The organism is Delftia sp. (assembly GCF_059499305.1).
The window spans coordinates 1-89,982 of the sequence record NZ_JCABYI010000012.1 but is presented as its reverse complement, the minus strand read 5'-3'; the positions used below and the strand labels follow the sequence as shown (position 1 = coordinate 89,982).

Here is an 89,982-nt window from a genome sequence, read left to right as displayed (position 1 = left end):
GGCCATGGATACTGGTCTTTTGCGTGTAGTGCCGTGAACGACGCATGCCTCTGGTAGGAGGCGGCCGAGTGCCAGCGGCACTACTACGAGCGCCGCCGCCGTGACCTGATGGCGCGGCACGACTGAGGCGGGCGCGACGCCTAGAAACTGTCCCAGTCGTCATCGGCCGTGGAGGCCATGGCGATGGGCTTGGCGGCAGCCGGTTTTGCCGAGGCAGCCGACGCGGCCGGGGTGGCAGGCTTGGCAACGGCAGGCGGGGCGGCTTGGGGCACAGATGCCTTGGCCGCGCCGGGCGCCAGCGACGGTGCACGGGGCGCCGCCTGTGCCTGGGCATTGCTGCCGCCCTGCAACCGGAAGACCGAGACCACGCGCACCAGTTGATCGGACTGGTGGCGCAGGCCGGCGGCGGCGCCGGCCATTTCCTCGACCAGGGCCGCGTTCTTCTGCGTGGTCTGGTCGATGTGGGTGATGGCCTCGGCCACCTGGGCGACGCCGCTGTTTTGCTCGGCGCTGGCGTGGCTGATGTCCGAGATGAGCTGGGTGACCTTGCGGATTTCCTCCATGGCCTGTTCCATGGTTTCCCCGGCAAACGCGGCCTCCTGGTTGCCGGTGTGGATTTCAGCGACGCTGTGGCTGATGAGCTGCTTGATTTCCTTGGCGGCCTCGGCGCTGCGGCCTGCCAGGGCGCGCACTTCCTCGGCCACCACGGCAAAGCCGCGGCCATGCTCGCCCGCCCGGGCCGCTTCCACGGCGGCGTTGAGGGCGAGGATATTGGTCTGGAAGGCAATGCCGTCAATGACGCCGATGATGTCTGCAATCTTCTTGCTGCTGGCGTCTATGCCCTGCATGGTCTGCACGACCTTGCGCACGGCCTGCCCGCCTTCGGTGACGACGCGCTGGGCCTCGCGCGTGATGCGGTCGGCCGATTGCGCGTGGTCCGCGTTGTGGGCCACGGTGGAGCCTAGTTCCTCCATGGCGGCGGCGGTCTGCTCCAGCGCGCTGGCCTCGCTTTCGGTGCGGGCGGCCAGGTCCTGGTTGCCCTGGGCGATTTCCGCGCTGGCCAGGGCCACGCTGTGGGCCTGTTCGTTCACGCTGCCGACCACGCGGGTCAGGCCCGTGCTGGTGGTGTTCATGGCTTCCAGCAGGTGGCCGATTTCGTCATGGCGGTCGCTGTGCACGCGCAAGGTGAGGTCGCCATCGGCAATGGCGTAGGCCATGTGGCTGGCCTGCTTGAGCGGGCGCACGATCATGCGGCGGATGAGCCAGAACCATGCCGCCGACAGCAGCAGCACGGCGCCCAGGCCCATGAGGGCGAACTGCAGGATCAGGCTGCGGGTCTCGGAGACGAATTCGTCCACGTAGGCGCTGGTGGCGATGACCCAGTTCCAGGGCGCGTAGTGGCTGAAGACGACCAGCTTGTCGCGGGGCTGCTCCTCGCCCGGGTTGGTCCAGGGATAGGCGATGCTGCCCTGCTTGCGGTCCAGCATGTCGCGGATGAAGAAGCGGCCGTCGCCGTCCCTGGACTCGCTGATGTTTTTGCCCTCCATGGCGGGATGCACCACCAGCTGGCCGCGCTGGGGGCCGTCTTCGGCGTTGAGCACGAAGTAGTAGCCGGTCTGGCCGACCTTGAGCGCGCGGATGGAGTCCTTGAAGTGCTCCAGCAGTTGCGAGAAGTCCTGGCCCACGAAGGCAATGCCCACGGTGGCGCCCGCCGCGTCCTTGAGCGGGCGGTAGTGCGTCATGTACTGGCGGCCGAACAGATGGGCCAGGCCCATGTAGCTTTGGCCGGCCTGGATGGCGGCGTAGGCGGGGTGGGCGCGGTCCAGGCGGCTGCCCAACACGGCCCCGCCCTTGTCATCCTTGTCGTTCTTCAGGGTGGTGGCAATGCGCACGAAGTCGCCCTGCCCCTGGGCCGCGAACACGGTGGCCACGGCGCCGGTGCTGCGCGTGAAGGCCTGCAGCTGCGCATCGTTGCCGTTGAGCGGCTGGCCGTCCAGGCTCAGCACCGGCTCGCTGCCGCCGGTGTCCAGGCTGAGCGTGCCCTGCAGGCTGTGCGCCAGGCTGTCGGCCAGGAACTGGGTGCGCTGGCGCAGCTCCTTGTCGTTGGACTCGATGAAGTTGTGCAGCGTCCGTATGCCCTGCTGCATGTCGCTGTTCATCCTGGACTGCAGGGACTTGCTGACATCCCAGGCAATGCCCAGGACCAGCAGGCCCAGGATGGAGGCGACCCAGACGAAATTGGTGATGGACAGTTTGGTGCCCAGCCCTTGGCGGCGCCAGAAACGTTGGCCGATGTGCATTGATGCATCTCCTGTGCGGCGTAGGGCGCCGCTGTTGTGTGCGCACAGGCGGGGAATGCCTGCGTGCCAAGCCATGCTGACCAAAGTCAAGCCCTGGTGATTCATGGGCCGAAGCGTATCGACGCTGCCGCATGCGGGATTTGAGATGGGTCAAGGAAGTAACCAAGTGTTGCAACGACAGCGTCCGGCCCATCGCGCCCCGGCTTCGGCCAACGCCCGCCAGAACGGCTGGGGCGACAAACAGGCGCATGACAACGATGCCGAGGTGGCGGGCTTTGTCACCGAAGCCGCCAACGTGCGCTACCTGGAGACCGAGCTGGCGCTGGAAGGTGGCATCCACGCACGGCGCAGCAGCAGCCGCGTTGATGCGCGCCGTGCGGCAATAAGAATCGTCTTAGCCTTGGCTGCGCAAGGCCGGGCAAGACTGGAGAGCGGTATATCGATCCGTTTTTTCCAGAAATGCAGCCAAAGAGAACGTCCCAGAAACTATGCGACCCGTGCTACGAATTGCTGAGCAATACAAGCCTGTCAACGCCCCACCCCGGACTGAGGTTCCGCTTTTATTCACTGGAGCAGGATGCCAATTTCGTGAACTATGGCTGCGTGCATTGCCAGGCACCCCTGGCGATGAAGACAAGCCGGCGCGGGGCACTTCTGGGGTTTCGCCTGATGCCGTCCGAACCGCACTATCGCCTGGGCGAGGGGGACGCCGAGGGCGGCAGCCAGGCGCAAGGCCAGGTGCTGGAAGGTTGACCGGCTGGTGCAGCCCGCAGGCCGGTCAGTCGAAGAGATGGTGCTCGGCGCAGAAGGCGGCCAGGTCCTGGTTGCTGTCCACGTTCAGCTTGCGCATGGCGGAGTTCTTCTGGAGGCTGACGGTCTTGACGCTGCGCCTCAGGCGTGCGGCGATTTCCGTGATGGATTCCCCCTTGGCGAAATGCCTGAGGACTTCGAATTCACGCGGCGAGAGGTTGTTGGCGCGTTCGCTCAGGAAAACCGTCCTCTCCTGCCTGGGCGTGCCTGCCTGGAACGAGGGCGAGTAGTAGCGCGTGTTGAGGCGCACGCATTGCAGCGCCGCCATGATCTGGCTGAGCGGATCTTCCTTGAGCAGCACGCCGGCGACGCCCGCGTCATACAGGGCCGAGATGATCATGGGATTGGAGACGGTCGTCAGCACCAGCACCTTGATGTGCGGGAAATGGCGTATCAGGTAGTCCACGTAGCGCAGGCCGTCTCCGTAGAGGTCATCGCCCGGCATGGAGTAGTCGGTCAGAACCACGTCCAGGGGGTTCGATCTGGCGTATTCCATCAAGGACGACGGGGTATCGAACGTGGCCACGACCTGGAGGTTGGGGTCCTGCTCCAGGAAGTCCTTGACGCCAAGCAGGACCACGGCGTGGTCGTCCACGACAGCAATGCGCAGTTTCAGTTTCATGGGATCGCAAGCAAAGGGTTAGGGCTGGGGCAATTGCGCCATCATGGCGCGAAGGTCGGCCAGGAGGTCGTCCAGCAGGACTGACAGCGCGGCCTGCAGGCCGGGCTCCGGGGCGCCGTTCAGGAGCCGCTCCTCCAGCGCCTGGGTGCGGGCGGCAAGCTCCTGCATCCTGGCCAGCAGCAAGGCGCCGCGCATGCGGTGCAGGGCCTGGGCGGCCAGGTCGGGCCGGCGCTCCTGCAGGCCGCGGGCCAGCATTTCTATGTCGTCGTTCATGCACTGCACGAAGACCTGCCTGTGCGTCTGCAAAACGTTGGGCTCCGACAGGGCCGGGGGCGGGGGAATGTCCGCCGCCGCAGCGCCGGCCTGGGCAGGCGCCGGACGCAGGCGTTTTCTCGGCGCGAACTTCTCCAGGGTGCGGACCAGCGTGCGCAACTGGATGGGCTTGACCAGCCAGGCATTCATGCCGGCGTTCAGGCAGCGGTTTTCCTCGTCCAGCATGGCATTGGCGGTCACGCCGACGATGGGGCAGGCAACCCCCTCCGAACGCAGCCGCTCGGCGAGTTCGTAGCCGTTGAGGTAGGGCATGTTCACATCCGTCAGCACCAGATCGTGCGGGCTGATGTCCCACAGCGCCAGCGCCTCCTCCCCATCGTCGGCGACCGTGACTTCGCAGCCCAGGCTCTCGAGCTGGCCGCGCAGCGTCACCTGGTTGACGGGATTGTCCTCGGCGACCAGCACGCGCAGGTCGAACAGGGGCAGATCGGTGCCGGCGCTGGCAGAGCGCTGCGCACCGCCAAGCACCTGCACAATGCCCTGGCCGATGCTCAGGACGTTGTGCCCGTCGATGCCCCGGTTGTCCGGCGAGGACAGGTTCAGGTGCCGCCCCTTCCACTGCGGCGCGGGGCTGTCCGCCGGCAGCAGGACGTCCAGCAGCAGCTCATCGTCATGGGCCGCCACCGGGGCGGCTGCCGCCGCGCGGGCCTGGCCGCCCCAGCGCCGCAGCCAGGCGCAGATGTTGTCCGTCAGTTCCGGGTGGGGGGTGCGCACCGCGATCCGGGCGCCCTGCAGCGCGGGAGCCTCCTCCTGCTCCTGCTCCTGCTCCGGCCCCTGCTCCTGCTCCTGCGCGACGGTCTCCAGCCCCAGCTCGAACCAGAACCTGCTGCCCAGGCCGGGCTCGCTCCAGACCTCGATGGAGCTGGACATCATCCGGGCCAGGCTCCAGCAGATGGACAGGCCCAGGCCCGCTCCACGGGCGGTGCGGCTGCTGTTCTTGACGAGATAAAAGGGCGTGAAAAGCTCGCCATGCAGGGATTTTTCTATGCCCACGCCCGTGTCGCAGACCTCGAACACCAGCCGGGCCTGCGAGGCCGGGCCCGGCATGCTGCGCAGGCGGACGATCACATGGCCGGCCTCCGTGAACTTGATGGCGTTGCTGATGAGATTGCCCAGGATCTGGCGGATGCGCACCGCGTCGCCCAGCACCGACTCGGGCACCTGCGCGTCCACGCTGGAAAACAGCAGCAGGCCGTTTTGCTGCGCCATGGCGGCGTAGGAGCTGGTGCAGTTTTGCACCAGCTCCCGGGGATTGAAAGGGGCCTTTTCCAGCTGCAGCTGGCCGGCCTCGATCTTGCTGGTGTCCAGGATGTCGCTGATGATTTGCAGCAAGATGGACGAGGACGCTTCGATACGGTCCACGTATTTGCTCTGCAGCTGGGTGAGCTCGGTCATGCCCAGCAGCTCCAGCGTGCCCAGCGCGCCATACAGCGGCGTGCGGATTTCGTGGCTCATGGTCGCCAGAAAGGTGGACTTGGCCTCGTTGGCCTCGTCCGCCGCGATTCTTGCCCGCTCCAGGTTGCTCTCGATCTCCGCGCGCGCGCTGACGTCGGCAAAAATGCACAGCGTCACATCCTGGCCGAGGTAGCGCGTGGGCGCATAGGCCACATGAAGCGTCCTGCCCTGCTCGGTGACCAGGCGCTCCATGGTGCCTGCGGCCCGGGCATGGACAATCTCCTCCAGTGCCGCCTTGTTCTCCGGCGAGCCGGGACGCAGGTAGCCATCGGCCGAGTGCAGCCACTCCTGCACCAGCGAGTTGCTGAAGATGATTTTCCCGCTGCCGTAGGCCACAAGGCAGATGGCCACGGGAGCGGTTTCGATCAGCGTCCTGTTGAATTCATTGCTCTCGACGATGACCCGCTGCGCCTCCTGCGCGGGCGCAATCACCTTGCGGTTGAACCACCGGGTATAGGCAACGCCGGCCAGCAGGCTCAGCAGCAGGGCCAGCACCAGGCCGGCAGAAGGGGCGAACAGCCTGCCCTGGAAAAAGGTGGCGTAGTCCACCTGGTAGTAGCCGGTCCACCGGCCGGAGGCATCCTCGGTCTTGAGGATCAGGCCATTGCGCGTGTACTGCATCCCCGTGTCGTCCACCTGCGGGACGGGGCCGGTGCCCATGAGCACGCCGAAATCCCGGTGCTCCAGCCAGAAAAGATGCCTGGGCAGCGTATGGATGGTTCTTTCTATGGCGCTGATGCGCTGGCGGCTGAAAAGGATGGCGGCGTAGATCGGGCTTGTGGCGGCTTCGTCGCCGGCTTCGAGATGGCTTGAAAAGCCGGCGGCGACCATGCCGATCATCTTTTCCGGGAACTGGGGCGACCGGAACCAGACGATTTCCTGCGCCGGCGCCGTGGAGCCTGCGCCCGGCCGGGCATCGGCGGCCCTGGCCCGCAGATGCGCCTTGACGGCGGCAATCGTGCTGTCGAACATTTCCTGCGTGACGCTCTCGTTGCCGATGGGCACGTCGATGGCCGGCACGCCGATGCTGATCGCCCCGTCCTCCTTGGTGAAGAAGGCAGCGGCTGCCGGGAAGTAGGAGCCTGCCCAGAAGGAGGAATAGCCTGCGGCCAGGGAGCTGCCCAGCGAGAAAAGCCGGTCCGGGAGCGTGTCGCAGGCCACGCGCGCAGCGCATTGCAGTGAAAAGGGAATGCCGCCGATGGCCTCGCGGCCACGGAACATGCGGTAGTCCGCCTGCGCAGGAGCGGGCACGTCGACGATGGTGGCTATCCTCTGGTCCGGCAGCGCTTTCCAGGACTCGTTGCGGCCCTTGAGCCGCCGAAGGAAGATTTCCTGCTCCTGCAGCGAGCCGACGATGGCGGAGAAGTTCAAGGCCAGGCGCCCCTGCTCCTGCTCGAAGATCCTCTCCGAGCCCCACAGCAGCACGGCGATGAGGAAGATCGCCAGGGGAAGCGCTCCAAACAGTACCCGGTTCTGCCAGCGTGTGGTGCGTGTGATCTTGCTGAACGGGGAGTCGGGCATGGACGCCTTGCGTGCTTGGGTCAGGTGGGGTTGCCTTGGTGCCGGGGTTCGGACGCCAGCATAAGGGCAAATTCAACCGCAGGCACCGCGGCGGACAGCAGATAGCCCTGCACGCAATCGCATCCGATGCTGCGCAGCAACTCCAGGTCCCGGGTGGTCTCCACGCCTTCCGCCGTCACCGTCAGGCCCAGCTGCCGCCCCAGTTGCACCGACGACGTCAAGGCCGCAGTCCGCACCTCGTCACCTGCCGCACCGGCCACGAAGGCCCGGTCGATCTTCAATTCGGTGAAGGGCGTGGAGATGAGGCTGTACATCGAGCTGTATCCGCGCCCGTAGTCATCCTGGGCCAGGCCGAAGCCCTTGAGGCGCAAACGGCTCGCGCTCATGTAGTAGTTGGCGGGTATGCCGACGGCCTGGTCCTCCAGCAGCTCGAACGTGATGTTCTCCGCAGCAATGCCGCACCGGGCCGCCATGCCGTGCAACTCGTCCGGCAGGCCGATATCGTCCAGCAGCGGTACCGGCAGGTTGACGGACACAGGCACGACATGTCCGGCACTGCGCCAGGCCAGGTGCGCCGACATGGCATCTTCCATCATCCGCACCAGCAAGGCATGGTCCAGCCCATGGAACCGGATGGCGGACATGAACGAGCCCGGCATCATGAAGCCGAACTGCGGATCGTTCCAGCGCGCCAGCGCTTCCACGCCGACGATGTGGCCCGTGAGCAGGGATTTCTTGGGCTGGAACCAGGCCTGTATGGTTTTCTCCTGCAGCGCCTGCACCAGGTGGGCCTTGGCGAAAATCGGCCGCTCCCTGATGCCGGCAGCGGTTTTCCCCTCGTTTGCATGGACGGACCTGAGTTGGCTGACCAGCGCCTGGACATGGTCCGTGCCGAACGGCTTCTGGAACATCCCGATGACGGAAAAGCCGGACTCCTTGGCCATGAGACTGACGCTGTTCATCAGCCGGCGCGAGCAGGAGGTGGATATCACGAGCATGGGATGCAGGTCGCGCCGGCTCAATTCATCGATGAACTGCAGGCCGTCCATGTCAGGCATCTTCAGGTCGGTGATGACGAGATGGAATCCGCCGTCGCCCAGCTTCTCCAGGGCCTCCCGCGCGTTGCAGGCCATGTGCGTGTCCGTGAGTCCCGCCTCCATGAGCAGGCTGCGCGCGTGCTCGCAGCACAGGGGATGGTCGTCCAGGATGAGTACTTTGAATGGGGCCAGCATGGGTTCAGGTCCTGCCTTGCTTGATGTTGTTCAAGGTGGTGCGCAGCACCGCCAACGTGAATGGCTTGCACAGCAGGTTGTCGAAGCCGGCCGGCAGTCCGTCGCCCTGGCCTTGCGATTGCTCTTGCGCCTGCGCCTGCGTCTGGGTCTGGGTCTGCGGCTGCGCATTGGCCGTCAGCCCGACGATCGGGCGGACATACCCGCGCTTTCTGAGCGCACGCGCCAGGGCCGGGCCGTCCAGCAACGGCATGTGCAGGTCGGTGAGAACGGCATCGAATTCGAGCAGGCCGGGCAGGGACAGCGCGTCCTGTCCATTGCTGGCCTGCTGGACCTCGCAGCCCAGCAACTGCAGCTGCTCTCGCAGGATGATCCTGTTGATGGGGTTGTCCTCGACGATGAGCACCCTCAGCCCCAGGGGCTCGTGGACCTGGGCGGCGGCATACAGGTCGGGGCGCGCACCCGGCGCAATGCCCTGCTGGGCCAGGCCCAGCGCATGGCCCACTGCCGGCACGCCAGGCGCGCTGGCCTCCCACACGCAGGCCTGCACGGTCTCGCGGGGGCTCTCGCCCGGCGCCAGCGCCAGAACGCATTTGCCCGTCCATTGCGGACGGCGCAGCGACCGTGGCCAGGCTTGCACCAGCACGGCCTGTTCATTGGGACCCTGCACCTGGTCCCGGTAGGGCTGGGCCATGGCGCCCCAATGCCGCAGCCAGGCGCACAGGTTGTGCACGACTTCCGGAATGGCTCCATCCACGTAGACGGTGTGCGGCAACAGACTGGGCACTGCCTCATAGCCTGCCGCGCTCTCGCGCGGCAGGCGCAGCTCGAATGACACGCAGGTCCCCAGTCCCGGCTGGCTGGCGGCCGTCAGCCGCCCGCCCATCTCCTGGCTGAGGCGCAGGCAGATGGACAGTCCCAGGCCCGCGCCCTGGACCTGCTGCTGGGTGGCCGCATGGGCACGGAAGTACGGGTCGAACAGGAAGGGCTGCTGCTCCGGGTCGATGCCGATGCCCGTGTCCTGCACCTGGAACCGCAGGTCGGTGCCTTCCTCGCTGTCGCCCATGACCTGCAGGCGAATGGCCACATGGCCGGAGAACGTGAACTTGATGGCATTGCCCACCAGGTTGTCCAGGATCTGCCGCAGCCGCAAGGCATCGCCCACCAGCAGGGGCGGCGTTTTCACATCGGAGACGGCATACAGCTGCAGGCCCTTTTGCTCGGCACGCGACAGCAGGCCTGCGGCCACGCTGTCGAGCAATTCGGTGGCCGAGAACGCCTGGGCCTCCAGCTGCAGCCGGCCCGCCTCGATGGCCGACAGGTCCAGGCTGTCGTTGACGATGCGCAGCAAGGAGGCCGATGCCTGCTGCATGGCCCCCAGGTAGCGGGTCTGTTCGGAAGGAACCCTGGACAGGGCCAGCAGCTCCAGCGTTCCCAGGATGCCAAAGAGCGGTGTGCGTATTTCGTGGCTCATGGTCGCCAGAAACTGCGTCTTGGCCTGGCTCGCCGATTCGGCGCGCTGCTTGGCATCGACCAGCGCTGCCTGCGCCTGCCTGAGCGCCGTCACATCGCTGACCAGGCAGAAGACCACCGGTTCGCCCCCGTGGGTCGTGGGCGTGGTGCGGACCTCCACCCATCGCCCGTCCCCCAGCGCCAGCTCACGCGGGCCCTGCTGCGTGCCCCCGGCCACGGCGTGCTCGAACCAGGAAGCATCACTGCACACCCACTGCCGGGCCAGCGCATTGGACAGCAGCAGGCTGCGATCGCTGCACCGCACCAGCGCCAGGCCCACGGGTGCCGTGTCCAGCAGCTTTCGGCAGAGTGCATCACTGGCGGCGCAGGCGCCTGCCCGGCTCCAGGCCGAAGCCGGCACGCCGCGTCGCAGCCGGCCCACGCACCATGCAAGTGCAGCCATGAGGGCAAGTCCCAGCGACACGGACCACAGCAGCAGCCAGGCGTGGGCCCTGACCAGTTGCCGCACGGGCTCCCAGCGGTCTGCAAGCCATGCGGCGTTGTTCACGGATTTGCGCAGCAGCAGCGATTCGGGAAGGCCCCGGCCCACATGCATCAGCGAATACAGCGGCACGAGGTGGTCCTGCGGTGCGCTGGTGCGCCACGGCCATGCCAGACCGGCCTGGGAATGGACGGCCGCGCGGGTCGCGCCCACGGCAGCGTCCAGCAGCAGGAAATACCGGTCCATGAAAAACAGCTGCATGTCCCCCACAGGCACATGCGCGCGGCTGCGGGATGGCGGCGCCGGGGCGGCATCGTCCCTGCCGCTGTGCAAGGCGCAGGCCAGCATGGCCATGATTGCCAGTGCAAATACCGTCCAATCACGCAGCGACGCCATCCAATCGCGCAGTGCCATGGACGGGCACCACCCGTGCCGAGTCGAGCGGGAAGAAAACAGAAGGTCTTGAAACTGGCGCATTGCCAAATCATAGGAATCGGATGAAGAAACAGGGCTAAGAATTTTCTTAATCCTGCAAACCCGTGCACGCCGCTTCACCCGGGAATATCGCCCGCCTCGCTTCGTCATCAAAGACCTTGTCCGATCTCTTCAGCGATTTCAGCAGTCTTGATGATTTAAGAAAATTCTTAGACCCAAACTCGGATGCCCCGGGGATCATTGCCGGCTTGATTCATCAACAAGGGCTGCTTCATTTTCTTGGGTCAGGCCCCGGGATATTCCACACAGACGCCGCACATGCGAAATTGCAGCGCCCTTTCCAGCAATTGCGCAATCAATGCCCGCAAGGCGTTTCGGCAGTCCATTTCAGGGAAAGTAAAAAGGCAATGAGCATATACAGGCAACGATTCACTCCCACGGCGGCACGCAGGCCCCTGCGCCTGTTCGCCCTGGCATTGCTGTCGCAAGGCTGCATCGCCACGGCCCACGCATGGACCGTCGTGGTGGACAGCGCCGCCGACGCAACCGGCCCGTGCGCCAGCACCGGCCTGGGCCCCTGCACGCTGCGCGATGCCATCACCTACGCCAACGCCAACCGCAACAAAGGTGGCGACAACCGCATCGAGTTCCGCATCGGTGCGGGGGGAGAGCAGACCATCGTCACTCAAAGCAACTGGAATGGCAGGCTCATGCAGCCCATTGCACCGGCCACATCGCTCACCGTGGACGCCAGCACGCAGCCCGGCTATGAGGACCACTTGCCACGCCGCCCCCTGATCACGCTGCAGTCAGGCAGCCCCGAGTTCGGCATAGGGCTCGAGCTGGCAGGCGCCATCACGGTGCGCGGCCTGGCGATAGGCGGCTTCAATACGGCCCTGGCGGTGACCGGCGACGGCAACACCGTGCTGGGCTGCCATATAGGCGTTGACGCATCGGGAACGGTTGCCATGGGCAATCGCAGCAACATCCTTGTCCACTCCGGCAACCGCAACCGCATCGGGAATCTGGATATTGGCGGGCGAAATGTCATTTCCGCGGCGGAAAATTCCGGAATATGGCTTTCCTGGCCAGGCGCGGGTACAGGAAACATCATTCAGGGAAACTACATAGGCACCGATATCACCGGCAATGCGGCCCTGGGAAACCAGGGAAACGGCATCAGCGTGGCATCCGACTTTACCGGTACGCTGATCGACAGCAACCTCGTCTCCGGCAATGTCAGGAAAACAGGCGGCTCCTCCGCGATTTCCATTTCCGGCGCCCACACGCTGGTGACCCGCAACCGAGTCGGAACCAATGCAGCCGGCACGGCCATGATTCCCAACAATGGGCCAGGCATTGCCGTATTCTTTTCGTCGGAGGGCGGACATCGCATTGGCACAGGCCCTGAGGACGGCAACCTGGTTGCCGGAAACAAGGAAACGGCCATTGAATTGAATGGAAACTACGGCGCACGCAACCCGAATACCCTGATTGCCGGGAATATCGTGGGAACCAGCCTGGATGCCAGCACCATGCTGCCCAATCAATGGGGCATCGTCATCAAGGATTCGGATGAGGTGACCGTGCGCGCAAACATCGTCGGTGGCAGCAAGGCGTCCGGCATACAGTTCCAGGGCGCCAGCAAGAACAACCTCGTGCAGGGCAACTACGTGGGCGTCAGTCCCCAGGGAACCCCCCTGCCCAATGGGGAAGGCGTTTCCTTCTTCCAGAAGGCCCATGACACCCTGGTCGGCGGTGACGACGCGGCACATGCCAACGTGATTGCCCACAACAGGCTGTTCGGCGTGGGATTGCGGGGGGACGAAGTCAAGGGCGTCTCCATGCTCGGCAATGCCATCTACGGCAATACCGAGGGAGGCATCGCACGAACCAGCCTGGCCAATGGAGATCCTGCCGAGCCGGTGCTGCTCACGGTGACGCCCGAGGGCCTGTCCGGCACGCTGGACAGCGTCGCCAACGAGAGCATGCGCATCGAGTATTTCTCGACGCCCAGGCTGCCCGACGGGCTGGTGGAGCGCGCCGCCGGCAAGGTTCTGCTCGGCTCGCAGACCGTGACCACCGATGCATCCGGCCATGCGCCCTTGGTGTTCAAGGGCGCCATGCCCCCGGGCGACCAGGCCGCTGTCACGGCGACCGCCACCCGGATTTCCACCGGTGACACCTCGCGCTTTTCCAACGCGATGGCGGCCAACGCCGCCCCCGTGGCCCTGCCGCAAGCCGTCACGACCCCGCAGGATACGGCGCTGTCCATCACCCTCGCTGGCACGGACTTCGAGTCGGACCCGTTGCGCTTCGAGATCACCGCCGGCCCCGCCCATGGCGTCATCAGCGGCTTCGATCCCCAGACGGGTACGCTGGTCTACACGCCGGCGGCCGGCTACTCCGGGCCCGATACCTTCGCCTTCACGGTATCCGACGGGCACCAGAGCGCTGCCGCACCGGCATCCGTGACCATCGAGGTGATCGCTGCCGATCCTCCCGATCCCGGCCCGGGCACCGATCCCGACCCCGGTCCGGGCACGGACCCAGGACCCGGTCCCGGCCCCGGAAATGTCCAGGCCGTTCCCGGCCTGGGCCAGGGTGGCATGCTGGCACTGTTGTGCGGCATGGCCTATCTGGCCAGCCGCAGGATGAGGAAAAGGCAGGCCTGAGCCCGCAGCGGGCGCAGGTCCCGCGCAAACGTCAGGCCGGCAACCAGCGCAGCCAGCGCGGCCGCCAGGTCAGGGTGAAGGCAATGGCCAGGGCGGCGGCTGCCAGCGTCATGATCCAGACCAGGGAGGCCATGGAGGCATGGTCCACCGCCAGGCACAGGCCCAGCGAGGCGGCCAGGCCTGAGGCGCCCAGCCAGCGCAGCAGCCTGACCTTGCCATCGGGCTGGGGCATGTCGCCGTGCACCTGCTCCCAGTGCACGTCCTTGGCCAGCGCAAACCAGGCCATGCCCAGCAGCGATGCCGCAAAGGCGGCGGCCAGCAGCAGTGCGTCCATCAGTCCCTCAGACATGGGCCACCTCCGCGGCGCGCGAGGGCATGGCGGGCGCGGCGCGCGTCTTGAGCTTGCGCGCCACCACCACGGCCAGCACGGCGCTGGCCAGCATGAACAGGTCCACGCCGGCCACCGGCCAGTAGCCCGCGCCCAGGGTCTTGAACAGGTGGTCGCCCGTGGTCAGCCAGTTCAGCAGCACGGCCACCACGGCCATGGCGGCCACGGCCCAGCACTGCTCGCGCCAGGCGGGGTTGGGCAGGCCCCGGGCCACGGGGGCGCTGCGCACAAAGGCATGCGCCATGGCCAGCAGCCAGGTGGCCCAGAAGAAATAGCGTTCCATGTCGCCCCGGCCCGGCCAGCCCTGGGGCATGGCCTCGGGCAGCAGGCGGTTGGCGATCAGCATGCCCAGCGTGGCCACCAGCATGCCGGTGACCGTGGTGACAGCCAGGGCATCGACCACGCGCGCGCCCTGCACGCCCTGTCTGGCGTGCTGCTTCTTGCGCTTTTCCACGAAGAAGACAAAGCCGGTGGCAATGCACACGCAGCCGGCCAGGCCGCCCAGCACGTACAGCCAGCGCAGCAGCCAGTGGCGGAAGTGCTGCAGGTGCAGGCCGGTGAGGAAGGTGTTGATGCTGTCCACGGCCGTGCGCGGAGGATCTTCGCGCAGCAGGGCGCCCGTGCTGGCCTTGAAGTGGATGCCCTCGCCCGTGAGCGCGATGCGGTCGGTGCCGGCGCGGTAGACGCTGACGTAGCCGTTGGCATCGCCCACATGGGTGACGGACAGGAAGCCCACGTCGCCGGCCATGCCCTTGGCGGCCCAGCGGCGCTGCGCCTCGGCCACCATGGCGTCCACCGAGGCCATGGGTGCGGCCACGCCGGCGCGGTCGTGCGGCAGGCCGGTTTCCTCGGCCTCCATCTTCTCGTGCAACTCGTGCAGGGGCTCCAGCTGGGTATGGGTGATGGGGAAGTAGATGCCCGCAAAGATCACCAGCCCCGTGAAGGCGAAGAAGAAGTGGAAGGGCAGCGCCACCACGCCAGTGAGGTTGTGCAGGTCCAGCACGCTGCGCTGCGTGGCCTTCTTCGGACGGAAGGTGAACAGCTCGCGGAAGATCTTGCGGTGCATGACCACGCCGCTGACCAGGGCCACCAGCATGATGAGCGCGGCAAAGCCCACGATCCAGTAGCCAAGGTTCATCCAGTTGAGCGTCAGGCTGTAGTGCAGCGGGTAGAAGAAGCGGCTGCCGATCTTGAGGTGGTCGTCCGGCAGGGATTCGCCATTGCGCGGGTCGATGGTGCGCATGGCCCAGATCAGGGTCTCGGGCTTCTTGGCGTTGGGCACCTCGTAGCCGGCGAACAGGCCCAGCACGGGATCGCGGTGGGTGGTGTAGGCGCCCCAGCGCTGGGGCGTGTCGAAGCGCTCGGGCAGCGGGCCGTTGACCTCGCCGCGCATGGCATCGCGCGCCTGGGCGTTGGGCTGCATGGACTCGAAGACCGGCTTGAGGATCTGGTCGTACGAGGGCATGGGCGTGGGCTCGAAGCGCGAGGCCGGGATGGCCCAGCGGTCGATCTCGCGGTCGAACACCGACAGCGCGCCGAAGAAGAAGGCGGCCATGAGCACGAAGCCGAGCGCAAGCCCGAACCAGGTGTGCAGCCAGGCCATGGAGAGGCGGAAGTTCTGGAACATGGGGCGTTCTCCGGATTCAGGGCAGCAGCATCTGCTGGAGCAGCGATGCGCAACCGGTCATGACAATGCCGCCGCCGGCCAGCACGGCCCAGACGCGCGGGAGGCTCTGCGCCGCAAAGGCCCAGAGGAACACCGTCAGAAACACCAGGAAGCCGAGGATGTAGCCCAGATGCTCGGCATCGTGGAACTCCATTCCGGCGGCAAACATCAGCGCCACGCCCAGGGCGATGAAGCCCCAGGTGAAGGCATAACCGCCGAAGACGGCGGCTGCAATGCGAACCAAAATAGTTTTCATTTACAAAGAAAAATACAGTCGTGGACCAAAGTGCTCGGGGCGCATTATCCCCGAGCGCCGTCAAAACCCGTGATCGGCCGTGGTGTCCCTATGCGGGCTGGCCTGCCGCCTGCGCCTTGGCCTGCGGTGCCGAAGGCTTGAGCGTGGGCGGCACGAACTGGAAGGTATCCGCGCGCGCCCCTGGCCAGTAGAGCTTGAACACGTTGTGCTGCTTGTCCAGCGGCCCCAGTAGAGCGCCGGGCTCCACGCGCAGGACCAGGTTGGCGAGCTGGCGCACCTCGGTGTCGGAGATGCGCCGCACGATGTGGTGGGCCGTGATGTCGCAGGGGTGCTCCAGGCCCGCCGCCTGCACCAGCTCCTGCAGCGCATGCAGGGTCTTGTCATGGAAGTTGGCCACGCGCGTGGCCTTGTCGGGCACGACCAGGGCCTTCTGGCGCGCCGCGTCCTGCGTGGCCACGCCCGTGGGGCAGTGGCCGGTGTGGCAGTTCTGCGCCTGGATGCAGCCCAGGGCCATCATGAAGCCGCGCCCGGCGTTGCACCAGTCGGCGCCCAGCGCCATCATGCGCGCGATGTCGAAGGCCGTGATCACCTTGCCGGCCGCGCCGATCTTGATGCGGTGGCGCAGGCCCACGCCGATCAGCGTGTTGTGCACCAGCAGCAGGCCTTCCTGCAGCGGCACGCCCACGTGGTCGGTGAACTCCACGGGCGCCGCGCCCGTGCCGCCCTCGGCGCCATCGACCACGATGAAGTCCGGCGTGATGTCCGTCTCCTGCATGGCCTTGACGATGGCGAACCACTCCCAGGGATGGCCCACGCAGAACTTGAAGCCCGTGGGCTTGCCGCCCGACTTCTCGCGCAGGCGGGCGATGAAATGCATCATCTCCACCGGCGTCCTGAAGGCGCTGTGGCTGGACGGGCTGATGCAGTCCACGCCCACGGGCACGCCGCGCGCGGCGGCGATCTCGGGGGTGACCTTGGCGCCCAGCAGCATGCCGCCGTGGCCGGGCTTGGCGCCCTGGCTGAGCTTGATCTCGATGAGCTTGACCTGCGGGTCGGTGGCATTGGCGATGAACTTCTCTTCGCTGAACGTGCCATCGTCGTTGCGGCAGCCGAAGTAGCCCGAGGCCACCTCCCAGATCAGGTCGCCGCCGTGCACGCGGTGGTGCTGGCTGATGGAGCCCTCGCCCGTGTCGTGCGCAAATCCGCCCATCTTCGCGCCCTTGTTCAGCGCCAGGATGGCATTGGCCGACAGCGCGCCGAAGCTCATGGCCGAGATGTTGAAGATGCTGGCGCTGTAGGGCTGGGTGCAGGGCGAGGCACCTTCATCGGCGCAGCCGATGGTGATGCGGAAATCATGCGAGGCCAGCCTGGTGGGCTGCATGGAATGGTTCACCCATTCATAGCCCTGGGCCGTGACATTGAGCTGCGTGCCCAGCGGGCGGCTGTCCGGGTCGCCCTTGGCGCGCTGGTAGACCAGGGAGCGCTGGGCGCGCGAGAACGGCAGCGCCTCATGGTCGGACTCGATGAAGTACTGCCGCATCTCGGGCCGGATGAACTCCAGCAGAAACCGCAGGTGGCCGATGATGGGGTAGTTGCGCAGCACCGAATGGCGCACCTGGGTCATGTCGCGCACGCCCAGCAGCGCCAGCGCGGCGCACACGCCGAAGCCCAGCCACCACCACAGCCCTCCCCACACCAGCGCCGCCACCAGCAGCCCCGCGCTGCCGACCAGGCTCAGGCAGAACGTGGTGTAGCGCAGCGGCACCCATGCGGGCAGGCGATGAACGGGAGAGGCAGACGTTGACATGGCGTGGGTCCTCGGAACGAGTTGACGATCTTGTGCATGCCGCGCCTTCGAGGGCGCGCTGTGCACAAGGTTAACCCACGATCCGCGTCAGCCCTGGCGCGGCCGGGCGCCGGCGCCCGTTGCCTGCGCGGCCGCAGGCAGCACGAACCGGAAGCTCGCCCCCTGCCCCGGCGGGTCCACCAGCTCGATGCGGCAGCCGTGCAGCTCCAGCATGCGGTGGACGATGCGCAGGCCCAGGCCGCCGCCGCGGCGGGCGCCGCCCACGGTGAAGGGGCGCTCGAACAGGCCTTCGCGCAGATCGGCCGGGATGCCGGGGCCGGTATCGGCCACGGTGACTTCGACGGCGTTGCCCGCCGCCGCCAGCGCCACCTGGATGCTGCCGCCTTCGGGGGTGTGGCGCAGCGCGTTGTCCAGCAGGTTGCCCAGCACGCGCTCGATCATCCCCAGGTCGGCCTGGACGACGGGCAGGCGGGCTGGGAAGTCGGCCCGCAGCGCCACCTGTCGCGCCTCGGCACGCAGCTCGAATTTCTGGAACACGTCCTGCACCAGGTCGGGCATGGAAAACGGCTCCGGCTCGGGCTGGACAAAGCCGTATTCCAGGCGCGCCAGCTCGAACAGGCTTTGCGCCAGCTCGCCCACCTTCTGGCTCTGTGCCAGGGCAATGCCCAGGTAGCGGCGGCGTTCGGTGGTGTCGAGCACGGCGTCCTTGAGCAGCAGCGTTTCCAGGTAGCCGTGCAGGGACGACAGCGGCGTGCGCAGGTCGTGCGAGACGTTGGCGATGAGCTCGCGCCGCTCCTGGTCCTGGCGCGTGAGGGCGCGCCACTGCTCGCCGATGCGCGCCACCATGCGGCGGTAGGCCGCGTCCAGCACGGCGATCTCGTCGCGGCTGTCCTGCGCGGCACCGGGCTGGGGGGCCGGCAGGTCCGGGGGGGTGCCATGGATGTCGAAGCCGGCCACCTCTTCGGTGAGCCGGCGCAGCGGCCGCGTGATCAGCGCAAAGGCCACCAGGCCGGCCACCAGGCACAGCAGCGCCACCAGGCCGATGGACCACAGCGCCGTGCTGAGCACCGAGTTGGCCGAGCCCTGCGCCACCAGCTGGTCATGCGCCTCGCCCTGCAGCACCACGTAGATGAAGCCCACTTCCTTGCCGTTGACGCGCAGCGGCGCCGCGCTGAAGACCTTGCGCCCTTCGGTGCTGCGCGGGTCGTCACCCAGGATGGGCAGCGTGCCGCCTTCCAGCAGCCGGTGCACGGGCGCCAGGTCCACGCGCTCGCGGCGCACGCGGCCGTCGGGGGCGGCATGGCCGGCAATGCGGCCGTCGGCGTCCAGCAGGTAGACCTCCACGCTGGGGTTGACCAGCATGAGCTGGTTGAAGAAGCTGCGCACGGCGCCGGGCATGAGGCCGTTGGCGTCGGTCAGCTGGGCGTCGCGCGCAATGCTTTCTGCCACGTCGCGCGACAGGCCCTGCACCACTTCCAGCTCGTGCATGCGGCTGGCGCGCAGCTGCATCCAGGCAGAGGTGCCGCTGCACACCAGCAGCAGCACGGCAAAGACCAGGGAAAGGCGCTGGGTCAGTGTCAGGCGCAGTTTCATGGTCATGCGCCCTCGCCCGCTTCGGCGAACTTGTAGCCGCGCCCCCAGACGGTGAGGATGCGCGCGGGCTGGGCCGGGTCGGCCTCGATCTTGGCGCGCAGGCGGTTGATGTGGGTGTTGACGGTGTGCTCGTAGCCCTCGTGCTGGTAGCCCCAGACGGCATTGAGCAGGTCCATGCGCGAGAACACCTTGCCGGGCTGGCGCGCAAAGAAGTACAGCAGGTCGAACTCGCGCGGGGTCAGGTCCAGCCGGGCACCATGAAGCCGGGCATCGCGCGCCACGGGGTCCATGGCCAGGCCGTCAATGGACAGGCTGCCGGACTCCAGCCGCGCATTCTGGGCCAGCGCCTCCACGCGGCGCAGCAGCGCCTTGACGCGCGCCACCAGCTCCAGCACGGAAAACGGCTTGGCCAGGTAGTCGTCCGCGCCGATCTCCAGGCCCAGGATGCGCTGCACCTCGCTGGAGCGCGCGCTGATGATGATGATGGGCGTGTAGCGCGCCATGGCGCGGGCGCGGCGGCAGATCTCCAGGCCGTCCACGCCGGGCAGCATGATGTCCAGCACCAGCGCGTCCCAGCCGCCGCGCTCCAGTTGGCGCAGGCCGTCGTCGCCGCGCGCGCAGTGCATGACTTCCAGGCCTTCGTCGCGCAGGTGCAGCGTGAGCAGGTCGGCGATATGGGCGTCGTCCTCGACGAGAAGTACGCGGCGCGTGGCGGTCATCGGATGCGGTTTCCTGGAAGTGGCGGGAGTGGCTGCCATTGTGCGCAATACCGGGGCCGGGAGTTATCACGAATCTTTGAACTCTGCGTGAGGACTTCGGGAGGCCGGCGCCCTAACCTGACTGGCATCGCATCGTTTTCAGACGCACGCAACCTTCAGGAGCACACCATGACCACCAGACGCCATCTTCTGTGGACTGCAGGCGCCGGCACCACCGCCGTGCTGGCGGCCAGCCTGTTCCCGCGCCGCGCGCCAGCGGCCGCCTCCAGCGAGGTCTTCGAGGTCAGCTACACGGATGCCGAGTGGCGCGCCCGCCTCACGCCCGAGCAGTACCGGATCCTGCGCAAGGAAGGCACGGAGCGTGCAGGCTCCAGCCCCCTGAACAAGGAGCACCGCGCGGGCACCTTTGCCTGCGCAGGCTGCGCGCTGCCCCTGTTCTCGTCCAAGACCAAGTTCGACAGCGGCACGGGCTGGCCCAGCTTCTGGCAGCCGCTGGACAAGGCCGTGGCCACGCGCCAGGACCGCACCTACGGCATGCTGCGCACCGAGGTGCATTGCCGCCGCTGCGGCGGCCACCTGGGCCATGTCTTCGACGACGGCCCCAAGCCCACGGGCCTGCGCTACTGCATGAACGGGCTGTCCCTGACGTTCACGCCCCAGCCTGCCTGAACCCGGGAGCCACGCCATGCTGCTGATCGTCCTGGCCTATCTGGGCGGGGTGCTGACCATCGTCAGCCCCTGCATCCTGCCGGTGCTGCCCTTCGTCTTTGCACGCGCCGACCAGCCCTTCGCCAAAAGCGGCCTGCCGCTGCTGGCGGGCATGGCGCTGACCTTCGCCCTGGTGGCCTCGCTGGCGGCCGTGGGCGGCGGCTGGGTGGTGGCCGCCAATGAGTACGGCCGCTGGCTGGCCCTGGGCCTGGTCGCCGTGTTTGCGCTGACCCTGCTGTGGCCCGGCCTGTCCGAGCGGCTGACGCGGCCGCTGGTGGCGGCGGGCTCGCGCCTGTCCGAGCGTGCCCAGGGCACGGACGGCGGCGCCCGCCCCAGCGCCTCGCTGCTGCTGGGCGTGGCCACGGGCCTGCTGTGGGCGCCCTGCGCCGGCCCCATCCTGGGCCTGATCCTCACGGGCGCCGCACTGCAGGGCGCCAACACCACCTCCAGCCTGCTGCTGCTGGCCTATGCGGCCGGTGCGGCCACCTCCATGGCGGCGGCCCTGCTGCTGGGCGGCAAGGTGTTTGCGGCGCTCAAGCGCATGCTGGGCGCGGGCGAATGGGTGCGGCGCGGGCTGGGCGCGGCCATGCTGGCCGGCGTGGGCGCGATTGCGCTGGGGCTGGACACGGGCGTGCTGGCGCAAGTGTCCACGGCCTCCACCGGCGGCCTGGAGCAAAGGCTGGTGGACCGCCTGAGCGGCAGGCCCGAGGGTGGTGCCATGGCCATGCAGGCCGGTCCCGCAATGATGGCCGCCGTGGACAGGGGCTCCGATGCTGGCCCGTCCCGCGCCGCCCTGCCGGACGAAGGGCTGGCCCCTGCGCTGGACGGCGCCACCGACTGGCTCAACTCCACCCCGCTGACGGCCGAACAACTGCGCGGCAAGGTGGTGCTGGTGGATTTCTGGACCTATTCCTGCATCAACTGCCTGCGCACCCTGCCCTATGTGAAGGCCTGGGCCGAGAAGTACCGCGACCAGGGCCTGGTGGTGGTGGGCGTGCATGCGCCGGAGTTCGCCTTCGAGCGCAAGCTGTCCAACGTGGAAAAGGCCATCAAGGACCTGGGCATCAGCTACCCCGTGGCCGTGGACAACGGCTACAAGATCTGGCGCGCCTTCAACAACCAGTACTGGCCGGCGCACTACTTCATCGATGCCCAGGGCCGCATCCGGCACCACCACTTTGGCGAAGGCGGCTATGCCGAGTCCGAGCGCGTGATCCAGCAACTGCTGCAGGAAGCCGGATCGAAGCAGGTGGACCTGGGCCTGATCGACGTGCAGGCCCAGGGCGTGCAGCAGGCAGCCGACATGGCAGCCGTGCGCTCGCACGAGACCTACCTGGGCTATGAGCGCGCCGAGCAATTTGCCGCCACGCCTGCCGCCGTGCACGACCAGGCCACCGCCTATGCCACGCCCGAGCGCCTGCCGCTCAACGCCTGGGGCCTGAGCGGCCAATGGACGGTGGGCCCGGAAAGCGCCACGCTGGACGGCGCCACCGGCCGCATCACCTACCGCTTCCAGGCACGCGACCTGCACCTGGTGCTGGGCCCGGGCAGCGATGGCAAGCCCGTGCGCTTCAAGGTGCTGATCGACGGCAAGGCGCCCGGCGCCTCGCGCGGCATGGACGTGGCCGCCGACGGCAGCGGCAGCGTGACCGCGCAGCGCCTGTACCAGCTGGTGCGCCAGGACGGTGGCGCAGCCGAACGCACCTTCAGCATCGAATTCCTGGACCCCGGCATCTCCGCCTATGCCTTCACCTTTGGCTGATCCCTGGCCGCTTCACTTTCATCGGAGAGACACCATGACCAACGATTCCCCCCTCGCCGCCGCACCCCGCCGCCGCGGCCTTCTCCAACTGCTGACCGGCAGCGCCGTGCTGCTGGGCGGCGCCCTGCTGTGGCAGGGCAGCGACCTGCAGGCGGCAGAGCAGGCCGTGCGCATTCCACCACCCGCGCAGGACATGCCGGCCACGGGCCAGGGGCCGCAGAAAGCCATCTTTGCGGGCGGCTGCTTCTGGGGCGTGCAGGGCGTGTTCCAGCATGTCAAGGGCGTGCAGCGCGCCGTCTCGGGCTACAGCGGCGGCACGGCGGCCCAGGCCTCGTATTCGGCGGTGAGCAGCGGCCGCACCGGGCATGCGGAGTCGGTCGAGATCACCTATGACCCGGCCCAGGTCAGCTACGGGCAACTGCTGCAGATCTACTTTTCCGTGGCCCATGACCCGACCCAGCTCAACCGCCAGGGGCCGGACACGGGCCCGCAGTACCGCTCGGCCATCTTCGCCACCGACGCCGCGCAGCTCAGGACCGCCCAGGCCTATGTGGCCCAGCTGGACGCGGCCAAGGTCTTCGGCAAGCCCATCGTGACCCGGCTGGAGGACAAGCCCAGCTTCTTCCCTGCCGAGAACTACCACCAGGACTTCATGACCGAGAACCCGCGCCATCCCTACATCGTCATCAACGACCTGCCCAAGGTGGAGCAGCTCAAGCGCCTGTTCCCGGACAGCTACCGGGCCGAGCCGGTGCTGGTCAAGCAGGCCGCGCGGCAGATGTAGCGCCTGCGCAGCGCGGGTGCCTTCAGGCATCGGGGGCGGCTGCCGTATGAGACATTTGCGGCATGCCCTCCAGCCTGCAGACCGCACCCAACCCGCCCGCGCCCCTTCCCGCGGCCCCTGTGGCCCCCACCCGCGCCGAAGCCCTGCGCTACTGGCTGAAGCTGGGCTGCATCAGCTTTGGCGGGCCGGCCGGGCAGATCGCCATCATGCATGAGGACCTGGTGGAGCGGCGGCGCTGGATATCGGAGGGGCGCTTCCTGCATGCGCTCAACTACTGCATGCTGCTGCCCGGCCCCGAGGCGCAGCAGCTGGCCACCTATATCGGCTGGCTGCTGCACCGCACCTGGGGCGGCATCGTGGCCGGCGGGCTGTTCGTGCTGCCCTCGCTGCTGCTGCTGATCGGCCTGTCCTGGATCTATGTGGCCTTCGGCCATGTGCCGGCCATTGCCGGCATCTTCTACGGCATCAAGCCGGCCGTGACGGCGCTGGTGGTGCAGGCGGCCTGGCGCGTGGGCTCGCGCACCCTGCGCAACGGCTGGCTGTGGGGCATTGCCGCGGCGGCCTTCGTGGCCATCTTCGCGCTGAAGCTGCCGTTTCCGCTGATCGTGCTGGCGGCCGGCGCACTGGGCTACCTGGGGGGCAGGCTGGCGCCGCGCCACTTCGCCCCTGCAGGCGGGCACGGCCCGCGCGGGGGCAGCCACGGCCCGGCCGTCATCGACGATGACACGCCCGTACCGGCCCATGCACGGTTCAGCTGGCGTTTTTTCAGCCAGGTGCTGGCGGCCAGCCTGGGGCTGTGGGCGCTGGCGCTGGGCCTGCTGGCCGCCGCCTTCGGCTGGCAGGGCGCGCTCACCCAGATGGGCTGGTTCTTCACCAAGGCGGCGCTGCTGACCTTTGGCGGCGCCTACGCCGTGCTGCCCTACCTCTACCAGGGCGCCGTGGACCACTACCACTGGCTCACGGCCACGCAGATGATGGACGGGCTGGCCCTGGGCGAGACCACGCCGGGGCCGCTGATCATGGTGGTGTCCTTCGTGGGCTTCCTGGGCGGCTGGAGCACGCAGGTGTTCGGCCCCGATGCGCTGCTGCCTGCCGGCGCCGCCGCCGCCCTGGTCGTGACCTTTTTCACCTTTTTGCCGTCCTTTGCCTTCATCCTGCTGGGCGGCCCCTTCATCGAGTCCACCCATGGCAGGCTGGGCTTCACCGCGCCGCTGACGGGCATCACGGCCGCCGTGGTGGGCGTCATCGCCAACCTGGCCGTGTTCTTTGCCTGGCATGTGCTGTGGCCGCAGGGCTGGGCGGGTCCCTTCGACTGGCCGTCCGCACTGCTGGGCCTGGCTGCGGCGGCCGCGCTGCTGCGCTGGAAAGTGGGCGTGATCCCCGTGGTGGTGGGCGCGGGGCTGGCCGGCCTGGCGATCACGCTGGCGCGCCAGGTTGGATAGGAAAGGCTGCGGCATGGTTTCGACCACGGATGGGCATTTCAGCTGGCTGCGCTGCCGCAGCGCAGGCGTGGAGGCCGTGGCCGCCGACACGGCGAGGCACTTTGGGCGGCATACCCACGAGCAGTACGGGATCGGCCTGATCGAGCGTGGCGCGCAGAAGTCCGCCAGCGGACGAGGTCTGTACGAGGCCGGGGCCGGCGACCTCATCATGGTCAACCCCGGCGAGCTGCATGACGGCATGCCCCTGGGCGATGGCGGTCGCGCCTGGCGCATGCTGTACCTGGAGCCCTCGGTCGTGGCCGGGCTCATGGCGGACATGGATGGCGCAGGGCCGGCGACCGGCTTCGAGTTCCGCCAGCCCGCCGTGCGCGACCCGCGCCTGGCCGCGTGTTTTCAGACCCTGTACCGCAGGATGACCGGCAGCGGCGAGCCAGCGGACGCCCTGGACCTGGACGAAGCCCTGCTGCAGCTGCTGGGCGGCATGCTGCAGCGCCCTGCCCCGGCGCCCCGCGCACCGGCCCCCATCACACTGGCCCGCGCCCGGATGGACGACGATCCCGGTGCGCCGCTGACCCTGGGCGCCCTGGCCCACGAGGCGGGCCTGAGCCGCTACCAGTTCCTGCGTGCCTTTGCGCGCGCCACGGGCATGACGCCCCATGCCTATCTGCTGCAGCGGCGCCTGCACCAGGCGCGCAGGCTCATCGCCGGCGGCATGCCGCTGGCCGAGGCCGCCGTGTACAGCGGCTTTGCCGACCAGAGCCATATGACGCGCCTGTTCGTGCGCAGCTTCGGCATGGCGCCCGGCTTCTATGCCAGGGCAGCAAGCGCCTGCGCTGCGTGACGCGCTGCAATTTCCTTCAAGACCACGCAAACCGGCCTGGCGAGGATGGAGATCACATCCCCTCTCCACTCACAAGGCCAGATCTTGCCGTTCTCCTACGCACCCTCCATCCCCCGCGACTTTCCTGAACTGGCCACGCAGACCTTGCTGCTGCGCGGCCTGTCGCCCGACGTGCCCGCACACGCCGTGATCGCCCCCTTCATGGCACAGGCCAGGCAGAACCTGGCCTGCACCCCGGAAAGCGAGATGCCATCCATCCAGGCCTGGCGGCGCGGCTTTGCCAGGATGGGCCTCAAGCCCACGCAATACCGCTGCGCCGCCGAGGCCCTGCTGCGCCGCCTGCGCAAGGAGGGAGATCTGCCGGGCCTGCATCCGCTGGTGGACCTGTGCAATGCGGCCTCGGTGGCCTTTGCCATTCCCGTGGCCGTCTTCGACCTGGACCGCATCAGCGGCTGCCTGCAGGTGCGCCCCGCAACCGGCAGCGAGGTCTACGAGACCTTCTCGGGCGAGATCGAATATCCCGAGCCCGGCGAAATCATCTTTGCCGACACGGCTGGCCGCGCCCACGCCCGGCGCTGGTGCAACCGCCAAAGCGGCCACTCGGCAGTGCGCGAATCCACCGTCAACGCGCTGATCGTGACCGAAGCGCTGCACGCCACCGGCAAGACGGATACGCAGCAGTTGGTGCAAGCCTTGCAGGCGGCGGCCGGTCGGCTGTGGCCCGAGGCCGTTTCACACCCAGGCAACCCCTTGCAGGCCGCCCAGGCCTGAGGCGACCGGGGCCGTTGGCGCCCCGGCGCGAAGAGGGCTATCACGCTGCGCGGACTTCCCGCAAGCAAGACCGTACGCGTATCGCACCGCCCTGCACATCGACCCGCAGGTCCCTTCAGAACAAGCTTCTACGCTATCAAATTGATAACAATGCGTTGCATGCTACATACAAATGAAAAGAAAAAGAAATCATTCCCATTGTCATTCTAGAATCCGCACCCGCCATGACAGGCTGCGCTGCTGGCCCCAGGGCCGGCAGCAGCGCCGACGCACCCAGAGCACGCCCCACGGCACAGGTTTCCCAGCTCTCGACCATTGACCATGCTTACCCAAAGACTCTCGCGCACGGCAGTTGCGCATGCCGCCCTGCTTGCCCTGTGCGGCGCAGCCCACGCGCAGGCTCAGCCTGACAAGGTCCCCGAGGCCACGCTCGCCCCGGTCACCGTGAACGCAGGCACCGAGAAGGAAAATCCCACCAGCCCTGTGGTGGGCTTCACCGCCAAGCGCGCCATCTCGGCCACCAAGACCGACACGCCGCTGATAGAGACGCCCCAGGCCATCAGCGTGGTCACGCGCGACCAGTTCGAGGCCCAGGGCGTGCAGACGCTGCGCCAGACCACCGCCTACAGCGCCGGCGTGGTGTCCAACTATTTCGACAGCCGGGTGGACAGCTTCTCGGCACGCGGCGGCAGCGTGAGCCAGTACCAGGACGGGCTGCTGCGCACCTACGGCACCTACAACACCAGCCGGCCCGACCCCTACACGCTGGAACGCGTGGAATTCCTGCGCGGACCCTCTTCCGTGCTCTACGGCCAGGGCAGCGTGGGCGGGGTGCTCAACCTCACCAGCAAGCGCCCGCAGGCCGAGGCGCTGCGCGAGGTGCAGGTGCAGGTGGGCAGCTACGGGCGCAAGCAGATCGCCACCGACCTGACCGGCGCCGTCACCGAAGACGGCCAGTGGCTGTACCGCCTGGTGGCCGTGGGCCGGGAAAGCGGCACCCAGGTGGACCATGTGAACGACGACCGCCTGGTGATCGCGCCCAGCCTGACGTGGAGGCCCAGCGCCGATACCTCGCTCACGCTGCAGGCGCTCTACCAGAAGGACAAGAGCGGCTCGCTGATCGGCTTCTTCCCCTGGCAGGGCACGCGCCTGCCCAGCCCCTACGGCCAGATTCCCACCAGTACCTTCATCGGCGAGCCCGGCTGGGACTCGTTCGACACAGAGAACAAATCCTGGGGCTACCTGTTCAGCCACCGCCTGAACGCGGACTGGACCGTGCGCCAGAACCTGCGGCGCACCATCAGCGACGTGGACTACCGCTCCATCTACACCAGCTTCACCGCCATCCCCGGCCAGGGCCGCCCTGCGCGCCCGGTCTTCAACCCCGACAACCGCAGCGTCTACCGCGATGCCTCCTGGCAGGTCAACGGCGGGCGCATGCTGGTGATCGACACGCAGCTCGAAGGCCGGCTGCGCTGGGGCACCGCAGAGCACACCGTGCTGGCCGGCATGGATGCGCAGCGCAACAGCACCAGCCAGTCCACCTGGCGCGGCCTGACTGCGCCGTTTGACGTCTACAACCCCGTCTACGGCAATTTCACGCCGCCCACGGCCTCGCAGCTGGTGCGCCAGCCGGGCGTGTCCCAAAAGCAATTGGGCTTCTACGCCCAGGACCAGATCAAGTGGGGCCGCTGGACCGCCACCCTGGGCCTGCGCCACGACAGCGCCCAGACCGATACCGAAGGCCGGCCCGCCTCCGCCGTGGACGAGAAGGCCTGGACCAAGCGCGCAGGCGCCACCTACCAGATGGATGGTGGCTGGGCGCCCTACCTGGGCTACTCCGAGTCCTTCCAGCCGCTGGGCGGCGTGAACGTCTACGGCACGCCCTACAAGGCGCAGCGCGGCGAGCAATGGGAAGCCGGCGTGAAATGGCAGCCGCCGGGCCAGGGCCTGTCGGCCTTCGCCGCCGTCTACACGCTGCGCGAGAAGAACCGCAAGACCACCGACCCCGCCAACCCGCTCAACAGCCTGCAGATCGGCGAGGTCAAGGTCAACGGCTTCGAGGCCGAGCTGACCGCCAGCCTGGCCCGCCACTGGGACGCCACCCTGGCCTATGCGTACACCGACGCCGTCATCTCGCGCAGCAATGGCGGCGACCAGGGCCAGCGCGTGACCAACGTGCCGCGCCACACGGCGTCGGCCTGGCTGACCCACCGCTTTGCCAGCGAAGGACGCGGCGGCTGGAGTCTGGGCGCGGGCGTGCGCTACACGGGTTCGCAGTGGACGGGCACCAGCCTGGTGGACACGCCTTCGGCCACCCTGCTGGACGCCATGGTGTCCTATGACGCCGGCCCATGGCGCCTGGCCTTCAACGTGGTCAACCTGACCGACAAGGTGCAGATCACGCAGTGCCTGGCACGCGGCGACTGCTTCTACGGCCAGCGGCGCACCTTTGCGGTGACGGGAACGCACCGCTTCTGAGAGCCGCCGCCGTGCGCCTTTCACAGCGCAGGCAGCTCAGGCAGGCAGCTGCCTGAAGCTCCTACGGTCCGCCGTGCTGCCAAACGATGCGCAGCCCGACAGCACGGCGGGCGAAGGCGCGGTGGTCGACAGCGCCTCGCTGCACTGCCGGGGCAGCTGGCTGCGCTCGTCTTCCAGGGCCTGTGTCTGGATCATGGGGGCCATGGCCACCACGTTGCCGAAGATGGTGGCAAAGGCCACGTCGGCCGCGTCACGGCCCGTGCCAAAGCGCATGAAGCCCATGGGAATGGCCGTGCCCGATGCATCGAACAGGTACCACCTGTCGCCCAGGTAGGCTTCCACGTAGGCATGGAAATCGGGCGGGCCCAGCGCAGGGTCGGCACCGTAGTCCGTGCCGGTGGCGATGCGGGCAGGAATGTTCAGCGCACGGCACAGGGCGATCATCAAGTGCGTGAAATCGCGGCACACGCCCACCTGCTCCACCAGGGTATCGACGGCCGAGGTGGACGAGTTGCTGGTGGCCGAAGCGAAGGTCACCAGCTCCTGCACCCACTGCTGTATGGCCAGCACGCGCGAATAGCCGGGCGCCAGGTGGCCGAAATTGCGGAAGGCCAGCTGCATCAGCCGGTCGGACTGGCAATAGCGGCTGGGGTAGATGTAGGGCAGGACCTCCAGCGGGATGCAGCGCACCGGAACCTCGCCCAGCGCCGCCGGATCCTCGCGGTGGTGCGCGATGCAGACGGTGGCCGTGTAGGTCAGGTGCAGGGGGCCGGGGTTGGCATGCAGGCGCATGAAGCGCGTGGAGGTGGCGGGCTCGGTGGCAATGTCGGGCTCCACCGGCTGGCTGAGCACCAAACGCTCGTTCTCCACCGTCTGGTGCGAGGTGTGGGCAGCATGGATGTTGAACACGAAGTCGGCCCCGGCCGGATCGCGGATGTCATAGGCAAGATCCACCTGGATCTGCAGCCTGATTCCTGGTTGGGCCATTGTTTTTCCCTGGTTGGTCTGTCGGATCGGCATCCATGGTGGGATCAAGAGTCTCCGCCGGCCGTAGGCCCCTGCTGAAAAGCCTGTAGTGCTTGGCAGGGACAGCGCGTGCGCCCGCCCGGCGGCCCGCAGGGGATGCAAACTCGGCTAACATCGGCGCCGCCCCGCATGGCGCAATGCCTGTGGCGGGGGCATCCACCAGCCAGGAACAGCCAAGGAGACCGCTAGATGGCGGAGATCATCGAGATATCGCGGGCGGCGCTGCACGAGCAGGTGGCGGACCGTTTGCGGTCCATGCTCATCGAGGGGCGCATCGCCCCGGGCGCCAAGCTCAACGAGCGCGAGCTGTGCGAGCAGCTCGGCGTCTCGCGCACGCCGCTGCGCGAGGCCATCAAGCTGCTGGCCGCCGAAGGCCTGGCCGACCTGCTGCCCAACCGCGGCGCCATCGCCGTCAAGCTGAGCGAGGCCGATGTCATGCACGCCTTCGAGGTGCTGGCCGGCATCGAGGGCCTGTCAGGCGAACTGGCCGCCCAGCGCATCACCGACCAGGAATTCGCCGAAATCCGCGCCCTGCACTACGAGATGATGGCCAGCGTGGCGCGCGCCGACGTGTCCGCCTACTACCGGCTCAATGCCGCCATCCACGCGGCGCTGAACAGCGCCGCCAAGAACCCCGTGCTGACGGAAACCTTCCAGCGCATCAACAACCGCGTGCAGTCGCTGCGCTTTCGCACCAACCTGGACACGGCCAAGTGGAAGCAGGCCGTCAAGGAGCACGAGGCCATGATCGAGGCCCTGGGCGCACGCGACGCCACGGCCCTGCGCGAGCTGCTGGTCACCCACCTGCACCACAAGCGCGATGCCGTGCTGGCCATGCTGCGCGCCGAGGTGAGAGTTTCCAGCAAGGCTCGCTGAAGCAAGAGGCCAAATCGGCCACTCGGCACCGCATTCACCCGCTCTTCCATCTCACCACTGCGCGGCAAGGCTACGCCCAGCGGTGCAACCGCGCCTTTCAACAAGCGCACCCGTGAGAGCCTGGGCCCAAAGCGCTTTGCATTCATTCATCCAGTTCTATTCCTAGGAATTTTCTGGGAAATCGGCCCATTCGCCAAATAATTCAGAATGATCTGATTGATTTTCTATTTTTATCGTGTACTTAATCAGTAGCCATAGGTATTGCACTACCGGCGCCAATGACTGAGAACACGATGATAGAAAAACAACGCAAGGGAGTTTTCCGCAAGGAAGCACTGCAACGATTTGAGCAACAGGAGCATGGCCCAATGCTGTTGGCACGCTCAAACCACAGCTGGCTACTGGTTAGCTTGGCTTTTGCCATTACTTTTTCCTGCACGCTTTATCTATTCCTTGGCAGCTACAGGCCACGCGCTACCGTAAGTGGCATCCTGGTTCCAGCGGACGGCGCGATAAAGGTCATGGCGCCTGTCAACGGCATCGTGTCGGAGCTACATATCCAGGAAGGCCAGCAGGTAAAACAGGGCGATGTCCTTTTTGTAATGGCGGACCAACGCTCACAGACAGGCAACCGACAAACCACAAAAATCTCGGATTTACGCCTTGCCTCGCTGGCCCAGCGTCAAGAAAGCCTGAAGCGACTCAGAACGACGACACAGCAACTGGGCATGACCAATGAAGCAGGTTTGCGCAGGCAGCACGACAATATCAACGAGGAACTTCAGCGCAATCAGCAAGAGCTGGACCTTTATGCTCGGCGGATCCAGGCTCTCTCGAAAATAGTCGCGAATCATCGAGAGCTGGCAGAAAAAAAATACATTTCACACTTGGAGCTTCAAGACAAAGAAGAACAACTATCTTCACTTGAAACACAACTGCTGGGCGCTCAACGCAGCCGTTCGCAGTTAACCAGAAGCTCCGCAAATCTCTTGAGTGAAATTCATCAGGCTCCCATCAAGGTAGCTGGGCAACTTGCTGAGATTGATCGTGATCTCGCAAGCCTGGAACTTGAAACCACGGAAATCGCGTCTCGCGATGGCTTTGCGATTACAGCGCCCATCTCAGGCCGCGTGACGGCCATCAATGCCAATCGTGGTCAGTCAGTATCTTCCCAGGCATTGGCTGTCATCGTTCCTGAGAATGCTCCCCTGATGGCGCATCTGTTCGCTCCCTCCAAAGCACTGGGTTTCGTCCAGTCCGGGCAGTCGGTCCTATTGAGGTACGAGCCCTACCCTTATCAAACCTACGGCATGCACGAAGGAACGGTAATGGAAGTTTCCAATAGTCCACTACAACCAGAAGACCTCGCCATTTTTCCCAACACACTCAAACAGGAGGGAATGTACCGTGTCACCGTAAAAATCAAAAATCAATTTATCATCACCCACAGAAAGAAGACAAATCTTTTCCCTGGAATCGCACTCGAAGCAGACATTCAGCAGGATAAGCGTCGGCTGATCGAGTGGATATTGGCGCCAATCATTGGCGGTACCATGCGGCACCTTTAATCGAAAATCTCTTATCCCTAGACTTCATGCCAATTCAAACCATGGCATACAGGAAAATCTTCAAAGGTAAAAAATGAAAACCAGCAATCCCCTCACATTAGCCGTTGATGCTCTGAAATTTGACGAGTTTGGAGATTACGAAATCAAGGAAGTATTGACTGATGACGCTCTTGATCTTATCAGTGGTGGATTCATCATTACCAATAAATGCGAAGTAAACAAAGACTGTGAACGCAACAATGGCTGCAAAAAATACGGACCGTATGAGGACGATGATTCAAATATCTAACTAACTTCCATTTTTCACAAAGGCCGAATGCAAACTCGGCTTTTAAATCCACGAATCAATTAAACCCTATTGAAAACTCACTTAAAATCCATTATGTCGCACGAAACTCATCACCAGCTCATCTCCTCGGTAGATCCGAGATATTTGGAAATCACATTACTACCCACAGAGCAATGTAATTTTCGATGCACCTACTGCTACGAGGACTTCTCAATTGGAAAAATGAGCCAACAAATCATTGATTCAATCAAAAATCTGCTGGCAAACAGAATAAAAAACCTTAAGCAATTAAATTTGCAGTGGTTTGGCGGTGAGCCTTTGGCGGCGAAAGGCATCATGTATGACATCAGCACATTCGCTCAGAGCCTATGCAAAAAACATGGTGTTCACTTTGGTGGGAATATAACCACAAACGGATATCTACTGGACATGAAAACTGTCAGGCGCTTACACGATCTTGGGCAAAACGGCTATCAAATATCCCTGGATGGGTTCGGTGCCGTGCACAACAACACAAGAAAATTGGCATCGGGCGACGGGACATTTGATCGTATTATTTCCAATCTGATGGCGATACGCGACAGTGATCTATCTCTATCAGTGCTTCTGCGCGTTCACCTTTCTGTGGAGAATCATGAATCAGTCAAGGAACTCGCGCAAATGCTGCGCCTTGATTTTCTGCATGACAGCAGGTTTTCGGTCTTCCTAAAACCCATAGAAAACTTGGGTGGCCCCAACAGTAAAAACATCCATCCACTTAATAAACAAGATCGGCAAGCTCGCCAAAAAGAGTTGGAGCATTTGCTTTATGGAAAAAAATCCAGTCATGAGCTTAGCTCGGATAAAAAAATTTACATCTGCTATGCCAGCAGGCCCAACTCTCTGGTGATACGCGCAGATGGTAGGGTACAAAAATGCACGGTCCTGCTTTCTAACGACCGCAATACCGTCGGAAAACTCACACCCGACGGACAAATTCATCTTGATCGTCACTTGATGGGAGATTGGATGCGGGGCTATACAACAGGTGATCTAAAAACACTGAGTTGTCCCGCCGCGAATATCGGACAAGCCAGAAATTCCAAAACTATTCCGATAGTAAGGATTGCATGAAAAACCTCATCACTTTTGACATCACCAAAGAAACATTCAACGAATGTGTTGCAGACCGCCAGATGCACTTGGCACGCGGCGCGGTAGATCCCGAACTAATGAATTGGTCCGATATTGATTCGGCCCTCTATTACAGTGATATCGCGCCTCCCTTTATGCATCTCTACAAAAATGGCGTAGTGCCACCAGAGAAGTACATAGAAGAATTAAAATCAGGCAGCCGCACCATACAACGACTCAATACTCAAGCCGTACAATCCCTGCTGGAAGCCGGCTCAACCGCCATCCTGAATCGCATCGATGTCAGGCAGGAGTTGATTCGCAAACTGTGCGAGGAAGTGGCCAGCTTCACCGATGCAGATACCACGGCAAATGCATACCTGGCTTTCTCAGGCGAAGGAAGCTTTGGCGCGCACTGGGACACGCATGACGTAATGGCTATTCAACTGATCGGAAAAAAACATTGGCGCATTTATCCACCGACCTATCAATTTCCTCTACCTGGACATACATCCAAGTCGTTTGAAGCCGCATGCCCTGCAGAGCCCATTTTTGACGGCATGTTAGAGGCGGGTGATCTGCTATATCTCCCGAGAGGCTGGTGGCATGAAGTACTGCCTGTTGGTGAAACACTTCATATAGCGGTTGGAATATACCCACCCAATATTTTGAATTATTTAGCTTGGTTTTTGGAAAAAAATCTCAGAAACCACGAAGAACTAAGACGCAGCCTCAGACCAGATGCAGTGACCACTGACATAATTTCGCGTGCTTGCCAAGTTCTCACGGATCAGCTCAATAATCCGGAAGTTTTCTCAAATTTCATGGATGAAATAAGCGTAAAAAGGATAAAACCCAGAATACCGTTTTCTCTCAATTCCCTGTCTTCCTTGGACAAACCTCTCGAACCCCATCCAATCCCATGAGTACCACATTCTACCGAATTCCGCTTCTCATCACCTATATTTTCTTTTGCTTTTTTCTTCAGGGCTGCGCATTTTATTCAGAAAAAAACAAGGAAGACCTCAACATATCAAACAAAAACTGGAGTGATATTGCTGTCCAGGATATCAAGCGAATTCATGAAATATTAAGCGAAACCCATCCGGCAAAACTGGACACATCAAATCATGAATTCAATAATTGGCTGGATTTTGTCGGCTACAAAGAATCCATGTTGTTAGCCGAGCGTAGCGAATCAGAACAACAAGCCTTCTCAGCATTGAAATTCTATCTCACCGGATTCATGGATGAGCATTTATCAGTTGGGACATATGCTGATCAAAAAGATCCTCTTTCCTGGGCCGGCTGGCATATGGAACACAGCAATGGCCGGTATTTGGTAGCATCACGAGCCATCGACTGGTCAGTGGATTTACCGCAGATAGGCGATGAAGTAATATCCTGCGACAGCATTTCGATTCATGAAATACTACACAACAAGGTGGCACCTTTTGTAGACAGGAGAATACATCTAGAAAACACACTTAATAAACTGGCGAGATACATAACTATCGAGCAAGCCAATAGCCCTCTTTGGGAAACTCTTCGCCCCACGAAATGCCTTTTTCAGAAACTCAGCGGGAAATATCAAGAAATCCCCTTAATATGGAAAAAACAGCCCAAAAACCTGAAAATCAAACGCCCCCCTCCTCCTCCTCAGGGTATGCACCAGATCAAAAAAGGCATTTATTGGATTCACGCCTCCAATTTCAAATTGAATACTGAAGAGCATATCGATTTCGACCATTTTCTTAATAATATTCAATCGATTGATAACGCAGATGCCATCATTCTGGATACACGAGGAAATAATGGTGGAAACTCCATGGTGGGATCTGCCATATTGTCCGCAGCATTGAAAAAATCAGCACCATCGTATCAGAATTCAAAAGCATATTGGCGCATATCCCCTATATCGATGGCGACCATAGATGGCCATAGAGAATCAGCTCTAAAGATTGAAGGCAAGGATAGTCAAATTTACAAATGGCTCAATGACTTGCGTGAATCCATGGAGGTCGCCACCCAACGCGGTGAAAATTTTGTGGAGCAAGCTGACATAACAAGCGAAGATGACACAGAAATCCCGCAAGGCTGGCCACCATTCCAAGGCAAGCTTATTTTGATTACGGATTCATATTGTTTCAGTGCCTGTCTGGATTTTGTGGATGAGGTTATGAGCGTGCCCGGCGCGTTGCACGTAGGAAGTACAACAGACGCGGACACACGATATATGGACATTGGTTCAGCAGTACTTCCCAGCGGCCTGAAAATATGGATTCCTTTGAAAGTATGGGTCGGTAGACGACGTCAAGACAACGTTCCATATATTCCGCAGATCAAATATCACCAAGACATCAATGACACGAAGGCGTTGCAGGCCTGGGTTTTGCAATCCATACTCCTCGTCGCCAAGAATATCGGAACACCGTGAGCCTCTACCTGCAAACCACGTTGAGTGAATGTGGGCTGGCCTGTGTGGGCTACATCGCCGCACACCACAAGCACGAGTTTTCCATGAACGAATTGCGCACGCGATTTTCCGTATCGATTCGTGGAACCAGCCTGCGTGATCTCATTCACATGGGGGAGATGCTTGGTCTGGGTGCCAGGGCGGTGCGCCTGAATCTCAAAGGCCTGCCAAAGCTTCCCGTGCCCTGCATCCTGCATTGGGATCTGACCCATTTCGTGGTGTTGACCAAAGTTTCCCGGCGCAAGATCACCATTCACGACCCCGCCAAAGGCCTGCGCACCTTGCCGCTGGCCGAGGCCAGCGAGCATTTCACGGGAATCGCCCTGGAAATGTGGCCGACACCGGCCTTTCAGCAGATCAAACCAAAACCGCCCATCGGCTGGCGGGATTTGATCGGCCCCATCACAGGGCTCAGGCGCAGCCTGCTCCAATTGTTCGTGCTGGCTGCTGCCCTGCAAGTGGTGGCCCTCATCCTGCCTTTGTTCACGCAGTGGTTGATGGACGGCCCCGTTGTTTCTGGCGAGCTTGATCTCATAGGCGTCATCGCCATCGGCTTTGTACTGTTGACTGTAGTGCGCACGGTGCTGGAGTGGACACGCGGCTGGCTGGGGATCGTTGCTACGTATCAGCTGGGCATCCAATGGTCTTCGCGCATTGCGCGGCACCTGTTCAAGCTTCCGATGCATTGGTACGAAGTCCGCCATACCGGAGATGTTCTGTCGCGCTTCCAGTCTGCCAACAGTATCCAGCAGACCGTGACGGGCAAGCTGGTGGACATCGTGCTTGATGCCCTGTTTGCCATGATCACCGGGATCGTGATGCTGATCTACAGCCCACTGCTGGCTGCTGTGGCCGTGTTCACCATCGTGGCCTATGCAGCCATACGCCTGTCCACACATGGCGCATTTCATCGGCTCAGCGACGAAGCGCTGGTTCATGAAGCAACAGCTCAAAGCCATTTTCTGGAAAGCCTGCGCGCCATGCAGAGCGTCAAGATTGCAGGCATGGAGGCGCATCGTGCATCCGACTGGGCCAACCGCATGGTGCAGGCGGCCAACAGGCGCATGCGCAGCAACCGGATGACGCTGACCTTCGGGTCGAGCTACAGCCTGCTGTTCGGACTGGAAACCGTGGCCGTGCTTGCGGCAGGTGCGTACATGACCATCGAGGGTGCATTGACGGTTGGCATGCTGATGGCCTTCATTGCCTACAAAAATGAGTTCTCTTCCAGGATGCAACGGTTCATCGACAACATGATGTCGATGCGCATGCTGCGGCTGCATGTGGAGCGGCTGTCCGACATCGTGCTGACCGAGCCTGAAAAGACCGCCGGCGCATTGCCTGAACAGTTCGACTCCAGCGGCTGGGCGCCACCGGAAATCCATCTGGACAAGGTGAGCTTCCGGTACGCCGAAGGCGGTCCATGGGTGTTGAAGGATATCGACCTGAAGCTGCATGCAGGGGAACATGTAGCCATCGTTGGCCCGACCGGATGCGGCAAGACGACACTGGCCAAGATCATCTTGGGCTTGCTGGAGCCGACCTCGGGAACCGTTCGGGTAGATGGGCAGCCGCTGAGCTACCTTGGCTTGTCGAACTGGAGACGGCGCATTGGCGTCGTGATGCAGGACGATCAGTTGTTCTCTGCAAGCCTCAAGGAAAATATTGCGGGACTGGATGGCGTGCTCGACATGGAGCGGGTCCAAGTTGCAGCACGGGCAGCTTTCATCCATGACGATATTCTTGCCATGCCGATGGGTTACGACACGCTCAATGGGGACATGGGCAACACCTTGTCCGGAGGCCAAAAGCAACGCCTTCTGCTGGCCAGGGCCTTGTACCGTGAACCCTGTGTGCTGGTTCTGGACGAAGCCACCAGCCACCTGGATGTGGAGCGCGAACAGCAGGTCAACGAATCCATTGGCCGACTGCCTGTGACACGTATCACGATTGCACATCGTCCTGACACGATTGCCATGGCTGAGCGCGTGATTGACATCACACGATTGCATGCAAGCGCCATTGCCGTGGAGGCAGCCGCTCCATGAGCCGACCTCCCGTCTTGCTCTGCAACTGCCCATGGCGATGCTTGCTGCTCTGTATCGCTGGCAGCCTGGCCGCGCTACTGAGCGTGGTACCGATGTGCACTCTGGCATCGACGGACATCTTTCAGGCTGAGGAGAGGGTTGTTCAGCCCCTAACAGCCATCGCACGGCCTGGATCGCCAACACCCTGCATCTTTGCTGCGATGCCCGACCCTTTGCCTGTCGCCGAGGCCGTGGAGCGCATGCTTTGCAATGACCCCAACGTGCGTCTGGCTTGGGCGCAAACCCGCGCGCAAGCAGCCCAGGTCGGGCTCAAACAGTCGGCTTACTTGCCAAGGCTGAACGCACAACTGGACGCCAGACAGGCACACAGCGAGATCCAGCGCGCAAGCGGTGGCTCGGGCGGCAGCAGGCAAACCTACACGGGCGCCGTCAACCTCCATTGGGTGGTGCTGGATTTCGGAGCCCGCGAAGCAGCGCTGGAGACTGCCCGACAGCTGTTGCGCGCCGCAAATGCCTCCGGGCAAGCCGCCGTGCAGCAAGCCTTCCTGCGCTCGGTGCAGCTTTACTATCAGGCGCAGTCGCTCCAAGGACGCTTACAAGCGGCGCGGCAGGTTCTGGATCTGGCGGATGAAAACCACCAGGCGGCAAACGCCAGGTACCAGGCGGGTGCAGCCGCGTTGTCCGACATGCTGCAGGCGAAGACCGCGCTATCTAGAGCCAGTCTCAGAGTGACGCGCGTGCAAGGTTCGCTTGAGCAGGTGCTGGGCGACATGGCCCTGTTGATGGGGCAATCTGCCCATCTTGCACTGCGCGTCGAGCCTCTTGCTACTGCTCGGCCAGACTCGGGCTTCGTTGATGCGCTGGAAGAACTGCTGGCAATCGCGCGGCAGACACACCCCACTTTGATGGCCGCGCAGGCCAGACTGAGTGCCGCGCAGGCGGCTGTACGAGAAAGCCGGGCCTATGGTCGCCCCAATGTCGCGCTGACAGGGAGCATCAACCGCTCGCGCAGCATGCAGCCGCCGGCCTTGGGCTCTGACTTCCGCCAATCGGATAGCAGCCTGGGCGTTCAACTGAACATCCCGTTGTTTGACGGGATGGAGCGCGAATACCGCATACGCGATGCGCAAGCCCGTGCAGCTGAAAGCACAGCAGCCATGGAAGACACACTTCAACGGATTTCACGCGACGTATGGCTTAACTACCAAACGCTGAAAACCGAGACCGAAAGCCTTCAACGCACCAGTGAGATCGAAGACCAGTCGCGACAGGCGCTTGAAGTCGTTCGAGGCCGGTATCGTGCCGGCGTGGGCAACATGACGGAATTGCTCAATGCCATGAATGCCTTCACTGATGCGCAAGAACTGCATATCTCGACGTTGAACAGTTGGAGGATCTCTCGGATAGGCTTGGCCGGCAGCCTGGGCCGATTGGGCTTTTGGTCGCTGGATTGAAACGTTCTACGCCCGCCAGCGCCCTTACTCCTTTAGAACTTGTAGCGCCGCAATCCCCGCCCGCGCCACCTCCGCATCCTCGGCCGGCTTCACCCCGCTGATGCCCACGGCGCCCAGGCAGTGGCCCTCACTGGTGATGGGCACGCCGCCTTCCAGCAGGCCCTGCAGCGCGGGCACGCTCAGGTAGGCGGTACGGCCACCATTGATCATTTCCTCATAGAGCCGGCTTTCCTTGCGGCCCAGTGCTGCGGCGTGGGCCTTGGCCGGCGCGATGTGGGCCGAGGCCGGTGCCGCGCCGTCCAGGCGCTGCAGCCACAGCAGGTGGCCGCCGTCATCGGCGATGGCGATGCTGACGGCCCAGCCGCGCGCCGTGGCATGCGCCTCGGCGGCCTGGGCGATGGCCTTGATGTCCTGGAGGTCCAGGCAGGGCTTGTGCTTCATGGGAGTGCCTTGTCCTGTGAAGGATGGAGGATGGCGATCAGCGGGCAGTCAGCGGGCGTCCAGCAGGCTTTCCAGCAGCCGCGCCACATGCACGGCTTCGCGCGCCGCGCCGTCGGCGATCTGGTGGCGGCAGCTGGTGCCGTCGGCCACGACGATGGCTTCGGGGCGCTGGCGTATGGCCGGCAGCAGGGCCGCCTCGGCCATGTCCATGGAGACCTGGTGGTGGCTGGCCTCGTAGCCGAAGCTGCCGGCCATGCCGCAGCAGGAGCTTTCGATCAGCTCGGGCTGGGCGCCGGGAATCAGCCGCAGCACGTCGAGGATGGGGCTGACCGCGCCAAAGGCCTTCTGGTGGCAATGGCCGTGCACGAGGATGGGCGCCCCGGCGGCGCGCAGCGGCAGCGCGAAGCGGCCGGCCTTCACTTCACGGGCAATGAATTCCTCGAACAGCAGGGCCTGGGCGGCAACAGCCTGCGCAGGCTCGCCCAGGCCCATGACCAGGGCTTCGTCGCGCAGGGTCAGCAGGCAGGAGGGCTCCAGGCCGACGATGGGGATGCCGGCCCGGGCCAACGGCGCCAGGGCGTTGATCAGCGCACCGGCGCTGGCCTTGGCCTGCTCGACCATGCCGGTGGCCAGGTAGGTGCGGCCGCAGCAGTGGTGGCCGCCCCCCTCTTTGCCGGACTTGCTGGCGGTGTGCAGCGCATAGCCGGCCGCCTGCAGCACGCGCGCGGCGGCCAGGGCGTTTTCGCTCTCGAAGGTGCCGTTGAAGGTGTCCACGAAGAGCACGGCCACGCGCTCGCCGGCCGCCGCGCGGGCCAGGGCCTGGTCGCGGTCAAGAAAGGTATGTGCTTCGGGCGCGCGCCAGAAGGTGTCGCTGCGCCAGGCCGGCAGCGAGCGCCGGGCGGACAGGCCCAGCAGCTTTTCGCCCAGTTGGCGCAGCACGGGCAGGCGGTTGCGCAGGTTCAGCAGCCAGGGCATGCGGCTGGCCGTGGCCGCGTAGCGCGGCAGATGGGCAACCAGCCGGTCCTTGAGCGTGTGGCCATGGCGGGCCTTGTAGTGGGCCAGGAATTCCACCTTCATGCGGGCCATGTCCACGCCCGTGGGGCAGTCGCGCCTGCAGCCCTTGCAGCCCACGCACAGGTCCATGGTGTCGTGCATGGCCTCGCTGGTGAAGGCGTCCGGCCCCAGCTGGCCCGAGATGGCCAGGCGCAGGGTGTTGGCGCGGCCCCGCGTCAGGTGCTGTTCGTCGCGCGTGACGCGGTAGCTGGGGCACATGGTGCCGGCGTCGAACTTGCGGCAGTGGCCGTTGTTGTTGCACATCTCCACGGCCTTGGCAAAGCCGCCCGTGACGTCGCCGCCCGTGCCGGGCGCCGTGGTGACTTCGGTGACCGGGTCGGCCTGCACGTTCCAGGCGGACCAGTCGAGCACGGGCGTGATGGGAATGCGCCGGTAGGGCCGGGGCGTATCGGCGGGCGCGAAGCGGAACAGCCGGCCATCGTCCATCTTCGGCGTATCGATGATCTTGCCGGGGTTGAAGAGGCTGTCCGGGTCGAAGTGCTGCTTGATGGCGCGCAGGGCCTCGGTGATGGCGGGCCCGAACTGCCAGGCAATCCACTCGCCGCGGCACAGCCCGTCGCCGTGCTCGCCGCTGAAGGCGCCCTTGTATTTGCGCACGAGTTCGGCCGCTTCCTCGGCAATGGCGCGCATGCGCGCCGCGCCGTCGGTGCGCATGTCCAGGATGGGCCGCACATGCAGCGTGCCCACGGAGGCATGGGCGTACCAGGTGCCCCGGCTGCCGTGGCGCGCGAACACTTCGGTGAGCGCGTCGGTGTACTCGGCCAGGTGCTGCAGCGGCACGGCGCAGTCCTCGATGAAGCTCACGGGCTTGCCGTCGCCCTTGAGGCTCATCATGATGTTCAGCCCCGCCTTGCGCACTTCCCAGAGGTTTTTCTGGGCCGCTTCCTCGGGCATTTCCACCACGCTGCCGGGCAGGCCCAGCTCGCCCATGAGTTCCACCAGCTGGCGCAGCCGCGCCAGCAGCGCCGCGCGGTCGTCGCCGGCGAATTCCACCAGCAAGATGGCGGCCGGGCGGCCGATGAGCGCGGTCTCTATGGTGGGCCTGAAGGCCGGGTTGGCCAGGCCCAGTTCGATCATGGTGCGGTCCACCAGCTCCACGGCCGTGGGGCCCAGCTTCACGATGTGCTGGGCCGAGTCCATGGCCGCGTGGAAGGTGGGGAAGTTGACCACGCCCAGCACCTTGGCGCGCGGCAGCGCGCTCAGCTGCAGGGTGAGCGAGCGCGTGTAGGCCAGCGTGCCCTCGGCGCCTATCAGCAGATGGGCCAGGTTGACGCTGCCGTCGGCCGTGTAGGGCCGCTCGCTCTGGTTGTCGAAGATGTCGAGGTTGTAGCCCGCCACGCGGCGCATGACCTTGGGCCAGTGGGCGTGGATGTCCTCGCGGTGCTGTTGCGCCAGCCCGTGCACGAATTGCGCAATGCGCGCCGCGCGGCCCGTGGCCTGGGCTACGGGGCCGAAGTCCAGCAGCTCGCCATCGGCCATCCAGGCGCGGGCGCCGCGCACGTTGTGGACCATGTTGCCGTAGGCAATGGAGCGCGAGCCGCAGGAATTGTTGCCCGCCATGCCGCCCAGCGTGGCCTGGGCGCTGGTCGATACGTCCACCGGATACCACAGGCCGAGCTTCTTGAGCCGGGCGTTGAGGTGGTCCAGCACCAGGCCGGGCTCGACCTCGGCCGTGCCTGCATCGGGGTCCACCGAGAGGATGTTGCGCAAATGCTTGCTGTTGTCGATCACCAGGGCCGCGCCCGTGGTCTGCCCGCACTGGCTGGTGCCGCCGCCACGCGGCAGCACGGGCACCTTCAGCTCGCGGGCGATCTGCAGGGCCGTGGCGATGTCTTCTTCGCAGGTGGGCACGAAGACGCCCACCGGCATGATCTGGTAGATGGAGGCATCGGTGGCATAGCGCCCGCGCGAGGCGGCGTCGAACAGGACCTGGCCGCGCGTGTCCGAGCGCAGGCGGCGCGCCAGCATCTGGCTGACATCGTCGGGCGGCAGCACGGTGCCGGGGGCGGGCACGGTGTCGTCGGGGGAAGCGGCAAGGCGGTGCGTGGGTTCCATCAGCATGGCGGCTCTCATTCGTTCATGGTTCGTGGGTAGATCTGGCCTGCCTTGAGCAGGGCGATGACGGTGTCGCGCTTGTGCTCCAGGTGGGCCACCAGCACCTGGCGCAGCGCGGCGGCGTCGCGCGCCTGCAGCGCCTCCAGCATGCGTTCGTGCTCCTGGACGGCGCGTTTCCACTTGGCCGCGTCCTGGTTGGTGCGAAAGCGCAGCGACTGCACGCGAGCGTTGATGCGGCCATAGGTCTCGGCCAGCACGGGGTTGGCGGCGGCGCGGTTGATGGCCGAGTGGATCAGCGCATTGAGCCGGTAGTAGCCGGACAGGTCCTGGCGCGCATGGCTGGCCAGCATCTCGAAGTGCAGGGCCCGCACCTCGGCCAGCTGCTGCTCGCTGATGCGCTGCGCGGCCAGCTCGCCCGACATGCCCTCCAGCCCCGCCAGCACCTCGAAGGTCTGCAGCACATCGGCCTCGCCCAGGCGCACGGCCACGGCGCCGCGGTTGGGCACCAGGTCCACCAGCCCTTCGGAGGCCAGCAGCTTGATGGCCTCGCGCAGCGGCGTGCGCGAGACGCGCAACTGCTCGCACAGCGCGCGCTCGTTGAGCTTGGCGCCGGGCGGTATGCGCCCTTCCACCAGCCAGGTGCGCAGCCGCGCCGCCACCTGGTCATGCAGGGCAAGCCGCGAAATCTCGATGATCTCCGCCATGGATTCTCCTGGTCGAATGAATTTTGCATTCATTTTTACGCAAGCATTTCTCAAGGCATTCATGGTTATCACCAAGGCATTTATGAATTTTGAATGCAAAAATTCGCAAACACCCTCCCCCCGCAGACCGACCTGGCATTTCCTTGAAAAGGACGCACCATGCTCACGCTCGACAACCATCCCACGGGCCGCCACTTCCTCCAGATCCCCGGCCCCAGCCCGGTTCCCGACCGCATCCTGCGGGCCATGAGCCTGCCCACCATCGACCACCGGGGGCCGGAGTTCGGCCAGCTCGGCCTGAAGGTGCTGGCCGGCATCCAGCAGGTCTTCAAGACCCGGCATCCGGTGGTGATCTATCCGGCCTCCGGCACGGGCGCCTGGGAGGCGGCCCTGATCAACACGCTCAGCCCTGGCGACCATGTGCTGATGTTCGAGACCGGCCACTTCGCCTCGCTGTGGCAGAAGATGGCCACGCGCCTGGGCCTGTCCACCGAGTTCCTGTCCTATGGCGGCTCCGATGAGCACCTGCCCCAGGCGCCGGGCTGGCGCCATGGCGTGCAGGCCGGGCTGATCGAGGCACGGCTGCGCAAGGACACGGAGCGCCGGATCCGCGCCGTGTGCGTGGTGCACAACGAGACCTCCACGGGCGTGACCTCGGACATCGCCGCCGTGCGCCGGGCCATCGACGCGGCGGGCCACCCGGCCCTGCTGCTGGTGGACACCATCTCGGGCCTGGCCAGCGCCGACTACCGCCATGACGAATGGGGCGTGGACGTGACCATCAGCGGCTCGCAAAAGGGCCTGATGCTGCCGCCCGGCATCAGCTTCAACGCGCTGTCGCCACGCGCGCTGGAGGCCGCCAAAAGCGCAAAGCTGCCCAAGTCGTTCTGGGCCTGGGACGAGATCGTGGAGATGAACCAGACCGGCTACTGGCCCTACACGCCCAACACCAACCTGCTGTACGCCCTGTCCGAATCGCTGGACATGCTGCTGGCCGAAGGGCTGGATACGGTGTTTGCGCGCCACCAGCGCTGGGCGGCCGGCGTGCGTGCCGCCGTGCAGGCCTGGGGCCTGCCCATCCAGTGCGCCGATCCGCAGGTCTACTCGCCCGTGCTCACCGGCGTGATCACGCCCGAGGGCGTGGATGCCGACGCCCTGCGCCGCCTGATCCACACGCGCTTCGACCTGTCGCTGGGCGCGGGCCTGGGCAAGCTCAAGGGCCGCATGTTCCGCATGGGCCACCTGGGCGACAGCAACGACCTGACGCTGCTGGCCATGGTCGCGGGCGTGGAGATGGGGCTGAAGCTGTCCGGCATCCGTCTGGCCGGCAGCGGCGTGCAGGCGTCCATGGATTACTTCGCGGCCCACGCCGCAGCCGGTGCGCTGCGCAAGGCCGCCTGAACCCATCGGCCCCGCGCCGAAACCCCTTGGCAGAGCCGGAGCACATGGCTCGCCCCCTTGATCGTGGATTGCACCCATACCAGGAAATAACAGGAGACAAGAGACATGACATCGCCCCGCAACCGCCTGGCGGCAACTGCCGTCGCCACCCTCGCCGCCACCGCCGCCATCACCCTCGCCCCTGCCGCCTGGGCGCAATGGAAGCCCGCCAAGTCCGTCGAACTCGTCGTGCCGTTCTCGGCCGGTGGCGCCTCGGACCAGATGGCGCGCGTGATCCAGGCCATCGTCACCAAGCACAAGCTGATCGAGCAGCCCGTGGTCATCCTCAACAAGGCCGGTGCCTCCGGCGCCGAGGGCATTCTGGATGTCAAGGCCTCGGCGCGCGACCCGCACAAGCTGCTGGTGGCCTCCACGGCCATCTTCACCCTGCCCATGGCCACGGCCCTGCCCTTCCAGTGGCGCAACCTGAATCCCGTGGCCATGATTGCCCAGGACCAGTTCGTGCTCTGGGTCAATGCCGAGACCGGCTACCAGACGCCCGCCGACTACCTGGCCGCCGCGCGGCAGGCCGGCGGCAAGTTCAAGATGGGCGGCACCAGTTCCAAGCGCGAGGACCAGATCATCACCGCCAACATGGAACAGGCCGCCGGCGTGAAGTTCACCTACATCCCCTACAAGGGCGGCGGCGAGGCCAGCACGCAGCTGGTGGGCAAGCACATCGACTCCAACGTCAACAACCCCAGCGAGTCCATGGCGCAGTGGCGCGCGGGCCAGGTGCGGGCGCTGTGCGTGTTCGACACGCAGCGCATCGAGTACACGGCCAAGGTCACGGGCAGCCAGGCGCTGTCGGACATCCCCACCTGCAGGGAGCAGGGCCTGGACGTGCAATACACCATGCTGCGCGGCTTCTTCCTGCCGCCCGGCACCACGCCGGAGCAGGCGCAGTTCTATGCGGGCGTGATGCACAAGGTGGTGGCCACGCCCGAGTGGAAGGAGTACCTGGAGAAAAACGCGCTCAAGCCCGAGTACATGACGGGGCAGGCCTTCGTGGACTTCCTGGCCAAGGACGAGACGCGCCACCTCGACATCATGAAGAAGGCCGGTTTCCTGTCGGCCAGCGTGGCCGCCGCCGCCAAGTGAGGAGCCGCGCCATGGACACCGCCATCCACCTTGCCCCGCCCTCCTCCAATTCAGCGGCAGCAGCAGCCCCGGCCCAGCCCGCCAGCGCGGCCACCGAATCCATCCCCGCCACCGAAGCCCAGGCCCCCGGCCTGGCCCGCCGCCATGTGGAGTACGGCGTGGCCGCCGTGCTGCTGGCGCTGGCCGTGCTCGTGGTCTGGGACAACCAGCGCATTGGCGCGGGCTGGGGCGACACCGGCCCGCAGGCCGGCTACTTCCCGCTGCGCGTGGGCGCCGTGCTGGGCATCTGCGCCATCGCCGTCTTCGTGCAGGCGCTGCGCAGCCGCAGCCAGGAGCAGTTCGCCAGCTGGCTGCAGCTCAGGCGCGTGGCCCAGGTGCTGCTGCCGCTGACGGCCTACATCGCCGTGATCGCGCCGCTGGGCATCTACGCGGCCTCGGTGCTGTTCATCACGGGCTTCATGGTGTTTGCGGGCCGTTATCCCTGGTGGAAGGCCGTGGCGCTGTCGGGCTTCACCAGCGTGCTGCTGTTCTACGTCTTCGAGATCCAGTTCAAGGTGCCCCTGCCCAAGGGTCCGCTTGAAGCCTGGCTCGGCTATTGACCCCTGTCGCCGCCACGGAGCAACACCATGGACGAACTCCAATACCTTGCGCACGGCTTCGCGGCCGTCACCACCTGGCAGAACACGGGGCTGATGCTCACGGGCATCCTGCTGGGCATCGTGGTCGGCGTGCTGCCGGGCCTGGGCGGCCCCAACGGCGTGGCCATCCTGCTGCCGCTGACCTTCGGCATGTCGCCCACCTCGGCCATCATCCTGCTGTCGTGCATCTACTGGGGGGCGCTGTTCGGCGGCGCCATCACCTCGGTGCTGTTCAACATCCCGGGCGAGGCCTGGTCGGTGGCCACCACCTTCGACGGCTACCCCATGGCCCAGCAGGGCCACGCGGGGGCCGCGCTGACCACGGCCTTCACGGGCTCCTTCATCGGCGCCATCTCGGGCGTGATGCTGATCACCTTCCTGGCGCCGGTCGTGGCCTCGTTCGCGCTGCAGTTCGGGCCGCCGGAGTTCTTTGCGGTCTTCTTCCTGACGTTCTGCTCCTTCATCGGCATGGGCAAGGAGCCCAAGGCCAAGATCGTGGCCGCCATGGCCGTGGGCCTGCTGCTGGCGGCCGTGGGCATGGACACCATCTCGGGCGACCTGCGCATGACCTTCGGCTCCACCGAGCTGCTGCGCGGCTTTGATTTCCTGGTGGTGGTGATCGGCCTGTTCGGCATCAGCGAGATCCTGATGACCATCGAGGAAGGCCTGGCCTTCAAGGGCAAGAAGGCCTCCATCGACCTCAAGGTGGTGTTCAGGACCTGGGCCCAGCTGCCGCGCTACTGGCTGACCATGCTGCGCTCGGCCCTGGTGGGCTGCTGGATGGGCGTGACGCCGGGCGGCGCCGTGGCGGCCAGCTTCATGGGCTACGGGCTGGCCAAGAAGTTCTCGCGCGACCCCAACAGCTTCGGCAAGGGCAACCCCGAAGGCGTGCTCGCCCCCGAGACCGCCGCCCACGCGGCCGGCACCTCGGCCCTGCTGCCCATGCTGGCCCTGGGCATTCCGGGCTCGGCCACGGCGGCCGTGCTGCTGGGCGGGCTGATGATCTGGGGCCTGCAGCCCGGCCCGCTGCTGTTCACCGAGCAAAAGGACTTCGTCTGGGGCCTGATCGCCAGCATGTACCTGGGCAACATCGCCGGGCTGGTCATCGTCATGGCCACCGTGCCGCTGTTCGCCGCCATCCTGCGCGTGCCGTTTTCCATCGTCGCGCCCATGATCCTCATGGTCTGCGCCATCGGCGCCTTCACCGTGCACGGCAATGCCACGGACATCTGGCTCATGCTGGTCTTCGGCGTGGTCGGCTATGTGTTCAAGAAGCTGGACTATCCGCTGGCGCCCATGGTCCTGGCCATCGTGCTGGGCGACCGAATGGAAGACGCCTTCCGCCAGAGCATGCTCTCCAGCCAGGGCGCGCTGGGCATCTTCTGGCACAACGGCCTGTCGGGCACCATCACCACGCTGGCCCTGCTGATGCTGGTGTGGCCGCTGCTGGGCAGGCTGCGGGCGATGGTGTTCGGGGCGAGGGCTGTGGCGGCCTGAGAGGAGCCGTCTACAGCGAGTCAGCCTCCGCTTCCGGCCAGAGGCGGGGGAAGTAAAAACGCAGGGCGTGCAGCGGCACGCCCAGGCGCACTCTTCCATACGGTGAATCCGTCTCCAGCAGGCCGCGCTTGAGCAGTGCCGATACCTGGGCGGTGGCCAGCCGGTCACCCAACCCCAGCATGGCCTTGAAGTCGGCCCGATCCATCTCCGCCTGGGCCGCAAAAAGATAGTGCAATGCGCGCAATGCCTCGCTGCGCACGCCTTGGCGCACCACCCGTTCCTCATAGGCAAGGCATGCCGCCATGCGTTCCTTCATGCCGTCCAGCGACAGAAGTCCCTCCATGAAGCTCACTTGGTCCATGCATAGTTCCAGCACGTATGCGATCCAGTCGATCAACCCCAGTTCGGTCAGATTGCCACGGCCATCAAGGTCACCACGGCGCGGCTCGTCTGCGGCGGCAAGCAAGGCGTAATAGCGCTCCTGCGACCGTGCGAACCCCCTCAGGGGGGACCACAGACCATTGCTCAGGCCCATGTGGGTTAGTACGAGATGTGAATGCAGCCGGGCCACGCGCCCGTTGCCGTCCCGGAACGGATGGATCCAGGCCAGGCGCTGGTGCGCAGCGGCCATGGCCACCAACTGCAACTCGCCACGGCGCACGCCTGAGTAGAAGCTCGACCAGCGGTCCAGAAAAAATGGCAACTGCCCCGCTGCAGGCGCCGCATGCCTGCCCACGCTAACCTCCCGCGTGCGCCATCGACCCGGCTCGATGGCATCGTCGCCAAGGGCGCCGGCCTCCAGATCGGCCTGGGGCAGACGGGCGAAGAGATCCTGGTGGATATCGGCCAGCATCTGGGGGGTCCAGACCTGCGCATTCGTCCATTGCGTGGACCTGTACTCCAGTTGCTCTTCAGTGGCCATGTGCGCCAGCGCCAATCGCTGACGGCGGGCCTGATCTTCGTCCTGCGCATAGTCGTTGTGCAGGGCGCGCTCGATATCCAGCGGAAAGGTGTGCTGCCCCTCGATCCTGTTCGAGTAATACGAGTTCATGGCCCGAAGCAGCCGGCGCAGGCCTGGCAATGTGTCTGGTCGGTAGCGGCCGGCCAGCCGCTCACCCAACCTGATCAGGTCATGGGAGAGCTCCAGCAAAGGGCCCAGCTTGTGTTCCCCCGGCAGCAGCGGCTCCATCTGGGCAGGATGGTCGTAGAGCAGGAATTTTTGCGACATTGATCACCTATATAAGCAGCTGATTTATATAGATGAAATCCGTTTGGTGCGAGATATTTTGCGAGTTCTTCTGCAAGATTCCCTGACACGTCCCCTAATCCCTGTACCGCTTCTTGCGAAACGCCAGCCAGGCGGCGATGACGGTGAAGGCGACGACGATGGACACCACGATCCAGAAGCCGTGCTCGTGCTCGGCCAGCGGTATGCCGCCCACGTTCATGCCGAACAGGCCGGCCAGGATGTTGATGGGCAGGGCCAGCACGGTGACCACGGTCAGCACGAAGAGGCTGTTGCTGTTGTCCTCGTTCACGGCGGCGGCCACCTCTTCCTGCAGCAGCTTGATGCGGTCCTGCAGGGTCTGCATGTCGCGCAGCATGAGCGAGAACTCCTCGCTCGCTGCGGCCAGGCCGCGCCGGTCTTCCTCGCCCATCCAGCCAGGGGGCTGCTGCAGCAGGCGGAACAGCGCGGCGGGCTCGGGCGCCAGCAGGCGCTGAAGGCGCACCAGCAGGCGGCGCAGCCGGCCCAGGTGGGCGCGCGGATGGTGGTAGCGCTGGGCCAGGATGGCGTCCTCGATATCGTCCACGCGCGCCGTGGTCTCGCGCACCACCTTGACCAGCACATCGGCCTGGGTGCGCATCAGGTGCTCCAGCAGCTCGGCCGTGCTGGCGGGGCTGTCGCCGCGGCGCACGGCGTCGCGCAGGGCATCGACAGAGCGCAGCGGCTGGGTGCGCGCGGTGATGACCAGGCGCTCGTCCAGGCAGATCCACAGCGTGGCGATGTCGGCCGAATCGAAGTTGAACTCGAAGTTCACATCGTTGAGCACGGCGACCAGGCTGTCGTCGGCGCGCTCGATGCGCGTGGAGGTCAGGCCCTCGCGCAGGGCGGCATAGAACACGTCGGGCAGGCCCGCATGGCGCTGCAGCCAGCGCAGGGACTGGGTGTGGGTCAGGTTGAAGTGCAGCCACAGGAAATCGCGCCGGCCCGCATCGGACCGGGCAGCGGCATCGGCCAGCCACTGCGCGGCGGATGGCGCCGTCACGGCCTGCACGCACTGCCGTGTGTCACTGAAGAAGCGCCAGCCGCAGATCAGGCCTGCGTCTTCGTGGGCCTGTGCCAGGGGGGAGGCTGCATCGGTCATGGGGAGGAGGAAGCACCTGCGGAAGTGGCCTGCGCGGGCCGGGCAAGTGCGGGATTCTTGGCTGCATCCATGACAGGGATGTGACAGCCGTCATCAGGGTGTCATGCACAGGCCCTTGCGTCCCCTTCCGTCCCCTTCCGTCCCCTTCCGCCCCCTTCCGCCCCCTCACCACCCCTTCTCCGCCCCCTCCCCTTGCCGCGACCCTGCATCAGCACATCACGACGTTCTCCAGCGAGAACGAGAAGGGGCGGGAATTCGCCCCCGAGCCGCCGCCGCGCATCACGATGTCGGCACGGGAGATGCCCAGCAGGGAGATTTCGGTGTTCATCTGGGAGACGATGGCCGAGTTCATGATCTGGCCCTGCTGGATGTGCGAGGCCACGCCGATCCAGATGCTGGGCTTGAATTCGAAGACGGCCTTTTGCCGGGGGGCAATCGCGGTCTTGACGGCCAGCAGCCTGCCGTCCTTGTAGCAGCTGGCGTTGATGGCGCCTTGGGGCAGCGCGTTGAGCACCTGCACTTCCTTGGAGCTGGCGCCGTAGCCTGCGGGCGCCAGGCGATCGCCGGCGGTGGACGGCGCCATCTGGAACTGCTGGCCGTACTGCGCCTCCAGCTGCGGCGTGCAGTTGCCATGGCTGTCGCTGGCGCCGACCTGCAGGCCCAGCGGAAAGGTGAACGGATGGTTGTCGCCCTGTCCGCAGTACTTGATGACGCGCCAGGCCACGGCAGGCGCATCGAGGTCGCTGGCGACGTTCTTCTGGAAGATGACGATCTGCGGGTGGTTCGCGTCGTTCGATTGGTTGAAGAAATTGAGTTGAACGCCCATGCATTCCTCCTGGTGGAACGAAAAGCGCTGCGGCATCCCCGGGCACTGCCTGCTGTCCCGCCACGCTTGCTGCGGGAGTCACTGTAGGGAACAACGGCCTTGCGGAGAATTACGCCCGATTACATCCCTGGGCTCACCCAGGCACGGCCCAGACCCGGTCCGCGCCCACGGCAAAGAGCTGGCGGCCTGGCTCGGGCGGCAGGCTGGCCATGCCGGTGAACAGGCCGAAGGCGGGCAGCAGGGTAAAGCCCGCGTGCACGGCAAAGCACGGCAGGCGCAGGTTGTCGCGGCCGGTGCCGCGCAGCACGATGGCGGGATGGACATGGCCGGCCAGCACATGCCAGGGCCGGGCCTGCTGCGCCTGCAGGTCCTGCGTTGGCGGCGGGGGGTGATGGCAGGCGGCGAACGGCCCCAGGTGCCAGGGCTCGTCCACGATGGCAAAGCCCAGCGCGGGCGGCGGATCGCCTGCGTGGCTGTCATGGTTGCCGCGCACCAGCACCAGTTCCACGGCCGCATGGCGGCTGCGCCAGCGGGCCAGTGCAGCCAGTACGGCAGGATTGCGTGCCTCGGCCGCGTGCAGGAAGTCGCCCAGCACCACGAGCCGCCGCACGGGCAGGGCCAGAAGAAGGGCCGATAGCCGCTCCAGGTTGCCCTGCGTGGTGCCCGCCGGCACGGGAATGCCGCGCGCGCGGAAGGTGGCGGCCTTGCCCAGGTGCAGGTCGGCAATGAACAGCGTGCCCTGGGCGGGCCACCACAGCGCATGCTGGGCCAGCAGGTGCACGGGCTCGCCGGCCAGGAACATGCCCAGGCTGCCGGCCAGGGCGTCGGGGGAAACAGGACTTGGCAACGGTGCGTGGCCTTTCATCAGCGGTGCAATGGTTCTACAGCAGCGGCAAGGGCCGCGAGGGCTTGCGCACGCGGCGCGGGCGGCGGCTGGCGGCATCGGCCTCGGGGCCGTCGGTGGCCTGCAGCGAGAAATCCAGCGTGCGGCGCACGGCGGCCGTGTCCTCGTCCACGGCGGGGGGCTGGTCTGCCTTGGGTTTTTTCCGTGGACGCAGCGGCGGATCGGGCGGGACCAGGTCCTGCGTGCGCGGCTCGCTGGCTGCACCGCCGGCGTCTGCCGCCTCGTGCAGCTGGGCCAGCATGCGCGCGATGCGGTCGGCCAGGTGCTCGTTGGTGAGCTTTTCGCGAAAGCGCTCCACCATGAGCGGGAAGGCAAACGGGCTGGGACGGCGCAGCGCGCTCACCACCAGCGTCTGCGCCTGCATGCGGCGCAACGCGGCCAGCAACTGGGCGACATCGAGTTCCTGGCTCAGCACTTCCTCGTCGGCCTGGCGCAGCAGCAGGTTGCTGTCGTCGTACTTGCGAAACACCTCGAAGAACAGCTGTGACGAGGCCTGCAGCTGGCGCGCACTGCGGCGCTCGCCCGGGTGGCTCTGGAAGATCAGGCCCGAGACGCGGGCGATCTCGCGGAAGCGCCGCCGCGCCATCTCGGTGGCGTTGAGGCTGGCCAGCACTTCGTGCAGCAGGGCATGGCGGGCGTGATGGGCGTCCTCGCCCGCCAGGTGGGCATCGTCGGCGGCCTGGTCCCAGTGGCGGTCCGCATTGGCGGTGTTGCGCGTGGCGACCGCCTGGCTGGCGGACACGCGCCCGGGCACTGCCACGGCCTGGGCCGGCTCGGCGCGCAGCAGTTCGGGCAGCATGGCGGCCCAGTCACGCTCGGTGGCGCTCAGCAGCTCCAGCCCGTAGTCGTTGACGGCGATGGAGAAGGTGCCCGTCTCGCCCTGGGCGGCGCGCCAGGCCAGCAGGCTGGCCAGGCCCATATGGGCATGGCGGCCTGCAAACGGATAGAGAAACAGGTGCCAGCCCTCGCGCGTGCGCAGGGTTTCGGCCAGCAGCGTAGCGGGTGTGGGCAGGGCCGACCAGCGCTGCTGCACTTCCAGCAGGGGGCGCACGCAGCGCAGCTCGGGCGAGTGGTAGTCGCCCGCCGCCGCCAGCGCCAATTGCTGCACCACGAAGTCGGCCAGCACGGTGGACAGCGGCATGCGCGCGCCGGCCCAGCGCGGCACGGTGGGCCGCGTTCTCGCGGCGCGGCGCACGTAGGCGGTCATGTCCTCGATACGCACCAGCTCCAGCACCTGGCCCGCGAAGACAAAGGCATCGCCGGGCGACAGGCGCGACAGAAAGCTCTCTTCCATGCTGCCCAGCCGCGCGCCATGCAGGATCTGCACGCTCATGCTGGCATCGCTGACGATGGTGCCGATGTTGGCGCGGTGCCTGCGCGCCAGCCGCGCATCGGGCATGCGCCAGATGCCCTGTTCATCGGGCCGCACGCGCTGGTAGTCGGGATAGGCGGCCAGCGAGGGGCCGCCGCGGTGCACGAAGTCCAGGCACCACTGCCAGACCGCAGGCGCCAGCCCGGCGTAGGCGACGGTGCGGCGCACTTCGGCATACAGCTCATCGGGCACGAAGCCGCCGCCCAGGGCCACGGTGGCCAGGTGCTGCACCAGCACGTCGGCGGGCTGGCGGGGGCTGGCGCGCATTTCCACCTGCTGCGCGCGCACGGCGGCGCGGGCGGCGGCCGCTTCCACCAGCTCCAGGCTGTGCGTGGGCACCAGGGTGATGCGCGAGGGCCGGCCCGGCGCATGGCCCGAGCGGCCCGCGCGCTGCAGCAGCCGCGCGATGCCCTTGGCCGAGCCGATCTGCAGCACGCGCTCCACGGGCAGGAAGTCCACGCCCAGGTCCAGGCTGCTGGTGCAGACCACGGCCTTGAGCGTGCCGGCCTTGAGCCCGGCCTCCACCCATTCGCGCACACCCCGGTCCAGAGAGCCATGGTGTATGGCCAGCAGGCCGGCCCAGTCGGGCCGGGCTTCCAGCAGCGCCTTGTACCAAAGCTCGGCCTGCGAGCGCACATTCACAAAGACCAGGGTGGAGCCGGCCGTGGCCTCCAGCTCGCGCACCACGGCCGGCAGCATGGCCAGGCCCAGGTGGCCGGCCCAGGAAAAGCGCTCGGGCCGGTCGGGCAGCAGGGTGTCCACCACCAGGCGCTTGTCCACCTGGCCCTGGACCAATACGCCGGGCCGCGGCTGGCCATGGTCGTCCAGGCCCAGCAGGGTCTGCATGGCTTCGTCCAGATTGCCCAGCGTGGCCGACATGCCCCAGACACTCAGTTGCGGGCTCCAGCCGCGCAGCCGCGCCAGGGCCAGCTGCAGTTGCACGCCGCGCTTGTTGCCCAGCAGCTCATGCCATTCATCGGCCACCACCAGGCGCACGGAGCCCAGCAGCTCGCGCGCATCGGCGCGCGCCAGCAGCAGGGACAGGCTCTCGGGCGTGGTGACCAGCACGGTGGGCAGCTGGCGCGACTGCGCGCTGCGCTCGGCGCTTCCCGTATCGCCCGTGCGTGCGCCCACGGTCCAGCGCGCCAGCGCGGGATGGCCCTGGGCCAGCGCCTGCAAGGGCGTCTGCAGCGCCTTGAGCGTGTCGGCCGCCAGGGCGCGCATGGGCGTGATCCACAGCACGGTGAGCGGTGCGGAGGCCGGTTTTCGTTTTCCGGTGTGCGCCGGCATCGGGGTTTGCGGCGGGCCCGCAAGGGCCTGCAGCGCGCCCAGCCAGACCGCATAGGTCTTGCCCGCGCCCGTGGTGGCATGCAGCAGGCCGCTGTGGCCCTGGGCCAGCGCCTTCCACACGGCGCGCTGGAAGGCAAAGGGCTTCCAGCCCCGTGCGGCAAGCCAGGCGGTGGCGAGGGGATGGGGGGAACGGGTGGCCATGGCGCGGTGCGTCAAGGGTGGGTCACGGGTCGGAGTGCGGCAGCAGGGCCGCCAGCGTATCGATGGAGTCGGCCTCCTGCACAGGCTTGTCCTCGCGCCAGCGCAGCATGCGCGGAAAGCGCACGGCGATGCCGCTCTTGTGGCGCGCGCTGCGTGCAATGCCCTCGAAGCCCAGCTCGAACACCAGGGTGGGCCGCACGCTGCGCACGGGACCGAAGCTCTCCACCGTGGTCTTGCGGATGATGGCGTCCACGCGCGCCATTTCGGCATCGGTCAGGCCCGAATAGGCCTTGGCGAAGGGCACGAGTGCGCGGCCCTCGGTGCCGGGCGGCGCGTTCCAGACGGCAAAGGTGTAGTCGCTGTAGAGGCTGGCGCGACGGCCGTGGCCGCGCTGTGCATAGATGAGCACGGCGTCCACGCTCAGCGGATCGATCTTCCACTTCCACCACACGCCGCTGTCCTTGGTGCGGCCCACGCCGTAGGCGGCGTCGCGGGCCTTGAGCATCATGCCCTCCACACCCAGGGAGCGGGCCTGCTCGCGAAGTTCGGCCAGGGCCTGCCAGCTGTCGCCTGCCAGCACGGGGCTGGGCAGCAGCGCCGGGTGCGCCACGGCGGCCACCAGCTGCTCCAGCCTTGCGCGCCGTTCATGCTGAGGCAGCGCGCGCAGGTCCTGGCCGCCCTCCTCCAGCAGGTCATAGGCCAGCAGCACCACGGGCAGCTCGCGCAGCAGTTTGGGGCCCAGGGTCTTGCGGCCTATGCGCTTTTGCAGGTCGGCAAAGGGGCGCACATGGGCGGGCGCCTCGCCCTGCTGGGCGGCCCAGACGACGATCTCGCCGTCGATCACGGTGCCCGCAGGCAAGGCATCGCCCATGGCCTGCAGCTCGGGGAAGCGCTCGCTCACCAGTTCCTCGCCGCGCGACCAGATCCAGGTGCCCAGCGCGTCACCGCTGCCGCGCCGCACGATCTGGGCGCGTATGCCGTCCCATTTCCACTCCACCACCCATTGGGACGGCGGGCCGAGCACGGCGTCGAACTGCTCCAGCGGCAACTGCAGCGGATGGGCCAGGAAGAAGGGATAGGGGTGGCCACGGGCTTCGCCCGAATGCGCGTCATCGCCCTCCTCCTCGCCTGCCACCAGCCGCAGGTAGTCGGCCGCCCCGGGCCGCGCGCCGATGTGGGTGTAGCCCATGAGCCGCTGGGCGATGCGCTTGGCATCCACGCCGCTGACGGCCGCCAGCGCCTGCGTGACCTGCAGCCGCGACACGCCGACCCGGAAGGCGCCGGTGATCAGCTTGAAGTAGACCAGCCGCTCATCGGCCGCCAGCCGCGCCCATTGCATGCGCAGCGTGTCCGCCAGCGCCTCGGGCGCCATGCCGCGCAGCGGCAGCAGGTGGTCCGTGACCCAGGCGGCCAGGCCCAGGTCGTGCGCGTCACCGGGTGGCGGCAGCAGCAGCGCAATGGTCTCGGCCAGGTCGCCCACGGCCTCGTAGCTTTCGTCGAACAGCCATTCGGGCAGGCCGGCCGCCTCGCGCGCCAGCTCCTTCAAGACCTTGGTGGGCACCAGCTGGCGCGGCTTGCCGCCGGCCAGAAAATAGACGGCCCAGGCCGCATCGGCAGGCGCGGCGGCGCGCAGATAGGCCTGCAGCGCGGCCTGCTTGTCACGGCTGGCAGTGCTGGCGTCCAGCGCGCGGTAGAGGGCGGCGAAGTCCTTCATGGGGCGGGCGCCTCATCCGGTGCAGCCTGGGCGGCGGCAGCCTCGTCCTCATCGCCGTATTCGGTCTGGAAGGCCTGGGCGTCCAGGCCCTGCTCGCGCAGCCAGCGCACCAGCACGGCCACGCTGCCGTGGGTGACGAAGACCCGCTCGGCGCCCGTGGCGCCAATGGCGTACTGCAGGCCAGGCCAGTCGGCATGGTCGGACATGACGAAGCCCCGGTCCACGCCACGGCGCCGGCGCGTGCCGCGCAGCTGCATCCAGCCGCTGGCAAAGGCATCGGCATGGCCGGGAAAGCGGCGCATCCACGGCGTGCCCTGCGCCGAAGGCGGCGCCAGCACCAGTGCGGTCTTGAGCAGTCGTGCATCCACGCCGGGGTCGGTGGCGCGCAGCGTGGGCGGCAGGTCCACGCCCGCCGCGCGGTACACGGCATTGAGCGGCTCCACCGCGCCATGCAAGACGATGGGACCGATGCCGCTGTCCACCCCGTGCAGGATGCGCTGGGCCTTGCCGAAGGCATAGCACAGCAGCACCGAGGGCCGGCCCTGGGCCGCGTTGGCCTGCCACCAGGCGTTGATGTCGGCCATCAACTCAGGCTGGCGGGGCCAGCGGTAGATGGGCAGGCCGAAGGTGGATTCGGTGATGAAGGTGTCGCAGCGCACGGGCTCGAAGGGGGTGCAGGTGCCGTCGGCCTCGGTCTTGTAGTCGCCCGAGGCCACCCAGACCTGGCCGCCATGCTCCAGCCGCACCTGGGCCGATCCGAGCACATGGCCGGCCGGGTGCAGGGAGATGCGCACGCCGTGGTGATCGATGGCTTCGCCATACGGCAGGGTCTGCAGCGTGATGTCCGCGCCCAGCCGTGCGCGCAGCACGCCTGCGCTGTCGTCATGGGCCAGGTAATGGGCATGGCCGGCGCGCGCATGGTCGGAGTGGCCATGCGTGATCACGGCCCGGTCCACGGGCCGCCAGGGGTCGATGTAGAAATCGCCGGCCGCGCAGTACAGGCCTTCGGGACGGGCCACGATCAGGTCGGCGGGCATGCGGGATCGGGGAAAGCAGTGCTCATGTCCCCATGCTAGTGGGGCAGTCGATGGGCGCGCGCTGGCCCGGAGCGCGGCAGGCTGTCAGCCTGCACCTACCCGCGCTGCCATGCTGCCGCAACTGGCCTGCGGCGCCCTGCAAATCGGGGAAGATAGCGCCCTGGCCCCTTCCTGCAGCCGGCCCGCCGGCTCCCTTTGATCCCACACGCACCGAACACGCCTCCATGAACAACTCCGTCGTCCGCATGTCCAATCTCTTCCTGCAGCTGGGCCTGGATGCCAGCGACCAGGCCATTGCCGACTTCATCCGCGCCCACCAGCTGGCCGCCGATGTGGATGTGGTGGATGCGCCCTACTGGAGCGATGCGCAGCGCCAGTTCCTGGCCGAGCAGCTCAAGGCCGATGCGTCGTGGTCCATCGTCGTGGACCAGCTCAGCGAGTCGCTGCACGAGGACGCCGTCAGGCGGCGCGCCGAAGGCCTGAGCTGAAGCGAGGCTGCCTGTCCACCCCGGTGGCCTGCATGGACGGCAGCCCCAGGCCGCGAACGGCCATGCCGCGCCAGAACGAAGGCTGTCGGCTCACAGTCCTCCAAAGAGGTGCCTGCCCCTCAGGCCCATCCGCGTCACAAAACTGAAACAGGGAGATCGTAACATTCCCTAACAATTTTGCGATGTGCATTCCATGGATGAGTCCCGCGCCTACCTGAGCGATTCCCGGCCCCGTTTCCGCCCACCCAGCGCCGCGGACCTGTGCACCCCCGTACCCTGCATGACCGCCGACGAGACCAACGAGAAGGTGCTCGAGGTCTTCACGCGCCACCGCGATCTGGCCAGCCTGCCCGTGGTGGAGGGCGACCGCCCCATCGGCCTGATCAACCGCAGCATCTTCCTGTCGCAGTTCAGCAAACCGTTTCGCATGGAGCTGTACGGCAAGAAGAGCTGCATCGCCTTCATGGACAAGGAGCCGCTGGTGGTCGATGCCTCCACCGACATCGACACCCTGACCGTGAAGACCGTGGAGTACGGTGAAAAGGCGCTGACCGACGGCTTCATCATCACGCGCGGCGGCCTGTTCGCCGGCGTGGGCCACGGCCTGCAGCTGATGCGTGCGGTGGCGGACATGCAGGTGGCGCGCAACCGCCAGATCATGCACAGCATCGAATACGCCAGCGTGATCCAGCAGTCGCTGCTGCGCAGCTCGCGCGAGGCCCTGGCACGCGCCTGCCCCGGCGCCGACCTGGTCTGGGAGCCGCGCGACGTGGTCGGCGGCGACTTCTACCAGTTCAGCCAGGACGGCGATGGCTGGTTTGCCACCGTGGCCGATTGCACGGGCCACGGCGTGCCCGGCGCCTTCATGACGCTGATCGCCACCAGCAGCCTGGGCCAGGCCATCAAGGAACACGGCCCGCGCGACCCGGCCGCGCTGCTGGGCCATGTGAACCGCAGCGTCAAGCAGATGCTGGGCCAGCTCGACGGCAAGGACGGCACGCCGGGCTCGGACGACGGGCTGGACGCGGCCTGCTTCTGGTTCGAGCCCGCGCACCGGCGCCTGCGCTTTGCAGGCGCGCGCCTGTCGCTGTTCCTGCTGCGCCCCGGCGCCGAGGCGGTGGAGGTGGTGGACGGCCAGCGCAAGGGCGTGGGCTATGTGGACAGCGAATTCGACTTCGCCTGGAACAACATCGACCTGGAGCTGCCCGCAGGCACCCTGGTCTTCACCACCACCGACGGCCTGATCGACCAGGTCGGCGGCCCGCGCGGCATCACCTTCGGCAAGAAGCGCATGCGCGAGCTGCTGCTGGAGCAGGCCGGCCGCACGCCCGCCGAGATCAACCGCGCCCTGCTGGACGCCCTGCAGGCCTGGCAAGGCGAGCACCACCGCCGTGACGACCTGACCTTCTTCTGCTTCAGAACCTGAATGCCTCCCATGCCCCAAGCACAGATCGCCGACAAGTACGGCAGCTTCTTCCACCTGGCGCGCCAGCACCAGGTGATCTTCTACTACGTGGGCTACTTCTCGCAGAACATCGTCGCGGCCATGGCCGAGGCCGTGCGGCTGCAGCTGGAAGTGGCCGGCGTGCCCGGCCCCACGCGGCGCAAGCTGTTCTCGTCCTTCGTGGAGATGGCGCAGAACATCATCCATTACTCGGCCGATGCCCTGACCCCGCCCCACCAGGACGATGGCGAGCTGCGCCACGGCGCGGTCTGCATCCGCCGCGAGGACGACGGCAGCTTCGTGCTGCTGTGCGCCAACCCCATCGAGCCCGGCATGGGCGAGGCGCTGCGCGCCAAGCTCGACGCCCTGCGCAGCATGACCCTGGACGAGATCAAGAAGGCCTGCCGCCAGTCGCTGCGCGACGACGCGCCCGAAGGCAGCAAGGGAGCGGGCATGGGTTTCCTGACCCTGGCCCGCGATGCGCGCGAGCCGCTGCAGTTCGACTTCGATCCCGCCCAGACCGTGGACGGTCGTCCCGTCTTCTACCTGAAAGCCACGCTCTGAGCCGCACCGGCCAGCCAGGAACGCTCCGGCACCGGACCTGGACAGGCCGGGCGCGCAGGCACGGACAACGCACCGAGATCACGCATGGACAACCTCTACATCGCTCCGACCCCCAGCTCCCCGGAAGTGGACTTCCGGTTCGACACGCACACGCTGCACCTGCGTGGCGAGTCCTATCCGGAGAACGCCGCCGCCTTCTATGGCGGCATCCTCACCCGCCTGCAGGACTACCTGGCCCTGGCGCAGCCCGCGCAGCAGCAGGCACCGATCCAGGTGCACATCGCGCTGGCCTACTTCAACAGCTCCAGCACCAAGATGCTGTTCAACCTCATCGAGGCGCTGAGCGAGGCCGCCGAGGCCGGCCGCACCGTGGCCCTGCACTGGTACTACGACGAGGAAGACGACACCATCTGCGAATTCGGCGAGGAGCTGCGCGACGACTTTGCCGCCATTGCCTTCACCGGCCATCCCGTGAAGGCCGCGTGATGGACACCGTGGCAGCACCCGCCGCCTGCGCCGCTCCTGCAGATCTTTTCGATGCCGAGCACCGGGCCCTGCTGGCGGCCCGCGCGGCCCACGAGCTGGGCGAGGAGGCCGGCGCCCGGGCCTGCCACCAGGCCCTGGGCGCGCTGCTGGCCGCCTATGACCGCCTGCTGCGCGAAACGCGCCGGCTGGTGCGCCGCAGCGACCGCGCCGAGCTGGAGATGACCCAGCTCAACCAGCGCCTGCAGGAGCTGGCCGGCGAGCTGGAGTACCGCGCCACGCACGACCCGCTGACCGGCGTGCTCAACCGCGCGGCCATCATCGAGCGCGTGAACCGCCACTTCACCCAGCAGGGCCTGGCCCTGATCGTGCTGGACATAGACCACTTCAAGCGCGTGAACGACAGCTTCGGCCACCCCGTGGGCGACAGCGTGATCCTGGGCGTGGTGCGCTGCCTCAAGGCCGCCGTGCCGGACACGGCCCACATCGGCCGCGTGGGCGGCGAGGAATTCACCGTGCTGCTGCCCCAGCACGACAGCGACGGCGCCGTGCGCGTGGCCGAGCAGGTGCGCGCCGCCATCGAGGCCCATCCCTTCGGCCTGCCCGACGCCAGCTGCATCACGGCCAGCTTCGGCGTGAGCTGGCGCCCGAGCGGCGGCCGCTTCGACGAGGCCTACAGCCTGGCCGACGAGGCGCTGTACGCCGCCAAGCGCAGCGGGCGCAACCAGGTCGTGCGCGCGGCAGACCATGCCACGGCCTGAGCGGCGCGGACACGGACAGGGCTGAGGCATGAGTTTCGTGATGCGCGCACGGGCGCCCAGGGCGCCCGCCCCTGCTTCCGCCCTGCTGCAGCCGGCTCTGCAGCCTCCCCCGCCATCGCCCGTGCCCGGGCCTGAATGGCGGGTGCTGATCGTGGACAGCGACCCCGATGTACACGCCGCCTTCCGCCTGGCGCTGGAAGGCCACAGCCTGTTCGGCCGGCCGCTGGTGTTCCTCTACGCCCGCTCCGGCACGCAGGCACGCAACCTGCTGCGCAGCGAGCAGGACCTGGCCGTGGTGGTGCTCGACGCCGTGACCGATGGCACGGGCGCCGGGCTGGACCTGGTGGATTTCATCCGCTACACGGCCGGCCTGCGCAACAGCCGCATCGTGCTGCGCACCGGCCGCCCGGGCCAGGCGCCCGACCTGGAAACCCTGCTGCGCTACGACATCAACGACTGCCGCACCAAGACCGAACTCACGCCCGACCGGCTGCTGGCCATCGTGGTGACCGCCGTGCGCTCCTACGAGCAGCTGTGCGCCATCGAGGCCAACCGCCGCAGCCTGGAGCTGATGGTGCGCTCCAGCGCCTCGCTGCTGGAGGAAACCAACCTGCACGCCTTCGCACGCGGCGTGATCACCCAGCTGGCCACCTTGCTGGGCGTGGCCAGCGAAGGCCTGGTCTGCTCGGAGGGCACGCATCCGGCCGAGCCCTACCGCGTGCTCGCGGCCACGGGGCCGTTCGCCCGGCTCATCGACCAGCCCATCGCCACCGTGCTGGCCTCGCGCGGGCTGCGCCTGCTGCGCCAGGCGCTGCAGACCCGCCGCAACATCTACGGCGTGCAACGCGGCGTGGCCCTGTACATCGGCCGGGGAGACGAGCAGGACATGGCCGTCTTCATCGACGCGCCGGCCTCGCACAGCGCACTGGACCGCCAGCTGCTCGAAGTCTTCTGCGCCAACCTGCGCACGCTGCTGCACAACCGCGGCCTGCTGGAGCGCCTGCACCAGTCTGCCTACTTCGACCCCCTGGTCTGCCTGCCCAACCGCGCTCACTTCGTGGAAAAAGTGGACGAATGCGTGTGGCGTGGCACGCAGGACCATGTGCTGGCCCTGGTGGACATCGACGACTTCAGCGCCACCAACGACGTGATGGGCCACCGCTTCGGCGACCGCCTGCTCGAAGCCATGGCCCGCCGCCTGGCCGGCGCCCTGCCCGCCGGCGTGCTGCTGGCGCGCGTGGGCTCGGACACCTTCGGCATCCTGGGCCCCACAAGGGAAGTGGCCCTGGGCCAGTTGCTGGACTGCGCGCGCCAGCCCCTGGCCGTGGACGGCGTGCCGCACAAGGTCTCGCTGACCTGCGGCTACGTGCACCTGCCCCGTGAACGCCAGGCCGGCACCGACCTGGTCAAGGACGCCACCATCGCCCTCAAGCGCGCCAAGCGCGACCACCGGGGCCAGCTGCTGGAGTACTCCGAGCACATGGGCATGGAGGCACGCGACCGCGCCCTGCTGCTGTCCGACCTGCGCGCGGCCATCGACGGCGCCCAGCTCTTCCTGGTCTACCAGCCCCAGGTGGACCTGGAAACCCATGCCCTGGTCGGCCTGGAGGCCCTGCTGCGCTGGCCACGGCAGGATGGCAGCTTCGTGCCGCCCGACCGCTTCATTCCCGTGGCCGAGCATTCGGGCCTCATCGTGCCGCTGGGCCAATGGGTGCTGGCCACGGCCTGCCGTACCATGCGCGAACTGCTGGACGCCGGCCGCGCGCCCCGGCGCATGGCCGTCAACGTCTCCACCGTGCAGCTGCAGGACCCGGGCTTCCTGCAGACGGTGCGCCATGCCCTGGCCGAGCACGGCCTGCAGGGCGCGCAGCTGGAGCTGGAGATCACCGAGTCGGTGGCCGTGCTGCCCACCCAGCTGCTGCAGGCCACGCTCAGCGCCCTGCGCACCCTGGGCGTGACCATTGCCATCGACGACTTCGGCACCGGCTACTCCTCCCTGAGCTACCTGGAGCGCCTGCCGCTGGACCGCATCAAGATCGACCGCAGCTTCGTGCGCCAGCTTGGCGAATCACAGGAAGCGCGCATCGCCGAAATGATCGCCCAGCTGGGCCGCAAGCTCGGCCTGCAGGTCCTGGCCGAAGGCATAGAGGACGCCAGCGCCTGGCAGGCCCTGCGCACCATGGGCTGCCAGGAGGGACAGGGCTATCACGTTGCCCGGCCCATGGACAAGGCGCAGTTGCTGGGCTGGCTGGGCCAGCGCAATGAAGCGCTTCAGAGGCAGCCTGGCACCTCTGAGTTCCCCTGAGGCGGGCAGGCCGCGCCCTGCTCCCTCCCTACCTACCTGCACACCGCAGGAAACCCATGCCGCCTGGCCGCCCACACCACGGCCAGCGATGCGCCCAGCAGCGCCAGCAGCACGGGCGTGAAGGCGCCCACGCCCATGCGCGCCAGCAGCAGGCCGCCCACGATGCCGCCGCCGGCAATCGCCAGGTTCCAGGCCGTGACCAGCATGGACTGCGCCACGTCGGCGGCCTCGCCCGCCGTGTGGGCAATGGCGGTCTGCAGCAGCGTGGCGGCGCCGCCAAAGGCCAGGCCCCAGACGGCCACCGCCGCATACACCAGGGCCGGCGCATCTGCGGCCACGCCCAGCATCAGCGTGGACAAGGCGAACAGCGCAATGCTGGCCAGCGTGAGCGCACGCAGGTGGCGGTCGATCAGCACGCCGGTGATCCAGATGCCCAGCACGGAGGTGGCGCCGAACACCAGCAGCACCAGGTCCGTGCGCGCGGCCATGCCCGCCTCCGCCAGGAAGGGCGCGATATAGGTGTAGAGAATGTTGTGCGCCAGCACGAAGGCCAGCACCACGAACAGCACGGGGCGCACGCCCGCCAGGGTGAACACGCGCCGCAGCGGCAGGTGGCGGCCTGCCGCCTGCCCCGCAAAGTCGGGCAGGCGGGCGCGCACCCAGACCATGAGCGCCAGCGCCAGCACGCTCATGAGGCCGAAGCACAGCCGCCACCCCACCCACTGGCCCAGCACGGTGCCGGCCGGCACGCCCAGCGACAGCGCCAGCGGCGTGCCCACCATGGCAATGGCGATGGCGCGGCCCTTGAGATGGCCGGGCACCATGCGTGCCGCGTAGCCGGCCAGCAGCGCCCAAAGCAGCCCGGCCGAGACCCCCGCCAGAAAGCGCGCCACCAGGGTCAGCGCAAAGTGCGTGGACAAGGCCGTGACCGTGTTGGCGACGACAAAGCCGGCGATCGCCGCCAGCAGCAGGGGGCGGCGGCGCATGCCCTGCGTGGCGGCCGTCAGCGGTATGGCGGCCACCAGGGAACCTATGGCGTAGAGGGTGACGGTCTGGCCCACCCAGGCCTCGGTCACGGCCAGGCCCTGGGCCATCTGCGGGAGCAGGCCCGCCGGCAGCGCCTCGGTCAATATGGTGATGAAGGCTGCCATGGCCAGCGCCAGCAGGGAGGCAACGGGCAGGCGGTCCTGGCTTGTTCCGTTCATTGCGGCTCTCCCGAAGCCCCGTGGACCTCACAAACCCCGTAGACCGCGTCGCGCAAATCGTTGACGAAGCGCCCCGACATGCCCTCGTACAAGGTGTTGGTGAAGGCCACGACGCTGAGTTCCTGTGCCCGGTCCACGAACCAGGAATGCCCGTAGGCCCCGCCCCAGCGCCAGGTGCCCGCCGACTCGGGCGACGCGGCCAGCGCCGGATCGCGCAGCACGGAAAAGCCCAGTCCGAAGCCGAACCCGGGCGCATCGGGCAGCTCCAGCCCGCCCGTCTGGTCGCGCGCCATCTCGGCGACCAGCGCGTCGGGCAGGAGCGTGCCACCGCCCTGGCGCAGGGCCTCCAGCAGGCGCAGGAAGTCGCCGGCCGTGCCGGCCATGCCCGCGCCGCCCGAGGCAAAGGCCCGCGCATTGAAGATGCGGGCCGGGCTGAACGGGATGCCGATGGCGCCCTCGAAGGGCGACACGGTCTCGCCCTCGGCCAGCGGATGGGGCTGCGGCACATCGCTGACATAGGCCGTGGCCACGCGCCGTGCGGCCAGCGCATCTGTCACGGCAAAGCCGGTATCGGCCATGCCCAGCGGCCCGGCCACAAGGTCGCGCACGGCCTGCTCCAGCGGCCTGCCGTGCACCTGTTCGATGAGGGCGCCCAGCACATCGGTGGCCAGCGAGTAGCCCCAGGCCGTGCCGGGCTCGTACCGCAGCGGCACGCTGGCGATGCGGCGCAGGTTCTCCGCCAGGCTGATGCCCGAGCCATCCATGCCGTCCGATACACCGGCCAGCGCATAAGGGCCCTGTGCGTCGGCCTCGAAGAAGCGGTAGCCCAGCCCCGCCGTGTGGCTGAGAAGCTGCCGCGCGGTGATGCGCGCCGGCCGGCCATCGGCCAGCCGGGGCCGGAACTGCGGCAGCCAGCGGTCCACGCCCTCATCCAGACCGAGCCGGCCCTGCGCCACCAGCACCAGGGCCGCCGCCGAAACAATGGGCTTGCTCGCCGAAGCCAGGCGAAACACCGTGTCCACGGCCATGGGCAGGCCGCGCTCGCGGTCAGCCCAGCCGGCAGCCTGGCGGTGGACCAGGGCGCCGCCACGCGCCACCAGCACCACGGCGCCGACCAGGCGCTGCGCCTCAAGCGCCTGCCGGACCACGGCCTGGATGCGGTCGGACAGGGGCGAGTTCAACGGGGCTGCAGGCAGCGCAGCGGGTGCAGCAGATGCCGCAGAAAGAGCAATCGTCATGGGAATTCCCGGGATCAATGAACAGGGTCCTGACGATAGAAAGCCCTCGATTAAAGAAAAAGTGGGGTAGATTTCCGGGTTATGCGGAGCTTTCTGTCCGCAATGAAGGAGTGGCCTTGGACAGCCTCAACGGTTTCCTGGTGTTCGTGCAGGTCGCCGAGACCCGCAGCTTCGTGGCGGCAGGCCGGCTGATGGGAGTCTCGGCATCGGCCATCGGCAAGAGCGTGGCAAGGCTGGAGGACCGGCTGGGCGTGCGCCTGTTCCACCGCAGCACGCGCAGCATCACGCTGACGGCCGAGGGCACGCTGTTCCTGGAGCGCAGCCGGCGCATCCTGGCCGAGATCGAGGCCGCGCAGCTGGAGCTGTCGCAGGCCAGCGCCGCGCCGCGCGGCCGGCTGCGGGTCAGCCTGCCCCTGGTCAGCTCGCTGGTGCTGCCGGTGCTGGGCGAGTTCATGCGCGCCTATCCCGAGATCGAGCTGGACCTGGACTTCACGGACCAGCTGGTGGATGTGATCGAGGAAGGCTTCGATGCCGTGGTGCGCACGGGCGCGCCCGCCGACTCCCGGCTGTCCGCGCGCCGGCTGGGCGCCTTCGGCTACCTGCTGGTGGCCTCGCCCGGCTATCTGGCGCAGCGCGGCACGCCCCGGGTGCCCGAGGATCTGCTGCAACACAGTTGCCTGCACTACCGCTACCCCCACAGCGGCAAGCTGGAGCCCTGGGTGCTGCGGCGCGCAGCGGGCGCGCCCGAGCTGCAACTGCCCACCTCCATGATCTGCAACAACATCGAAACCCGGCTGTGCTTTGCGCTGCAGGGCCTGGGCATCGCCTACCTGCCGGATTTTTCCATCCGCGAGCCGCTGGCCGACGGCCGGCTGCAGCCCGTGCTGGCGGACTGGATGGAGCACACCAATGTCTTCCACGTGCTGTGGCCCGCCAGCAGGCACCCCTCGCCCAAGCTGCGGGCACTGGTGGACTTCCTGTGCGCGCGGGTGTTTCCACAGGCGCAGCCCGGGCAGGTCCAGGACGCTGCCAGGACCGGGGCACCCAAGACACCCCAGACATCCGGGACGCGCGGATAGGCTGCGCGCCGGCTGCTGCCCTGACTTGCTGGCTATCGCGCAGGCCCCTATCTGAGTTAGCATGCTTATAGAGCGACGTATTCACAGAGTAATATCGGTTGCTCTGGCCCACCGGCAGGCAGGACCTGCGTCTCGAACGCTGTGGCGTGCGGGGCGCTGTATCGGTGGGCCATTGCGGTTGACAGCTGGCGTTGCAGATCTTTTTTCTTGTCTCGCTGCGTTGCATGTCTTCTCGTTCCACCGCTATCCATCGTCCCGCCCTTTCCTCGCGCTCGCACGCAAGAACATCGTTGGCCGTCATTGCAGGCGTCTGCTTGATGGCGCTCGCAGCGGGGCTGTACTGGGCCGCGTTGCTGGCCAGCCACCAGTACATGCAGCGCTACACACAGGATCAGGCATGGCTGCGCGTCTCGCAGATGTCCCAGGCGGTTTCCGCGCAGGCCGGGACCATGCTGTCGGGCCTGAACTATTCCCTGCGGGACCTGGCCCAGGACTACGAGTCGGGTGACTCCGAGGCGTTCGGGCGGGCCGTCGCCAGCGTCCAGGAGGCCTATCCGCCCGGCACCATCGTCCAGGTGGCCGTGGCCGATGCGAAGGGCCAGGTGGTGTATTCGAGCCTGGCAGCCTCGGAGCCGCCTGCGCAGGGCGTGTCCATTTTCGACCGCGAACATTTCCAGGCGCATCTGAAGGGCCTGACGCAGGGAACCTTCATCGGCCGTCCGGTACAGGGACGGGTCTCCGGGCAATGGGGTATCCAGCTGAGCCGCGCCCTGCACCACCGTGGCGCGTTTGCGGGCGTGCTGGTGGTGTCGCTGTCGCCGCAGTACCTGTCGCGGCAGTTGCAGGCCATCTTCGACAGCCCGCGCGACGTGATCTTGCTGCTGCGCGAGGACGGCACCTATCTTGCGCGCTCGCAGAACCAGGACCGGGTGCTCGGGCGCCAGTTGCCCGCGAAGCGGGTGGCGCTGTTTGCCCCCGATGTCACGCATGGCACCTACGAGGTGCTGGCGAGCACCGACGGAATACAGCGCATGTATGCCTGGAGCCGCGTCAGCGGCTTTCCGATACTGGTGAGCACGGGGCTGGACCACGAGGCCGTGTTCGGCCCGCTCAACGAGACCATACGGCAGAGCCTGTGGCGCAACGGCATAGGCACGCTGCTGATTTTTCTGGGCGGGATGCTGACGGCCTGGCTGGCGTTCCAGCGCTGGCGGGAGGAGGACCAGCGGGTCCAGTCCGAAGAGCGCTTTCATCTCCTTTCGCAGGAAGTGCCGGGCGGCCTGTTCCAGTACAGCTGGGACCCTGCCGGCCACTACGCTCTGTCGTTTGCCAACCCCGGCTTTTATGCCATGCACTGCATCGATCCGGATACGTCAGACACTGCCTTGCAGGACCTGGCACAGCGGGTTCATCCGGAAGATATCTCCGCGCTCAGGCGGTCCATCGACGAAGCGATGCGCAGCCAGGGGGACTGGGCCTGCAAGTACCGCGTGCAGTCCGCCGATGGCTCCGTGCGCTGGCTGCAGGGCCATGCACGCCCGCAACGCACTGAAGACGCAACCGTGCTCTGGCATGGCTACATCCTCGATGTCACCCAGGACGAAAGCCTGCGCAAGGCGCTTCACGAAAGCGAGGAGCGGCTGCGGCTGACCATCGGTGCCGTGCGTGACGGACTTTGGCAGTGGGACCGCGAACACGACCAGGTGCTGTGGGATGCCCGCTGCTACCAGATGCTGGGCATGCCGGACCAGGCACTCGGTTCGTTCACGGTGGCCGGCTTCATGCATCTGCTGCACCCACTGGACCAGCCTCGCGTCCAGGAACGGCTCAGGCGCCACCTCGAACACGGCGACCCATTCCGTGTCGAGATGCGCATAAGGCAGGCCGATGGCTCCTGGCGATGGATCGAATCGCGCGGGGAAGTGACCCTGCGCGATGCCGACAACAAGGCACTGCGCATGCTGGGAATGCACACCGATATCCAGGAACGGGTGGAGCAGACCCATATGGTGAGCGCCCTGCTGGAGCGCGGAAGCGCCCTGGTGCTTGTCGCCAGCCATCGCCGCAGCATCGTCTACGCCAATGCCCGGGCAGCCGAGTGCTTCGGCCTTGCCGCGGGCGCGCTCGAGCCGCAGTGCTCTTTCCAGCAGCTGCATCCGTCCAGCGACAGTTTCGACAGCTTCGCATCGCTGTACGAGCGCCTGAGCCTGAAGGGCACGGTGCGTACCGAGTGGGCACTGAAGGTCAAGGGTGGCCACATGCGCTGGTTCGACATGCAGGGGGCACTGCTGGACCCCGAAGATCCCCAGGGCAATGTGATCTGGACACTGTTCGACGTAGATGCCCGCCATCAGGCGGAAAGCGCATTGCACCAGGTACAGCAGCGGCTGGAGGCCATCATCGAGAAATTTCCGTCAGGCATCCTGGTGACCGACGATGCGGGGCAGTGCATCAGGGCAAGCAACGCAATGCTGGTGGACCTGTTCGAGCTGCCGCTGTCCGCCACGGACCTTGTGGGGAAAAGCCTGCAGACCTTGCTGTCCTATTTGCCCCCGGCCATGGCAACGGCCTTGCAGCCTGCACCGCAACCGGGGGCAGGTGCCCTGTCGCAACGAACGATCTTTGCCCTGTCCAACGGCCGCCATATAGAAACGGAGCTGCTGCCGCTTCGCAGGCAGGAGCGGCTGCTTGGCTACTGCTGGGTATTCCACGACGTGACGGACTACAAGAGGCGCGAAACGCAGCTCGAAGCCCTGGCATTGACCGATGCGCTCACGGGGGCCAGCAACCGGCGGGCCTTCATCACGCGCATGGAGTCGGAGCTGGAGCACCTGCGCCTAGGACTGAGCCATCCGTCGGCACTGATCATGCTGGATATCGACCATTTCAAGCGCGTCAACGACAGCTTCGGCCATGGCGTGGGCGACGAGGTGCTCAGGCATCTGGTGATCGCGGTGTCCAAGCAGCTGCGCCAGGGCGACATGCTGGGCCGCCTGGGCGGCGAGGAATTTGCCGTCTTGCTGACGGACGTGGACGCCCCGACCGCACTGCGGCGCGCGGAGAACCTGCGTGAGGCCGTGGCGGCGCTGGCCGTGTCCGTACAGGGCCAGGACAGCCCGATCCGCTTCACCGTGAGCCTGGGCGTATGCCTCATGGACGAGGGCGAGGCATCGGTCGAGCGCTGCCTGGAGCGGGCCGACGCCGCCATGTACTTCTCCAAGCGCAATGGCCGCAACCGCACCACGTGCTGGACGCCCGATACCCCCGTGATTTCAGACGCCAAGTGAACGCGATGCCAGTGCCGCGACACGCCCGTGCGCCCGGGCAAGGCGATGTGTCAGCTACCCGGCCGCCTCACTCATCGCCGGGCACTCCGTAGCTGGGCGCGGCCGTGGGATCGATGGCGCGCGTCTGGTAGTCCTGCATCTGCGGCGCGTAGGCGGCCCAGAGGCCTTGCAGCGCGCCGATGGGATCGTGCTCCGACCAATCCACGCGCAGGTCCGCCATGGGCCAGCTGTGCTCGCCCGCCACCTTGAGTGCGGCCGAATGCACGGGCCCGGCCTCGCCGCCCGCGGCCATGGCGGCCTGCATGGCGGCCAGCAGGCGCTCGGCCAGCGGCAGCGCCGCGCTGCGCTCGAAGGCCGGCACCATGGCCTCGATGGTGCGTTCGCTGGCCAGCAGGTTGCCCGCCGCCACGCACTGCCGCCCCACGGCGCTGGTGAAGATGCCCAGGGCCTGGCTGCCGCTGAAGACGCCGGCGCGGCCCTGCGCGTCCACCACGGTGACCTGGCGGTACTGCGGCCAGCTGCCGTCGTCCAGCGCCTGGCGCAGCGCGGCCTGGGGGTCGGCGCCCTGCTCCAGCAGGTCCAGCACGCGCGGGCCCAGGGCGGGCAGCGTGATGTTCTGCGTGGACACCACGCCCACGCCCGCGCGCACCCAGGGGCAGCGCGCGCCCACCGCAATGCTGGACGAGCTGATGGCCACGCCCAGCTGCCCGGTGCGCTCGCAGCGCCCCACAATCGAAAAAGTCATGGTTTCTTCCTCCTGCCGATGCGGCTGTACCAGGTGCTTGCTTTGGTTGACGCTCAGGCGCTGGCCGGCGGCTGCCAGTCATCGGGGATGACCGCGATCACGTCGATCTCCATCAGCCACTGCGGCTGCCCCAGGGCCGAGATGCACAGCCCCGTGGAGATGGGAAACACGCCCTTGAGCCACTTGCCCACTTCCCGGTAGACGGGCTCGCGGTAGCGCGGGTCGATGATGTAGGTGGTGGTCTTGACGATGTGCGACAGGTCGCTGCCCGCTTCCTCCAGCAGCTGCTTGACGTTCTTCATCGCCTGCTCGGCCTGCTTTTGCGGATCGCCCAGGCCGACCAGGTTGCCCTCGAAATCGGTGCCGATCTGGCCGCGCACATAGACGGTGTTGCCGGCGCGCACGGCCTGGCACAGGTCGTTGTCCAGCGACTGGTTGGGATAGGTGTCCTTGGTGTTGAACATGCGGATGCGGGTATGGGTGGGCATGGTCTGGCTCCTGCAGGGGGTGGATGGGAAGGTGTCTCAGAGCGCGCTACCTGCTACCGGCTACCGGCTGCGGGCAGCGGCGTCGTAGTCGCTGTAGCGGCGCTGCTTGGCGATGTGGTCGGCCACGAACTTGGCGTCATGCCACACGCCCCAGATGAAGGACGAGCCACGGCGCGACAGCCAGGGCAGGCCCAGGAAGTAGATGCCGGGCTCATGGCCCACGCCGCGGTGGTGGCGCGGCTTGCCGCCGGGCTCGAAGCTGTCCACCTGCAGCCAGCTGAAGTCCACCCTGTAGCCCGTGGCCCAGATGATGGAGGTGATGCCTGCGGCGGCCAGGTCGAGTTCGCGCAGCGGATGGCGCACGCACTCGGGATCGGGCAGGCGCCTGCGCGCCTCGGGCTCCTCGGGCAGGTCCAGGCCGTTGCGGCGGATGTAGTCGTCGGCCGCATCCAGCATGGCCAGGTAGTTGGCGTCGCCGTTGGCGATGTTCTCGGCCAGGTCGTCCCGGAAGCGCACCCTGCCATCGGCGAAGGACTCGGTCAGCCCCACCAGGGTGATGCCCTGGTGTCCCAGCGCGCGAAAGTCCACGGTGTGGCCGCCGCGCGCGCCGCTGACGGCAATGGTCACATGCTCGCGGCCGGGCTTGGCAATGGCCGCATCCCATTCGCCCAGCACGCCCAGCCACCAGCAGAAATCACGGCCGCGGTAGGCGCGCGGCGGCCGGTCATGCGCGCCCACCGACAGGAACACCTTGCGGCCCGCGCGATGCAGTTCATCGGCAATCTGCACGCCCGAGGAGCCTGCGCCCACCACCAGCACGGCGCCTTCGGGCAGCTGCGCGGGGCGGTGGTAGTGCGCGGAATGGATCTGCAGCAGGCGGCCATCGGCGGGCGCAGCTGGCGCTATCGGCGGGATCACCGGCACCTGGAACGGCCCCGTGGCCGCGATCACGTTGCGGGCCTCGATCACGCCCTCGGACGTTTGCACCGTGAAGCCCGGCCGGCCCTGGTTGCGCGTGACTCGCCTGACCTCCACGCCGGTGCGCACGGGCGCCTTGATCTGGCGGACATAGTCCTCGAAGTAGTCGGCCACCTCGTCCTTGCCGGGAAAGCCGTCGCGGTCGCCCTTGAACTCCAGGCCCGGAAAGCGGTCATGCCAAGCCGGCCCGTTGGCCACCAGCGAGTCCCAGCGCCCCGTGCGCCAGGCCTGGGCGATGCGCTGGCGCTCCAGCACCAGGTGCTCTACGCCAAGCTGGCTCAGGTGTTCGCTGGCCGCGATGCCGGCCTGCCCGGCGCCGACCACGAGCGTGTTGATGGTTTGGATTTCAGCTGTCATGGTGTGGGTCTCTCAGGAAAAAAAGGCGCAGGCCGTCCCGCATCGGCGCGGTGCCGACTGCCTTGGTGTGGTCCGCAACAAAAAAGGAAAGAAGGTGAAGGCCGCCCGTGCGGCGCTACAGGTACAGGTGCTTCACCACGTCGTTGGCCAGCAGCTCGCTGGCCGTGCCCGAGGCCACCAGCTGGCCCTTGAGCAGCAGATAGCCGGTGTGGGCGATGGACAGCGCCGCCTCGGCGTTCTGCTCGATGAGCAGCACGGTGATGCCTTGGCTGTGGATGCGCTGCACCGTCTCGAAGTACTCCTCGATGAGCTTGGGCGACAGGCCCAGCGTGGGCTCGTCCATCACCACCAGGCGCGGCTCGCCCATGAGCACGCGGCCCAGCGCCACCATGGCCTGCTCGCCGCCGGACAGGGTTCCCGCTGCCTGCGACAGGCGCTCGCCCACCCGGGGGAACAGGGCCACCACGCGCTCCAGCGCCTGGGCAAAGCCCTGCTGCGGGCGCAGCGCGTCGTGGCCGATCTTCAGGTTCTCCTGCACGGTCAGCTCGGCAAACAGGCGCCGCCCTTCGGGCACGAAGCCCACGCCCAGGCCGGCCAGGTCCTCGGTGCGCATGCGCGCCAGCGGCTGGCCCATGACGCGGATGGCGCCGTGGTGCACGGGCAGCAGGCCCGCGATCGCCTTGAAGGTGGTGGTCTTGCCCGCGCCGTTGGGGCCCAGCAGGCAGACGATGCTGTGCTCGGGCACCTGCAGCGAGACCTGGTTGAGCATGTTCACCACGCCATAGCGCGTGCTGATGGAGTCCAGTTCAAGCATGGCTGGCCTTTCTGCCCAGATAGGCTTCCTGCACGCGCGGCAGCCGGCGCACCGCCTCGAAGCTGTCGTCGCCGATCTTGCGTCCGTAGTCCAGCACCATCACGCGGTGCGGCAAGGTGGCGATGAGCCGCATGTCGTGCTCGATGATGATGAAGCCCAGCGCCGGATTGCCTTCGCGCAGGCGCTGGATGTCGGCGATCAGCGCATCGGTGTCGCGGTCGTCCATGCCGCTGGAGGGCTCGTCCAGCAGCACGATGCGCGGCTCGGCGGCCAGGGCGCGCGCAACCTCCAGGCGGCGGCGGTCGGCCTGCGGCAGGCTGCTGGCCAGCACGTTGCGGCGCTGGTGCAGGTCGCTGGACACGCTTTGCAGCAGCGCGCAGGCGCGCTCGGCGCAGCGCTTCATCTCGGCGCGCGAGACGGCCGGGCGCAGCAGCGCGGTGAGCACGCCGCAGCGGGTGCGCGCGTGCATGCCGATGATCACGTTGTCCAGCACGCTAAGCGAGCCGAACAGCCGGCTGGTCTGGAAGGTGCGCGCAATGCCGGCGCCCGCGATGTCGTGCGCGGCCATGCCCTTGAGCGAGCGGCCTTGCAGCAGCACCTCGCCCTCGGTGGGCTGGTAGATGCCGGTCAGCAGGTTCAGCAAGGTGGACTTGCCCGCGCCGTTGGGCCCGATGATGCCCAGCACCTCGCCCGCCGCCAGGCGGATGTCCACGCCCTGCACCGCCGTCAGGCCGCCGAAGCGCATGGTCAGGCCACGCCCCTCCAGGACCAGCGGGCCTGCGGTCGCGGCATGTGCGGCGTGTTGGGGGGGATGGGAATCAATGCTCATGGTTGCGCACCCGTTGGGGGAAGATGCCGCGCGGGCGGATGATGAGGAAGGCGATCACCACCAGGCCGTAGAACAGGATGCGGTAGTCGGAAAACGCCCGCAGCTTCTCCGGCAGCATGGTCAGCAGGAAGGCGCCGACGATCACGCCCAGCGTGTTGTCCATGCCGCCTGCAATCACCAGCGTCATGATGGTCACGGACACCAGGAAGGTGAAGTTGTCCGGCGAGATGAAGCTCACATAGAACGCATACACCGTGCCCGCGAAGCCCGCCAGGAAGGCGTCCACCGCAAAGGCCTTGACCTTGAACCAGGTGACGTTGATGCCGCATGCGCGCGCGGCGATCTCGTCGTCGCGCAGGGCATTCCAGGCCAGTCCCACGCGCGAGCTGTGCAGGCGCTGCGCCGAGACGATGGCCAGCCCCAGCAGGGCGACGGCCACGTAGTAGAAGTTGGCCTGTCCCGGCAGGCTGTGGCCCCACAGCGTGATGGGGTCGTTGAACGAATGCCCGAACAATGTGGGCGAAGGAATGCCCACCAGGCCGTTGGCGCCGCCCGTCCACTCCAGGTTCATCAGCAGCTGGTGCACGACGATGCCGAAGGCGATCGTCACCAGCGCCTGGTAGCTGTCGCGGGTGCGCATGGACGGCAGGCCCAGCAAAAAGCCGAAGACCGTGGCCACGGCGGCGGCCACCAGCAGGCAGATCCAGAAGCTCACGCCGAAGTGGATGGCCAGCAGGGCTGACGCATAGGCGCCGATGCCGTAGGACGCGCCAGTGGCGAAGTTCGGTATGTTGGCGCTGCCCAGCTGGAAGTTCAGCGCCAGCGCCAGCACCGCGTACAGGCAGGCGATGATCATCAGGTGCATGGCGTAGCTGTCACCGCCCAGCACCCACGGAAACACCAGGGCCAGCACCACGCCCGTGCCCACGGCCAGCGGCCTGCACTGGCCGAAGGCGGCCACGATGCGGTCTTCCACCACCGGGCGTTTCTGCACCGCGACCAGGGCCACGGCAAAGCAGGCCAGCAGCGCCAGCACCGTGATCCAGCTTTCGGCCAGCAGGAACTGGCGCAGCAGCACGGCGCCCGCCAGGGCCACGCCCAGCACGATGGCGGCCGAGCCCGCACTCCGTGGCGCCGCCTGCGGCGGCGCCTGTATCGTCGTTGTCTGCATCACACCTTCTCCATTTTCTGAACGCCGAACAGGCCGGCGGGGCGAAAGATCAGCACCAGGATCACCAGGGCGAACACGAACACCAGGCGGTACGAGGTGCCGTTGGGCACATAGCCCTGCACGATGGTCTCGATGGCCGCAATCAGCAGGCTGCCGACAATGGCGCCCCCCAGCCGCCCCAGGCCGCCGACCACCGCGGCGGAAAAGCCGATCAGCCCCGCCTGCACGCCGAAGTCAAAGCGCACCACGCCCGCATAGCTGGCCAGGAAGATGCCGCCCACCGCGCCGGTGGCCGAGGCAATGAAGAAGGTGTTGCGAAACACCGGCCCCGGCGCAATGGAGAACAGCCGCGCGGTTTCGCGGTCCTGCGACACGGCGCGTATGCGCATGCCCATGGGCGTGTGGTGCAGCACATAGAGCAGCACGCCCACCAGCGCCACCGCCACCAGCACCGAGACCACGCTGATCAGGGGCAGCGGCCCGAACGGGGTGGGAACGGCCCCCTGCGCAATCGCCGGGAACGCGTGCGGATTGCTGCCCTGCGGGTACAGGTGGCGGATCAGCTCGCGGATCACGATGCCCAGCGCCACCGTGGCCACCAGCGGCATCATGGCCGGCGCATTGCGAAAGCGGCTGATCACCAGCCGGTCCAGGGCGATGCCCAGCCCTCCCACCGCCGCAATGGCCACCAGGCAGGCCAGGCCCAGCACCAGCCAGGGGGCCGAGCCGCCCAGCGCGGTGGCCAGGGCCTGCACGGCCGCCAGGGCGATGAAGGGGGCGACCATGGCCACGTCGCCATGGGAAAAGTGAATCACCTGCAGCACGCCAAACAACAGGCTGAAACCCAGGGCAAGCAGGCTGTAGATGCAGCCCAGGGTCAGCCAGTTGATGAGTTGCTGGAACAGCGCGTCATGCATCGATAGGGTTCCTCTTGTGTCGGGTTCGGCCGGGTTGGCGGGGCTTCGCTTGTCTCCATGTCACGCAACCATTGAAGCAAGAAACCGCACAAAACCTGCGTCGCTTTTGCCGAGGCGCTGCTTCGGAAAACGCGATCCAGTCCCGGGCCGGTGCGGCGATACATTGATCCGGCGGCGTTGCCAGACAGCGCCGGCCAGCCCGCCATGCACCGTGGCGCCCGGCCGCCCCGGGCCCCGCCCGGGCCGCCATGGCTGCCCCTCGTCTTCACCTGAACAGGACCGACCGACCATGCAAGCCTTCACGACAACCACCGCCCTCCTGCCATCGCGCAGGCGCCTTGCCGCATCCGCCCTGGCGCTGGCCGCCGCCACGCTGGCCTGCGGCGCGGCCTGGTCCCAGTCCACCGTGAAGCTGGGCTTCATCGGCCCCGTCAGCGGCGGCAACGCACAGCAGGGCCTGGGCGCGAAGAACGGCTTCCTGCTGGCCATAGACCAGTGGAATGCCACGGCCGGCGTGCCGTTCAAGGTGGAGGGCGTGGTGCTGGACGATGCCTCCGACCCGCAGACCGGCGTGTCCGCCGCGCTCAAGCTGGTCAACGACCGCGACGTGGTGGGCGCCATCGGCCACTGGAACAGCCCCGTGGCCCTGGCCACGCTGCCGGTGTTCAACCGCGTGCAGATGCCCTTCATCGTCTGGGGCGCCATCGGCCCCAAGATCACCGACCAGAACTTCGCCAACACCACGCGCGTGACGCCCACCCTGGTCAACGAGAACAAGCCCCTGGCCGCCTGGGCCGCCACGGGCCTGGGCGCAAGAAAGATCGCCATCATTGCCGACACCAGCGACTACGGGCGCGCCAACCTGGCCTCGTTCGGCAGCTTCTACAAGGCAGAAAAAGGCAGCGTGGTGGCCGAGGAAAGCTATCCCGTGGGCACCACGGATTTCCGCTCCATCCTCACCAAGATCAAGAGCCTGAACCCCGACGCGGTCTACTTCGGCGGCGTGATCACCGAGGCCGGCATCGTGCGCAAGCAGATGGCCGAGCTGGGCATGAAGCAGCCCATGCTGGGAATCAGCGGCATCTTCGATCCGCAGCTCATCCAGATCGCCGGCCCGGCCGCGGACGGCACCATCGTCGGCACGCCCAAATCGCAGACCAACCCCCGGCTGGACGCCATGAGCCGCGCCTATGCCGCCAAGGGCTATGCCGACTCCGAGAGCCCGTACACCAAGTACGCCTACGACGCCACCGGCATCCTTTTGCAATCGCTCAAGACGGCAGGCACCAAGGACCGGCAGGCCGTGGCCAAGGCCATCCGCGCCATACGCTACGACGGCGTGACCGGTACCGTGACCTTTGATGCCAACGGCCAGACGCAGGTGCCCGTGGAGCTGCAGCTGCACGAGGTCAAAGACGGCAAGTGGGCCAGCCGCTGATGATCAGGACAGGCAGCCAGTACCGCGACTCCATCCGCGATGGCCGGCGGGTCTGGATGAACGGCGAGCGCGTCAAGGATGTGACCACCCACCCCATGTTCAAGCCGCTGGTGGACATCCGCGCGCGCATGTACGACCTGCAGCACGAGGCCGCGCTGCGCGACGCGCTCACCTGCGACGAAGGCGACGGCGAGCGCCACCCCATCGCCCACAAGCTGCCGCTGACACGCCAGGACTGGTGGGACAAGCGCCGCGCCACCGACCTGCTGCTGGAGGACATGGGCGGCGTGGTCATGCGCGTGGGCGACGAGAGCGTGGGCGAGATGTGGTCGCTGTTCGACGGCCAGGACGTGCTCAACGAGCTGGACCCGCGCTTTTCCGCCAACATCCGCACCCACATCCGCCGCGTGGTGCGTGGCGACCTGTTCCACGTATCGGCCAACACCGACCCCAAGGGCGACCGCTCGCGCCTGCCGCAGGACCAGGACCCCGACGTGCTGCTGCACGTGGTCAAGGAGACCGATGCAGGCGTCATCGTGCGCGGCGCCAAGTACGAGACCGCCGCCGCCTATGCCAACCAGGCCTTCACCAAGCCGGGGCTGGCGCACTGGGGCGACGCGGCGCAGTCCGAATACGCCATAGGCTTCATCTGCGACCTGGGCGCGCCCGGCCTGCGCTTCATCTGCCGCCCGGGCCTGGCCGCCCGCGCATCGGCCCAGGACCATCCGTTGAGCCATCGCTTCGACGAAGTGGACGCCATCGTGGTCTTCGACGACGTGCTGGTTCCCTGGGAGAACGTGCTGTTCTACCGCCACACCCGGGCCGCCCATTTCCTGCGCGAGACGCTGCACCGCTACTCGGCCTTCACCTTCCTGCAGCGCAGCCTCAAGCTGGCCGACATGCTGATAGGCACGGCCCTGCACAACGCGCGCCAGACCGGCGTGGAGAAGCTGCAGGCCGTGCAGGACAGGCTGGCCGGCCTGGCCTGCTACCGCGAAGGCATCAACGCCCACCTCACGGCCTCCATCGCGCTGGCCGAGCGCAGCCCGGCCGGGCTGATGATGCCCAACCAGTCGCTGCTGTTCACCGGAAGGTCGCTGGCCACCGGCCAGCTGCACCACATGATGAACACCGTGCGCGAGCTGTGCGGCGGCCAGGTCTGCCTGACGCCGGACCACGCCAGCTTCGAGAACGAGGAAACCGGCCCCTGGCTGCGCAAGTTCTACACCCTCGGCCCGCAATCGCAGGCCGACGACCGCCGCAGGCTGCTGGCCTATGCGCGCGACCTGCTCGACTCGGACCACGCCGGCCACCGGCTCAGCTTCCAGCTGTTTGCACAATGCCCGCCCTACGCCCAGACGGCGGCCGTGTACCGGCATTTCAACTGGGATGCGCCGCTGGACTTCGTGGGCAAGTCCGCCGGTCTGACGGACCGCGTGAAGGCCACGCAGGCGCCGGCCCAGGGCGACGGTGCGGTGGCGCAATGGTTTCGCAATCACAACGCCAGCGACTGAAGGCTGCCGGGGCCCGACCGCCGCACAATGCAGGCGTCTTGCGGGAAGGGCCTCTTGCAGCGCGGTCCGCCGCTTGGTCAACTACGCGGCGGATCACCCTGGCCGCCCTCCCCCTCTCCACCTCTTGCACACCGTGCTGACACGACTGACCTTCAGACAATTGGAATACTGCGTGGCAGCGGGCGAGTTCGGCAGCATTGCCGAGGCCGCCAACCGCATCCATGTCTCGCCTTCGTCCATCTCCTCGGCCATCACCCAGGTGGAGGCGGAGCTGCAGGTGCCGCTGTTCGTGCGCCACCATGCGCAAGGCCTGTCCGTCACACCCGCAGGCGCCGAGGTCCTGCGGGAAATCCGCAGCCTGCTCGACCAGGCCATGGCCTTGTACGACGTGGCCAGCAGCGCGCAAAACCAGGTGCGCGGCCCCGTGCGCGTGGGCTGCTTCACCACGCTGGCGGCCATGGTCGCCCCCGAGCTGTGCCAGGGATTCGCGCGCGCCCACCCCAAGGCCACGGTCACGCAGATCGAGGACCACCAGGAAGGCCTGATCCACAAGCTGCGCACCGCGCAGATCGATGTCGCCATCACCTACGACCTGCTGGTGGCCGAATCGGACATCTGCTTCGAGCCCCTGGCCCAGCTGCCGCCCATGGTCATCGTCAGCGAACTCAATCCGCTGGCCAACCACCGCTCCACCACGCTGGAGGCGCTGGCCCAGCTGCCCATGGTCCTGCTGGACCTGCCCCTGAGCCGTGAATACTTCATGTCGCTGTTCCGCGAAGCCGGCGTCTCGCCCCTGATCGCGGCCCGCAGCGCCAGCCCCGACGTGGTGCGCTCCCTGGTCGCCAACGACGTGGGCTACTCCCTGGTCAACGTGCGCCCGCGCAACTCCCATGCGCTGGACGGCAAGAAGATCGTCAACCTGCACCTGAACGGCAACCACCGCCCCATGAAACTGGGCCTGGCCTGGGCCCGCGAACAAAAGCCCCGCCATGTGGTGGAAGCCTTCATGCACCGCTGCCGCAGCTTCATCTCCAATGAATACATTCCGGGGATGACGGCGCCTGGGCGCGGGGAGGCGAACTGAGCGGCGCGCAGACCGAATCAGGGAGCCCGTCAGCTCGTGCTCTTGCGCACCTCGTAATGCAGCACCGCCATGCCCTCGCCGATCTGCCGCACGGACAACAAACGCAACACCGGATGCAGCACCCGGCGCGGGAACAGCGGCTTGCCCCGGCCCAGCGTGGCCGAGCCCACGCTCAGGATCATCTCGTCCAGCAGGCCCGCGTCATAAAACTGGCCTGCCAGGTCTCCGCCTCCCATGATCCAGAGGTTGCGCCCGCCTGCCGCAGCCTGCATCTGCGCATGCACGGCACGCACATCACCGCTGACAAACCGGATATCGGCCCCCGGGATACCAGGCAGCGTGCGGCTGGAAAACACCCAGGCAGGCTGCGTATAGGGCCACGCCGCCCCGGTCTCCTGCGCCACCGTCTCCGCGTGGCGCAGCATCCATTCGTAGGTGGCCGACCCCATGGCCAGCGCGCCCACGCCGGCAATGAACTCCGCGTAGCCCGTGGCCTGCATGTCGCCCAGCGGGAACAGCCAGTCCAGGGAGTCGTCCTCGGTGGCCAGGAATCCGTCGAGTGAGGTGGCGGCGAAGTATTGGGTTTTCATGGGGGAGATGGTAGCCAGGCAGGCGCGGCACGGCCATCCGCCCGGGTGTCGTGCAGGCCGCGCCTGGACCCCATCGTCAAATTTCTTTTGAAGCCGCCTTCAGTCTTGCGGGTCTTTTTCAATTGAAACACCCAGGTCAACATCGCTCCATGCCCAGACGACTTGCGAACCGGGTTTCCGCCACCGCCCCAACACCTCTACAGCTCCGCCAAGAAACCGCATGACCACCGCCTCCACGCCCCTGTTTCGCCCCCTGCAGCTCGGCCCGCTCAGCCTGCCCAACCGCATGGTGATGGCCCCCATGACGCGCAGCCGCACCAGCCAGCCAGGCGACGTGCCCAACGCATTGATGGCCACCTACTACGCACAACGCGCCAGCGCCGGCCTGATCGTCTCGGAAGCCACCCAGATCTCCCGCCAGGGCCAAGGCTACAGCTTCACCCCCGGCATCTATTCAGAGGCGCAGGTGGACGGTTGGCGCCGCGTCACGGACGCGGTGCACGCCGCCGGCGGGCGCATGGTGCTGCAGCTGTGGCACGTTGGCCGCATGTCGCATGCCAGCTTTCACGCCGATGGCCTGCCGGTCGCGCCTTCGGCGCTGTCGCCCCAAGCGCAGGTCTGGGTGGTCGGCGACGACGGTGTCGGCCGCATGGTCGACTGCCCCGTACCGCGCGCACTGAGCGCACAGGACATCCAGGACGTGATCGGCGACTTCCGCAGGGGCGCGGCCAATGCGATGCGTGCCGGCTTCGATGGCGTGGAAATCCACGGCGGCAACGGCTACCTGATCGATCAGTTCCTGCGCACCACCTCCAACCACCGCACCGACGCCTACGGCGGCGGCATCGCCCAGCGCACGCGCTTCGCCGAAGAGGTCGCGGCCGCCGTGGCGGGCGAGGTCGGGGCAGAGCGCACCGGCATCCGCCTGGCGCCCTTCATCACGCAGCGCAACATGAACTGCCCGCAGATCATCGAGACCATCCTGCATCTGGCCAGCAGGCTCGACGAGATCGGCCTGGCCTACATCCACCTGTCGGAAGCCGATTGGGACGATGCGCCCGAGATTCCGCAGGACTTCCGCCACGCGCTGCGCCGCGCCTACCAGGGCAAGGTGATCGTTGCGGGCAAGTACGACGCGGAGCGCGCCCAAGCCATCCTGCACGAGGGCCTGGCAGACCTCGTCGCCTTCGGCCGCCCCTTCATTGCCAACCCGGACCTGCCGGCGCGCTACGCCGCCCAGGCGCCGCTGGCCGCATTCGATCCGAAGGCCCTGTTTGGCGGCGACGCGCGCGGCTACTCGGACTACGCAGCCCTGGCCACTGCCTGAAACCCTCCTTGCTCTCCCTCCTTGCTATCCCCTCTTCCTCAACCTTTGAAAGCACGACCATGAAAGCCGTTGGATACCAGAAGCCCCAGGCCATCAGCCAACCCGAATCGCTGATCGACATCACCCTGCCCGATCCCGTGGCCACCGGCCGCGACCTGCTGGTCGAAGTCAGGGCCGTGTCCGTCAATCCGGTGGACACCAAGGTGCGCGCCAGCGGCGCGCCCGCCGAGGGGCAAACGCACAAGGTGCTGGGCTGGGATGCCAGCGGCATCGTCAAGGCTGTGGGCCCCGAAGTCACGCTGTTCAAGCCGGGCGACCGCGTCTGGTACGCCGGCTCCATTGCGCGCCCTGGCACGAACAGCGAACTGCACCTGGTGGACGAGCGCATCGTGGGCCACGCGCCCAGGTCGCTGGACTTTGCACAGGCGGCGGCCCTGCCCCTGACCGCCATCACCGCATGGGAGATGCTGTTCGACCGCCTGGGCATCGCGCCGGGCAAGCACCCCAGCCACAAGACACTGCTCATCATCGGCGCCTCCGGCGGCGTGGGCTCCATCCTCACGCAGCTGGCCACGCGGCTGACCAGCCTTACCGTCATCGGCACCGCATCGCGGCCTGAGACGCAGGCCTGGGTCAAGGAGCTAGGCGCCCACCACGTGATCGATCACAGCCAGCCGATTGCCGACGAACTCAAGCGCATCGGCTTTCCCACGGTGGACCTCATCGTGAGCCTCACGCAGACCGACCTGCACTTCGCACAGATCGTCGAGGCGATCGCGCCCCAGGGAAAATTCGGCCTGATCGACGATCCCGCGTCGCTGGACATCACCAAGCTCAAGCGCAAGTCGGTGTCGGTGCACTGGGAATTGATGTTCACCCGCGCCCTGTTCGGCACCGACGACATGATCGGCCAGCACCGCCTGCTCAACGAGGTTGCCGCACTGGTCGATGCCGGCCTGATCCGCACCACGCTGGCCGAGCGCTTCGGCAGCATCAATGCCGACAACCTCAAGCGCGCCCATGCCCTGATAGAGTCGGGCAAGGCGCGCGGCAAGGTGGTGCTGGAGAACTGGGGCTGAGCCATGAAGACAGAGACCATTTTCAACCTGGCCATCCTTGAGGCGAAGGCCGGCCAGCAAGACCAGCTGCGCGACGCCCTGCGCGCGCTGGTGCCATTCACCCGGCAAGAGCCCGGATGCCTGGACTACACGCTGTTCGAGCTGGCGGACAAACCCGGCACCTTCTACATGCGGGAGTCATTCAGGGACCAGGCAGCGCTGGATGCGCACTTCCGCATGCCGTACTTCAAGGCGTTCGAGAAACGCTTCGACGAACTGCTGGCACGCCCCCTGCAACTGGTGGGCCTGAAGGAAGTGCCCTGACGGGCGGTACGGGCCTGGGCGGAACGGACCCGGCCGACGACTAGCGCGCGGCTGCAACGCGCCGCCCCCACGCTGGCGGCAGCGTGGGGGTTGCCGCCGACAGCTCGTCCCATACGTACTGGGCGGCAAAGCCGTGGTGACGGCTGCGTGAGCGCACCAGGCAGGCTTGCCGGCCCAGATTTCTTTCGGCCAACGGGACTGCGTCCTGCACGTCCAGGCTCATTGCCGCGGCACCGTTGAGCAGCGCAACCATGCCGTTTTCACGGGCGGCATGCACCAGGTCCTCCAGCGTATCGGACTCCAGATGCACGCCCGGCTTCAGCCCCTGCGCCGCAAAGGCGTTGTCGAGCTGGCGCCGCATGGCGTATTCGCTTGGCAGCAAGGCCAGGGGGTGGTTCGCGACCTCGCTGAGCTCCAGCAGGCGTCGCCGCCGCCGGGGCTTCAATCCCACGGCCACCACGGGCTCGTCGAAGCAGGCCAGGATCTCCAGATCGGCATGCGGCTCCGGGTCGAAGCTGACGGCGAGATCGAAATCGCCACGCAACACGCCCTCCACCAAGGCCTGTGCGGTGCGCCTGCGCAGTGCGATCGCCAGCTGCGGCCACTGCGCCTGGGCCCTGCGCACGACGGGCAGTACCCAGCATCCCGCGTAGGACTGCACCAGGCCGATGCGCACCAGGCCCGCCACGGTGCTCGCACGCGCCTGCACGTCGCGCAGCGCCGCCTGCAGCTCACTGAGGCAGGCCGACACCCGGCGGTCGAGCTCATGTCCGGAGGCCGTGGCAACGGCGCGCCCGCTCGCACGGTCGAACAGCTGCACGTCCAGGGTCGATTCCAGCAAGGCGATCTGCTCCGACAGCGCCGCCTGCGAGATCGAGGCATCGCGTGATGCCGCACTGAAGCTGTGCGCCCGCATCGCCGACACGAAGTAGCGCAACTGGCGCAATGAGACGAGATCGAGGGGGTCGCGGCTGCGTGCGGACATGGCCATCGGATTATCCGATAGGCGCGGCCAGAAAATGCGAATTGCGAAGAAACAAGGGCCTGCCGACACTACGGCCACGAGACAACTCTGGTCACGAGAGCACCGATGAAACGACGCAACTTCCTTCAGTACGCCAGCACGGCGACGGCCATTTCAGCCTTGGGCGCAAGCCCCTCGGCGCGCGCACAGGCATTCCCTTCCAAGCCCATCCGCATCATCTGCCCCTATCCGGCAGGTGCGACCACCGATGCCGTCTCCCGCCTGATGGCGAATGCCTTGCAGACGGACAGCGGCAGCACGGTGATCGTCGACAACCGCAGCGGTGCGGGCGGCAACATCGGCACGGAGGCGGCAGCACGCGCCGAAGCCGACGGCTACACGCTGCTGCTGGGCGCGCTCGGCCCCATGGCCGCGAACCCGGCGCTGTACTCCAGGCTCAACTTCGATCCGGCCAAGGACTTCACACCGCTGGCATGGGCCGCCTCGGTGCCGTTGATCTGGGCCGTGCATCCCTCCTTCCCGGCGACCACGGCCAAGGAGGCGCTCGAATGGCTGCGCAAGAACCCGGGCAAGTTCTCCTACGCATCCGCCGGCAACGGCACGCCGCAGCACCTGGCGGGAGAACTCGTCAAGCGCCAGACCGGCACCTCGATCCTGCACATTCCCTACCGCGGCTCCGCGCCTGCACTCAACGACGTGCTGGGCGGCACGGTGCAGATGGTGTTCGAAGCCACGCCGGCCATCCTGCAGCATGTGCAAAGCGGGCGCCTGAAGGCGCTGGCTGTGACGTCCGCCAGGCGCATTCCCGCGCTGCCTGGCGTGCCCACGCTCAAGGAATCGGGTGTGGACGCCGAGATCAGCGGCTGGTACGGCTTCCTCGCGCCCGCCGCGACCCCGGCCGACCGCAAGGCCTGGCTGGTCAAGCACATGGGCGCGGCGCTGGCGGCCAAGGCCACGCAGGACAGGCTGGCCGAACTCGGCTCGGTGCCCATCGACAACTCGCCCCAGGCATTCGCACGCCTGCTGGACAGCGAGCGGGCACGCTGGCAGACGCTGATCCGCGAAGTCGGCATCAAGCTCGACTGAAGGCGCCGCCCCATGCCGCACATCGCCATCGAGGTATCGCCATCCTTGCTCCCGTCGATCCAGTGGGAGCCGGTCCTGCACGCCATGCACCTTGCGCTGGCCGAGCGCGGATGGGCACGGCTCGCGGACCTGAAGTCGCGCGTGGCACCCATCGCCGTCGGACTGTGCGGCGAGGACCCCCACGCGCAGCAACTGATCGCCACCCTGACGCTGACCAACCCGCGCCCGCCGCAGATGTGCTCGGCCATGGCCGAGGTCGTGTTCGAGCATCTCGCGCGCGCGATCGGTGCGATCGGCCCGATCGCCCCGTTCGAAGTGCCCCCGGAGTCAGCGGCGTGGGTGCAGTGCTGCGTGTTCCTGCAGGAGCACCCGAAGTCGCACTACCTCAAGCGGCAATGGAACGCGCCGCCGCCCGCTCCCTCAACTCCATGACAACGGGAAAAGCGCCATGTGTTGCGGTTGGCGGTTGGCCGCTGATCGCTGATCGCGCGCTGCCGGCTCAGGCCGCCAGGCCTGCGGCCAGTTGCCGCACGGTCCGGGCACTGGCGCCCTTGCCGGTGATGGCCACCGCTGGGGGGTGGGCCAGCATGCGCTCGAAGACCTTGCGCACTTCCTCGGCCCCGATGCCATCGATCATCGCCAGCGTTTCGGCCACGGATGTCACGCTGCCATGGGCAAAGAGGTCTTCGACAGCGCGCTCCATGGTGGCGTAGGTCCGCTCGCCCGCACGCACCCGCGAGACCGCCAGCTGGTTCTTGGCCCGTTCCAGATGCACGGGGTCAATGCCGGCAGCCTGGGCGCGCAGCAGGCTGCCTGTCGCTGCCACCAGCGCTTCGAGCTTGTCCGGCGTCGTGACCGCATGCACGATGAAGTTGGCCCAGACGTCACCGCCCTCCATCGCCGCATAGGCCGTATAGGCCAGTCCGAGCCGCTCACGCACGGTATCGACCAGGGGCGACGACATCCCCTCGCCCAGCAGATGGGCCGCCAGCGAGGCCACGAGACGCGCACGCTGCGGGTGCTCGCCCTGCAACTGCTCGAACACCAGGGGATAGGCCAGGTTCACGAACACCTGGGACACCTGCGTGAAACGTTGCGCCAGGGCCTGCCCCACATACTTTGCGGGCTGAGGGGGCAGCGCCACAGCGGGATCGGCCGACGCAGGCATGCCGGCGAACAGCTGCGCCGCCTGCTCCAGCCAGGCCGGCACATCGAAGTTTCCGGCCGCGACGACGACGGTCTTTTCTCCCACGTAATGGGTTTGCACATGGCGCACCAGATCCTGCCGGGTGAAGCCTTCGATATTGGCCACCGTGCCGATCACCGGCATGCCCATGGGGTCATCGCCCCAGATGGCGCGGTCCAGCAGATCGCCGGCGCTGTCCTCCGGGTCCTCTTCGTACTCGATGGCCTCCTGCCGGATCACCTGCAGCTCCCTTTGCAATTCATGCTCGGGAAACACGCTGTTCAGCACGATGTCCGCAATCATTCCCAGCAAGGCCTGCGCATGCCAGCCCAGGCCGGTCATGAAATAGCCGGTGATGTCCTTGCCGGTGAAGGCGTTGACCTCCGCGCCCAGCCGCTCCGCATCCAGGTTGATCTCCTGCACGGAACGCGTGTGCGTGCCCTTGAACGCCATGTGTTCCAGCACATGGCTGATGCCGTTGCTGGTGGAGGTCTCGTCGCGGGAGCCCACGCGCAGGAACACACCCACGCTGACGCTCTGCAAATGCGGCATGGGCAGCGCCAGCAGCCGGACCCCATTCGCAAGAGTGCGCAAGGCCATGGCAGGCCGCTCCAGTTCGGTTGCCGCCAGGGGCTTTTCTTGAATCATGGGCTATTGTCGTCGCGCTCCAGAGGATGCGCAGGGCAGGTCTCTTCAGCCCTCTTTCGTGCGTCTGTGATCAAAGCTGCGGGGAGCTCGGCCGCAGCCCATGCGCCACCAGCACACAGCAAGGCGGACAAGGTCTGGGACCCTGCGCGCTACCCCTCAAACTAGCTGGATCTCTGTCGCGAGGCACGATGGAACCATTTCTCATTTCCATACAAACAAACATGCTGACCATTGATTTCGATGACTTCAAATTCGATATCGTGCCGACTTCTCGTTCCATCGAGGAAGATGGCGTCCCTTATCGGGACTGGTTGACTCTCAATGTAAAAATCACGGACAGCAATTTTTCGGGCAGTGTTCAGTGGTTGACAATGCCAGCCGAAATCAAAAAATTCCAGCAAGACCTTTCACAGGCCTATGGATCATTGATAGCGGGCAATTTTGATATTGAACCTGTCCAACTCTCGGGGATCGAGCCTCAATTTCTGCTTGCCATCGGGGTGGCGAACGCATGGGGCCACCTGTTCGCGAAATACACCATGAAGGACTCCCCGGACGGCCCCGAGCTCAAAGGCTCGTTCGGATTGGATCAGAGCTTTCTTCCCGAATGGATCCGTGACCTGGATGAATTGCTGGAATTCCGCGGCCATTAAGAGCGGCTAACACCACTTGGTCAGAAGCCCCCCGCAGAGCGTTATGCTCGCTGCCCTCATGGCACGACGACCCGTAAGCAAAGAACTGTGGCGACAGCTACAACCTCTCATCCCAGCCTTCGTACCTTCCTCCAAAGGTGGTGCCCGCAAGCTCGCAGTCAGCGATGAAGCCGCTCTCAACGGCATCCTGTTCGTGCTGCAAACAGGCATTCCATGGGAAGACCTTCCCCAATCTCTTGGGTACGGTAGCGGCATGACTTGCTGGCGGCGCCTGCGCGACTGGAATGCCGCTGGTGTGTGGGAACAGTTGCACCAGGCCATGCTGACTCGCTTGTGTGAACATGACCAAATCGATTGGAGCCGAGGCAGCATTGATGGCTCCTCGGTACCAAGCCCCCGGGGGGCCAGGAAACGGGGCCCAACCCGACGGACAGAGGCAAGCTCGGCTCCAAGCGACACATCGTTGTAGATGCCAGAGGCATCCCGCTGGTGATTTTGGTCAGCGGCGCGAACCGGCACGACTCCAAGATGTTCGAGAGGTGCGTGGACGCGATTCCTGCGATTGCTGGCCTGCCAGGACGTCCCCGTAGAAGACCGGCAAAGCTGCACGCCGACAAAGGCTACGACTTCAAGCGATGCCGAGCCCACCTGAGGCAGCGGGGCATCATTGGCCGGATTGCCAGACGAGGCATTGAGAGCAGCGAGAGGCTGGGCAAACACCGGTGGGTGGTGGAGAGGACGCACAGCTGGTTTGCAGGCTTTGGCAAGCTGCGAATCCGCTTTGAACGACGGCTGGATATCCACGAAGCGTTGCTGAAATTGGCGGCAGCGATCATCTGCGCACGATTCGTGGATCGGTGGTGTTAGCCAGTCT

Annotated in this window: 74 protein-coding genes; 40 read left to right on the top strand and 34 right to left on the bottom strand. The window is 66.5% G+C overall.

What is annotated here, in order from left to right:
• Nucleotides 1-140: 140 nt before the first annotated feature.
• On the bottom strand, nt 141-2,300 hold the full coding sequence (locus AC5I49_RS09255; RefSeq protein WP_495789233.1) for a methyl-accepting chemotaxis protein: 2,160 nt from the start codon (nt 2,298-2,300) through the stop codon (nt 141-143).
• A 103-nt stretch (nt 2,301-2,403) separates the two neighbouring features.
• Between AC5I49_RS09255 and AC5I49_RS09250 the strand changes: the two genes are divergently transcribed.
• Together AC5I49_RS09250 and AC5I49_RS09245 are read left to right on the top strand one after the other, a co-directional pair.
• Entirely contained in the window at nt 2,404-2,814 is a 411-nt protein-coding gene (locus AC5I49_RS09250) for a hypothetical protein (RefSeq protein WP_495789232.1), read from the top strand.
• 74 nt (nt 2,815-2,888) lie between these two features.
• Nucleotides 2,889-3,053, top strand: a complete 165-nt coding sequence (locus tag AC5I49_RS09245; RefSeq protein ID WP_495789231.1) for a hypothetical protein — start codon at nt 2,889-2,891, stop codon at nt 3,051-3,053.
• Nucleotides 3,054-3,078: 25 nt separating this feature from the next.
• Here AC5I49_RS09245 and AC5I49_RS09240 read toward each other — a convergent pair whose 3' ends face one another.
• From AC5I49_RS09240 to AC5I49_RS09225, 4 genes are read right to left on the bottom strand one after another with little or no spacing between them, the layout of a single operon-like run.
• Nucleotides 3,079-3,732 (bottom strand): response regulator, encoded by a 654-nt coding sequence (locus AC5I49_RS09240; RefSeq protein WP_016448158.1) that lies wholly within the window; start codon nt 3,730-3,732, stop codon nt 3,079-3,081.
• 18 nt (nt 3,733-3,750) lie between these two features.
• Nucleotides 3,751-7,041, bottom strand: coding sequence for a hybrid sensor histidine kinase/response regulator (locus AC5I49_RS09235; protein WP_495789230.1), 3,291 nt, complete (start codon nt 7,039-7,041; stop codon nt 3,751-3,753).
• Nucleotides 7,042-7,061: 20 nt separating this feature from the next.
• Nucleotides 7,062-8,273, bottom strand: a complete 1,212-nt coding sequence (locus AC5I49_RS09230) for an EAL domain-containing response regulator (RefSeq protein ID WP_017407842.1) — start codon at nt 8,271-8,273, stop codon at nt 7,062-7,064.
• Between the two features lie 4 nt (nt 8,274-8,277).
• Entirely contained in the window at nt 8,278-10,638 is a 2,361-nt protein-coding gene (locus AC5I49_RS09225; protein ID WP_495789229.1) for an ATP-binding protein, read from the bottom strand.
• Between the two features lie 179 nt (nt 10,639-10,817).
• On the opposite strand from AC5I49_RS09225, the gene AC5I49_RS09220 reads away from it, so the two are divergent.
• Complete coding sequence (locus AC5I49_RS09220) at nt 10,818-13,334, top strand: cadherin-like domain-containing protein (RefSeq protein ID WP_495789228.1); 2,517 nt, start codon at nt 10,818-10,820, stop codon at nt 13,332-13,334.
• A gap of 31 nt (nt 13,335-13,365) precedes the next feature.
• On the opposite strand, the gene AC5I49_RS09215 is transcribed toward AC5I49_RS09220, so the two are convergent.
• From AC5I49_RS09215 to AC5I49_RS09190, 6 genes are all read right to left on the bottom strand, one after another.
• A complete protein-coding gene (locus tag AC5I49_RS09215) occupies nt 13,366-13,683 on the bottom strand; it encodes a DUF3325 domain-containing protein (RefSeq protein ID WP_046984647.1) in 318 nt (105 codons plus the stop codon).
• Nucleotides 13,676-15,349: a PepSY-associated TM helix domain-containing protein gene (locus AC5I49_RS09210; RefSeq protein WP_016448164.1), complete on the bottom strand. Its 1,674-nt coding sequence runs from the start codon at nt 15,347-15,349 to the stop codon at nt 13,676-13,678. The genes AC5I49_RS09215 and AC5I49_RS09210 overlap by 8 nt, the downstream gene beginning before the upstream one ends.
• Nucleotides 15,350-15,365: 16 nt before the next feature.
• The gene (locus AC5I49_RS09205; protein WP_016448165.1) at nt 15,366-15,644 is read right to left on the bottom strand and encodes a hypothetical protein; all 279 of its coding nucleotides are present in this window, start codon (nt 15,642-15,644) and stop codon (nt 15,366-15,368) included.
• Between the two features lie 88 nt (nt 15,645-15,732).
• The gene (locus AC5I49_RS09200) at nt 15,733-17,451 is read right to left on the bottom strand and encodes an FMN-binding glutamate synthase family protein (protein ID WP_034364403.1); all 1,719 of its coding nucleotides are present in this window, start codon (nt 17,449-17,451) and stop codon (nt 15,733-15,735) included.
• 87 nt (nt 17,452-17,538) lie between these two features.
• Nucleotides 17,539-19,044 carry a sensor histidine kinase gene (locus AC5I49_RS09195; protein ID WP_034364401.1) on the bottom strand — a complete coding sequence of 502 codons (1,506 nt, stop codon included), beginning with the start codon at nt 19,042-19,044 and terminating at the stop codon, nt 17,539-17,541.
• 2 nt (nt 19,045-19,046) lie between these two features.
• Nucleotides 19,047-19,763 (bottom strand): response regulator transcription factor, encoded by a 717-nt coding sequence (locus AC5I49_RS09190; protein ID WP_016448168.1) that lies wholly within the window; start codon nt 19,761-19,763, stop codon nt 19,047-19,049.
• Between the two features lie 168 nt (nt 19,764-19,931).
• On the opposite strand from AC5I49_RS09190, the gene msrB reads away from it, so the two are divergent.
• The 7 genes from msrB to AC5I49_RS09155 all read left to right on the top strand — a co-directional run bounded on the left by msrB (nt 19,932) and on the right by AC5I49_RS09155 (nt 28,552).
• Nucleotides 19,932-20,432 carry a peptide-methionine (R)-S-oxide reductase MsrB gene (msrB, locus tag AC5I49_RS09185; protein WP_047217267.1) on the top strand — a complete coding sequence of 167 codons (501 nt, stop codon included), beginning with the start codon at nt 19,932-19,934 and terminating at the stop codon, nt 20,430-20,432.
• 16 nt (nt 20,433-20,448) lie between these two features.
• Nucleotides 20,449-22,233, top strand: a complete 1,785-nt coding sequence (locus AC5I49_RS09180; RefSeq protein ID WP_495789227.1) for a cytochrome c biogenesis protein DipZ — start codon at nt 20,449-20,451, stop codon at nt 22,231-22,233.
• Nucleotides 22,234-22,267: 34 nt separating this feature from the next.
• A complete protein-coding gene (gene msrA, locus AC5I49_RS09175) occupies nt 22,268-23,017 on the top strand; it encodes a peptide-methionine (S)-S-oxide reductase MsrA (protein ID WP_244386238.1) in 750 nt (249 codons plus the stop codon).
• A 62-nt stretch (nt 23,018-23,079) separates the two neighbouring features.
• Nucleotides 23,080-24,459: a chromate efflux transporter gene (chrA, locus tag AC5I49_RS09170; RefSeq protein ID WP_495789226.1), complete on the top strand. Its 1,380-nt coding sequence runs from the start codon at nt 23,080-23,082 to the stop codon at nt 24,457-24,459.
• A 13-nt stretch (nt 24,460-24,472) separates the two neighbouring features.
• Nucleotides 24,473-25,300, top strand: coding sequence for an AraC family transcriptional regulator (locus AC5I49_RS09165; RefSeq protein ID WP_495789225.1), 828 nt, complete (start codon nt 24,473-24,475; stop codon nt 25,298-25,300).
• Between the two features lie 84 nt (nt 25,301-25,384).
• Entirely contained in the window at nt 25,385-26,071 is a 687-nt protein-coding gene (locus tag AC5I49_RS09160; protein WP_034364393.1) for a B3/B4 domain-containing protein, read from the top strand.
• Between the two features lie 321 nt (nt 26,072-26,392).
• The gene (locus AC5I49_RS09155) at nt 26,393-28,552 is read left to right on the top strand and encodes a TonB-dependent siderophore receptor (protein WP_495789224.1); all 2,160 of its coding nucleotides are present in this window, start codon (nt 26,393-26,395) and stop codon (nt 28,550-28,552) included.
• Nucleotides 28,553-28,588: 36 nt separating this feature from the next.
• On the opposite strand, the gene AC5I49_RS09150 is transcribed toward AC5I49_RS09155, so the two are convergent.
• The gene (locus AC5I49_RS09150; protein ID WP_061287799.1) at nt 28,589-29,539 is read right to left on the bottom strand and encodes a transglutaminase-like domain-containing protein; all 951 of its coding nucleotides are present in this window, start codon (nt 29,537-29,539) and stop codon (nt 28,589-28,591) included.
• Between the two features lie 228 nt (nt 29,540-29,767).
• On the opposite strand from AC5I49_RS09150, the gene AC5I49_RS09145 reads away from it, so the two are divergent.
• The 8 genes from AC5I49_RS09145 to AC5I49_RS09110 all read left to right on the top strand — a co-directional run bounded on the left by AC5I49_RS09145 (nt 29,768) and on the right by AC5I49_RS09110 (nt 39,402).
• Entirely contained in the window at nt 29,768-30,454 is a 687-nt protein-coding gene (locus AC5I49_RS09145) for a GntR family transcriptional regulator (protein WP_495789223.1), read from the top strand.
• 278 nt (nt 30,455-30,732) lie between these two features.
• A complete protein-coding gene (locus AC5I49_RS09140) occupies nt 30,733-32,022 on the top strand; it encodes a beta-barrel domain-containing protein (protein ID WP_495789222.1) in 1,290 nt (429 codons plus the stop codon).
• A 73-nt stretch (nt 32,023-32,095) separates the two neighbouring features.
• The gene (locus tag AC5I49_RS09135; protein ID WP_152683555.1) at nt 32,096-32,311 is read left to right on the top strand and encodes a hypothetical protein; all 216 of its coding nucleotides are present in this window, start codon (nt 32,096-32,098) and stop codon (nt 32,309-32,311) included.
• Nucleotides 32,312-32,404: 93 nt separating this feature from the next.
• Nucleotides 32,405-33,424 carry a radical SAM protein gene (locus tag AC5I49_RS09130; protein WP_082145293.1) on the top strand — a complete coding sequence of 340 codons (1,020 nt, stop codon included), beginning with the start codon at nt 32,405-32,407 and terminating at the stop codon, nt 33,422-33,424.
• Nucleotides 33,421-34,350, top strand: a complete 930-nt coding sequence (locus AC5I49_RS09125; protein WP_082145292.1) for a cupin domain-containing protein — start codon at nt 33,421-33,423, stop codon at nt 34,348-34,350. The genes AC5I49_RS09130 and AC5I49_RS09125 overlap by 4 nt, the downstream gene beginning before the upstream one ends.
• Nucleotides 34,347-35,861 carry a S41 family peptidase gene (locus AC5I49_RS09120; protein WP_495789221.1) on the top strand — a complete coding sequence of 505 codons (1,515 nt, stop codon included), beginning with the start codon at nt 34,347-34,349 and terminating at the stop codon, nt 35,859-35,861. The genes AC5I49_RS09125 and AC5I49_RS09120 overlap by 4 nt, the downstream gene beginning before the upstream one ends.
• Nucleotides 35,858-37,948: a peptidase domain-containing ABC transporter gene (locus AC5I49_RS09115; RefSeq protein ID WP_047327245.1), complete on the top strand. Its 2,091-nt coding sequence runs from the start codon at nt 35,858-35,860 to the stop codon at nt 37,946-37,948. The genes AC5I49_RS09120 and AC5I49_RS09115 overlap by 4 nt, the downstream gene beginning before the upstream one ends.
• Nucleotides 37,949-38,148: 200 nt before the next feature.
• Nucleotides 38,149-39,402 (top strand): TolC family protein, encoded by a 1,254-nt coding sequence (locus tag AC5I49_RS09110; protein ID WP_495789220.1) that lies wholly within the window; start codon nt 38,149-38,151, stop codon nt 39,400-39,402.
• Nucleotides 39,403-39,426: 24 nt separating this feature from the next.
• On the opposite strand, the gene AC5I49_RS09105 is transcribed toward AC5I49_RS09110, so the two are convergent.
• The 3 genes from AC5I49_RS09105 to AC5I49_RS09095 are packed head-to-tail and all read right to left on the bottom strand — an operon-like array spanning nt 39,427 to nt 43,676.
• The gene (locus tag AC5I49_RS09105) at nt 39,427-39,843 is read right to left on the bottom strand and encodes a heme-binding protein (RefSeq protein ID WP_495789219.1); all 417 of its coding nucleotides are present in this window, start codon (nt 39,841-39,843) and stop codon (nt 39,427-39,429) included.
• A 48-nt stretch (nt 39,844-39,891) separates the two neighbouring features.
• The gene (locus AC5I49_RS09100) at nt 39,892-42,978 is read right to left on the bottom strand and encodes an FAD-binding and (Fe-S)-binding domain-containing protein (RefSeq protein WP_495789218.1); all 3,087 of its coding nucleotides are present in this window, start codon (nt 42,976-42,978) and stop codon (nt 39,892-39,894) included.
• 8 nt (nt 42,979-42,986) lie between these two features.
• Nucleotides 42,987-43,676: a GntR family transcriptional regulator gene (locus tag AC5I49_RS09095; RefSeq protein ID WP_012204897.1), complete on the bottom strand. Its 690-nt coding sequence runs from the start codon at nt 43,674-43,676 to the stop codon at nt 42,987-42,989.
• Between the two features lie 159 nt (nt 43,677-43,835).
• Here AC5I49_RS09095 and AC5I49_RS09090 point away from each other — a divergent pair, with 159 nt between their 5' ends.
• The 4 genes from AC5I49_RS09090 to AC5I49_RS09075 all read left to right on the top strand — a co-directional run bounded on the left by AC5I49_RS09090 (nt 43,836) and on the right by AC5I49_RS09075 (nt 48,352).
• Complete coding sequence (locus tag AC5I49_RS09090; RefSeq protein WP_012204896.1) at nt 43,836-45,077, top strand: pyridoxal-phosphate-dependent aminotransferase family protein; 1,242 nt, start codon at nt 43,836-43,838, stop codon at nt 45,075-45,077.
• Between the two features lie 105 nt (nt 45,078-45,182).
• Nucleotides 45,183-46,217, top strand: coding sequence for a Bug family tripartite tricarboxylate transporter substrate binding protein (locus AC5I49_RS09085; protein ID WP_495789217.1), 1,035 nt, complete (start codon nt 45,183-45,185; stop codon nt 46,215-46,217).
• Between the two features lie 11 nt (nt 46,218-46,228).
• On the top strand, nt 46,229-46,816 hold the full coding sequence (locus AC5I49_RS09080) for a tripartite tricarboxylate transporter TctB family protein (RefSeq protein ID WP_495789216.1): 588 nt from the start codon (nt 46,229-46,231) through the stop codon (nt 46,814-46,816).
• A 27-nt stretch (nt 46,817-46,843) separates the two neighbouring features.
• Entirely contained in the window at nt 46,844-48,352 is a 1,509-nt protein-coding gene (locus tag AC5I49_RS09075) for a tripartite tricarboxylate transporter permease (protein WP_046241321.1), read from the top strand.
• A 10-nt stretch (nt 48,353-48,362) separates the two neighbouring features.
• Here AC5I49_RS09075 and AC5I49_RS09070 read toward each other — a convergent pair whose 3' ends face one another.
• From AC5I49_RS09070 to AC5I49_RS09040, 7 genes are all read right to left on the bottom strand, one after another.
• Complete coding sequence (locus AC5I49_RS09070) at nt 48,363-49,580, bottom strand: Fic family protein (RefSeq protein WP_016453711.1); 1,218 nt, start codon at nt 49,578-49,580, stop codon at nt 48,363-48,365.
• A 94-nt stretch (nt 49,581-49,674) separates the two neighbouring features.
• Nucleotides 49,675-50,718: a transporter gene (locus tag AC5I49_RS09065; RefSeq protein ID WP_016448182.1), complete on the bottom strand. Its 1,044-nt coding sequence runs from the start codon at nt 50,716-50,718 to the stop codon at nt 49,675-49,677.
• Nucleotides 50,719-50,926: 208 nt separating this feature from the next.
• Nucleotides 50,927-51,544, bottom strand: coding sequence for a hypothetical protein (locus AC5I49_RS09060; RefSeq protein ID WP_016448183.1), 618 nt, complete (start codon nt 51,542-51,544; stop codon nt 50,927-50,929).
• Between the two features lie 133 nt (nt 51,545-51,677).
• On the bottom strand, nt 51,678-52,409 hold the full coding sequence (pdeM, locus tag AC5I49_RS09055; protein WP_495789215.1) for a ligase-associated DNA damage response endonuclease PdeM: 732 nt from the start codon (nt 52,407-52,409) through the stop codon (nt 51,678-51,680).
• A gap of 16 nt (nt 52,410-52,425) precedes the next feature.
• Complete coding sequence (locus AC5I49_RS09050) at nt 52,426-55,311, bottom strand: ligase-associated DNA damage response DEXH box helicase (RefSeq protein ID WP_495789214.1); 2,886 nt, start codon at nt 55,309-55,311, stop codon at nt 52,426-52,428.
• A 22-nt stretch (nt 55,312-55,333) separates the two neighbouring features.
• Nucleotides 55,334-57,025: an ATP-dependent DNA ligase gene (locus AC5I49_RS09045; RefSeq protein WP_495789213.1), complete on the bottom strand. Its 1,692-nt coding sequence runs from the start codon at nt 57,023-57,025 to the stop codon at nt 55,334-55,336.
• Nucleotides 57,022-58,062, bottom strand: coding sequence for a ligase-associated DNA damage response exonuclease (locus tag AC5I49_RS09040; RefSeq protein ID WP_392457675.1), 1,041 nt, complete (start codon nt 58,060-58,062; stop codon nt 57,022-57,024). The genes AC5I49_RS09045 and AC5I49_RS09040 overlap by 4 nt, the downstream gene beginning before the upstream one ends.
• Before the next feature lie 224 nt (nt 58,063-58,286).
• Between AC5I49_RS09040 and AC5I49_RS09035 the strand changes: the two genes are divergently transcribed.
• The 6 genes from AC5I49_RS09035 to AC5I49_RS09010 all read left to right on the top strand — a co-directional run bounded on the left by AC5I49_RS09035 (nt 58,287) and on the right by AC5I49_RS09010 (nt 64,107).
• Entirely contained in the window at nt 58,287-58,550 is a 264-nt protein-coding gene (locus AC5I49_RS09035) for a DUF2789 domain-containing protein (protein WP_017404395.1), read from the top strand.
• 193 nt (nt 58,551-58,743) lie between these two features.
• Nucleotides 58,744-59,976: a SpoIIE family protein phosphatase gene (locus AC5I49_RS09030; RefSeq protein WP_495789212.1), complete on the top strand. Its 1,233-nt coding sequence runs from the start codon at nt 58,744-58,746 to the stop codon at nt 59,974-59,976.
• Nucleotides 59,977-59,985: 9 nt separating this feature from the next.
• Entirely contained in the window at nt 59,986-60,558 is a 573-nt protein-coding gene (locus tag AC5I49_RS09025; protein ID WP_016448190.1) for a SiaB family protein kinase, read from the top strand.
• 84 nt (nt 60,559-60,642) lie between these two features.
• Nucleotides 60,643-61,044 (top strand): DUF1987 domain-containing protein, encoded by a 402-nt coding sequence (locus AC5I49_RS09020; protein WP_016448191.1) that lies wholly within the window; start codon nt 60,643-60,645, stop codon nt 61,042-61,044.
• Nucleotides 61,044-61,802 (top strand): GGDEF domain-containing protein, encoded by a 759-nt coding sequence (locus AC5I49_RS09015; protein ID WP_016448192.1) that lies wholly within the window; start codon nt 61,044-61,046, stop codon nt 61,800-61,802. The genes AC5I49_RS09020 and AC5I49_RS09015 overlap by 1 nt, the downstream gene beginning before the upstream one ends.
• A 28-nt stretch (nt 61,803-61,830) precedes the next feature.
• Nucleotides 61,831-64,107 (top strand): putative bifunctional diguanylate cyclase/phosphodiesterase, encoded by a 2,277-nt coding sequence (locus AC5I49_RS09010; RefSeq protein ID WP_495789211.1) that lies wholly within the window; start codon nt 61,831-61,833, stop codon nt 64,105-64,107.
• 32 nt (nt 64,108-64,139) lie between these two features.
• Here AC5I49_RS09010 and AC5I49_RS09005 read toward each other — a convergent pair whose 3' ends face one another.
• Together AC5I49_RS09005 and AC5I49_RS09000 are read right to left on the bottom strand one after the other, a co-directional pair.
• Nucleotides 64,140-65,312, bottom strand: a complete 1,173-nt coding sequence (locus AC5I49_RS09005; protein ID WP_495789210.1) for an MFS transporter — start codon at nt 65,310-65,312, stop codon at nt 64,140-64,142.
• Nucleotides 65,309-66,550 carry a serine hydrolase domain-containing protein gene (locus AC5I49_RS09000; RefSeq protein ID WP_061287790.1) on the bottom strand — a complete coding sequence of 414 codons (1,242 nt, stop codon included), beginning with the start codon at nt 66,548-66,550 and terminating at the stop codon, nt 65,309-65,311. Before AC5I49_RS09000 ends, AC5I49_RS09005 begins: the two co-directional genes overlap by 4 nt.
• A gap of 116 nt (nt 66,551-66,666) precedes the next feature.
• Between AC5I49_RS09000 and AC5I49_RS08995 the strand changes: the two genes are divergently transcribed.
• Nucleotides 66,667-67,629 (top strand): LysR family transcriptional regulator, encoded by a 963-nt coding sequence (locus tag AC5I49_RS08995; RefSeq protein ID WP_244386290.1) that lies wholly within the window; start codon nt 66,667-66,669, stop codon nt 67,627-67,629.
• A 317-nt stretch (nt 67,630-67,946) separates the two neighbouring features.
• Nucleotides 67,947-70,916 (top strand): diguanylate cyclase, encoded by a 2,970-nt coding sequence (locus AC5I49_RS08990; RefSeq protein WP_495789209.1) that lies wholly within the window; start codon nt 67,947-67,949, stop codon nt 70,914-70,916.
• Nucleotides 70,917-70,983: 67 nt separating this feature from the next.
• Here the strand turns inward: AC5I49_RS08990 and AC5I49_RS08985 are convergent, their stop codons facing one another.
• The 7 genes from AC5I49_RS08985 to AC5I49_RS08955 form a co-directional block, all read right to left on the bottom strand.
• Nucleotides 70,984-71,661, bottom strand: coding sequence for a DUF1028 domain-containing protein (locus AC5I49_RS08985; RefSeq protein ID WP_034364380.1), 678 nt, complete (start codon nt 71,659-71,661; stop codon nt 70,984-70,986).
• A gap of 53 nt (nt 71,662-71,714) precedes the next feature.
• Complete coding sequence (locus tag AC5I49_RS08980; protein ID WP_012204875.1) at nt 71,715-72,149, bottom strand: RidA family protein; 435 nt, start codon at nt 72,147-72,149, stop codon at nt 71,715-71,717.
• 60 nt (nt 72,150-72,209) lie between these two features.
• Entirely contained in the window at nt 72,210-73,484 is a 1,275-nt protein-coding gene (locus tag AC5I49_RS08975; RefSeq protein ID WP_495789208.1) for a flavin-containing monooxygenase, read from the bottom strand.
• A gap of 115 nt (nt 73,485-73,599) precedes the next feature.
• Nucleotides 73,600-74,298, bottom strand: a complete 699-nt coding sequence (locus AC5I49_RS08970) for an ABC transporter ATP-binding protein (RefSeq protein ID WP_016448200.1) — start codon at nt 74,296-74,298, stop codon at nt 73,600-73,602.
• On the bottom strand, nt 74,291-75,127 hold the full coding sequence (locus tag AC5I49_RS08965) for an ABC transporter ATP-binding protein (RefSeq protein ID WP_495789207.1): 837 nt from the start codon (nt 75,125-75,127) through the stop codon (nt 74,291-74,293). Before AC5I49_RS08965 ends, AC5I49_RS08970 begins: the two co-directional genes overlap by 8 nt.
• A complete protein-coding gene (locus AC5I49_RS08960; protein ID WP_016452302.1) occupies nt 75,117-76,298 on the bottom strand; it encodes a branched-chain amino acid ABC transporter permease in 1,182 nt (393 codons plus the stop codon). Before AC5I49_RS08960 ends, AC5I49_RS08965 begins: the two co-directional genes overlap by 11 nt.
• Nucleotides 76,298-77,215 (bottom strand): branched-chain amino acid ABC transporter permease, encoded by a 918-nt coding sequence (locus AC5I49_RS08955; protein WP_016452303.1) that lies wholly within the window; start codon nt 77,213-77,215, stop codon nt 76,298-76,300. The genes AC5I49_RS08960 and AC5I49_RS08955 overlap by 1 nt, the downstream gene beginning before the upstream one ends.
• A gap of 289 nt (nt 77,216-77,504) precedes the next feature.
• On the opposite strand from AC5I49_RS08955, the gene AC5I49_RS08950 reads away from it, so the two are divergent.
• The 3 genes from AC5I49_RS08950 (at nt 77,505) to AC5I49_RS08940 (ending at nt 81,251) form a co-directional block, all read left to right on the top strand.
• A complete protein-coding gene (locus AC5I49_RS08950; RefSeq protein WP_013802993.1) occupies nt 77,505-78,653 on the top strand; it encodes a branched-chain amino acid ABC transporter substrate-binding protein in 1,149 nt (382 codons plus the stop codon).
• Entirely contained in the window at nt 78,653-80,167 is a 1,515-nt protein-coding gene (locus AC5I49_RS08945) for a 4-hydroxyphenylacetate 3-hydroxylase family protein (protein WP_495789206.1), read from the top strand. Before AC5I49_RS08950 ends, AC5I49_RS08945 begins: the two co-directional genes overlap by 1 nt.
• 133 nt (nt 80,168-80,300) lie before the next feature.
• The gene (locus tag AC5I49_RS08940) at nt 80,301-81,251 is read left to right on the top strand and encodes a LysR family transcriptional regulator (protein WP_495789205.1); all 951 of its coding nucleotides are present in this window, start codon (nt 80,301-80,303) and stop codon (nt 81,249-81,251) included.
• Nucleotides 81,252-81,280: 29 nt separating this feature from the next.
• On the opposite strand, the gene AC5I49_RS08935 is transcribed toward AC5I49_RS08940, so the two are convergent.
• Nucleotides 81,281-81,841: a dihydrofolate reductase family protein gene (locus tag AC5I49_RS08935; protein WP_495789204.1), complete on the bottom strand. Its 561-nt coding sequence runs from the start codon at nt 81,839-81,841 to the stop codon at nt 81,281-81,283.
• Nucleotides 81,842-82,061: 220 nt separating this feature from the next.
• On the opposite strand from AC5I49_RS08935, the gene AC5I49_RS08930 reads away from it, so the two are divergent.
• From AC5I49_RS08930 to AC5I49_RS08920, 3 genes are read left to right on the top strand one after another with little or no spacing between them, the layout of a single operon-like run.
• Nucleotides 82,062-83,168, top strand: coding sequence for an alkene reductase (locus AC5I49_RS08930; RefSeq protein ID WP_016448207.1), 1,107 nt, complete (start codon nt 82,062-82,064; stop codon nt 83,166-83,168).
• 59 nt (nt 83,169-83,227) lie between these two features.
• Nucleotides 83,228-84,247, top strand: a complete 1,020-nt coding sequence (locus AC5I49_RS08925; protein ID WP_016448208.1) for a zinc-binding alcohol dehydrogenase family protein — start codon at nt 83,228-83,230, stop codon at nt 84,245-84,247.
• Between the two features lie 3 nt (nt 84,248-84,250).
• Nucleotides 84,251-84,550, top strand: coding sequence for a putative quinol monooxygenase (locus AC5I49_RS08920; protein ID WP_074923462.1), 300 nt, complete (start codon nt 84,251-84,253; stop codon nt 84,548-84,550).
• A 40-nt stretch (nt 84,551-84,590) separates the two neighbouring features.
• Here AC5I49_RS08920 and AC5I49_RS08915 read toward each other — a convergent pair whose 3' ends face one another.
• A complete protein-coding gene (locus AC5I49_RS08915) occupies nt 84,591-85,535 on the bottom strand; it encodes a LysR family transcriptional regulator (RefSeq protein ID WP_227468457.1) in 945 nt (314 codons plus the stop codon).
• A 105-nt stretch (nt 85,536-85,640) separates the two neighbouring features.
• On the opposite strand from AC5I49_RS08915, the gene AC5I49_RS08910 reads away from it, so the two are divergent.
• Entirely contained in the window at nt 85,641-86,621 is a 981-nt protein-coding gene (locus AC5I49_RS08910) for a Bug family tripartite tricarboxylate transporter substrate binding protein (RefSeq protein ID WP_016448211.1), read from the top strand.
• 12 nt (nt 86,622-86,633) lie between these two features.
• Nucleotides 86,634-87,053 (top strand): 5-carboxymethyl-2-hydroxymuconate Delta-isomerase, encoded by a 420-nt coding sequence (locus tag AC5I49_RS08905; RefSeq protein ID WP_495789203.1) that lies wholly within the window; start codon nt 86,634-86,636, stop codon nt 87,051-87,053.
• Nucleotides 87,054-87,120: 67 nt separating this feature from the next.
• Here AC5I49_RS08905 and AC5I49_RS08900 read toward each other — a convergent pair whose 3' ends face one another.
• The gene (locus tag AC5I49_RS08900; RefSeq protein ID WP_495789235.1) at nt 87,121-88,407 is read right to left on the bottom strand and encodes a M16 family metallopeptidase; all 1,287 of its coding nucleotides are present in this window, start codon (nt 88,405-88,407) and stop codon (nt 87,121-87,123) included.
• Between the two features lie 74 nt (nt 88,408-88,481).
• Here AC5I49_RS08900 and AC5I49_RS08895 point away from each other — a divergent pair, with 74 nt between their 5' ends.
• Nucleotides 88,482-89,108 (top strand): WapI family immunity protein, encoded by a 627-nt coding sequence (locus tag AC5I49_RS08895; protein WP_495789202.1) that lies wholly within the window; start codon nt 88,482-88,484, stop codon nt 89,106-89,108.
• 58 nt (nt 89,109-89,166) lie between these two features.
• Nucleotides 89,167-89,975, top strand: a protein-coding gene (locus AC5I49_RS08890; RefSeq protein WP_495789234.1) for an IS5 family transposase whose coding sequence is annotated in 2 segments (ribosomal slippage) — nt 89,167-89,497 and nt 89,497-89,975 — 810 coding nt in all. Because the reading frame shifts where the segments join, the coding sequence is not laid out codon by codon here.
• Nucleotides 89,976-89,982 lie beyond the last annotated feature (7 nt).

Excerpts from the sequence above, each read along its gene's own strand:
- AC5I49_RS09255 (WP_495789233.1), bottom strand. The coding sequence starts at position 2,300 with ATGCACATCGGCCAACGTTTCTGGCGCCGCCAAGGGCTGGGCACCAAA.
- AC5I49_RS09250 (WP_495789232.1), top strand. The coding sequence starts at position 2,404 with ATGGGCCGAAGCGTATCGACGCTGCCGCATGCGGGATTTGAGATGGGT.
- AC5I49_RS09240 (WP_016448158.1), bottom strand. The coding sequence starts at position 3,732 with ATGAAACTGAAACTGCGCATTGCTGTCGTGGACGACCACGCCGTGGTC.
- AC5I49_RS09235 (WP_495789230.1), bottom strand. The coding sequence starts at position 7,041 with ATGCCCGACTCCCCGTTCAGCAAGATCACACGCACCACACGCTGGCAG.
- AC5I49_RS09230 (WP_017407842.1), bottom strand. The coding sequence starts at position 8,273 with ATGCTGGCCCCATTCAAAGTACTCATCCTGGACGACCATCCCCTGTGC.
- AC5I49_RS09225 (WP_495789229.1), bottom strand. The coding sequence starts at position 10,638 with ATGGCACTGCGCGATTGGATGGCGTCGCTGCGTGATTGGACGGTATTT.
- AC5I49_RS09215 (WP_046984647.1), bottom strand. The coding sequence starts at position 13,683 with ATGTCTGAGGGACTGATGGACGCACTGCTGCTGGCCGCCGCCTTTGCG.
- AC5I49_RS09210 (WP_016448164.1), bottom strand. The coding sequence starts at position 15,349 with ATGTTCCAGAACTTCCGCCTCTCCATGGCCTGGCTGCACACCTGGTTC.
- AC5I49_RS09205 (WP_016448165.1), bottom strand. The coding sequence starts at position 15,644 with ATGAAAACTATTTTGGTTCGCATTGCAGCCGCCGTCTTCGGCGGTTAT.
- AC5I49_RS09200 (WP_034364403.1), bottom strand. The coding sequence starts at position 17,451 with ATGTCAACGTCTGCCTCTCCCGTTCATCGCCTGCCCGCATGGGTGCCG.
- AC5I49_RS09195 (WP_034364401.1), bottom strand. The coding sequence starts at position 19,044 with ATGAAACTGCGCCTGACACTGACCCAGCGCCTTTCCCTGGTCTTTGCC.
- AC5I49_RS09190 (WP_016448168.1), bottom strand. The coding sequence starts at position 19,763 with ATGACCGCCACGCGCCGCGTACTTCTCGTCGAGGACGACGCCCATATC.
- msrB (WP_047217267.1), top strand. The coding sequence starts at position 19,932 with ATGACCACCAGACGCCATCTTCTGTGGACTGCAGGCGCCGGCACCACC.
- AC5I49_RS09180 (WP_495789227.1), top strand. The coding sequence starts at position 20,449 with ATGCTGCTGATCGTCCTGGCCTATCTGGGCGGGGTGCTGACCATCGTC.
- msrA (WP_244386238.1), top strand. The coding sequence starts at position 22,268 with ATGACCAACGATTCCCCCCTCGCCGCCGCACCCCGCCGCCGCGGCCTT.
- chrA (WP_495789226.1), top strand. The coding sequence starts at position 23,080 with ATGCCCTCCAGCCTGCAGACCGCACCCAACCCGCCCGCGCCCCTTCCC.
- AC5I49_RS09165 (WP_495789225.1), top strand. The coding sequence starts at position 24,473 with ATGGTTTCGACCACGGATGGGCATTTCAGCTGGCTGCGCTGCCGCAGC.
- AC5I49_RS09155 (WP_495789224.1), top strand. The coding sequence starts at position 26,393 with ATGCTTACCCAAAGACTCTCGCGCACGGCAGTTGCGCATGCCGCCCTG.
- AC5I49_RS09150 (WP_061287799.1), bottom strand. The coding sequence starts at position 29,539 with ATGGCCCAACCAGGAATCAGGCTGCAGATCCAGGTGGATCTTGCCTAT.
- AC5I49_RS09145 (WP_495789223.1), top strand. The coding sequence starts at position 29,768 with ATGGCGGAGATCATCGAGATATCGCGGGCGGCGCTGCACGAGCAGGTG.
- AC5I49_RS09140 (WP_495789222.1), top strand. The coding sequence starts at position 30,733 with ATGACTGAGAACACGATGATAGAAAAACAACGCAAGGGAGTTTTCCGC.
- AC5I49_RS09135 (WP_152683555.1), top strand. The coding sequence starts at position 32,096 with ATGAAAACCAGCAATCCCCTCACATTAGCCGTTGATGCTCTGAAATTT.
- AC5I49_RS09130 (WP_082145293.1), top strand. The coding sequence starts at position 32,405 with ATGTCGCACGAAACTCATCACCAGCTCATCTCCTCGGTAGATCCGAGA.
- AC5I49_RS09125 (WP_082145292.1), top strand. The coding sequence starts at position 33,421 with ATGAAAAACCTCATCACTTTTGACATCACCAAAGAAACATTCAACGAA.
- AC5I49_RS09120 (WP_495789221.1), top strand. The coding sequence starts at position 34,347 with ATGAGTACCACATTCTACCGAATTCCGCTTCTCATCACCTATATTTTC.
- AC5I49_RS09110 (WP_495789220.1), top strand. The coding sequence starts at position 38,149 with ATGCCCGACCCTTTGCCTGTCGCCGAGGCCGTGGAGCGCATGCTTTGC.
- AC5I49_RS09105 (WP_495789219.1), bottom strand. The coding sequence starts at position 39,843 with ATGAAGCACAAGCCCTGCCTGGACCTCCAGGACATCAAGGCCATCGCC.
- AC5I49_RS09100 (WP_495789218.1), bottom strand. The coding sequence starts at position 42,978 with ATGCTGATGGAACCCACGCACCGCCTTGCCGCTTCCCCCGACGACACC.
- AC5I49_RS09095 (WP_012204897.1), bottom strand. The coding sequence starts at position 43,676 with ATGGCGGAGATCATCGAGATTTCGCGGCTTGCCCTGCATGACCAGGTG.
- AC5I49_RS09090 (WP_012204896.1), top strand. The coding sequence starts at position 43,836 with ATGCTCACGCTCGACAACCATCCCACGGGCCGCCACTTCCTCCAGATC.
- AC5I49_RS09085 (WP_495789217.1), top strand. The coding sequence starts at position 45,183 with ATGACATCGCCCCGCAACCGCCTGGCGGCAACTGCCGTCGCCACCCTC.
- AC5I49_RS09080 (WP_495789216.1), top strand. The coding sequence starts at position 46,229 with ATGGACACCGCCATCCACCTTGCCCCGCCCTCCTCCAATTCAGCGGCA.
- AC5I49_RS09075 (WP_046241321.1), top strand. The coding sequence starts at position 46,844 with ATGGACGAACTCCAATACCTTGCGCACGGCTTCGCGGCCGTCACCACC.
- AC5I49_RS09070 (WP_016453711.1), bottom strand. The coding sequence starts at position 49,580 with ATGTCGCAAAAATTCCTGCTCTACGACCATCCTGCCCAGATGGAGCCG.
- AC5I49_RS09065 (WP_016448182.1), bottom strand. The coding sequence starts at position 50,718 with ATGACCGATGCAGCCTCCCCCCTGGCACAGGCCCACGAAGACGCAGGC.
- AC5I49_RS09060 (WP_016448183.1), bottom strand. The coding sequence starts at position 51,544 with ATGGGCGTTCAACTCAATTTCTTCAACCAATCGAACGACGCGAACCAC.
- pdeM (WP_495789215.1), bottom strand. The coding sequence starts at position 52,409 with ATGAAAGGCCACGCACCGTTGCCAAGTCCTGTTTCCCCCGACGCCCTG.
- AC5I49_RS09050 (WP_495789214.1), bottom strand. The coding sequence starts at position 55,311 with ATGGCCACCCGTTCCCCCCATCCCCTCGCCACCGCCTGGCTTGCCGCA.
- AC5I49_RS09045 (WP_495789213.1), bottom strand. The coding sequence starts at position 57,025 with ATGAAGGACTTCGCCGCCCTCTACCGCGCGCTGGACGCCAGCACTGCC.
- AC5I49_RS09040 (WP_392457675.1), bottom strand. The coding sequence starts at position 58,062 with ATGCCCGCCGACCTGATCGTGGCCCGTCCCGAAGGCCTGTACTGCGCG.
- AC5I49_RS09035 (WP_017404395.1), top strand. The coding sequence starts at position 58,287 with ATGAACAACTCCGTCGTCCGCATGTCCAATCTCTTCCTGCAGCTGGGC.
- AC5I49_RS09030 (WP_495789212.1), top strand. The coding sequence starts at position 58,744 with ATGGATGAGTCCCGCGCCTACCTGAGCGATTCCCGGCCCCGTTTCCGC.
- AC5I49_RS09025 (WP_016448190.1), top strand. The coding sequence starts at position 59,986 with ATGCCCCAAGCACAGATCGCCGACAAGTACGGCAGCTTCTTCCACCTG.
- AC5I49_RS09020 (WP_016448191.1), top strand. The coding sequence starts at position 60,643 with ATGGACAACCTCTACATCGCTCCGACCCCCAGCTCCCCGGAAGTGGAC.
- AC5I49_RS09015 (WP_016448192.1), top strand. The coding sequence starts at position 61,044 with ATGGACACCGTGGCAGCACCCGCCGCCTGCGCCGCTCCTGCAGATCTT.
- AC5I49_RS09010 (WP_495789211.1), top strand. The coding sequence starts at position 61,831 with ATGAGTTTCGTGATGCGCGCACGGGCGCCCAGGGCGCCCGCCCCTGCT.
- AC5I49_RS09005 (WP_495789210.1), bottom strand. The coding sequence starts at position 65,312 with ATGAACGGAACAAGCCAGGACCGCCTGCCCGTTGCCTCCCTGCTGGCG.
- AC5I49_RS09000 (WP_061287790.1), bottom strand. The coding sequence starts at position 66,550 with ATGACGATTGCTCTTTCTGCGGCATCTGCTGCACCCGCTGCGCTGCCT.
- AC5I49_RS08990 (WP_495789209.1), top strand. The coding sequence starts at position 67,947 with ATGGCGCTCGCAGCGGGGCTGTACTGGGCCGCGTTGCTGGCCAGCCAC.
- AC5I49_RS08985 (WP_034364380.1), bottom strand. The coding sequence starts at position 71,661 with ATGACTTTTTCGATTGTGGGGCGCTGCGAGCGCACCGGGCAGCTGGGC.
- AC5I49_RS08980 (WP_012204875.1), bottom strand. The coding sequence starts at position 72,149 with ATGCCCACCCATACCCGCATCCGCATGTTCAACACCAAGGACACCTAT.
- AC5I49_RS08975 (WP_495789208.1), bottom strand. The coding sequence starts at position 73,484 with ATGACAGCTGAAATCCAAACCATCAACACGCTCGTGGTCGGCGCCGGG.
- AC5I49_RS08970 (WP_016448200.1), bottom strand. The coding sequence starts at position 74,298 with ATGCTTGAACTGGACTCCATCAGCACGCGCTATGGCGTGGTGAACATG.
- AC5I49_RS08965 (WP_495789207.1), bottom strand. The coding sequence starts at position 75,127 with ATGAGCATTGATTCCCATCCCCCCCAACACGCCGCACATGCCGCGACC.
- AC5I49_RS08960 (WP_016452302.1), bottom strand. The coding sequence starts at position 76,298 with ATGCAGACAACGACGATACAGGCGCCGCCGCAGGCGGCGCCACGGAGT.
- AC5I49_RS08955 (WP_016452303.1), bottom strand. The coding sequence starts at position 77,215 with ATGCATGACGCGCTGTTCCAGCAACTCATCAACTGGCTGACCCTGGGC.
- AC5I49_RS08950 (WP_013802993.1), top strand. The coding sequence starts at position 77,505 with ATGCAAGCCTTCACGACAACCACCGCCCTCCTGCCATCGCGCAGGCGC.
- AC5I49_RS08945 (WP_495789206.1), top strand. The coding sequence starts at position 78,653 with ATGATCAGGACAGGCAGCCAGTACCGCGACTCCATCCGCGATGGCCGG.
- AC5I49_RS08935 (WP_495789204.1), bottom strand. The coding sequence starts at position 81,841 with ATGAAAACCCAATACTTCGCCGCCACCTCACTCGACGGATTCCTGGCC.
- AC5I49_RS08930 (WP_016448207.1), top strand. The coding sequence starts at position 82,062 with ATGACCACCGCCTCCACGCCCCTGTTTCGCCCCCTGCAGCTCGGCCCG.
- AC5I49_RS08925 (WP_016448208.1), top strand. The coding sequence starts at position 83,228 with ATGAAAGCCGTTGGATACCAGAAGCCCCAGGCCATCAGCCAACCCGAA.
- AC5I49_RS08920 (WP_074923462.1), top strand. The coding sequence starts at position 84,251 with ATGAAGACAGAGACCATTTTCAACCTGGCCATCCTTGAGGCGAAGGCC.
- AC5I49_RS08915 (WP_227468457.1), bottom strand. The coding sequence starts at position 85,535 with ATGTCCGCACGCAGCCGCGACCCCCTCGATCTCGTCTCATTGCGCCAG.
- AC5I49_RS08910 (WP_016448211.1), top strand. The coding sequence starts at position 85,641 with ATGAAACGACGCAACTTCCTTCAGTACGCCAGCACGGCGACGGCCATT.
- AC5I49_RS08905 (WP_495789203.1), top strand. The coding sequence starts at position 86,634 with ATGCCGCACATCGCCATCGAGGTATCGCCATCCTTGCTCCCGTCGATC.
- AC5I49_RS08900 (WP_495789235.1), bottom strand. The coding sequence starts at position 88,407 with ATGGCCTTGCGCACTCTTGCGAATGGGGTCCGGCTGCTGGCGCTGCCC.
- AC5I49_RS08895 (WP_495789202.1), top strand. The coding sequence starts at position 88,482 with ATGCGCAGGGCAGGTCTCTTCAGCCCTCTTTCGTGCGTCTGTGATCAA.